Here is a 103,773-nt window from a genome sequence, read left to right as displayed (position 1 = left end):
CTGGCGGTGATCCGGCTGGCGGTGACGCCTCTGGTGGCGATGCGCCTGGCGGTGATCCGCCAGCGGTGACGTGCCTGGCGGTGATCCGGCTGGCGGTGATCCGGCTGGCGGTGATGCGGTCGACGGACGGACGGCCGGCTGGCTGGCTGGCTGGCTGGCGGCGATCCGGCCGGTGGTTATGCGGTTGGCAGCGATTCGGCCGGTTGGTCTGTCCGGCTGAGTGGGCGTTGCGCAGTAACCGGATCTGGGCCGCGCGAGGGCATCGGGTGGTCGCATCGTGTGTTCCGTCGCGCGAGGCCCACGGGGGTCGGTGGCTTCGGTCCGGCGCGTCGGCTCAACGCGGCCCGCATCGCTCCCTCTGCTGGCGGTGTGCGCCCGGCGCGCGGGGCTGCCCTGCGTCGCCGCTTCGACCAGCCGCGCGGACTCGATCTTGGCGGTGGCCTCGGCCCTGGTTGTGGGCTTGGGGCGGGTTGGGGTGTGGCTGGTGGTGTCGGTCTTGGTTGTGGGGTTGGGGTGTGGCTGGTGGTCGGTCTTGGTTGTGGGCTTGGGGCGGGTTGGGGTGTGGCTGGTGGTGTCAGTCCTGGCTGCTGGCTCGGCGCGGGTTGCGATCTCTGGCTGGCATGTGACGGGCGCTTGGCCGGCGGGAGTGGACCGGCCGGCCCGCCGCGCGTCGCCTGACGACCGGTCAGACTCGGCCGAGACTTCCTGGCTCGGGAGTTCCTGGCTTGGCATCGTCGGCGACGGCCGCTGCGTGCAGCGTGCCTGGTCTGGCCAGAGCAACGGCGGAACCGCCTCGGCCTCGTCGTGCAGGCCCACCTCGGCGCACTCGCGGGAGCAACCATGCTGGCGGCACCGCTTCCACGCATGACGCCGAATGAGCCCCCAGCGCCGCCGACGCGCATGGTCGCGACGGAACTCATCCTTCTCCGGCGAATAGTTGCGCGCTTTCGTGCGGTCGCGCATAGCAGCAGTCTCGGGCCGGGTAAATATCTGAAGCTGCTGGTATCGCATGGATACATTCTTCCGCGCCGCGAACCGTGCTCGCTAATAGCTGATCATGCCAATCTCGGAGGCTGTGAGGGCCAATTAACCAATTGGGTGACGAATCACTGAAACCATTCATCATCGGGCGGATAAAGCAACCTTCATGCCGTTGCGAGTGCGGTGCCGGCGGCAATCCGGATATTTCCGATAGCCGTCTTCGGACGTGCCGACGCGTAGCGGTGGCAGGCCCACCTTCGGCCCGGGCCCGCGTTCCGGCCCGGGAGATTGGCAGCGAATTGGGCGGCGCCACCGCGGCGAACGGTGCCAGCCGGCGCGGTGGTCTTGGCGCGACCGAGGCGGTCGATCTCGAGGCTGCAGGAATAGGCTGGAATGACCAGCCTGGAGAAGCGCCGAGCGGCAAGCGTGTCGCGACTCAGCTCGTGAGATCACGACCTGCTGCTACGCCGATGCCCGGCCGCTCGGGGACCGGGCATCTCTCTCAGGTGGCTCGCGGTCGGTCAGCTGGACAGGGTCGCGGTGTAGAGAAGGCGGTTCGGGGAGCCGCTGCCGGGGCTGGTCACCACGCCGGTGGTGGCGGCGTTGACGATGGCCGCGTTCACCGTGGTCACCGGCGCGCCGGGGTGGGCGGCCAGGTACAGGGCGGCCGCGCCGGCCACGTGTGGGGACGAGAACGATGTGCCGCTGCCGGTGTAGATCGCGGTGTTGCTGGTCCGCCAATCCGAGGTGATCGAGACGCCGGGGGCGAACAGGTCTAGCACCGAGCCGTAGTTCGACCAGGAGGCCTTGGCGTCGGTGTTGCTGGTCGCGCCTACCGTCAGCGCCTCGGTCACCCGGGCGGGGGAGCTGTTGCTCGCGTTGACGCCGGAGTTGCCGGCCGCGACCGCGTACGGAATGCCGGCCGTGATCGACCGGCGGACCGCGGCGTCCAGGGTGCTGCTGGTGCCGCCGCCCAGGCTGAGGTTGGCGACCGAGTAGCCGGCCCGCGCGTTGGCGGTGACCCAGTCGATGCCGGCGATCACCCCGGCGGTGGTGCCCGAGCCGTTGTTGTCGAGGACCCGCACGCCGACGACGTTGGCGCTCTTCGCGATGCCGTACCTCGTGCCGACCGCGACCCCGGCCACGAACGTGCCGTGCCCGTTGCCGTCCTGGGCCACGTTGTCGCCGTCCACCGCGTCGTACCCGTAGCTTGCCCGCCCGCCGAAGTCGGTGTGGGTCACGGTGATGCCGGTGTCCACCACGTAGACGGTGACGCCGCTGCTCGGCCCGTACGTGTAGGTGGTGCTCAGTGGCAGGTTGCGCTGGTCGGAGCGGTCCAGGCCCCACGGCGCCGAGCTCTGGGTGTCAGTGATCCGGACGACCTGGTCGGCCTCCACCGTCGCCACCGACGGGTCGGCGGCCAGTCGGGCGGCCTGCCGGGACGTGAGCCGGGCGGCGTACCCGTCGACGGCGTGGCCGAAGACGCGGGTGACGTTGCCGCCATACCGGTGGCTGAGCCGGCCGGCGTCGGCGGTCGCGCCGGCCTTGAGGGTGACCAGGTAGCTGCCGGCGATCGCGTCGGGGCTGCCGGCGTTCAGGACGGCGGATGTCGGGGCGGCCGCGAACCCTGGCGCCGAGACGGTGAGGGCGAGGGCCGCACCGGCGGCAACCGCGGCGGCGAGGTGAGAGCGCATTACTTTCCTCCGAAGGGTCATTCATTGATGCCTGCGAATGACCCTAGGGCGGGATGTTTGAGAGACTGTCAACTGTCTTTTAGGGACATGTCAGCATTTTGCTACGGCTTGCGGCCGGTCGCCGTCCACACGTTGATGTCGGAGCGCTGGGGGATGGTGGCCCCCGGCTCCGGCCGCCACTCGCTGGCCGGGACCACGCCCGGCTCGACCAGCTCCAGGCCGTCGAAGAGCTCGGCGAACTCGTCCTTCGGGCGGGTCCACACGTCGGACTTGCCCTCCTCGATCAGCTGCCGGTAGAGCGCCTGCTGCTCGGGCGTGCCGAAGTCGGAGGTGGCGTGGGTGGCGACCAGGAAGCTGCCGGACGGCAGCGCTTCCAGCAGCTCGCGCACGATCGGCTTGGCCGCGCCGTCCCCGTGGATGAAGTGCAGCACGGCGATCAGCATCAGGCCGACCGGCTGCGACAGGTCGAGGGTCGCGCCGACTACCGGGTCGGCCAGGATCTTGGCCGGGTCGTTGAGGTCGGCCTCGATGTACGCCGTGCGACCCTCCGGGCTGCTGGTCAGCAGGGCCCGCGCGTGCACCATGACCATCGGGTCGTTGTCGACGTAGACGATGCGGCTGTCAGGTGCGACCGATTGGGCGACCTCGTGCGTGTTGTCGGCCGTGGGCAGGCCGGTGCCGATGTCGAGGAACTGGCGGATGCCGGCCTCGGCGGCGAGGAATCGGGTGGCCCGCTGCAACAGCGCCCGGTTGGCCAGGGCACCGGCTCGTACCTTCGGGAAGTGCTTCTCGAGCTGATCGCCGGACTCCCGGTCAGCGGCGAAGTTGTCCTTGCCGCCCAGCCAGTAGTTGTATCGCCGGGCCGGGTGCGCCACCGTCGTGTCGAGTTCGTCCACGACGCGATCATAGTCTTCCACGTCTCGATTCCCCGCCGCCGGTAAGGCGGTCTAGCCGTTGACCTCGTCGCGCCAGGCGACCCAGTCGCGCAGCTCGGTGAAGTCGTAGTCGGGGCCGCCGGTGCCGACCGTGAACATGGTGACGCCCAGATCGAGCAGGGCCGGTCCGGAGTCGGCCGGTTTGCCCCGTACGCCGGACGAGATCTCGATCTCGCCCGGGTCGCGGCCCACCGTCGCGCAGTGCTCGCGCAGGATGCCGGTCTTGCGCTCGACCGTCTCGACGTCGCCGAAGCTGTGCCAGATGTCGGCATGCTTGGCCACCAGGCGCAGCGTCTTCTTCTCGCCGCCCCCGCCGATCAGCACCGGGATCTTCCGGGTCGGCGCCGGGTTCAGCTTGGACAGGCGCGACTCGATCCGCGGCAGGGCATCGGCCAGGTCGTCGAGACGGCCGCCCGCGGTGCCGAACTCGTACCCGTACTCGTCGTAGTCCTTTTCGAACCAGCCCGAGCCGATGCCGAGGATGAGCCGCCCGTCGCCGATGTGGTCGACGGTGCGGGCCATGTCGGCGAGCAGCTCCGGATTGCGGTAGCTGTTGCAGGTCACCAGCGCACCGATCTCGGCGCGGGAGGTCTGCTCGGCCCACGCGGCGAGCATCGTCCAGCACTCGAAGTGCAGGCCGTCGGGTTCGCCGTAGAGCGGGTAGAAGTGGTCCCAGTTGAACAGGATGTCCGCGCCGATCTCCTCCGCCTCGGCGGCGGCACGACGGATGGACGCGTAGTCGGCGTGCTGGGGCTGAATCTGCACACCGATCCGGACAGGCCTCGAAGTCATGATCACAACCCTAACGCCACGGGCCGGTGATCACGCAGGTCACGCCCGGGTACTGCACGTTGATGAAAAGGTGTTCCCCGTCCGGGGTGAAGGCGGCCCCGGACAGTTCGCTGGCGCCGGTCGGACCGGGCTCGGGGAAGTCCTCCGGGTTCCAGAAGTGCAGGTCGAGCGGGACGATCACCCTGGCCAGGTTGGCGATCGTGCCCTGCGCGGTGAGGATGCGCAGCCAGTTGTCGCCACCGTCGGCGTCCTCGCCGTCGCCGTCCTCGGCCAGCAGGATCGCGCCGCTGGGGGAGACGGCCACGGTGTCGGGCTGGTTGAGCGTCTTCGGCCCCGGCGACTCGAACAGCAGCTGCAGCTTGCCGGTGTCGTGACCGGTCGGCATGTACCGCCAGACCTGGCCGTTCTCCCCGTCGCCGGCCTCGCTGGCCACGAACGTGACGCCGCCGTCCGCCCAGGCCGAACCCTCCAGGCCGAGGAACCGGCAGCCGCCCTTAGCGCGGCCCTGCGAGTAGACCGAACCGGGGTTGTCCTCGGCGTCGGACGGGTCGGGCTCGTCGATGTCGACCCAGTGCGCGTCGAGCACCTCGCCGACCCGCTGACCGGTCGCCGTGTCGTACTCCTTTTCGCCGGTGATCGCGAGCATCTGCAGCCTGCCGCCCGCCGCGAGCTGCCCGGGGCGGCGTGGCACGAACCGGTAGAACCCGTCGCCCGGGTCGCCGTTGTCCTCGGTCATGTAGACGACGCCGGTCCGCGGGTCGACCGGGGCGGTCTCGTGTTCGAAGCGGCCCATCGCCTTCAGCGGGACCGGCCGGACCGGGCCGCGCGCCGCGGACGGGATCTCGAAGACGTACCCGTGCGGTTTCTCGAAGCCGGCGCCGACGCCCTCGGTGGTCTCCTCGCAGGACAGCCACGAACCCCACGGGGTGGCCGCGCCGCTGCAGTTGCTGAGCGTGCCGTTGAGGACCAGGAAGCTCTCCAGCAGCCGCCCCGAGCCGAGGTCGTAGAGCGACGACGTGCAGCCGGCCGGCCCGGCCCGGTCGTACGCGTCGGTCCGGCCGATGGCCTTGGGCCGGGTGCCGGGGGTGTCGGAATCGACCTCGTGGTTGCGGATGATCCGCACCCGCCCGTGCCCGACCGGGAAGATCCCCTGCCCGTCGTGGCAGCCCGGGGTGGGCAGGCCGTCGCTCATCCGGGTGCCGGCCGCCCCGAAGGTCCGGTAGTGGAAGCCGGCCGGCAGGGCCAGCTCCTTGCCGGCCGGTTTCAACGGGCCGTAACCGTCGCTGATCGGACGGCCCACCGCGCCGGCCGGTACCGGCAGCACACCACTGCCGAGGGCGCCGCCGACCAGCCCGAGGCCGCCGGCGGCGAGGACGTCACGCCTTTTCAAAGTCATGAACGCCAGGCTCGACCCGTGAGGTGAACAGTCAACCCTTCACCGGTGACCGGCAAGCATCGCGGTCAGGGCCATGGTGGCCGGTCCGACCACGCCGATGCCGAAGATGACGTGGATCACGCCTGCACCCCACCGGAGTGGGTCAAGGAAGCGGCCCCGTCAGACCTGGGTGGTGGCTCGGACGGTGAACGGGTTGAAGCCCCAGATCTGCGAGCCGGAACGCGGGACGCTGAAGGCGTACCAGTCGTCGCCGAGCGGGTCGAACACGGCGTCGCCGGCGGTGTCGCCCAGGCGGGGGGACGGCCGCACGCCGGGCGTGCATCGCAGCAGGCCGGAGAAGTACGACATGCCGCTGTCCTCGGTCACATACGCCACGCAGCCGTCATGGCTCCACACGGCCGAGAAACGGTAGAGGCCGTAGCTTCCGCCGAGAGGGGCCGTCGCCAGCCGCTCCAGACCCGAACGATGCAGGGGAAACAGCACCCGGCCGACCATGCCCGAGCAGGCCACCACCATCGTCACGACGGACACCACCGGCAGGACCGACCGGAGCATCCAGGAGCGGCCGGCCAGCGACACCACCCAGCCCACTGCGGCCACCGCCCACAGCACCATGGCCACCCGCAACCAGGTCAGGTAGCCACCCGGGAGAACAACCGCGTAGAGCAGCGCGACCGCCGCCACCAGGGAGAGGCCGATCGGCCACCAGGTGCGGGTTCTGCTCACGCGGACACGCTACCGAGGCCGGGCAACCCCGGTCGGCTCGGTGCTCAGCCGGGCCATCCACATTGACGGCGCGGCTTGTTCTTCCACGTTGATGGTCAACATGGACCGAAAAATTTGTTCATTCAGCGGTTGGCGGGGCGGTGACGCCGCCGGTATCTCTAAGCGTCTGACGTTGCGGGTGACCATGAACGGTCCGCCGCACGAAACCACGGGGAGGCGCTCAAGGTGCAGGATCTGGCGGATGCATCAACCGGTCAGCAGTCCACGCCGCGTTGCCTGCACTGTTCCGAGCAGCTCGTCCTCGACGACCTGTGGGGCTGGGTGCACGCCGGCGGGGAGTACCTGTGTCGTGATCGGGAGAGCGGCGAGGTCCTCTGCCAGCCGGCCACTCTGATCTGACCGACCGTCACCCGAAAGATTCTCGGCCCGGCGGGCGGCGCAGCACCGATCGGTCTGCGTCCGGAGCGTGCCGCCCGATCCCAGGCTCAGCTGTCGTAATAGGGGTCATAGGGCGGCTCGTCCTCGGGCGGTTCCTCGTCGCCGAAGAACAGCGGCTCGTCGGCGGGCCGCTGCCGCGGCGGCGCGGATTCGGCGCCGGCCGACCGGCCAGCAGCAGGCCCAGCCGCCGCGGCCCGGTCCGGCCCGGGCGCAGCGGCCGGGGAGATCCCCGCGCCGGCTGTGGCCCTTGAAGCGCCAGTTCCGGCCGCGCCAGTTCCGGCCCTTAAAGCGGTGGCCCCGGCGACAAGCGGCCCAGACCCACCGGCAGCAAGCCCGGGGGCGGCCTCCGCTGCACCCGGGGAGGCGCCCTGGAACAGGTCCAGAACGGGCTGGCCGAACTTGGTCAGTTTGCTCTGGCCCACGCCGCTGATCGTGCCCAGCTGGGCCAGCGTCGTCGGGCGCAGAGCGGCGATCGCTCGCAGCGTGGCGTCGTGGAAGATGACGTAGGCGGGGACGCCCTGCTCCTTGGCGGTGGCCGCTCGCCAGGCTCGCAGGCGCTCGAAGTCGGGGGCCGCCTCGGCCGGGAAGTCGGGAGCCGCAGCGGCCGCGGTAGCCGTGCGGGTGCGGGGAGTCCGGATTTTCTGCTGGGGCGCCTCGCGCCTCATCATCACCTTGACGTCGCCGCGCAGCACCTCGGCGCTGGTGGCGGTCAGGACCAGCGTGCCGTACTCGCCCTCGACCGCCAGGTAGCCCGCCGCCAGCAGCTGCCGGACGACGCCGCGCCACTCCTGGTCGCGCAGGTCGGCGCCGATGCCGAAGACCTTCAGCTCGTCGTGCCGGAACTGCTGGACCTTGTCGGTCTGCTTGCCGAGCAGGATGTCGATGGACTGGCCGGCGCCGAATTTCTGGCCGCGCTCACGCTGCAACCGGAGCACGGTCGACAGCAGTTTCTGCGCCGGGACCGTGCCGTCCCAGGACTCCGGTGGGGCCAGGCAGGTGTCGCAGTTGCCGCAGGTGCCCTCGGCCTCGCGCTGGCCGAAGTAGGCCAGGAGCTGGCCGCGCCGGCAGGAGACCGTCTCGCAGAGGGCGAGCATCGCGTCGAGGTGCTGGGAGGCGTTGCGCCGGTGGGCGGCGTCGCCGTCGGAGCTCTCGATCATCTTGCGTTGCTGGACGACGTCCTGCAGGCCGTAGGCGAGCCAGGCGGTGGACGGCAGGCCGTCGCGGCCGGCCCGGCCGGTCTCCTGGTAGTAGCCCTCGACCGATTTGGGCAGGTCGAGGTGGGCGACGAAGCGGACGTCGGGCTTGTCGATGCCCATGCCGAAGGCGATCGTCGCGACCATGACCAGGCCGTCCTCGCGGAGGAAGCGGGACTGGTTGGCCGCGCGCATCCGCGAGTCGAGACCGGCGTGGTAGGGCAGTGCCGGAATGCCGTTCTGCGCGAGGAACTCCGCGGTCTTGTCGACCGACGCCCGGGACAGGCAGTAGACGATGCCGGAGTCGCCGGGGTGCTCGGACCGCAGCAGGTCGAGGAGTTGCTTGCGGGGCTCGTTCTTTCCGACGATGCGGTATTGGATGTTGGGGCGGTCGAAGCTCTGGGTGAAGTGCCGCGCGTCGGTCAGCTGCAGTCGGGTGGCGATCTCGGTGCGGGTGGCGCTGGTCGCGGTCGCGGTCAGGGCGATGCGCGGCACGTCGGGCCAGCGCTCGTGCAGCATCGACAGGCCCAGGTAGTCGGGGCGGAAGTCGTGGCCCCACTGCGACACGCAGTGCGCCTCGTCGATCGCGAACAGCGAGATCTTGCCGCGGTCGAGCAGTCGCTGGGTGTTGGCGACGCCGAGGCCCTCGGGTGCCACGTAGAGCAGGTCGAGCTCGCCGTTGACGAACTCGGCCTCGACCACCCGCCGCTCGGAGAGGTCCTGTGAGGAGTTCAGGAAGCCGGCTCGCACGCCCAGCGTGCGCAGGGCGTCGACCTGGTCCTGCATCAGCGCGATCAGCGGGGAGATGACCACGCCGGTGCCGGGGCGGACCAGGGCGGGAATCTGATAGCACAGGCTCTTGCCGCCGCCGGTGGGCATCAGCACGAGGGCGTCGCCGCCGCCGATCACGTGCTCGATGATGTCGCGCTGGCTGCCCCGGAAGTCGGGGTAGCCGAACACGCGGTTGAGGACGTCCATGGCGGGGGAGAGAGCCGAAGTCACCCCGCGATGGTAGAGGGACCGGCCGACATTTTGCCGAGGCCTGTGGATAACCCGACGAGGTCGATAATCACCCGTACGGGGGTGCCGTCGGCGGCGTGCAGGTCGAGCGCGGCCTTCTGCTCGGCGTGCTGGGCGGCCACGTGGTGCAGCGCCGACACGCCCGCGCTGGACAGATGGGTGACGCCGGACAGATCCACCCGCATCGGCACGTTTCCTCCCCGGCTGCGCCGCAGCAGCTCGGTGCGCACCTGTTCGGCGGTCACCGTGTCGATGTCGCCGGAGATCCGGACCCGCGTCTCGTCCCCGCCCGGTTCCTCCACGATGCGAAAAGCAGTCGGCCTGGTTTCGGAGACGACCGCCGCGACCGGGTCGAGCAGCCGGGCCGGCCGCACCAGGGTGTGCCGCAGCCGGGCGATCGTCCCCTGCGCCGACGGCTCCACCTGCACGCTCTCCACCAGCTGCGCTGCCATCGCGAGCCCGCGGCCCCGGTTCGGCTGGGCCGTCGGCTCGCGCCAGGCGCCATGGTCGCGCACCGAGATCTCCACCTGCCCGGCTGCGCCGAGCCGACCCCGAACCTCAACCATTGATGTGTACGCCGGGGAAGCGTGCTCGATCGCATTGGTCAGGAGTTCGCCGAGCGCGTGCTGGATGACGAACGTGTCGGCAGCCGCCGCCCCCAGTCCGGTCAGCCAGGCGTCGACCTCCTCCCGGCAGGATCGCAGCACCGCCGGTGCGGCCGGCAGCCCGAGGACGAGGGCCGGTGGCTGCGGCACCCGCTGCGCGGCCAGCAGGGTGATGTCGTCCTGGTGGCCGGTGGCCCGAACGAGGAGTTCGACGGTCTGGGTGCAGACCCGCTCGGCCGGCGTCGCCGACGGATCCCGCAGCGCCCGCCCGGCGGCACTGTCGGCGGCGACCCGGGCCAGCTCGGCGGCGCCGGACGGGTGGTCGCGGCCGGGCCGCTCGAGGATCCCGTCGGTGTAGAGCAGGAGCAGCTCACCGGGCTCCAGCCGGTCCACGCCGATCGGGAAGGATCCGGCGGTGGCGAGGGGCTTCCCGCCCGTACCCCGCAAATAGCGGGTCTGACCGCCTGGCGAAACCACCAGGGGGGCCGGATGGCCCGCCGTGCAGTAGGCCAGCTCCCCGGTGACCGGGTCGAGCACCGCCATGCAGATCGTCGTCGCGTGCGCGCCCGCCGACCGGGTCGCGAAGCGGTCGGCCGCGGTGAGCGCCTCGATGATGCCGGCCCCGTCGTCGAGGCGGTCGCGCAGCACCGCCCGCAGCTGCCCCATCACGCCGGAGGCGGCGACGCCGTGCCCGACCACGTCCCCGGCGATCAGCGCGACCCGGCCGTCCCGCTGCACCACCACGTCGAACCAGTCGCCGCCGGCCGCCGTGTCGGCGTCGGCGAGCAGGTAGCTGGCCGCGACCTGGAGTCCGGGCAGGACGGGCAGCCCGGCCGGCAGCAGTTCCCGCTGCAGGGCCGTGATCACCTGCCGGCTCTCCTCGTAGCGCTGCCGTTCGATCAGCTCGGCGGCCTGCCGCTGCCGGACCATCTCGGTGACGTCGAAGCCGACCCCGATCACGCCGCGCGGTTTGCCCGAATCGTCGGCAAACCATGGCGAAATGGTGAAATTGGCGAACATCTCATGGACGCTGCCGTCCGGCATGTCCAGGTGCGCGCGCCACTCCTGCCCGGCCACCGGCACGCCGGTGCGGTAGACCTCGTAGTACCGGTCCACGAACTGCTGGCCGATCAGGTCGCTGATCACGTCCCGGATCGGCACGCCCAGAAACGGCCGTCCGGGCAGGACCGCCCGGGTCGCCGCACTGAGCGAGAGCACCCGCAGCTCGGGGCCCTCGCACACGGCCAGGATGAACGGCACCTGGTCGAGGGCCGCCAGCAACCGCCCTGGGTCGTCGGTCATCGACCCATCCTGCCGGACATGCCTGACAGTCTCCTACTCGGCCAGGGGTAGCTCGATCGTGTGAGACGTGTGCGTCGCCTTGGTGGCCAGGTAACGCACGTTGGCCGGTGACATGTGCACCCCGGTCGGGATCTGCTGCGTCACCTCGATGCCGCATTTCTCCAGCTGGAGCGCCTTGTCCGGGTTGTTGGACAGCAGCCGCACCCGGTCGGCACCCACGGCGAACAGCATCTGCGCCGCCGCCGAGTAGTCGCGCTCGTCCTCGCCGTGCCCGAGCGCCACGTTCGCCTCGTAGGTGTCCAGGCCCGAGTCCTGCAGCGCGTACGCGTCCAGTTTGGCGTACAGCCCGATCCCGCGGCCCTCCTGACGCAGGTACAGCAGGAAGCCGCCCTGCTCGGCGATCCGCTCCACCGCCTCGCGCAGCTGCGGCCCGCAGTCGCAGCGCAGCGACCCGAACACGTCGCCGGTCATGCACTCGCTGTGCGGCCGCACCAGCGGCGCCCGGCCGCCGGCCGCCGACTTGGTCAGCGCCCGCTGCCAGTCACCGAGGCCGAGGGCGATGTGCTCCTTGCCGTCCACCAGCCCGTCGAAGGTCATCACCCGGGCCGGGGTGGTGTATCCATCCGTGAAGCGCAGCGGAACGGTAACCTGCTGACGCACCGTGGCCTTCATCATCGCTATCGGTCCTCCTCGTTGTTTCCCCGCTGATCCGCTATGCCCGCTGTCGAGGTGACCACAACGCAACAGACCGCGAATGTGTCTGTAATCGTGTCCCGGATTATCTTGGACGCAACTGTTCGACCGGGGTGACGATCGTCGCTCGACTGGAGGCGTCATCGGTGGTTGATCGTCCTTACACGCTCTTGAGCTGCGGCATGTCCATCGACGGCTACCTCGACGACGCCGCGCAGGACCGCCTCCTGCTGTCCAATGACGCCGATTTCGACCGGGTCGACGAGGTGCGGGCCGGCTGTGATGCGATCCTGGTCGGCTCCAACACGATCCGCCAGGACGATCCGCGGCTGATGATCCGCTCGGCGGAGCGCCAGCAGGCGCGGGTGACGCGTGGCGAGCCGCCACATCCACTGAAGGTCACGGTGACCGGCAGCTGCGCCATCGATCCGGCCGCCCGCTTCTTCGCCCTCGGCGACGTCGACAAGCTCGTCTACTGCGCGAGCGCCGCGGTCGGGTCCGCCCAGGAGCGGCTCGGCGAGGTCGCCACCATCATCGACGCGGGCGACCCGGTCGACCTGGCTCTCGTCATGTCCGACCTGGCCGCCCGGGGCGTGCGCCGGCTCATGGTCGAGGGTGGCGGCAGCATGCACACCCAGTTCCTGACGGCCGGGCTCGCCGACGAGTTGCAGCTGGTCGTCGCCCCGTTCTTCGTGGGTGACTCGCGGGCGCCGCGGTTCGTCAGCGACGGTGACTTCCCGTGGGGCCCCGGTCACCGGGCGCGACTGGCCGGGGTGCGCCAGATCGGTGACGTGGTGCTGCTGCGGTACGCCCTCTCCGACCGGTTCCAGGACGAGTAACGGTGGTGTGAACAACACCAGCGATCACGCGCCGGTGCGGACGAGCTCGCGCCGCTCCTGCGGCACGGCGTAGCCGACGGCGGGGGACACCGGCGCCACCGCCCGTACGGCCTGGGTCGTGGCCACGACCCGGACCCGCGTGACGGCCCGGACCAGCACCACGATCGCGCCCGGCAGGGCCGCGACGAAGGCGAAGACGCCGTAGACGACGGCGATGGTGAGGCCCTGCGAGGCGCTGAGGCCGGCCGCGCCGAACGCCCACGCGGTGACCGCCTCACGCGGGCCCCAGCCGCCGATGTTCAGCGGCAGCGACATCGCCAGCAGTGCGAGGAGCATCAGCGGGGCGAGCTTGAGCAGCTCGGCCTGCGAACCGGCCGCCCGGGCCGCCACCACGAACGTCGCCAGGTGACCGGCCAGGACGACGGTCGAGGCGAGCGTGATGCCCGGCCAGTTACGGCGGGCGAGCAGGCCGGTGCGGATCTCACCGATCGTGGTCCGGATCGCGCCGGCCACCCGGGAACCGCCCTGCCGCAGGCGGCGGCAGGCGAGAAGAACGAGAACGCCGGCGGCGGCGACGGCCAGGCCGACCGTCGCGGCGACCGCGCCGTGCTTGTCCAAAAGCGTCAGAACGGGCGACGGTACGGTGACCAGAACGGTCACGCCCACACCGATCAGGACGATCTGCCCCGCCGTGCGTTCGAGGACCACCGCGCGGACGCTCTTCGCGACGTCACCCTCGTCCCGGCCGTGCTTGACCGCCCGGTCCACGTCACCGATCACGCCACCCGGCAGGGCCGCGTTCAGGAACAGCGCCTTGTAGTAGTCGGCGATCGCACCGCGCAACGACAGCCGCAGGCCGAGCCCGCGGGCGACGAGGCACCAGCGCCACGCGCTGAACACGGTCGTGACGACACCGATCGTGAACGCGGCGGCCAGGGCCGGCCCGTCGATCACCCGGAGTCCGTCGAGGAACGCGCCGGTGCCGAGCCGCCACAGCAGCACCGCGAGGATCGCCGCCCCGCCGAGCAGCCGCAACCATGGCCAGATCGATCGCGTCACTTCGCCGTCCCCCTCAGTTCGCCCGTCTTCCCCTAGTACGCCGGGACGGACCGAAAGGGTTCAGCCGAAGATCGCTAAAAGATCGACATGTCCGACCGTCGCGGTCGGAAGGTGCTCGAGTCGCCCCGCCAGATAACGATCGAACCGCAGGTCGGGCCGCTGGTCCTGGGCCGCGGCCACCCATCCGCGCAGCCATTCCGCGGTGAGTTCGGGCAGTTCCGGTCCCAGCCGCCAGGGACTCGGCCGGGTGACGACGGTCGCACCCGCCTTCTCGAACGCGGCCTTCGCCACGTCCGGCGCGTCCGGCCCGAGCAGCCGGCGGCCGCCGACGGTCCGGCGCTGATGCGCGTTGAACGCCGCCTCGACGGCCTCGTCCTCGGCCTGCCCGGGTTCGAGGGCAACCGTGCCGGCCACCGACAGCGTGAACAGCGCCGGGGTGCCCGAGGCCGCGCAGACCGCGGCCAGATCGCCCACCTCGTCCTCGGTGAGCAGGTCGAGCAGGGCCGAGCAGGTGACCAGGTCGGTGTCCGCGAGGTCGGCGGCGGTGAGCTCGGTGACGTCACCGAGCGAGGTCTCGACGGTCACCCCCGCGAACGGCATGTTCGCCGCCGCGTACTCGAGCAGCACCGGGTCCCGGTCCGCCATGATCCAGTGCTGCGGCCCCGGCAGCTGCGGCGCCAGCCAGCGCCCGAGCGACCCGGTCCCGCAGCCGAGGTCCCGGACGGTCCGGACCGGCTCGGGCAGCAGGGCGACGAGGTCGCCGGCGCGGGCCGCGGCGTCGGCGGGCTCTCGCAGCCCCAGCCAGGTTTCACTGAACTCTCCGGTCATGCGGCCTCTCCTCGGGTTGATTCGTACGCCTGCGGCTCGTGGTCGGGGCGTCATGCGCCTAGGGCAGCGTTGATCTGCCGGGCGGTGTCGGTCCAGGTCGGGAGGGTTTCCCGGCGGGCGGCGGCGGAGGTGCGCAGTGCCTCGCGAAGGGCCGGCTCGGTCAGCCAGCGGCGCAGTGCGGTGGCCAGCGCGGCCAGGTCGTCCGGGGGGATCAGCAGGCCCGGGCGGGTGCCGTCGGGGGCGTGGCCGAGGGCCTCGGAGACGCCGCCCACGTCGGTGGCGATCACCGGGAGGCCGTGGGCCAGGGCCTCGGTCACCACCATGCCGTAGGTCTCGGCGCGGGACGGAAGGACGAAGAGGTCCGCGTTCGCGTAGGCGGCGTCCAGATCGGAGCCCGCCTTCGGGCCGGTGAAGTGGATGTTCGCGCTGCTGTGCGGGACGGGGCGGGTCAGGGCACCGACGAACGTGCACGTCCAACTCAGGTCGGCGAGATCGCGTTCCAGGACGGTGACCAGCAGATCCTGGCCCTTGCGCGGGGTGACCGAGGCGACGCAGAGCAGGCGGTGGCCGTCGGCGGCGGGGGTGGCCGGAGGAGCGGGATCGACTCCCGGCACCGCGACCGCGACATCCGTCAGGCCGTGCATGTCGGAAATGCGCCGGGCGGCGGCGTTGCTGGTGGCGATCACCCGGGTGGCGAGGTGCAGCGTCGCGCGCTCCTTGGCGCGCAGCCGTGCGGCCTCGGCGGCATCGAGGCCGGTCTCGTCGCTGAGCGGCAGGTGAACCAGCACGATCAGCCGAAGCCGCCGCCGATGCGGTTCCAGAAGTTCCGGCACTCCGCAGGCGACCAGCCCGTCGATGAGCACATCGGACATATCCGGAATGTCGGCGAGCGCGCGCCCGAGGGCCGCCCGCGCCGGCGCGGCCGGCACCGGCCACGAGCCGCCAACAGCAATCTCATGCACCTCACGCACCGCGCTGCCGCCGTCAGGCTGCGATTTTGTTGAGCTGGTGCTTGGAGAGGGCGCGAACTCCACAAGATCGGGGGCGGTGGAGAGCAGGGTCAGGATCTTGCGGTCGTAGCGGTTGCCGCCGCTGGGGGCGGCCGGGTCGTCGATCCCGCCCGGCAGCACCGCCCACAGCGGGGTCGTCACAGAGTGCGCTCGTAGCTCGCCCAGGCCACGTGGGACTCGTGCAGGGTCACCGAGATGCCGGTCAGGCCGGCGGCGCCCGCGCCGAGGTCACCGGACGCCACCTTGTCGGCCAGGCGGTCGGCGATCACCTTGGCCAGGAACTCGGTGGACGTGTTGATGCCCTTGAAAGCATCCTCGTCGTCCAGGTTGCGGTAGCTCAGGGCGCCGCAGATGGTGCGCAGCTCCTCGAGGGCGCGGCCGATGTCCACCACGATGTTGTCGTCGTCCAGCTCGGGCCGGCGGAAGGTCGCGTCGACCACGAAGGTGGCGCCGTGCAGCTTCTGGGCCGGGCCGAAGACCTCGCCGGTGAAGCTGTGGGCAACCATGATGTGGTCGCGGACGGTGACGCTGAACAAGTGCTACTCCTCGGGGTAGTCGATCACGTGGCAGAGGGCGGGAAGGCTACCGTCCGCCAGGCGGGGCATCACGTCGGGCAATTCGGCGAACGGTGTCCTTCCGGTGATCAAGGCCTCGAACGCCGGGTTCGCCAGCAGCTCCAGGGACAGGGCGAGCCGGTCGGCGTAGCTGCGGCGGCGTCCGGGAACGATGTTCCCCACCTGGCTGCTGCGAATCGTCAATCGTCGGGCGTGGAAGAACTCACCCAGCGGGACGCTGACCTGTTTGTCGCCGTACCAGCTCAGCTCGACCACCGTGCCCTCGTGGGCCAGCAGCTCCAGGGACCTGGTCAGGCCGGCCGACGTGGCACTGGCGTGGATGACCACGTCGCAGTCGCCGTCGGCGTCGGCCGGGTGCGCGAACGAAACCCCCAGGGCGGCGGCGGTGCGGGCGCGCGCGGAATCCACGTCGACCAGCTGAACGCGTACGCCCGGAAGCGTCGCCGCGATGGCGGCGACCGAACAACCCACCATGCCGCCCCCGACCACCGCGATTCTGTCGCCGATCAGCGGGGCCGCGTCCCACAGCGCGTTCACCGCGGTCTCCACCGTGCCGGCCAGAACAGCACGATGCGGGGGTACGCCGTCCGGAACGACGGTGACCGCCGACGCCGGTACGACATATCGCGTCTGATGCGGGTAAAGGGAGAAGACAGTTCGGCCCAGCAGGGCGGAGGGACCGTGCTCGACGACGCCGACATTCAGGTAGCCGTACTTCACCGGCGCCGGGAAATCGCCCTCCTGGAAGGGGGCGCGCATCGACTCCCACTGGCTCTCCGGGACGGCGCCGGTGAAGACCAGGGTCTCGGTGCCGCGGCTCACCCCGGTGTGCAGGGTGCGGACCACCACGTCGTCCCGGCCCGGAACCGGCACCGGCGACGAACGGATCTCTCCCCGCCCGGGGGAGGCCAGCCAGAACGCCTGTGCGTCACCCGACATGGGCTGTCTCCTCAACTACTGAACCGAATGCCGCCGCTGCTCGTGTTAAGCGCTGACAGCGGCAACACTACGCAGCCGATCTTGCACTGGAGGCACGGTGACACTCGCAGCGACCCCGTCGGCGCCCTCGCGCGGCCCGATGACCGGCCTGGCCGCCCAGCTCATCCTGCTGGTCGCGCTGGCCGCGACGCTCGGGCTCACCCCGGCCGGCCTGGCCGCCGGTGCCGGCTACGGTCTCGTGCTCTGCGTGCTGCTCGCGGTCGGATTGCAGCGGGCCAGGATGACCCGGATGGGCCCGGCCAACGTGGTGACCTTCAGCCGGGCGATCCTGGTGGGCGGGGTGACCGCCCTGGTGGTGACGTCGTTCGCGCACCCGGTCAGCACGCCCGCGCTGGTCGCGGTGGCCGGGGTCGCCCTGGCCCTGGACGGGGTGGACGGCCAGGTGGCCCGCCGCACCGGCAACACCACGGCGCTGGGTGCCCGGTTCGACATGGAGATCGACGCGTTCCTGATCCTGGTGCTCAGCGTGTACGCCGGTGATCGCTTCGGCTGGTGGACGGTGGCGCTCGGCGCCTACCGGTACGTGTTCGTCGCCGCCTCGTGGGCCCGCCCGTGGCTCAACGCGGCGCTGCCGTACCGGTTCTCCCGCAAGGTCGTCGCGGCCCTGCAGGGCATCGTCCTCGCCCTGGTCACCGCCGACCTGCTCCCGCACCTGCTGGCGGTGGCCGCCCTGGCCGTCGCGCTCGGCTCGCTGACCTGGTCGTTCGGTCGCGACACGCTTTGGCTGTACCGGGCCTCCCGGGTCCGCGCGGCGGCCCGCGAGCGCTGGTCGGCCCCGGCCCGCCAGCCCGTCCTCGCAGCCTGACCCAACCGGACAGGCCACCGGCTCTAGGCGATCCGGGCGATCGTCGACGGCGGCGGGGCCGGCACCGCGTCCGGGTGGAAGATCGCGGCCAGCGCCTCCACGCCGGTGACGAGGCGGGGTCCGGGACGCACGATCAGGGCATCGCCGTCGATGGCCCAGACCTGGGCGTTCGGGAAGTGCGGCGGCACGGCGGCGGCCTGGGCGGCGGCGCCGTCGAGGTGGAACCCGCACGGGGTCACGACCACGATGTCGGGCTCGGCGGCGGCCAGATCGGCGTACGAAATCTGCACCGAGCGTGCCCCGCCGCGGGCCGCCACCGGATCGCCGCCCGCCGCCGTCACCAGATCGGGCACCCAGTGCCCCGCGGTGAACGGCGGGTCCACCCACTCCACCACCGCGACCCGGGGCCGCGGCCGGCCGGCCACGGCCGACGCCACCGCGGCCAGGCGCCGGCGCAGGGCCGCGACCAGCGACGAAGCCCTTTCCGGTACGCCCGCGGCGGCACCCACCCGCAGGAACGTGTCGAGGACCTCGTCGAGCGAGTAGGGGTCGAGGGACAGCACGTCGGCGCGGCAGCCCAGATGTTCGAGGGCCTCGTCGACGTGGTCGGAGGGCAGCGCGCAGACGCGGCAGAGGTCCTGCGTGAGGATCAGGTCGGGGCGCAGCGCCGCGAGGGCGCCCGCGTGCAGGGTGTAGAGATCGTCACCCGCCGCCATCTGCTCCTTCACGTAGGCGTCGATCGCGGCCGGGGTCATGCCCCGGGTGTCGCGGCCGCCGACCACCACCGTCTTCTCGGTGCGGGCGGCCGGCGGCTCGTCGCACTCGAACGTCACGCCGACCAGGTCGTCGCCCAGCCCCAGCGCGTAGACGATCTCGGTCGCGGACGGCAGCAGGGAGACCAGGCGCATGGCCCCATCCTGCCCTGACGGCGACCGCGGCCCCCACCGCGATCGCCGCCGGACTTCCCTTACGCCGGAACCACATCGCCCGGGCCGGCCCGAACGTGAGCGGAATCGGCCGAAAGTTGCAGACGGGTTCGCGGATTCGGTCCCCGGACCGATGCGGCGCGGATCGCCCGGAGCCGATGCTGTGCCTACCCGCCGGACCAGCATGGGGGAAGAACATGACCACGGCACCGCTCGCCCACACCGACGTGATCGTCCTGGACTACCTGGCCGCGCTGTGGGCGCAGAGTGACGATCTCTCGCCCGAGCAGCGCGACGAGCTGATGAACACGGTGGCGGACTACATCGCAGCCCGCCGCGTCGCGGCGGTCGACCCGCTCGAGGACGCCGCATCGATCGTGCGGCGGTTAGGGCCGCCCGAGGACCTGGTCGCGGCGGTGCGAAGAGGTGCGCTTCCGGCTCACGTACGCCTCCCGGCGCTCATTCCGCCGCCTCCGCCGCCCGTCCCCTCGGTGCGGACCGGCGGCGGTGCGGCCGAGTACACGGCGATCGGGATGCTGACCGCGGGCGCGTTCGTGCTGCCGGTGATCTCGCCGTTCGCCGGGATGCTGCTGGCCACCGCGTCGCCGCACTGGACGCCGGCGCAGAAGACGGCGGCCTGGACGGTGACCGTCGGGTCGGTGGCGGCCGGGTTCATGCTCACCGTGCTGCTCAGCGCGATGGCCTTCGGCGGCGCCTTCGACCTGCTGCTGATCTACCTGGCGATGTGCATGGGCTCGCTGTTCGCGGGCGGCGTGCTGCTGGCCGGCCTGCGCCTGCGATCCAGCTGAACACCGCTCCGCGGCCAGGCCGTGGTCCTGCGGGTCTCCGGGTCAGCGCCTGAGTCGGCGGTCCAGCCAGGCGAAGGCGTCGTCCTGCATCTCCCGCACGAAGACGTGGCCCAGCTCCGGCCAGATCGTGGTGCGGAGGCGGTGCCCGGCGTGCTGCGACTCCCAGACCGCGCGCATCTTCGCGTACGCGACGGCGACGCCGGCCGGGGTGAACAACGGGTCGGTCGCGCCGTCGAGCAGCATCATCGGCCGCGGCGCGGCGAGACTCGCGACGTCCGGGATGTCGAGGTAGCGGTACAGGCCCGGGTGCAGCATGTAGAACGCCGACTGGCCGCGCAGGGTGTTGTTGCCCGGGACCATCATCTCCTTCAGGCCGGTCATCCAGCAGGCCGCGACCGTCGCCGCGATGTCGTCCGACAGGGCGGCCACCTGCCAGGCCCGGTACGCGCCCATGGAGAAGCCGACCGCCGCGATCCGCCGTTCGTCGATCTCGGGCAGGGTGGCCAGCATGGCCGCCGCGCGGACGTCCTCGCGTGCCAGCAGCCCCGCCAGTGACGAGCCGAGGTTGAAGAAGTTGGCGGCCAGCGCCTGCTGCCCGTCGTAGGCGAGGCCGCCGCGGTCACCCCAGCCGAGTGCGTCGACGGCGAGGACCGCGTACCCGCGGGAGGCCAGTTCGTTGCCGACGAACCGGCCGCTGAAGTATTTCTCCGACCAGGCCCGGGCCGACACCAGCCGGGTGTCGTCGTACCACGGCTCGATCAGTTTCTCCTTCCCGATGTCGAACTTGGCGCCGTGGTCGTGCAGCAGCAGCGCGGCCGGGAACGGGCCGGGCCCGTCCGGCACGAGCATCGTCGCCCGTACGCGGCTGTGCCGGGTGACGTTGAACAGGACCTGGCGCTGCCGGTAGCCGTCGCGGGCCTTTTCGTCGACGATCTCGACGTCGAACGGGCTCCGGTCCACCGGCTGCCACAGCAGCTCCTCGACCTTGGCCCGGGCCTGCCGCTTCCAGGCGCCGAAGTTGCGGCCCCGGCGGCTGGCCCAGGCCAGTGGGAAGTCGAGCTCGGCCTTGAGCTGCTCGGCGAAGACCGGCATATTGCCCTCGACGACGGACGGGCTCTCAAATCCGGCGGCCGCAAATCCGGCGGCATCCGCTGCGGCGGACGCCCGTGCCGCGGGGGCCGGAAGCTGACTCGAGGCCAGGGCGAGGGCTGGCAGTGTGACGAATCCACGCCGCTTCATGTATTCCCCTTTGTCGATGGAATGTCCAGCGTACAAAGGGAGGACCGGCGCTAGGCCGGCTGGCGTCCGCGGGCGGCGTGGCCGACGATCTCGTCGATCACCTGTTGCCAGACGGCGGCCGGGGGGAACTCGTGGCCGACGCCCTCCAGCCAGACCAGGCGGCTGCCGGGGATCTCGGCGGCCAGGGCGTGGGCGTGCTCGGCCGGGAACATCGGGTCCAGGGTGCCGTGCAGGATCAGGGTCGGTGCGGTGATGCCGCACAGCGGCCGGCGCAGCGGCGGGCCGGTCTGGCAGCACCAGTGGTTGAGCTGGGTGGCGGCCATGTCGTTGGTGCGGTCGAAGATTCGCTCGGCGAGCCGGCGCAGGTGGGCGTCGCCGGCGGTGAAGAGCCCGCCCAGCGTCTTGGTAGCGGTGATCATCCGCTCGACCGACGACTTCCGGTCGGACCAGTCCGGCATTTCCGAGATGTCGCCGTCGGTGGTGGCGACCGGGGAGCCGGGGCCGGAGACCGAGGCCTCCGGGGGCGCGTCGTCCGATTCCGGTGCGGCCCCGAGCGTGGTGGACATCAGGGTCAGCGACAGCACGCGGTGCGGGCGCTCGGCGGCGATCCGCTGGGCCAGGGCGCCGCCCATCGACAGGCCGACCACGTGCGCCCGGTGGATGCCGAGCGCGTCGAGCACGCCGAGCGCGTCGTGGGCCAGGTCCACACCGGAGTACGGCGGCTCGCCGGGCGGGAACGACGTCGACCGGCCGGTGTCCCGATGGTCGTAGCGGATCACGAACCGGCCGGCCGCGGCGAGGCGGCGGCAGAATTCGTCCTCCCACCAGTCCATCGAACTCGCGCCGCCCGCTATCAGCAGCAGGGCGGGATCGGCCGGATCGCCGAAGGTTTCGAGACAGAGTTCGATTCCATTCACCGGCAAGGTCTCCGCCACCATCGCCCCATTGTCCGGCATCACACTTGACAGCCAGGTTAAAACTCGATCACCGCCACGTACGGGATGCTTGAGATTTCCTTAACCGGTTCGGGTTAGATACGTGCGTGCTTCCCGACATTTCCGAATTTATGCTTATGCGTACTCAGGACGACGCCCCGTTCGAGGGCGTTCCGGTGCCGGGGCTGCGAGCCTCCTACTTTCACCGCGACGAGGACGGTCGCACCGCGACGGTCGGCTGCTACTTCCTCGGCGACCGGGAGATCCTGCGCGCCTGGGGTTACGCCGACGAGGAACACTGCCGGCACAACGCCGTCCGGGGCCGCGACGGCTGGCACCCGGCGGCCGACGGCTGCCCCGAGGTGGAGCTGATCCGGGACGGCCAGGCCGCCGTCATCGGCCTGGCCGTCCGGGCGCCTAACGGTGAGTGGGTGCGGGCACCGCGGCCCGGGCCTGCTGCCGGACAATCCGCAGCGACACCGCGGTGAGGCCGAGGGCGATCACGAAGAGTGTCAGGTGCAGGTAGGGGTTCGCGATCGGCACGAAGCCGATCACCGCGACCGGTATCTGCACGACCGCGATCAGCGCGGCCAGCCACCACCGGCGGCCGCCGGCCCACAGCAGCGCCGTCCAGACCGGCGCGGACACCACCACCAGGGTGAGTGCGTCGAGGACGGCGTGCAGATAGGTGCTGTGGACGTTGTTGTGGGCGAAGGCCTGGGCGGGCGAGGCGATCCAGAGGGCCGCGACAAGGGCGGCGACGAAGACAGCGGCACGACGCATGGGATCCTCCAGCGTGAGTCAACCGTTGCTCTGAGTAACCACCGTACGGAACGGGCGTCAGGGTCGTAAAGCCCCGGCGACGAAGTCGAACGCATTCGGCACACATCGCGACCAGTAGCCGAAGTTGTGCCGGCCGTCCGCGTACCCGCCCGCCGCGGGCCTCTCCGGCAGCCGTTTCTCCAGCGCGCGCACGTTGTAGTAGAGGCTGTCCTGCTTGCCGCACCACAGGCCGACCGGGGTGCCGCGCAGCAGCGAGGCGGCCACCGAGACGTCGTCGCCGGGCCGCACGGCGGGGGAGAAGGCCGCCACCGCCCGCGCGAACCCGGGGTACGCCTCGGCCAGCAGCAGGGCGCCGTACCCGCCCATCGACCAGCCCCACACCGCCATCCGGGTGGTGTCGTAGCCGAGCTTGCGGCACCACGCCGGGAGTTCGTCGTGGACCATCCGCTGCGGGTCGTCCCCGCCCGACGGGCGCCAGGCTAGGCGGTCGCCGTCCGCACCGACCAGCACGAACGGGGGTGCTCCACGGCGTACGGCATCGGTCAGGAATTTCCCCAGCCCCAGGCCGGCGAAGTCGGCCGGCCGTTTGCTCCCGCCGTGCAGGATCAGGCAGACCGGCAGGCCGTGGCCGTCGCCGTGGCCGGCCGGAACGGCCGTGTAGACGTCGACCGTCCGGCCCCGGGCGGCCGAGGGTAGGTGCAGAAGCCGCTGCTCGCCGGCCGGTGCCGCCGGTATCACCAGGTCTTCCTCGGCCAAACGGCGGCGGTAACCGGCCACCGTGGCGACCGTCACCACCGCTGCGCCGCCGCCGAGCAATATTCGTCGTCTCATCGCCCCCACAACGGTGATATGTCCGCTGGCGTGACGTTCCTAAGCTCACGGCATGCGCAGGTTGGGAGCATTCGTCGTGCTGATGGCGTTGCTTGCCGGTTGCGGGGGCAGCGTCGCACATGCCGAGTCCCGCGCCCGGGTGACGACCCGCCTCCTGCTGCTCGCGCGGGGTAAGGACCGCCCGTTGCCCACCACGATCTGGTCCCTCGACGGGCTGACCGGAAAGCACCCGGTCGTGTTGTTCAGCCACGGCCTCGGCGGCCTGCCCGCGCAGTTCGCCCCGCTCGCCGCGACCTGGGCGCAGGCCGGTTTCATCGTGGTCGCGCCGGCCTACCCGCACACCAACGCGAAGGTCCGGGTGGACCGGGCCGACGTGCGCAACCAGCCGGCCGACGCGGCCTACGTGCTGCACGCGGCCGAGCGGGCGGATCCGCGGATGGACGCCGCCCGGGTGGTCGCGGTCGGGTTCTCGGCCGGCGGCACCACGACGCTCGGGCTGCTGCGGGCCGGGCACGACCCGGGGATCGTGGCGGCCGTGTCGGTGGCCGGGCGCCGCCCGCCTTCGGCGTTCGGCGGCCCCTCGGCCGACGTGCTGTTCATTCATGGCGACCGGGACGGGACGGTTCCGCTGAGCGCCGGGCGTGCGGCGTACGCGGCCCTGCCGTGGCCGAAAACCTTCGTGACCGTCCCGGCCGGTCGGCACGGCGACTACCTCAAACCGGGCCGCCCGGGTTACCCGGCGGTGTCCGCCCGCATCCTCGCCTTCCTCCAGCAGCAGGTTTAGCACTTTCACCCAGAGTGGCACTCCCGGCCGGAAGACTCATCCGTTCGGGCAGGTCACCACTGAGAGTGATCTTGCCTAGGCTGCACCGGTGCACTTGACCCACGTAGCCATGGCCGCAGCAGTAACAGTGAGTGTTGCCGGCGTGTCTTACCAAGCGTTAGATCCGGCGGAGCTGGTGGCCCACGCGCGAGTCGTCGCGAACCAGGCGTCGTGCCGCACCGTCGACACGGCGATCGTCGCGTACGTGGCGCTGAACGACGCCCAGCCGGAGTCGATCGACGACCTGGCCGGGTACGTCAAAGGCGACATCACCGCGTATTCGGTGGCCGGGGGAGTGGCGACCGGCCCCGGTTGCTGATTGTTTGTCGCCCGGATGCGCGGTCCTTGCGCCCAAGACACGCCGCGAGCCGGGTCGCACGTGCAGGATGACCTGGTGGAGACCGATCTTCAGCTGGCCCACCGCGCCGTGCTCACCGGCGCCGCGGTGGCGTTGCCGCACTTCAGTGCCCTGGCCGACCTGCCCCGCGAGCTCAAGGCGGACGGCAGCGTGGTCACCGCCGCCGACCGGGCCACCGAGACCGCGATCCGCGACGTGCTCGCCGCGGCCCGCCCGCACGACGCCATCCTCGGCGAGGAGCATGGTGCCAGCGCAGGCCCCGACGCGTCCCGCCGCTGGATCATCGACCCGATCGACGGGACCGCGCTGTTCGTGGCCGGCGACGACCGCTGGCTGATCCTGACCGCCCTCGAGGAGGACGGCGAGATCATCGTCGGCGTGGCCGCCCACCCGGCCCAGGGCAGCGTCTTCTGGGCGGTCCGCGGCGGCGGCGCCTTCGAGGGCCGGATCGTCGGCGGCCGGGTGGTGGCCGCGACCCCGCTGCGAGTGTCCGACGGCCCGGAGGAGCTCGAGGGCGCGCGCTTCGCGGCGGTCCCGGAGACGTGGGCGCCCAACCTGGTCGGCCCGATCGGCGAGGTCACCCCGCCGCTGCCGTGGCCGGTGCACCCCGGCCTGCTGGTCGCCCGCGGCGACCTGGACCTGGCCATCCAGACCGGCGGGCAGATCTGGGACTTCGCCGCGACCTCCCTGATCCTCACCGAGGCGGGCGGCTCGTTCAGCGGCCTCGGCGGGCGAACCAGGCCGGGGCCGGGGGCGTCGCTCTACGCCCGCAGCGACGCGCTGCGCCTGGCCACCCTGGAGCTGCTGGCCGACGCCCGGCACGCGGCCTCCCGCACCTGACCTTAGAACACGTCATGCAGGGTGGGCCGGCGGACTAGCATTCCCACCATGCCTTCGTCCGTGGGGTCGGTGTCCGACCTGATCGACGCCGTCAACCGACGCCAACAGGGCGACCAGGATATTTTGTGGTTTCGGGGCCAACGCGACGACCGCTGGGATGTGGAGCCTTCCATCCGCCGTGGTTACACGCCGCTCGACGAACGGAATTTCACCAATCGTTTCCGCTCCCGTGCCGCCATTCGATACAGCCCGGCCCCGGCCTACGACGCTCATGCCGCGTGGCTGGGTCTCATGCAGCATTACGGCCTGCCCACCCGGATTCTTGACTGGACCCGATCGCCGCTGGTGGCGGCGTATTTCGCGGTGGAGCACCGCCTCGCCGACATGGTCGATTCCTCGCCGGGTGCCGATGCGGTCATCTGGGTGCTTCGTCCGCACGCCATGAACAGAATTCACCCGGATACCGACGTCACGCCGTCCATCGACGCCGTGATGTGCAAGGAACTGCTGGCGCCGGCGTTCACCGACAACGCGGCCGAGCCGAATACCGTCATGGCGGTGATGGCGGCGGAGACAGATCTGCGGATGTTCGTTCAGCAGGGCTGCTTCACCATCCACTCCGATCCGACTGCGCTCAACCGGCTGAACCGCAACGCGGAATTCATCGAGAAGCTGACCGTGCCGGCCGCCGACATCGCGGGCCTGGCGCATGAGGTCTCCGTCTGCGGATTCCGCGAAGGCGACATCTTCCCCGACCTGGGTCACCTCGCCCAGGAGCTGCGGCACGCCTATCCGCCGCACGGGGCCGCCGCGACACCCTGACCAGTCAGGGCGCCGGGCCGACGCACGACTAATACTTACGGTCGTTGATGTATTGGTCGACGTTCTCTCGGAAGAAGACCGTTTCCCGGGTGTCCACCCGCTTGGGCACGGGGATGCCGAGGAACACGTCCTGGATGAGTTCCATCAACTGCGGGCCGACCAGCGGGTTGCATTCGGCGATGAAATTTATCTTTCCGTTGGACAGTGCCACGAGACCGTCGTGGATCGCGTCGATGGTGGCGATCTTGATGTCTTTCCCGGGTCGTTTGCCGGCCTCCTCGATGGCCGTGACGGCGCCGAGACCCATGTCGTCGTTCTGGGCGAAGACCACGTCGATGTCGTCGTGCGACCGGAGCAGCTCGGCCATGACGCGCTTCCCGTCGGCCCGGGAGAAGTTCGCCGTACGGGACGAGATTATTTTGAATTTGGTGTCGCCGTCGATGCCCTCCAGGAAACCGGCCCGCCGCTGGATCGCCGGGGCCGAGCCGGGAGTGCCGCTCAACTCGACGACGTTCACCGGGCCGGGCGCCTTGCGGAATTCGTTCTTCGTCCAGACCGCCGCGCTGATTCCCTCGCTGATGAAGTCCGAGCCCAGGGACGACGTGAACAGCGACGGGTCTTCCGTCCGGATTGCCCGGTCGGTCAGGATCACCGGGATTTTCGCGGCCTTGGCCGCGCGGAGCACATCGTCCCAGCCCGCCTCCACCACCGGGGAGAAGGCGATGACGTCCACCTTCTGCAGGATGAAGCTCTGGATGTCAGAAATCTGTTTCTGCTGGCTGAGCCCGGCCACCGAGAAGATCAGCCGGACGTTCTGGATTCTGGCCGCGTCCTGGATCGATCGCGTGTTGGCGGCCCGCCAGCGGCTCGATTCCCCGATCTGCGAGAAGCCGATGGTGATCTGGCCCTTCCGGGCCGGCTGAATTTCCGCGTCCGAATTGTTCGTGCAGGCCGTCAAGGCCGTCGCTATCAACATGATGTGCAGTGCGGCGGCAATCGGTTTGAGCATGGTTCGTCCCCCGTTCGTCCCATCGCCATGCCGTGACAAGACCGGGCCAGGGGGAGTGGCCCTTGTGCCGAATGCCGGTATGTTTCACCGGCATTTCAGCCATGGCAAGAATGGATGTTAACGCTCTCAACCGTCGAGTCAAGGCTCCGGCCACTGTGGAGGCTCAGGGGCGAGCGATCAGGACGGCCACCACCGCGACGATCGACAGCGCGATGCCGATGAAGCCGAAGATCCGGCCGATCAACGCCGGGGTCACCCGCGGACCGCCCGGTTCCGGGCCGCCACCGCGGCTGGCGATCACCGCGAGCAGGCCGAGCAGGAAGCCGATGCCGCAGACCGACATCGGCACCGAGGCGATGCCGAGGACCAGCGCGATCCGGCCGGAGGCCGGGGTCGCTTCCGGCGGGAGCGGCGGCAGCTCACCCCAGGCGTACGCCGGTGGCAGGTCGGAGATCTGCAGTCGCAGCTGGGACGCGTGGGTGGCGGTGCCGACCGCGGTCACCCGGGCGTCGTAGTCGCCGACCGGTAGCACCCCGGCCTCGAAGGCGTTGCCGAGCAGGCCGAGCACCTGGGTGCGCTCGGCCGGACCGACCCGGTGATCTCTCACCACGTCCGGGAAGGTATCCCGCCTCGGCCCGGCCCGGCCGGGGTTCGGCGATAAATCCGGCTTACGGGGCGTGCAGGGTGATCGTGGTCCAGGCGCCGACGTGCACCTGGTCGCCGCCCTTGAGCTGCCGGGTCTGGCCGGCGCCGAGCGGCTGCTGCTCGGCGTTGAGGTAGGTGCCGTTGGTCGAGCCCAGGTCGGAGACCAGCCACACCCCGTCCACGCTCAGGGTCAGCAGCGCGTGGCTGTGCGAGACGCCGGGGTCGGAGTCGGCCAGGTCGATCTCCGGGTCGGTGCCCTTCGACGTGCTGCGCCGGCCGATGCGGACCTGCGGCGCGGGCAGGGTGACGGTGCGTTCCGGTGCCTCGGCCGGGAAGGTGACGCCCTCGATCGCGTTCTCCTCGAAGTACGCCCGGTCGGCCGCGATCGTCGCCGTCCACTGCCCGGTCACCGGGGTCGCCACGGCCGGGGGCGCGGTCAGCGTAGGCACTTTGCCGGTGCTGTGGTCGTACCCGCAATCCTCACAGAAGCGTGACGCGCCCGCCCGGGGTGCCCCGCAGTGGGGGCATGGCGGCGAAGCCGCGGCCGGGGCCGCGGCCGGGGGCGCGGCCGCGGGGATCGACGCCGTGCCGCCGATCTTCGCGCCGCACTCGTCGCAGAAGTCGTCGGTGCCGGACGCATGCCCCTTCGGGCAGGTGTAGGTGGTCACTGGGCCCGCCCGACCCGGACGGTCTTGGTGGAGCGGGTGTCCAGGGCCATCTCGTCGGCGGCCTCGACCTTGCGCCGCAGCCGCACCGTGCCGGTCGCCGCGTCCTCGATGTCGACGACGGTGGCCAGGAGTTCCTCGGTGGCCTTGTTGCCGCTGGCGTGGGCGAGCTGGGCGGCCCGGCCGAACTTGATGGTCGCGGTGCGGTCGTCGCCGGCCTTGCGGGCCTCGATGCCGGCCTGGATCGTCTCGGCCAGCTCGGCCTGCCCGGTGTAGTGGGCGACCTGCCGGTTGATCCGGGTGGAGAGCGCGGTGTCCTCGGTCCACACCGCCCGGACCAGGGACTGCGCGTGCACGGTGTCGCCCTCGACGACCGAGATGCGGGCGGCGAGCATCTCGTCGCCGGCCGCGCCGGGCTGCACGTCGACGCAGACGTGGTAGTCGCGGCTCTCGGCACCCCAGGAGCCGAGCGGGTAGCGGCCGGCCCGGGGGCCGTCCTCGACGCGCTTGCCGGTCAGGTCGGCCACCTCGGGCTCGACCTGCTTGACGAAGCGGACCGTCGAGTTGACCGGGGTCCACACCTTGAGCTGCACGTCGGCGCTGGTCTTGCCCATCGCCTTGGTCATCATCTGCTCGAACGCGGCGGCCAGCCCGGCCGGGTTGGCGACGATGTCGACGGTGCCGAGCAGCGCGTCGGCGATCTTGCGGAGTTCGGAGACCTTCCAGTTGACCCCGACGCCGCGGCTGTCGCAGGTGAACTTGCCGGCGATCGAGGCGAGGACCTGCTCCAGGTAGCCGGCGCGCTCGCCGTTGTCGCCGTCGGTGAGCAGGATCGCGTGCGCGATGTCGCCGGGGCGCTGCGCGAACAGCTGGGCGGCGAGCAGCAGCCAGGCGCCCATCGCGGTGCCGCCGCTGGCCTGCAGCCGGTCGATCGAGCGGATCGCCTCGGCCCGCGTCTGCGGTGCGGAGACGGCGAGCTGGCCGGGGGCGGGGAACAGCTGCTGGGCGGTGCTGACGCCGGCGATGATGGCGAAGTGGACGCCGTCGTCGATGCACTCGACGGCGGTCTTGGCGGCCTGCCGGGCGGCGTGGATGCGCCCCTCGGCCTGCATCGACCCGGACGCGTCGACGATGATGATCTCGGTGGCACCCGAGGTGCGCCGGCCGCCCTCGGCGCCGGACGACGTGACCGTGACGATCGCGTTGACCTCGGTCGCGCCCAGCGCGAGGAATTCGTTCTGGAAGGCCTCGGCGGTGTACGGCATTCCTACTCCTTGAGATTGCTGACGGGCACGAGCGCGACCGTGATGTTGTCTGCGCCGCCGGCCTCGTTCGCGAACGAAGCCAGACCGCGGGCGGCATCGATCAGAGTGCCGCCCTCGCGCAACCTCTCCCGCACCACGGCACCGAAATCGGCCGGGTCGGTGAGGTAGTTCCACAGACCGTCGCTGCACAGGATCAGGTGACCGGGGCCGATCACGGTGAACGCGCCGGTGCGCGGCTGCACCGGCCCGGCGTCGGCGCCGAGCCACGCGGTGATCGCGTGCGCCTTCGGGTCGCGCATCGCGGCCTCCGGGTCGGCGCCCATCGAGATGGCGTGGGTGGCCCACGAGTCGTCCTCGGTGAGTTGCTCGGCCGGTCCTTCGGCGGGCAGCCAGTAGGCCCGGCTGTCACCGACCCAGCCGATGTTGATCTCGGTGCCCCGGACGGTCGCCACCACGATCGTGCAGGCCGGGTTGGACGCGGCCCGGCGCGGGTCGCCGTCCTTGACGAGGTCGGCGACCGCGTCCTTGGCGGCGAGGATGGCCTTGGCCACGTCGGGTGCCGCGCCGAGCAGCGCGCCGGCGGTGTTGACGGCGGCCTCGGACGCGACGTCGGGGTCGAACGACGCGGAGACGCCGTCGCTGACCACCACGTCGACGTCGGTGCCGCGGACGGCCAGCCACATGGCGTCCTCGTTGCGGTGGTGCCGCCGGCCGCGGTCGGTGACGGCGGCGGCGATGTCGCCGCAGTCGCTCTCCAGGTGGTCGCGGGGGCGGCCGGCCAGCATCCCGCAGCGTTCGCAGTAGCCGTCGGCGCCTACTCCGCCGGGGTAGCCACAGTTCGGGCAAGGGTCAGCGACGGCGAGAGAGTTCCCGCAGGCTTCGCAGAACGCCGCGCCGGCGGCTCGCTCGTCGGCGCACGAGGCGCAGTCCGTCATCGTCATGGTGCCTCGTTCCAGTTACGTGCGCGTCCGGGGGCGGGACGCGTTCGCGAGATCCACCAGGCGGATCCGTTCGGGGCCGTGCGCGGCCTGGGCCATCTCGCGGTAGGCGGTCTCCAGGGCGAACCGGACGTCGCGCTCGCGCACCTCACCGCTGCGGGTCGGGCCGAGCACGGCGGCCGGCAGCGCCCGGCCGCTGGTCACCGACTGGAGGGCCTGTTCGAGCAGCTCGGCGCGGAGTGCGGCGAGCTGCGCCGCCTCGATCTCGAGGCGTTCGATGAGGGCCGCGGCGGCGGCCAGCGAGGTGACGTCGGCGGCGGCCGACGGGTGCGCCCGCACCAGGGCGCGGACCGCGCCGACCTGCGAACTGCGGTAGGCCGACGAGGTGCCGGGCACCCGGTTGTACGCCTCGACGGCGCCACTGCGGTCGCCGGCGCCGAGCCGGCAGCGGGCCAGCCCGGCCGCCGCCGTCGTGTACGCCGGGTCGGTGCGGCTGACCACGTCGTAGTAACCGGCCGCGGCCGGGTCCCCGGCCAGTTCGAGGGTGAGCCCGATCGCGAGCTGCGGGGCGAGTTCGCCGGGCAGCGCCGAGTACACCGCGTCGAACCGCTGCCGCGCCTGGTCGTAGCGCTCGTTCGCGAGCGCGAGCAGGCCGTCGTACCAGGCGACCCGCCAGTCGGCACCGTCCGACGCGAGCAGTTCGTCCCGCTTGGCCGCGGCCGGGCCGAGGTCGTTGTCGCGCACCCCCAGGTCGATGTGGGCGCGCAGTTCCCGCAGCCGGACCTCGACGGTGTCCTCGGGCGCGTTCGCCAGCAGCGCGAGCACCTCGGCCGGGTCGGTGACGGTGACCGAGGCCAGGAACGCGGCGGCCGGGTCGGTCAGGTCGATCATCGGGGTGGGCAGGTCCTGCCAGCGCGGGAGGTCCGCCTTCAGATCGGTGCGCAGCTCGCCGGTGAACAGTCGCGAGGTGCTCGGCCGCGGCTTGCCGTCGGCGGCCGCGAGCACCTGGCGCAGGACGCCGAGCATCTGGTCGGTCATCTCGCCGGAGTCGACGAACCGCTCGGCCGGGCTGAGCATGGTGGCCCGCTGCAGCAGCCGGTAGAACGACTCGTAGCGCTGGTAGACCTCGAATTCGCCGCGCTCCGGCAGGCTGTCCTTGAACGTGCTCTGGTAACCCCGGAAGTCGGTGGTGAGCACGGCCAGGGTGCGGCCGATGGTGAAGATGTCGGAGGCGATCGACGGGCCGTCGGTGGCCATCTCCGGCGCCTGGTAACCGACGGTGCCGTAAAGCGCCGCGTCCATGTCGTCGATGTGCACGACACCGCCGAGGTCGATCAGCTTCATCTGGTCACCGGACTGGATCACGTTGTCCGGCTTGAAGTCGCAGAAGATCAGCCCGCGGTCGTGCAGGTAGCCGAACGCCGGCATGATCTCCAGGACGAACGCGAGCGCCTGGTCGACCGGCAGCGGCTCGGGCCGGCGCTTCTTGAGCATGTCCTTGAGTGACTGCCCGCCGACATACTCCATCACGATGTAGCCGGCGCCGTCGTGCTCGACGAAGTTGTAGATCTTGACGATCGCCGGGTGCTCGACTTCGGCCAGGAACCGCCGCTCGGCCACCGCGGCCGCCAGGGCGTCCTCGTCGCCGGAGTTCAGCAGGCCCTTGAGCACCACCCAGCGGTCCGAGACGTTCTTGTCGACGGCCAGGTAGATCCAGCCAAGACCGCCGTGTGCGAGGGCGCCGACCACCTCATATTGCCCGCCGACCAGGTCGCCCTTGACCAGCTTCGGGGTGAAGTTGAACCCCTCGCCGCAGGACGGGCAGAAGCCGGAGGTACGCCCCTCGCGGTCGCCGCGGGCCCGGCCGACCGGGTTGCCGCACTTCGCGCAGTAGCGCTTCTCCTCGGGGACCTCGGCCTTCGCCATCACGGCGGTGGCCGGGTCGGCCTGCACGATCGGGACGACGTCGACCAGGCCGCCGCCGAACCGGCGGCGCCGCGATCCGGTGCGGGAGCTGCCGGTCCGGCCGCTTCCTCCGGTACGGGTGGACAGCGCCGCCGTCCGCTGTGAAGGAGCGGTAGCCCGGGTGGCGGTTTTCACCCCGGCCGCCGGAGCCATCCCGCACGTGTCGCAGTAGCCGTCCTCGATGGTTCCGGGACAGTCACGTTCGCACTTCATCGGCCTTCCCTCGCGATCGTGGCGGTGAGCGCATCCTGGTAGGCGTTGACGGCCGCGCGGGCCGCCTCAAGATCACATGGTGCCGTGTATAACGCAGTGCGGGCCTTCTCGGCCAGGGGAGTCAGCTCGGTACTTTCGCCGAGGCCGCGGCGCAGCGCCTTCGCCTGGTAGGCGTCGAGGCGTCCGCGCAGCTCGTTGCGGGTGCTCAGCAGGCCGGTGTTGTGCGCGGCGGCCTGGTGCAAACCGGCCAGGCGTTCCCGGGCGCGGCGGGTCCAGTCGGCCAGCTTGGCCCCGATCAACGGCCAGTGCCCGGCCGCGGCCAGCGCGTCGATGGCGGCCAGATCCGGGCGCAGGTCCGGTCCGCGTACCGTCCGGATGTCCTGATCCCGGAAGCGGTCCGCCGCGGCCTCCGCCGCCTTGCCGGCGGCGTTCGCCGCCTCGGTGAGCTCGGCGGCCAGGCGGCGGGCGTCGGCCAGCCGCTGGGTGAGGGAATCCCGCAGCTCGGCGACCGAGGTGCGCTCGGCGTCGGCCCGGGCGACCAGGGAGCGTACGGCGTCCAGCTCGGCCGGGTCCACGCCGAGCGGATCGCTCGCGAGGGTCTTGGTGAAGGCGCCGAGCCGCCGGTCGGCCTCGTCGATCGTGGCCGTGCCGCTGCCGGCCAGCCGGACCAGCACCCGCACGTTGTCCACCGCCGCGGTCGCGTCGGCGGCGGCCGGGAGCAGCCGTTGCCACACGTCGCCGGCCTGGGTCACCACCGACACCGCGGTGCGGAACGCGGCCTCCATCGCCGACAGCAGCTCGGCCGGGGAGCAGGTGGTGTGCACCTGGCTGTTGCCGAGCAGGCCGCGCTGGGCCAGCGGAACGGTCGTCGTGGACAGCGTGATCGACCGGCCGAGCACCTGGTGCTTCAGCTCGGCGCGTTCGGTCTCGCTGAGTTTGCGCTGGTCCCGCTTCTGCCGCGCCTGGCCGGTGAGCTCGGTGAGCATGCGGTAGCCGTCCCACAGCTGGGTCAGCGCGTCGGTGGCGTCGGCCCATTCGGCGGCCGTTTTTCCGGTGAGCCGGGTCTTGTCCAGATCTTTGCGGGCCGGGTTGTCGTCCAGATCGACCAGGTTCGCGGCTATCGCGGTCAGGGCCGTCTCGAGGCGGAGCAGCTCGGCGTCGGCCGGCGCGAGGTCGGTCATCGGTACTGCGCCGCCGGCGGCTTCGGGGCCGCGCCGAAACTGCCCAGCCATTTGTTGTACGTGGCGGTCCAGGTGCCGTTGGCCCGGTTCTTCTCCAGCACCGCGTTCACGAACCGGGTGAACTCGGGATAGTTCTGCGACAGAGCCATGCCGTACGGCTCCTCGGTGAATTTCTCCCCCACCACCTTGGCGTACGGGTCCTGGGCGGCCATGCCGGCCAGGATGGTGTCGTCGGTGGAGATCGCGTCGACCTCGTTCTGCTGGAACGCCACCAGGCAGTCGCCGAAGGCCGGTTTCGCCACCGCGATCGGCTTCGTCGTCACGGCCTGGATGTTGAGGAACGACGTGGAACCGGCCGCCGAGCAGACCTTCTTGCCGCCGAGGTCCTCGATCTTCGTCGCCTTCGAGTCCTTCGAGACGAGTACGCGCTGGCCGGCCTCGTAGTAGATGGTGGAGAAGTTGACGTCCTTCCACCGGGAGCAGTTCGCGGTCATCGTGTCGGCGACGACGTCGACGTCGCCGTCCCGCACCGAGCTCACCCGCTTGTCGTACCCGATGACCTTGATCTGCAGTTTGTTCGGGTCGCCGAAGATCGCCTGGGCGAGCTGCCGGCCCATATCCACGTCGAAGCCCTCGACCTGGCCGTTGAACGGGTTGCGGGAGGAGAACAGCAGGGTGTCCTGGCTGGTGCCGAGGATGAGCCGGCCGCGCTTCTGGATCGTGGCCATGTAACTGCCGGCCGGCATGTTGCCCGGCTCGGGGAGTGCACCGGACGGCCGGAGGCTGGCCCGCGCGTTGCACGAGGTGTCCGGGGCGGCGGCCGAGGTGCTGGTCTCCGGTGCCGGCTGGGCAGTGCTGCCGGGCAGCGGGGACGCGTCGCCGGAACACGCGGCAAGCGCGAGGGTCAGCGCGGCCGTGGCGAGGGTGGTGATCGTGCGGCGCATCAGCGGTACTCCTCCAGCCGGGCCCGGATGCCGGCGAACGCCAGCGCGCAGATCGCCAGGGCCACCAGGGGCCCGAGGATCGCCAGCACGACCAGGCCGCCACCGGCCTTGTCGATCTCCGTGGTGAACGCGTCCTTGCGCTGGTCGAGCGCGGTGCTGAGGTCGGCGGTGACCTGCTCGAACTTGGCCGTGGTGTCCTTGCCGACGGCCAGTTTCACCGCGCCGTCGTAGTTGCCGTCCTGCCCGTCGAGCTTGCGGATCTGCTCGTGGGCGGCGGCGTAGGCGTCGTAGCTGCCCGACGTCGCGCCGGGCAGGTAGGTGTTGCTCAGGGCCGCGCGCAACCGCGGGTCCGCGGCCTGCCAGCGTTTCTCGGGTTCGTCGCTGCTGCCGTGCATGGCCAGGGTCAGCGCCTCGTCGCCGCGCTCCTGCAGGGCCAGGATGCGAGCCTCGGCGAGCTGCGCGACCGGGGTGGAGCCGGTGTCCTCGGCCTGGTTGAGATGCCGGTTCTGGGTCAGCAGGACGGTGGCGGTGCCGAAGCCGAGGAGAAGGGTGAGGACGGTGGCGGCCACCAGCGGAACGTTGAACGTGCGGTGGGTGTGCCGGCTCAGGTACCGCTGGGCCAGCAGCAGGGCGCCGAGCAGGACCAGGATCAGCAGCGCGAAGAAGCCCGACCACCAGCCGCCCGCCGCATCGCCGTACCCGTCGCGGACCTCCTGCTGCGCCGAGTCGAACAGCTTCTTCGCCTCGGGCAGCAGGGTGGTGCGGTTGAGCTCCGAGGCGGACGACAGATAGGACGATCCGACCGGGAGTCCCTGGCGGTTGTCGGCCCGGGCCGTGGCCACCAGCGCGGTGTAGCGGGCCAGGCCGGTCGAGATCGACCGCACCGACTCGGCGGCCGCGCTGCCCTCCGGGGTCAGCCGGGCCGCCTCGGTGAGCGCGGTGGTCGCCCTGGTCAGGTCGTCGTTGTAGCGGTCGGTGAGCGTGGCCGGTTCGAGGCCACCGGCCAGGAACGCCTGGGCCGCCGTGGTGTCGGCGTCGGCCAGGTTGGCGTAGATCGTCTCGGCCTCGGCCAGCAGCGGCTGGGCGCGGTTGCCGAGATCGGTGGTGCCGGCCTGCGCCTGCTGGCCGGTGATGCCCGCCAGGAGACCGGTGAGCAGGCCCAGCCCGATCAGGGCGGCCAGCATCAGCTGAAGCCGGCCGGGCGACGTGCGCCGCAACGCTTTCAGCCGCGTGACCGGGCCGCGTCCTGCCGTCCGCGTTCTGACCTGCGTTGCCGGCGTGGGCCGGGCCTCCAAGGCTGTGCTCAAGCTTCCTCCGTCGGGCCGTGCCACCGCCCGTCCTACTGTGCGGTATCCGCGCAAGGCGCCGAGTCTACGGACGGGCGGCGCCCGGCGGGGTCCCCCCACCGGGCGCCTCCGGCTGACCGTGTGTGCTTAGCTCAGCGCGCGCTTGAGCAGCTTTCCGGTGGCCGTCATCGGCAGCGACTCGACGATGGCGACGACGCGGGGGTATTTGTACGCCGCCATCTGCTCCTTGCCCCAGGCCACGAGCTCGTCCTCGGTGACCGTGGCGCCCTGGTTGAGGATCACGAACGCCTTGACCTCCTCGCCGTGACTCGGGTGCGGCACCCCGATGACCGCGGCCAGGGAGACCGCCTCGTGCGTCATCAGGACCTCCTCGATCTCCCGCGGATAGACGTTGAAGCCACCCCGGATGATCATGTCTTTGGCCCGGTCGACGATGTAGTAGAAGCCGTCCTTGTCGCGCCGGCCCAGGTCACCGCTGCGGAACCAGCCATCCTTGATGACCTCGGCGGTCGCCTCCGGCCGCCCGTAGTAGCCGCGCATGATGTTGTGGCCGCGGATCGCGATCTCGCCGATCTCGTCGACGCCGTCGATGGTGTTCCACTGCTCGTCGATCAGCTTCACCTCGACACCCCAGATCGGAATGCCGATCGAACCCGGGCGGGGCTCGCTGTTCGGGTCGCTGAACGTGGCCACCGGCGAGGTCTCGGACAGGCCGTACCCCTCGAGGATGGTCACCCCGAAGCGTTCCTTGACCGCTTTGATGATCTCGACCGGCAGGCTGGACCCGCCGGCCACGGCGACCCGCATGTTGCTCGCGATCCGCTCGACGTCGACGCCCTCGGTGAGCGCGTTGAGCAGCCCCCAGTACATCGTCGGCACGCCCGCGAAGAACGTCACGTTCTCCTTTTCCAGCAGTTGCACGGCGGCGGCCGCGTCGAACCGGGGCAACAGCACCAGCGTCGAGGCGGTGGCGAAACCGGCGTTCATGTTCACCGTCGAGCCGAACGAGTGGAACAGCGGCAGCACCAGCAGGTGCGTGTCGGTGCCCGGGCTGCTCCGGAACAGCCGGTTGCAGGTGAGCGCGTTGAGGATCAGGTTGGAGTGGCTCAGCTCGGCGCCCTTGGCCTGCCCGGTCGTGCCGCTGGTGTAGAGGATGACGGCCGGGTCGGTCTCCGGCAGCAGCACCGACTCGAACACCGGCGGCCTGCCGTTCATCCCCCGGCCGAGCGTCTCGGCGCCCTCGACCGTGCTCGGCGCGGCCGGGTCGGCGGTGATCAGGAAGAAGTGCTCGCAGCCGTCGGTCTGCTCGAACCCGGCGTGACCCTCGGCGCCCATCGGCAACTCCGGGGTGCCCTGGAAGCAGAAGTAGGCCTTGGCGTCCGAGTCGGCCAGGTGGTACGCGATCTCGCGGCCCTTGAGCAGCACGTTCAGCGGGACGACCACCGCACCCGCCTTCAGGATGCCGTAGTAGACCACCGGGAAGTACGGCAGGTTGGGGCAGGAGAGGGCGACCTTGTCACCCGGCCGGATGCCCCGCTCGACCAGCAGGCCGGCCACCTGGTTGGCCGCCGCGTCGACCTGGGCGTAGGTGAGCCGCGTTTCCCCGAGGACGACCGCCACCCGCTCCGGATAGTTGCGAGCGCTGTCCTCCAGCAGGACGGAGAGGTTGAGCATGCCGTCGTTCCTTCCATGATCCCGGTGTGGCCCCGGTCTCATTCGAGCATGCCGGGCCTACCTGTAAGAACCCTCCGTTTCGCCGGTGTTTCACGTCTGCGCCGGGCCTCGGGGCTTGCATGATCGCTGTAACCTCTGCTCCGCCGCGCCGGATCGTCGATGATCCATGGCTTCTCCGGGTTTCTGCCGGGCGGCTGGGGACTTCACCGGAGGGAACGATCCGTGGACAGAGGCAGGCTTGCCCGGGTGGGTGTGCTGGTGGCGGCGGGCGCCGTACTCTGCGGGTGCAGCTCGTCCGGTGAGGCGGCGCAGACACCCGGCCTGGAAGCGCGCGGCACGGTCGTGACCACGGTGAAGCCGACCCGGCAGGACCTCACCAACCAGATCAGCCTGGCCGGGAAGGTCACCATCAACCCGGTCTTCGGCATCGTCGCGCCGGTCGACGGCGAACTGCGGTACGTGGACCGGCAGCCGTCCAAGACCGCGTCGACCCGGCCGATCTGGGTGGCGTCGATCTGGAACGACGGGGTGCCCCGCCGGGTCGAGATCCCGAAGGACTCGATCCTGGCCGGCCGGCTGTTGGACGACCGCTCCGACGTGACCGCCGGGATGCCGGTCGTCTCCGCCCGCTACGCCGGGTACGGCATCGTCGCCGACATCGACAGCGCCCAGGCCTACCGGATCGCCGGCGCGGTCAAGACCGTCCGCGGGCAGATCACCAACGGGCCCGGCCCGTTCGAGTGCACCGCCCTCGGCACGATCGCCGCCCTGCCGGCCGGGACCATCCCGGAACCGCCGCCGCCCAGCCCGGCTCCGTCCGGCGCCCCCAGTGCCCCCGTTCCGGAAGGCGACTCGGCACCGGCCGGCTCGGAACCGACCGGCCTGCAGCTGGTCTGCACCGCCCCCGAGGAGATCAAGCTCATCAACGGCGCGTCGGTCACCCTCGACGTGGTCACCGCGAAGGCCTCGCACGTCCTCGTCCTGCCGGTGGAAGCGGTCGCCGGCATCCAGGGCAAGGGCAAGGTCGACGTGGTCGGCGAGGACCGCACCCGCAAGACCGTCGACGTCACCCTCGGCCTCACCGACGGCAAGGTGATCGAGATCCGCAAGGGCCTGCGCGGCGACGAGACCATCGCCGTGCCCGGCCCCGACCTGCCGACGGCGGCCCCCGGCCAGCAGGGCCCGTCCGGAGCCGTGGGATGACCGACCCGCTGATCCGGCTGACCGGCATCACCAAGGTGCTCAAGGGCCAGCAGGAACCCCGCACCATCCTCGACGGCGTCGACCTGACCGTGGCGGCCGGCGAGAGCGTCGCCATCGTGGGCCGCTCCGGCTCCGGCAAGAGCACCCTGCTCAGCGTGATCGGCCTGTTCGACCGGGCCGACTCGGGACAGTACGAACTGGCCGGCCAGGACATCAGCCGCCTCCCCGAGCGCCGGGCCGCCAAGCTGCGCAGCTCCCACTTCGGCTTCGTGTTCCAGCGCTTCTTCCTGCTCAAGCACCTGACCGCCGCGCAGAACGTGGCGATGGCCCTGGTCAACGGCCAGGGCTGGCTGCCCCGCCGGGAACGCCGGGCCCGCGTGCTCGAAGCCCTCGACCTCGTCGGCATCGCCCACCTCGCGAAGAACCGCCCCGCCCGGATGTCCGGCGGCGAGCAGCAACGGGTCGCCATCGCCCGTGCCCTCGTCCGCAGCCCCCGGGTGCTGCTGGCCGACGAACCCACCGGCGCCCTCGACACCGAGACCGGCGCCCTGGTCATCGACGCGCTCCTCGCCGCGACCACCCGCGGCTGCGGCCTGATCCTGGTCACCCACGACCGCGACCACGCCGCCCGGATGGGCCGCATCCTCGACCTGGACGCCGGCGTACTCACCGAGCGGGTGGCGGCATGACCGAGCGAAGCGAGCGTCATGATCGCGTTTTTGGTTTTTCGCTCTTTTCTGTAGGTAGGGCGGCATGACCGAGCGAAGCGAGCGTCATGATCGCGTTTTTGGTCTTTCGCTCCCTGAAGGAAAGGCAGCATGAGAAGGTTCTCCGGCCGTTTCCGCTCGTCGCTGATCATCGGCCTGCAGGGCATCCGCGCCCGGAAACTGCGCACCCTGCTGTCCATGGTCAGCCTCTTCCTCGGCGTCTCCGCGGTGGTGGTCGTCCAGGCCGGCGCCAGCATCGCCGAGAAAGCCCTGCTCGCCGACCTGCAGCTCACCGACGGCATCGACGGCACCCGGATCGTCGACATGCCCCCCGAGCCGAAGGCCGCCGACATCGTGATCAGCACGCTGCGTGGCCGCGCCGACGGGGTCGCCACGCTGGCTGTCTCGGCGATCGTCGGCGAGCCCGGTGTCCGCCCGGTCAACGAGGGCGGCTCACCGATCGACGAGGACTGGGGCGGCGGCATGGTCTGCTACGGCGACGGCCGCTGCGAGCCGGACACCAGCAATGGTCCGGAGGGCGCGGCCATCGAGGTGCGCCTGACCGCCCTGACCGGCGACGTGCGGGTCTTCCGGCCGTTCACCCAGCAGTCCGGCCGATGGCTCGACTTCTCCACCATGCCGGCGATGGCCCCGCACCTGGTGCTGAACCAGGAGGCCGCGAAGGGCTTCGACCGCTACCGGGTCCCCGCCGAGATGCGGGTCACCGGCGCTTCCGCCAACCTGACCCCGCAGTTCATCGGCGTCGTCGACGACGGCGACCCGCAGCCCCGCGCCTACGTCCGCCTCGACGAGCTCACCAACTGGCTGTCCCCGGCCAGCCTGGGCAACGGCGGCGCCGAGATGCGGGTGCTGCTGGCCCCGTCCACGCCGGTGGAGCAGGTGCTGACGACCCGCCTGCGCGGCGTGGGCGTCGAGACCTACGTCTCCACCGTGGAATCCCGCAAGCACCGCCAGAAGGAACTGACGCTGATGCGGCTGATCTTCTTCTCGATGGCCGGCCTGGTGCTGCTCATCGGCGTGGCCGGCATCCTCAACGTGGGCCTGGCCACCGTCGGCGAACGCATCGAGGAGTTCGCCCTGCGCCGAGCCGTGGGCACCCCACGAACACTCCTGGCCGGCATAGTCCTGGCCGAAACCCTGCTGACCGGCCTGCTCACGGCGGCGGCCGCGATCGGCGTGTGCGTGGCCGGCCTCAAGGCCGTCTCGATGCTGATCGGCGACTCCGAACCGTTGCTGCACAACGTCCAGTTCCCCTGGGAGGCCGGCGTGGCCGGCATCCTGGCCGGCATCATCGCGGGCGTTCTCGGCGGCTTCGTGCCGGCCTTGCGCGCGGCCGGCATCCCGATCGCCACCGTCATGCGCGCCTGACGAGGGGCCTCGGCCCGTCGCCAGGCGCCCCCGGTTCAGCCTCCGTTGTACTGCATCCAGGCGCCGTCGCCCGCGCACTTACTCACCGTGGGATCGGAGGTGTAGTAGAGGTAGACGCAGACATATGGCCTGATCCAGGCCGCGTTCGTGTCGCTGATGAGGCTGTGTCGCAACAGCGAATCGCCGGCACCCTTGTTGCCGATGGTGTCCAGGGCTTCGTTACAGGTGAACGCCACATCCGGGACGTTCCACACGTTGCCGTTGAGATCCATGAGCTGACCGGCCAGTTTCATCGCGCACCGGTCGGCGTAGGTCTCGAAGGACTTGTCGATGTATACGTGGATGGCGACATCGAGGTGGCGAGGTGAACCCGGATCCCACCAGACGGAGATGTCGCCCTGCATGGTTCTCAGAGTGTTCGGACTCGATCCGAAAAAGTAATAGTTGCGATAGTAGAAGCCTCCGGCGGCGGCGGGTGTGGCCGAAACCGCGATCAGCGACACGACGACGGCCAGGAAAACCGACGCTTTTCTGAGGATTCTGCGCAAGGCGGTTCCCGCGAATGCGGGCGTGGCCGAAGCCGTGATGAATGACAGGACGACTGTCAGAAGTACGCGGAATTTGCGGAGGGCCGTCTTGCTCTGCCCAAGGTGCATGGATATCCCCTTGATATCGGGTTCCGCCGATAATCTTGGACGCTAGCATCCATTGAGGACCGAGTCGAGACCGGTCGTAACGGGCCATGTTCACTGAGTAATCGGCGTACATTCACGTCGCTGCCCTCGTCCCGCGCACGACCGGCAGCGCGGTCGCGGCCAGGGCGACCACGGCGCAGGTGACGATCACCGCGGTGGCGGTGCCCCACGGGATGACCAGGGGAACCGGGCGGTCCAGCTCCGCCTCGACTGCCGCGCGGACGCCGCCGAGCGAGGCCGCGGCCACGGCGCCGCCCAGCAGGGTGCCGACGGCGACGGCCAGCAGCGCCTCGGCCGAGGTGACCCGCAGGATCTGGCCGCCCGACGCTCCGGACAGCCGCAGGGTGCGGAACTCGGGTCGGCGGGCGGCCGTCGCCATCAACAGGGTGTTGGCCACGGCGAGACCCGTGTAGCCCACGGTCAGGCCGATCAGCACCACCAGGAACAGATCGACGAGCTCGCCTTCGTCGTCGATGTCGACCTGCACGTAGTCCCGCGCCGTCATGGCCCGTGCCCCCACCGAGGCGACCGGCGTGCCGCTGAGCAGGACCGCTTCGGTCAAAGCGGCCGGATCGTGCCGGCGGGCCAGCTCACGGGGGACCAGAATGCCGGGCCCCGCCTCCGCCCTGATCGACCGCACCTCCATCCGCGAGGTGGTCCCGTCCGCCCACCGCAGGTCAACGGTCTCACCGACGGATGCCCGCAACTTGGCGGCGGTGGCCTTGTCGAGCACCATCCCGCTGCCGCTGCCGCTGCCGCTGCCGCTGCCGCTGCCGCTGCCGCTGCCGCTGCCGCTGCCGGTTGGGTCGTCGTCGCGGCCTGCGCTGTTGCCCGTGTCGGCGGGCGTGTTGCCGGCCGGGCCGGGCTCGGCGGTGAGGTCGGCTGGTGACGCGCCGGCGGCGGGGTAGCCGGCCGTGGTGCCGCGGTGGGTGATCAGGACGCGGGTGGGCAGCTGCGACGCGCCCGGCTGAGCCGCGACGGCGGCCTCGGTCAGGCCGGGGGTGCCGTCGGGCGCGAGGACCGTGGCGGCCGGGATCTTGTCGGCCTCGGCCGAGCCCTGCACGTCGTCGATCGTGGCGACCGTGCCGGTCAGCAGGACCGTGAAGCCGACCGTCAGCAGCACCGGCGCCGCCGTGGATGCCACTCGGCGAACGGCGACCAGGGTGCCCTCGCGGACCAGCATGCCGGTGGCGGCCCGGCGCCACGGCCAGGTCACCACCCGCACCAGCGGCACGATCACCACCGGTGCCAGCAGCGCCGCCGCGGTCAGCAGCAGCATCGCGGCGCCGAGGCCCGCCGTGGACTGGTCGGTGGCCGGCATCGACGGCATCTCGGCCAGCAGGAAGCCGCCGAGTGCCGCCGCGCCGGCACCGGCGATCCAGCGCACCGGGGTCATCGCCCGTCGTTCGACGGCCGCCTCCCGCAGGGCGTCCAGCGCGGGCACCCGGCTCGCCCGCCGGGCTGCGGCACCGACGCCGGCCAGGGCGACCACGACGCCGAGGACGAACGAACCGGCCAGGGCGAGCGGCTGCGGGGTGACGGCGAAGCCGGCCGGTTCCAGCCCCGCGTCGACGAACGGGCCGGCCAGCAGGGGAGCGGTCAGTGCCCCGAGCGGAAGGCCGACGGCGGAGGCCAGGACGGAGACGACGAGCGTCTCCGCATACATCAACCGGCGCACCTGGCCGGGGGTCGCGCCGACCGCCCGCAGCAGGCCGATCTCGCGGCGCCGCTGGGCGGCGCTCAGCGCGCACGTCGAGGCCACCACGAAGATCGCGACGAAGGCGCCGAGGCCGACCATCGCGATCAGCAGCTGCGCGCCGAGCCAGCGCACCCGCGTGACGGCGGTCGCCTCCAGCGAGTTGCGCTCGTGGCCGGTCACCACCTCGCCCGCCGGGCCGACCACACCGCGCGCCGCCGCGGCGACCCCGGCGGCATCGCCGCCGACGGTCAGGCCGATGACGCGCACGCCCGGTGACATGCGGAGGGCGGCCTGGTCGGCGACGTAGAAGCCGGGACCGCCGACCGTGCCGGTCACGGTCCAGGTGGCCGGGCCGGCGGCGGTCAGCACCTCGATGCGGCTGCCGGGCGCGGCACCGGCGACCGCGACCTCGCCCGGCCGCCGCGGCGGTGTGCCCGCGGAGAGCCGGTAACCGCCGAGTTGCGCCGAGGACCAGGCGTGCCCATCGAGCAGGGCCGCCTCGGGATCGCCGGTCGGCCGCCCGGCGACGACCCGCTGCACGTAGAAGACCGGGTCGGCGGCGGCCGCGGTCACGCCCGGCAGCGTGGCCAGCCGGGCCGACAACCGGGTCGCCTCGGCTGCCGTCCACGACTGGTATTCCGGCTCGCCGTAGCTGTTCTTGCCCACCGACGGGGCTCGGACCAGCACCGATGACGCCGAATATCGTTCCGGTGCCTCGGGCCGGGACGACAGGTAGATCGTGGTGGAGCCGGCCACCACCGCCACGCCCAGGGCGATCGCCACGAACGTGCCGGCGAAACCGGCGAACCGATGCCGCACCATGTCCCAGGCGAGCCTCATGACATGACCTCTTCCAGGTGGGCGGTGCGGACCGCGATCTCCTGGGCACCGGCCGGGCCGTCCAGCGAATCGACCAGGCGGCCGTCGGCCAGGAACACCACCCGGTCGGCGTGCGCGGCCGCGAACGGGTCGTGCGTGACCATCACGACGGTCTGGTCGTGCCGGTCGACCGCCGCCCGCAGAAGCCGCAGCACCTCACGGCCCGACGCGGCGTCGAGCGCACCGGTCGGCTCGTCGGCGAACAGCACCGCCGGGCGGGTGACCAGGGCCCGCGCGATCGCCACCCGCTGCTGCTGGCCGCCGGACAGCTCGCCCGGCCGGTGACCGGCCCGGTCGGCCAGCCCGACCTCGCCCAGCATCGCGGTGACCTCGCCCGGCTCCGGTTTCCGGCCGGCCAGGCGCAGCGGCAGCGCCACGTTCTGCGCGGCGGTCAGGGCCGCGATCAGGTTGAACGCCTGGAAGACGAACCCGACCCGGGCCCGCCGCAATCTGGTCAGCGCCCGCTCGGAGAGCCCGCCCACCGGCGTGCCGTCGATGATCACCTCGCCGCCGGTGGCCCGGTCGAGGCCGGCCGCGCAGTGCAGCAGCGTCGACTTGCCCGACCCGGACGGGCCCATCACCGCGGTGAACGTGCCCGCCGGAAAGACCACGTCCAGCGATCTCAGCGCGGCCACCCCACGCTCGCCGGAACCATAGGTCTTGGAGACACCCCGCAGCTCGACGGCCGGAGGTGTGTTCGCCCTCGTCATGGCGACCAGCTAACCGGGTCGGTGGCGGCGGCACAGTAGTGCTGGATGGAGTCTTGACGGTATATCCAGCACTACCTACGGAGATGGCTCCGGCAGCCGCCTCATCCGGTTCCAGCCGCTCCAGCCACGCTCGCGCATCTTTCCGCGCAGCCGCTCGGCCCGCGGGTCGGACTCGTCGGCCAGCCCGTCCAGCAGATCGAACGGAACCTCGTCCTGCTCCAGCTCACCCATCCCGACCTCGCCGGCGGCGTCGGCCTGCTCGGCCAGGCCGACCATGATGTCGGCGACTTCCCCCAGGCGCGAGTCGTCGACCGTGTCGGTGTCGAGAACTTCCGACAGGAGGCGGTAGAGCCGGACCACTTGCGGGTCCTCGAGCTGCGCGTACTTGGCCTTGATGAACTCGTGGACGCTATCGGGCCAGCGGGCGGCGAGGATGATCCACCCGTCTCGCTCGGCCCGCACCATCCGTTCCGACGTCCCGATCCCGCGGAGACTTTCGAGGTAGTCGGCCACCTCCGCCGGGAGCACCAGGCTGTCCCCGGCGGTGAGCTGCGAGATCTGCGTACGGCTGGTCTCCAGCCGGTCGATCTCGCCGCGCAGGTGGTGGTCGATCCGGTCGATCGCCTCGGCGAAGGCGGCCGGGCCGGCCTCGAGCATCGGGCCGATCTCGGACAGCGGGACACCGGCGCCGGCCAGGGTGCGGACCTTGATGAGCGACACCACGGCGCTCGCGGTGTACCGCCGGTAGCCCGAGGCGTCCCGTTCCGGCTCGGGCAGCAGGCCGATCTGGTGATAGTGCCGCACCGTCCGCACGGTGACGCCGGCATAGGCCGCCACCTGGCCGATCGTCAGCATGCGCTCAGGAGATCCGGCGACGGTAGGACATGGTGGCGAGGATATAGGCGACGACGAGGATGCCGACGCACCAGCCGAGGGCGATCCAGACGTCGTGGCCGACCGGCTGCCGGGCGAACAGGTCCCGGATGGTGTTGACGATGGAGGTCACCGGCTGGTTCTCGGCGAAGGCGCGCACCGGGCCGGGCATGGTGGCGGTGGGCACGAAGGCCGAGCTGATGAACGGCAGGAAGATCAGCGGGTAGGCGAACGCGCTCGCACCCTCCACCGACTTCGCGGTCAGGCCCGGGATCACCGCGAGCCAGGTCAGCGCGAGGGTGAACAGGACGAGGATGCCGACGACCGCGAGCCAGGCGAGCGCGCCCGCCCCGGTGCGGAAGCCGATGAGCAGGGCGACCAGGAAGACCAGTACGAGCGAGATCAGGTTGGCGGCCAGCGAGGTGAGGACGTGCGCCCACAGCACGCCCGACCGGGCGATCGGCATGGACTGGAAGCGTTCGAAGATGCCGCCCTGGATGTCGTTGAACAGCCGGAACGCGGTGTAGGAGATACCCGACGCGATGGTGATGAGCAGGATACCGGGCAGCATGTAGTTCACGTACGAGGCCGACCCGGTGTCGATCGCGCCGCCGAACACGTAGACGAACAGCAGCATCATGGCGATCGGTGTGATCGCGGTGGTGATGATGGTGTCCATGCTGCGGGTGACGTGGCGCATGGTCCGGCCGGTGAGGACGGCGGTGTCGGCGAAGAAATACGTCCTCATTTGTCGTCCCGGGCGGCGTCGCCGACGACCGCGAAGAAGACGTCCTCGAGGGACGGCTGCTTCTCGACGTACTCCACCTTGGCCGGCGGCAGCAGCTGTTTGAGCTCGGCCAGCGTTCCGTCGACGATGATCCGGCCCTGGTGCAGGATCGCGATCCGGTCGGCCAGCTGTTCCGCCTCCTCCAGGTACTGCGTGGTGAGCAGCACGGTGGTGCCACCCCGGGCGAGTTCTTCGACCGCCTGCCACACCTCGATGCGCGCCTCCGGGTCCAGCCCGGTCGTCGGCTCGTCGAGGAAGATGACCGGCGGGTTCCCGATGAGGCTCATCGCGATGTCCAGCCGGCGGCGCATGCCACCGGAGTACGTCGCCGCCCGCCGGGCGCCGGCCTCGGTCAGCGAGAAACGCTTGAGCAGGCCGTCCGCGATCGCGCCCGGATCCTCGAGGTGCCTGAGCCGGGCGACCAGGACGAGGTTCTCCCGGCCGGTGAGGATCTCGTCGACCGCCGCGAACTGCCCGGTGAGACTGATCGACTCCCGTACCTCGGCGGCCTGCGCGGCGACATCGAAGCCGTTCACCCGGGCCGTCCCGGCGTCCGCCTTGAGCAGCGTGGACAGGATCCGCACCACCGTGGTCTTGCCCGCCCCGTTCGACCCGAGCAGGGCGAAGATGCTGCCCCGCGCCACGTCGAGATCCACGCCGCGCAGTACCCGCAGCTCCTGGTAGGACTTCTCCAGCCCTTGCACCGAGATCGCAGGCTGCTGAACCTGATTGCTGGTCGGAGGAACGCTCATGCCTGCCAGCATGGAGGGTTGACGCAGCGTCAGGGTCAAGCCTGACGGCCGACCACGGTCGCGGCCGTCTCCGGGTCCAGCTCCCAGCCTTTCGCGTACGCCGCGGCGAACTCCGCCGGGCCCAGCGCGGCCCGGCCCTCGCGGGTGAGCTCGCGGATCCGCGGATCGGTGTGGTCGTCCAGGCCGCGCAGCCGGGCGGCGGCGCCGAGAAGCATGGCCGACTCGTGCCGCTGCCCGCGTATCGCGGCGAGTTCGGCCACGTGCACCGCCACCAGCGACAGGACCGGCAGTTCCCGGGTGGCCAGCGCGGCCGCGTACGCCTGCCGCAGTGCCTCGTCCGCACCGGCCAGATCGCCCCGGGCCAGGCAGAGCGCGGCCCGGGCGCCGCCGACCAGCGACCGGGCCTGGTCGGTGGCGCCGCCGACCAGCAATTGGTCGAGCAACTCGCCGGCCCGGTCGAGGTCGCCGAGTCGCACCCGGAGGCCGGCCTCCCGCGTGTCGATCAGGACCAGCATGTCCGTCGCGGAGCCGTGCAGCGCGCGCTCCCGGGCGGCGTCGATCATCGCGATCGCCCGGTCGGTGTCGTCGCGCCGCAGGTGCAGGTCGATCCAGCGCAGGTCGCTGTAGAGCTGGTCGCCGAGGCTGAGCCCGCCGAACTCGGCGGCCAGCGTTCCGGCCTCGCGCAGGTCGGCCAGGGCGCCGTCGAGGTCGTCGTAGCGCCGGAGCTGGGCGCGCATCGGCAGGGTGGCGGCCTGACCCCAGCGATCGCCGGCCCGCCGGAATCCGGCCAGCGACGCCTCCACGTGGGCCCGCATCCGGGTCGGCTCGCCCGCGTTCTCGGCGATCTCGGCCAGGAACATGTGGGCCAGGCCGGACAGCCACACGTCGTCGCCGCCGGCCAGGTCCTGGAAGATCCCGAGAGCGGCGGCCGGATCCAGCAGGAAGAGCAGGACCGGGCCGAACACCCGGTAGTGGCCGGGCAGCTCCGGACGATCGAGCAGCCGGCCGGCCAGCTCGCGCATCTCGGCCCGGTCGTCCGCAGCCTGCCCGGCGGTGCCCCCCGGCTGGGTGTCCGCCCGGTTGAGCAGGTAGACGGCTCGGGCGCAGTCCCGTTCGGGCGAAGGGCCGCCGCCGGGCACCGCCAGAGCCTCGCCGAGCCAGTAGGCGCCGTCGGTCTGCCGGCCGGACATCTGCCAATACCAGGTCAGGGTCAGGGCGAGGCTGATCGCGCCGGCCGGGTCATGGGTGGCGCACCGGTGGCGCAGAGCGGCGATCGCGTTGTCGTACTCGGCGCCGATGATCCGCATGGCGGCCGGCTGGCCCGGCCCGCGCAGTTGCGGGTCGTGCCGGGCCACCAGTTCGGTGACGTGGGCGGCGGCCAGGTCACCGGCGGTGCCGAGGTCGCCGCTGCCGGTCAGCCGGTCGGCGCCGTACTCGCGGATGGTTTCCAGCATGCGATAGCGACCGGCGACCGGCGCGAGCTGCAGCAACGATCGGTCGACGAGCGTGGCGAGCAGGTCCGGGATCGCGGCCGCGGGCACGGTGGTGCCGGTGCAGACGGCGGCGGCCGAGGCGGGCGTGACGCCGCCGGGCAGCACCGAGATCCGTTCCGCGACGGTGCGTTCGTGGTCGTCGAGCAGGTCCCAGCTCCAGGCGATGACCGCCCGCAGGGTGCGGTGCCGGGGCGGTGCGGTGCGGCTGCCGGTGGTGAGCAGCCGGAACCGGTCGGACAGCCCGCCGGCCAGGTCGGCCAGCGACAGCGTCCGTAACCGGGCGGCGGCCAGTTCGAGGGCCAGCGGCATGCCGTCCAGGCTGCGGACCACTTCAATGACCTGCGACAACGTCAACGGAGAAAGATCAAATCCGGGGCGTACGGCGGCGGCGCGCTCGACGAAGAGGCGCACTGATGCCGTACGCCGGGATTCCTCGAGGCCGTCGCCCGGCTCGGGCAGCGTCAGCGGCCCGAGGGGCACGAGCGCCTCGCCGTCGACCGCGAGAGGTTCGCGGCTGGTGGCGAGAACCCGCAGGCCGGGGCAGCGGGACAGCAGAGCCGCGACGAGGTGGGCCACCGCGTCGATCAGATGCTCGCAGTTGTCGACCAGCAGCAGGCTCTCCCGGCCGCCGAGCTCGCCGGCGAGAACGTCGAGCTCGTCCCCGTCGGCCGGCTTGCGGCTGTCGAGCATCGTGCCGCCGCGCAGCCCGATGCCGGCGAGCACGGCCGCGGCGACCTTGGCCGGTTCGGTGACGGACGCGAGGTCGACGAGCCACGCCCCGTCGCGGTGCCGGCGGGCGGCCTCCAGCGCGAGCCGGGTCTTCCCGGCACCGCCCGGGCCGAGGACGGTGACCAGGCGGCCGGCGGCGAGCAGGGCGCCGATCCGGGCGAGATCGTCGTCGCGCCCGATGAAGCTGGTCAGCGGCGCGGGCAGGCCGGGCGGCCGGGCCCGGCCGGATTCGGCCGCCGGTGCCGCCGGCGCCGGGCCGGGGCGCAGCAGGCGCAGATGTCGTTCCCGCAGGGCGGTGCCCGGGTCGGCGCCGAGGATGTCGGCCAGCGACTCGCGGATCCGCTCGTGGACGGCGAGCGCCTCGGCCTGGCGGCCGGCGGCGGCGAGCGCGTCCATCAGCAGCGCTGCCGCCCGCTCGTGGACCGGCTGCTCGGCCAGCAACCCGGTCAGCCGGGTGGCGGCCGTCTCGACCCGGCCCAGCGACAGCTCGGCCTCGGCGAGGTCGGCGACCACCTCGATCGACACCTGCGCCAGGCGGGTCGCCACCGTGGGCGCCACCGACGCGACGACCGCGGGTTCGGCGCCGGGACGGTCCCCCCACAACGCCGCGGCCTCGGTGAACGCGGTGTGCGCGGCCTGCGGGGCGCCGGCCCGCAGCCGTTCCCGGCCGGTGGCGGCGAGTTGCTCGAAGTGCAGCGCGTCCACGTCGGCCGGGTCGACGGCGAGCCGGTAGCCGCCGGCGACCGGCTCGACCAGGCCCGGGGTCGCGCCGGCCGGGGTGAGGGCGCGGCGCAGCCGGGAGACGAGGGTCTGCAGGGCGGCGGCCGGACCGGACGGCGGCTGGTCCGCCCAGATCGCGTCGACCAGCACGCCGGGCTCGACCGCGCGTCCGCCGGCCAGCGCCAGCCGGACGAGCAGGCCCTGCAGCCGAGCGCCCGGTACCGGCCGGACGGTGTCGCCGACCGACACCTGGAACGCGCCGAGCAGCGTGACGCGTAGCCGTACACCCCGGTCCATGGCCTGATCTTCGCGCGCTCGCCGGCACCGGCCCAAATCAGGCGGCCGTGTTTGCCCCGTGTTTGCCGCGTGTCAGCGACCGGCCGGAGTCTTCGCACCACCAGCACGAACGACGGAGGAAACGGTGAGCGACATCAAGTCCGAGGCACCCCTGAGCCGGGCGGCGGGCCGGGCACTCATGGCCGGCGGGGCCATCTATTTCGTGGCCGAGTTCATCGCCGCGGCGGCGTGGACCGATCCGCCCTACAGCTACACCTACCACTGGATCAGCGATCTCGGGGTGCACGGCCCCTCGACCGCGTTCGGGCAGTTCATGTACTCGCCGCTCGCCTGGGTGATGAACACCGGCTTCGTGCTGTTCGGGCCGGCCGTGCTGGCCGGTGTCCTGATGCTGCGGGGACTGCCGGTCCGGCGGCGGTGGGCGCTGGTCGTGACGGCCGCGCTGCTGGCGGTCGGCAGCGTGCTGGTGGGACTGTTCCCCGGATCCGCCGAAGCGCTCGACGACGGCACCGGCGCTTATCACGGGCTGGGCGCTTTCACGGCGTTCGTGGGCGGCAACGTGCTGGCGATCCTCCTCGGGCGGGCGCACCGGCTGCTCGGCGTCCCCCGCCGGGTGGGCCGGGTGCTGGTGGGGCTCGGAACACTCGGTTTCGTGTCGCTGGTGGCCTTCGTGGCCGACCTCGGCTCCGGCGCCGACGTCCTCATCGGCCTCGTCGAACGCGGCGTCATCTACCCGTACCTGATCGGCTTCATCGTCCTGGGAGCCGCCCTGAGGACGACCCGAGAAGGTATATCCAGCACTACCGACAGGGGTGCGCGGCGCCGGTAGCGTCGCCCCCATGCCGGTTCGCAACGCGCTCGAGGCGCTGACGATGCGGCCGACGCACTTCCTGTGCTCGGCCTGGCCATGGCGGTCACTGGCCTATCTGGCCGGTGGCGCGCTGCTGGGGTTCGCGACCATCCTCGCGGTCCTGGGCCTCGTGCTGGCCGGGATCGTGCTGTCGGTCGTGGTCGTCGGCATCGCGGGCTACCTCGCGACGGTTCTCTCCGGGGTGGCGGTCGGGCGGCTCGAGCGGTGGCGGATGCGGCTGGTCGACAACAACGCGCTGCCCGATCCGCACCGGCCGGCGCCGCGGGCCGGCATCCGGGCCTGGGTGACGCTGCGGCTGCGCGAGCAGGCGACGTGGCGCGAGCTGGGCTACACGATGTTGTCCGCGCTGATGCTCTGCTGGATGGACGCTCTCGTCGTCGGCCTGGCGATCTATCTGCCGTCGATCCTGCTCCTAGGCCCGTTCTACATCGACGACGAGCCGCTTTACTATTCGGTGCCGCTCGCCTTCGCCGGCATTCCGCTCGCCGTCATCGCCGCCTATCCGGTGACCGCGTGGGCCGGTGCCCGCGCGGCCATGGCCCGGGCGATCCTGGCGCCGCGCATCCACGACGCCGACACCAGGCTGGTCGAGGTGACGCAGTCGCGGGCCCGGCTGGTCGACGCGTTCGAGCTGGAGCGGCGGCGCATCGAGCGCGACCTGCACGACGGCGCCCAGCAGCGTCTCGTCGCCCTGACCATCCAGCTGGGCATGGCCCGCCTCGAGCTGCCCGCCGGTTCGGTTGCCGACGATCAGCTCGCGCGGGCCCACGAGCTGGCCAGACAGGCCCTGACCGACGTGCGTGAGCTGATCCGGGGCGTGCATCCGAAGGTCCTGACCGATCGTGGTCTGGAGGCCGCGGTGGGGGAGGCGGCGAGCGCCGCGCCGGTGCCGGTCGACGTGCGGATCCGGCTGCCCGGCCGGCTGCCGTCAGCGGTCGAGGTGACCGCCTACTTCGTGGTGGTCGAGGCGCTGACCAACGTGGCGAAACACAGCGCTGCCGGCCGCGCGGCCGTGACGGCTGAGGTGACCGGCGACCGCCTGGTCCTCGAGGTGCACGACGACGGCCGCGGCGGTGCCGACCCGTCGAGCGGTTCCGGGCTGGTCGGGTTGGCCGACCGCGTCGCCGCCGTGGACGGCGCGGTCGCCCTGTCCAGCCCACCGGGCGGTCCCACCCGGCTACGGGTGGAGATCCCGATGCCACCCTGATGCCTGCCGGGCGCGGGCCCGAGGGCCGGGGCCCGGAGGCGTGCTGGGTGGGGGTCAGACGCTGACGGCGTCGATCAGGTCGCCGACCGGGCGGTCGGGGAGGGCGCGGGCCACGTCCGCCACGGCGACGATGCCGACCAGCTTGTGGCCGTCGATCACCGGGAGGCGGCGGACCTTGTGCTCGGCCATGGTGCGCAGGATCTCGGCCGCGTCGTCGTCGGCGCCGATGGTGACCGGCTTGCCCTGCCCGAGCTCGCCGGCGGTGACGCTGTTCGGGTCGCGGCCCTTCGCGATCGCCTGAACGACGATGTCGCGGTCGGTGACCATGCCCTTCAGGCGGTCGTCGCTGCCGCAGATCGGCAGGGAGCCGACGTTCAGCTCGGCCATCTTGCGGGCGGCGTCGGCCAGGCTCTCGTTCTCGCCGACACAGGTCGCGTCGGGTGTCATGATCTCGCGGGCGGTCGTCATGACCGGGGCTCCTTCCGTGGATGCGGATCGTCGGTGGATACCTGCCGTGACTACCCGCTCACCCGCAGAACTATCGTGCGGGCTCGAAGTCGCCGAAGGTGGCACAAAGACCCCGCGAAAGGGGCGAAATCCCTCGTTGGCGACGCGTTATGTCCGCCCGTTCTGGGGTATCCGAGCCGTCAATACTTGTCAGTAAGCAACAACGAGGACGGTTCAGATGGATAGCTCCAAGCCGGGACGCGTGATCAAGGACGTCGTCGAGGCGGCCGCGGCGAAGGTGGCCGATGTGCGGGGCGACACGATTCCGGGTTCTCCGGGCAGCGGGGTGCCGAGCCTGGAGGAGCCGACCACCCCGCAGGACCCGCTGCCGCCGAAGAGCGAGCAGGGCAGCCCCGACACCGTCACGCCCACCGGGCTCGAAACCGGTCTGCCGCCCACGGCCAACAGCCAGCAGGGCGCCTTTCTCACCACGGCGCAGGGTGCGCGCCTGCGCGACACCGATCACTCGCTGAAGGCGGGCCCGCGCGGGCCGATCCTGCTCCAGGACCACCACTTCCGCGAGAAGATCACGCACTTCGACCACGAGCGCATCCCGGAGCGGGTCGTGCACGCCCGCGGCACCGGTGCGCACGGCACGTTCACCGGTTACGGCACCGCCGACGAGGTGACCCGGGCCGGCTTCCTCGCCAAGGACAAGGAGACGCAGGTCTTCGTGCGGTTCTCCACCGTTCTCGGCTCCCGGGGATCGGCCGACAGCGTGCGGGACACCCGTGGCTTCGCGACCAAGTTCTACACCGACGAGGGCACGTTCGACCTGGTCGGCAACAACATCCCGGTGTTCTTCATCCAGGACGCGATCAAGTTCCCGGACATCATCCACGCCGCCAAGCCGCACCCGGACCGGGAGATCCCGCAGGCGCAGAGCGCGCACGACACCTTCTGGGACTTCGTCTCGTTGCACACCGAGGCGCAGCACCACACCATCTGGAACATGTCCGACCGCGGCATCCCGCGGTCGTACCGCACCATGGAGGGCTTCGGCGTCCACACGTTCCGGCTGGTCAACGCGGCCGGCGAGACCACCCTGGCGAAGTTCCACTGGAAGCCGAAGCTGGGCGTGCACTCCCTGGAGTGGGAGGAGGCGCAGATGCTGGCCGGGCTGGACCCGGACTTCCACCGCCGCGATCTGTACGACGCCATCGAGGCGGGCGCGTTCCCCGAGTGGGAACTGGGCCTGCAGCTGTTCCCGGACACCCCGGACGAGACGTTCGGCGGGATCGACCTGCTCGACCCCACCAAGATCGTTCCGGAGGAGCTGGCGCCCGTACAACCGGTGGGTCGCCTTGTCCTGAACCGGACGCCGACGAACTTCTTCGCCGAGACCGAGCAGGTCGCGTTCCACCTCGGCAACCTGGTGCCGGGCATCGACGTCACCAACGACCCGCTGCTGCAGGGCCGGCTGTTCTCCTACCTGGACACGCAGCTCACCCGGCTCGCCGGGCCGAACTTCCCGCAGATCCCGATCAACCGGCCGCACGCCCCGGTCAACGACATGCTCCGGGACGGCTTCCACCAGCAGGCCGTGCACGGCGGGGTCGCGCCCTACCGCCCGAACTCGCTGGACGGCGGCAACCCGTTCGAGGCGGGCGACGCCCAGCAGGCGTTCCTCGACGTTCCGGTGACGGTCACCGAGGCTCCGAAGATCCGGGCGAACCCGGTGTCCTTCGACGATCACTACAGCCAGGTCCGCCTGTTCTGGCAGAGCATGAGCCCGATCGAGAAGGAGCACATCGTCCGCGCCTACACGTTCGAGCTGGGCAAGTGCTACGAGCAGACGATCAAGGAGCGTCAGCTGCAGTGCCTGGCCAACGTCGACCCGGTGTTGTGCGAGCAGGTCGCCACCGGTCTCGGCCTGCCCGCCCCGGAGCCGACCCAGGCGCTGGCCGAGGTCACGCCGAGCCCGGTGCTCTCCCAGATCGGCGAGCAGTGGCCGTCGGACGGGCGCACCATCGGCATCGTCGTGGACGCCGACGCCCTCGAAGCCGACCTCGATGACGTGCGCGACGCGGTGTTCGCGGCCGGCATGGTGCCGCTGCTGATCGCCGCGCACGGTGGCAAGGTCGGCGACCTGCCGGTGCAGCGCACGTTCGCCACGGCCCGCTCGGTCGAGTTCGACGCGATCATCCTGGCCGGTGCGCCGGCCCCGGCGCCGGACGCTATTCCGGCCCGCGACGCCAAGGCCGGGGCGAAGCCGGCGGGCGCCGCGATCGACCCGCGGGTGCTGCTGCTGGTGGAGGAGACCTGGCGGCACGCCAAGGCCATCGTCGCCTGGGGCGCCGGCGCGACCGTCCTGGAGACGACCGCAACGGCCGGCACCCCCGGCGTCCTGGTGGCGGAAACGGGCGAGGCCGCCGTTGCCGCCCTGCAGCAACTGCTGCCGGCCCACCGGGTCTGGGAACGCTTCCCGGCCACGATCAGCTAGACGGGATCCGCCGCCCCGCGGATCAGGTGCGACGAACGGGCCGGCCTCGGCGAGATCCGAGGCCGGCCCGGCACGGTTCGGGCCGGGCGGTCCGCCGCCGGCTCTTCCGGAAGTACGGGCGGTGAAGAGTTCCGTGGCGGCCGGCGGCGGCCCGGGACCGGGCCGAGGCCGCAGCGCCACTTTCGCGTGGGGCGGTTGGGCAGAAGGCGCCGGGTGGCGGTCCGCCGTACCGTGGACGGGTGTCACTCACCTTCGGACTTCGCAGCGAGGACACCGTCGTCGGATCTCGGCTCACGGCCTGACCGGAGGCACCGCATGGACCGTCGCGACTGGTTTCTGCTCGGTGCGCCCTGGGATTGTTCGGGCACGGGCCGGGGCGAGGCCGGAGGTCCCGCGGCACTGCGGGCGGCCGGCCTGACCCGGCACGCCGGCGTCGATCTGGGCGACGCGGCGACCGTCATCTCCGACTGCCGCCGCGATGAGCGGACCGGGGTTCGGGCCCTGCCGGAAACCATCGCGGCGGCGCACGCCCTGGCGGCCTCGCTGGGCGCCGGCATGCGCGCGCATTCCGGGCGGCGGCCGCTGGTCGTCGGCGGTGACTGCAGCCTTCTCCTCGGCGTCTTCGCCCATACCCGGCAATGCATCGGCGATGTCGGACTGTGGATGGTGGACGGCCACCCCGACTACCTCGATGCTCGTGCTTCGGAGACCGGCGAGACCGCGGACCTGGAGCTCGCCGTGCTCACCGGAGCCGGGCCGCCCGGCCTCACCGGCCTGGGGCGGGCGGTGCCGATGGTCGAGGCCCATCACGTCGCCCTGATCGGACATCGCACCCTCGGCCTCGACCCGGCGTCGGCGGCCGAGCTGGCCGGGCTGCCCACCGGCCTGCTCACGATCGGCTCACCGGAGTTGATCGGGGACCCGCACGGCGCGGGCAGCCGGGCCGCGGCGTGGGCCGCCCCACTGGGGATGCCGATGTGGCTTCACCTCGACGTGGACGTCCTGGACCCGACGATCCTGCCGGCGGTGACCTACCCGCAGCCCGGCGGACCGGACCTGGACCAGCTCGCGGCGGTGCTCGCTCCGTTGGCGAGCACACCCGACCTGCTCGGTTTCAGCATCGCCGACTTCCGGTCGGACCTCGACCCCGGCGGGCGGCACGCGGCCGATCTGGTCAAGCTGGTCGACCGGGTGCTGTGACTATCCGCGGCCGAGGGCCTTGACCAGCTCGGACTTCGTCATGGTGGAGCGGCCCTGCACACCGCGGCGCTTGGCCTCGTCGTACAGCTCGCGCTTGCTGGGTGCCGAGGACAGTTCGGCCTTGGTCGGCGTACGCCGCTTGTCCGATGATTTTCTCGTGGCCGACGGCTTGCCCAGCTCTCGCCAGCTCTTCTCGGTCATCTCCACACCGAACTTCGACGCCGCCCGCTGGATTCGGCGGAAGGCCTCGTCCCGTTCGCGGTCGGAGACGTCCTGGACCTGGTCGAAACGGGCGATCGCGTTGCGCACGTGCCGGGCGTCGTTGAGCGGTTCCTTGCGCACCCGGGGAAACGCGAAGGTGCTGTCCCGCATGGCGTTGCGGTCCGCGGCGTCGAGTTCGTTCGAGCTTCGCTTCTTTCCAGCCATGGTTCGCGGATACCCTGCCCGGGCCGATTCAAAAGCGGAACGGGGGAAACGGCGTGCGGGTGGTGATCGCCGAGGACGGGCTGATCGTGCGGGAAGGGGTCGCGGGCATGCTGCGCCGGTTCGGGCATGACGTGCTGGCGGCGGTGGGGGACGCGGAGGCGCTGGTCGCCGCGGTCGCCGAGCACCGGCCCGACATCGTGGTCACCGACGTGCGGATGCCGCCCGGCTTCAGCGACGAGGGGCTGCAGGCGGCGATCGCGCTGCGGACCGCCGACCCGGATCTGCCGGTTCTGGTGCTGTCCCAGTTCGTGGCGCCGACCTACGCGGCCGAGCTGCTTGACTCGGGCAGGTCGGCCGGGGTGGGTTACCTGCTGAAGGACCGGGTGGGTGAGGTCGCCGAGTTCGTGGAGGCGCTGGTCGCGGTCGCGCAGGGGCAGACGGTGGTCGACCCGGAGGTGGTCCGGCAGATGCTGGGGCGCCGCAAGGACCCGCTGAGCACGCTGACCGCGCGGGAGCGGGAGGTGCTCGCGCTGATGGCCGAGGGGCGGTCGAACACGGCGATCGCCCGCCGCCTGGTGGTGACCGAGGCGGCGGTGGCGAAGCACATCGGCAGCGTGCTCACCAAGCTGGCCCTGCCGCCGGACGCCGACGATCATCGCCGGGTCAGGGCGGTGCTGGCGTTCCTGCGCGGCTGATGGCCGGTGGACGGGCGGCGACCGCGGGCGAACCGGCCGCGGCGAGCAGGAAGAAGATCCACATCAGGCGGTGGTCGTAGTAGTCGCCGGAGAAGAAGCTCGCGCCGAGGATGAAGATGCCGGAGTACGCGCACGCCCGGCTGGGCAGGGACCGCTGCTTCTTCGGGATCCGGGCGTACTCCTTGAGCAGCGCCCACAGGGCCACCAGCAGCAACAACAGACCCACCGCCCCGCCCTCGGCGGCCACCGCTAGGGGCAGGTTGTGCACGTACTTCTCGCCCGGCCCGAGGTTGGTGATGGCGTAGAAGCCGTGCACCCCGACGCCGAACACCGGGCTCTCCAGGAACAGCCCGGCACCCTTCTCGTAGAGCACGTCCCGGTCGGAGGTGTTGCGCTGCTGGATCGTGCCGGCCAGGAAACGGTTGTTGATCAGGAACATGATCTGGTCGCCGAACAGCAGCCACACCACCGCGCCGACCATCGGGATGGCGGCCAGCGGCTTGATCGCGCCGTGCCGCCGCATGAACCGCACCAGGCTCGGCCCGGCCAGGATGACGATCCCGCCGAACGCGACCAGGCCGCCGCGGGAGCCGGACGCGATCGCGCCGACCAGGAAGAGCGGCGCGGCGGCGAGCCAGAGGAACTTGCCGCCGCTGCGGAAGTAGAAGTACGCCGCCGCGACCATGCCGAGCACCATGACCCGGACGTACACGTTGGGACCGCCGCCGAACGCGGTCCAGCGGCCGGCGGCGGTGGCTCCGCGGCCGGACGCGGAGTAGAGGAAGTACAGCCAAGCGGCCACGTACTGGCAGTACATGGTCACCACGATCACCCGGTGCTGGTCCCATTCGGCGAGGGCGGTGTAGACGATCACCAGGACCACCATGGCAACCAGGTCGCTGACCACGTCGTTGATGACCGCGTTGCGGGGCGCCCAGGTCGCGGACAGGATCTGGTAGCCGAACAGGATCAGCACCGGCTGGAGGGTCCGCCGGGCCGGTCCGGTGTGCAGCGGATACACGCCGGCGTGATGGATCTCCAGGGCGAAGGCCATCAGGACCGCGGAGAAGAACAGCACGCGTACGTCGTTGAGCACGGGCACCGAGATGCCCATCCGGGTGAGCGTGAAGTGGCCGGCCAGGGTCGCCACGTAGCAGGCCACGATGATCACCGGGCTAGGCCGGCCGGCGGCTGTCACGGGGCCGGCCGTCACGGGGCCGACTTCCGGGCCGGCGACGGGATGGCGTGCAGCAGCGCCACGTACGAGCAGACGGCGAGCACGACGGCCGCGGCACCGAACCCGGCCAGCGCGGCCGGCCAGGCCGGCAGCAGCAGGCCCGCGCCGACGGTGATGCCGACCTCGGCGGCCAGGCAGCCGACCAGCAGCCAGGTGGTCACCGGCGCCGAGCGCAGGGCGTCGATGGTGGGGCGGGCCGCGTAGAACATGGCCAGCGGGATGGCCACCGGCACGCCGAAGCGGATGACGTCGTCGCCGCCGCGGAACTCTTCGCCCAGGAACCAGCGCAGCACCGGTGCCGCGGCGACCACCAGCATCAGGCTGATCAGGGCGGCCACGCCGGCCGCCGCGAACGGCAGCAGGCGCAGGCCGCGGGCCAACTCGGCGCCGAATCCCCGGCCGGTGGCCTCGGCGGCGTGGGCGTGGCCGCTGAGCCGGGGCAGCAGGACCGGGCTGAGCATCCCGAAGACCGAGCAGATCAGGGTGATCGCCGAGGTGGTGAAGCCGATGTAGCCGGCCTCGGCCGCGCTGTGCGACGTGCCGGCGACGTAGAACGTGGGGAACGCGAACAGGCCGGGCAGGGCGATGTCGCCGGGGGTGCGGCGCAGGCCGTACCGGACCAGGGTGCGCAGCGGAGGCGCCGGGCGTGGCCCGGCCGGCAGGTGCTCGGCGTCGCGCGGGCCGGCCTCGGCGATGCCCCACCAGGCCAGCGCGGCCATCGACGCGCCCTGCAGGATGAGGAAGACGTCGATCCGGGTGGTCACCACGAACGCGATCAGCGGCAGGATGCCGTACCCGCACAGCGAGGTGAAGTTGGAGCGGCGCACCCGGCCGCTGCCGCGCAGGGCGGCCACCGCGACGGTGAGCAGGCAGTTCCCGGCGGTCAGCACCATCACCGCGCGGACCTCCTCGCCGCCGCCGATGTGGAACAGCCGGCCCAGGTCGTCGGCCAGCACCAGGGTGAGCAGGCCGACCACGTTGAGCGCCGCGAGCTCCAGGATGAACGCCTGCCGGGCCAGCACCCGGACCTTCCGCCCGGCCCGCGGCAGGTACCGGTGCAGGGCCTGGACCAGGCCGAACAGGGCGAGCGGCTGCACGGTGGAGACGGCGCCCCGGGCGATCTGGTAGTACGCGAAGCCGGCCACCCCGGCGCGCCCGGCGACCAGGTGGAACAGCAGCAGGCCGGAGGCGAGGGTCAGCCAGTGGGCGATGGACGTGGCCAGGTAGTCGCGCCGCACCTTGGCCGGCACGCGGGCCAGCAAGCGGATCGCGGGCACGATGTCAGACGCGGGCCCGGACGGACGTCACCATGCGTTGCAGGAGTTCGTCGGTGCGGGGGTAGCGCAGCAGGGCCAGTGCGGTCAGCCCGAGAATGCCCAGGTCCACGACGTAACTGCGGTGCCGCAGGTAGGCCATGGCCAGGTCCATCTTGCCGGGCCGGATCAGCTCGAAGTACGCCGAGTGCGGGTCGGGCCGTCCCTCGATGAGCGTGTCCTGGCTGCGATAACGGATCGAGGCCCAGTCGGTGATGCCGGGCCGGATGTCGAGCAGGTGCCGCTCCTCGTCGGTGTAGTGGTCGGCGTCCCACACCGTCGGCGGCCGCGGGCCGACCAGGCTCATCTCCCCGCGCAGCACGTTGACCAGCTGCGGCAGCTCGTCCAGCTTCCACCGGCGCAGGAACCGCCCGGTGCCGGTCAGGCTGGGGTCGTCGTTGGGCGTGACGTACAGGCCGAGCTGGTCGGCGCCGACCACCATGGTGCGGAACTTGAGCATGTGGAAGGTGCGGCCGCCGCGGCCGACCCGGACGCCCCGGAAGATGACCGGGCCGCCGTCGTCGCGGTGGATCCGCCAGGCGACGGCCACGCCCAGCGGCGCGGCGGCGACCAGCGCGGCGGCGCTCACCACGACGTCGGTGGCCCGCTTCGCGGCCTCGTAGAGCGGATCCTCGGTCGTCATGGCCGCTCCAGGATGCCGACGGCCGAGCCGACGCCGTACGCGACGTGGGTGGCGAAGAAGACCACCGGCATCGCGACCAGCAGGCGAGGGTCGCGCTCTCGGGACGCGACGCGCGCCGAGGCGGCCAGCACGATGCCGCCGTACGTGCCCAGGACGGTCCCGGCCACCTGGCGCACCAGCTTCGAGTGCGGGCCGAGCGCGGCGGCGCCGGCCAGGCCGACAACGAAGCCGAGCGGTACGCAGTTGCGCCAGGAACCGATCCAGCGGCCGACGATGCGGCTGCCGCGGAACGCCCAGTACGCCGACCGGTAGGTCCACTCGACGAACTCCCGCCAGTCGCCGCGCGGGTAGTAGGTGCAGACGATGTCCGGGATCAGCAGGATCTTCCCGCCCGAGGCCCGCAGCCGCTGGTTGAACTCGAGGTCCTGGGTGCGGTCGAGGCGTTCGTCGAACAGCCCGATCCGGTCGAACACCTCCTTGCGGTAGCAGCCGCCGAAGACGGTGTCGACCCAGCGCGGGCCGGCCGCGCCGATCCGGTACTTCGCGTTGCCGGCCGCGAGCGGGTGCGTGTTGGCCAGCGAGATGGCCCGGCTGATCAGGTTGTCGTCGCGGGGCTGGGCCCGGCGGATGCCGCCGACGTTGTCCGCGTCGGGGTGTGCCATCAGGCCCTGCACGCACCGGCGCAGGTAGTCGTTCTGGTAGCTGGCGTGCACGTCGAGCCGGATGACGACGTCGCCGCGCGATTCCAGGATGCCCTGGTTGAGGGCGACCGGCTTGCTGTGGCCCGGGTTGTCGATCAGGCGCAGGCGCGGTTCGGTCTCCGCGTACTTCCGCACGATCTCCCGGGTGCCGTCGTCGCTCATCCCGTCCACCAGCAGGATCTCGAAGCGGTCCGCCGGGTAGTCGTTGGCCAGCACCGAATCGAGGAACGCGGCTACGAAGCCGGCCTCGTTCCAGCACGGGATCACCACACTGAGGAAGGGCAGCCTGGTCATGCGGCCCCGCTAAGGGCGATCGCGTGCCAGCCGCCCGGCCGGGGGACCGGCGGGAGCGGCGGCCCGGTGGTGTCGGCGCTGGTCGGCAGGCCGAGGCGGCGGCGCGGGGCGGCGACCATGTTGAAGACCGGGCCGAGCAGCCGCGCGTCGACCGCCGCGAGGGCGCGCACCGCCGCGGTGACCTGGGCGCCGGTGGTCTTGCGGGCGCGCACCAATAGCAGCGCCCCGTCGGCGCGGGCGGCCACCACGGCGCCGTCGGTGACCGGCAGCAGTGGCGGCGAGTCAAAAATGATCTTGTCGAAGCGGTCGCGGAGCTCGGCGATCAGCTCCTCCATCTTCGCCGAGCCGAGCAGCTCGCTCGGGTTGGGCGGCCGGTGCCCGCTGGCCAGCAGCCACAGCCCGGTGCCCCACGGCTGCAACACCTGATCGAGCGAGGCCGCGCCGACCAGCACCGTGGTCAGCCCGGCCGAACCCTCCCGGCCCAGGAACGCGGCGAGGCGGGGGCGGCGCAGTTCGGCGTCGACGATCAGCACCCGCTGGCCGGCCTCGGCGAACAGGATGGCCAGGCCGCAGGCGGTCGACGAGCGGCCCTCGCCGGGCATGGCGCTGGTCACCGCGAGGATCTTCACCGGGTTCTCGCGGTCGGCGAACTGGACGTTGGTGCGCAGCTGGCGCAGCGCCTCGGCCCGGGCCGACCGGCTGTCCGAGACGAACGGGCCGATCTCCCGGCCGAAGAACCGGCGGCGGACCTTGCGGTCGACCGGGATCAGGGCCAGCACCGGCAGGCCGGTCAGAGCGGGCAGCACCCCGGCCACCCGGATCGAGCTGTCGCTGATCTCCCGGATCACCCCGATCGCCGCGCCGATCAGCAGACCGACCGCGACGGCCAGGGCGTCGTTGTGCAGCGGGCGCGGCGACACCGGCTCGGGATCCAGCATCACCGGCTGGACGATCTCCACGACGACCGCCGGCCCGGCCTCCGGGGTGCGCTTCTCCAGGGTCTGCACCAGCGGCGGGAACCGGCTGACAATCACATCGGCGATGGCGCGTGCCCGGCTCGGTACGGTGTCGGTAATCGTCACCGTCAGCAATACGCTGCCACCGTCGGTGGTCACCGTAATGCGTTCCTCGATTTCGTCGTTTGTCAGACCGTTCTTCGTCGCCCCGGCGATTTCCTTGACCATTTGTTCGCCGGTGAGCAGTTCCGTGTACGTTTTCAGCCGCGCCGCCACGAACATCGAGCCCTCGAGCACCGACGACGCCCCGTCCCGCGCGGACGAGAGGAAGAAGACGGCCGACGCGGCGTACTCCGGGGTCGTACGTTTGTTGATGACCTGGGTGACGCTGAGCGCGACCAGAATCGCGGCGGCGACCACCCACCACTGCCGCCGCACCACCCGGAGGTAGTCGCGTATCTCCACGCTTCCCTCCCATTGGCCGCGTTCTCACGATCAAACTAAGCTTCCGGGCAGGAGCGTGCGGCGATATCCCGAAGTTCCGCTGGCGGACAACAGGTCGATTACGCTGAAAAACCGGCGGCGGTCGGCCTAATGCGACGAATGCGACCGGAGGTGCGGCCGTGACTGAAGTGAATAGGCGCCTGATGCCGCCTGTCCTGGACGGCCTCTCCTGGGTCGCCGGCCTTTATGTCGCCGTTCTCGCCCGTTACGAGTTCGGCCTCGAGGACCGCCATCTCGCCGCGCTCGCCCCCATCGTCATCCTCGCCATCGCCGTGCAGATCCTCGCCGGCCAGGCGCTGCGCCTCTACCGCGGCCGGCACGCGTTCGCCTCCCTCGAGGAGGTCCGGGTCCTCATCCGGGTCACCCTGATCAACGTCGCGGTGCTCCTGGTGGCCGACATGTGGGCCAGCGACGACGCGATCCCGGCCGGTGCACCGGTGGTCGGCGGGATCGCCGCGCTCGTGTTGATGCTGGCGTCCCGGCTCGCCTGGCGGCTGCGCGATCAGGCCCGGTCGCGGCCGGACGAGCGGTTCGCGACCCGGGTGCTGCTGTTCGGCGGGGGCTCGGCCGGCCGCCACCTGCTCCAGTCGATGCTCGCCGACCCGAAGGGCCACTACCTGCCGATCGGCGTGGTCGACGACGATCCCCGCAAACGGCGGTCGCATCTGCACGGCGTACCCGTCCTGGGCAAGCGAGGGGACATCCCCGCGCTGCTGGAACGCACCGGCGCGACCACCGTGGTCTTCGCCGTGGCCAACGCCGAGGCGGAACTGGTCCGGGCGATCCGCGACATCACCACCGGCGCCGGGGCACGGTTCCTGGTCGTGCCGTCGGTCGCCGAACTCCTCGACCACGACCTCGGCGTGCGCGACCTGCGCGAGGCCGACATCACCGACCTGCTCGGCCGGCACCAGATCGACACCGACCTGGACGCGATCGCCGGCTACCTGACCGGCAAGCGGGTCCTGGTCACCGGTGCGGGCGGGTCGATCGGCTCCGAGCTGTGCCGGCAGATCCACCGCTTCCGGCCGGCCGAGCTGATCATGCTGGACCGGGACGAGTCGGCGCTGCTCGCGGTGCTGCTCTCGATCGACCCGCGGGCCCAGCTCACCGATCCGTCGCTGGTGCTGGCCTCGGTGCGCGACCCGAGCCGGATGCGGCACATCTTCCAGACCCGGCAGCCGCAGGTGGTGTTCCACGCGGCCGCGCTCAAGCACCTGTCGCTGCTGCAGCGATATCCGAGCGAGGCGGTGGAGACCAACATCTGGGGCACCCTGGCCGTGCTGGAGGCGGCCGGCGACGTCGAGCGGTTCGTGAACATCTCCACCGACAAGGCGGCCGACCCGGTCAGCGTGCTCGGCTACGCCAAGCGGATCACCGAGCGGCTCACCGCGTACCAGGCCCGGCGCAGCGCGGGCACGTTCCTGAGCGTGCGGTTCGGCAACGTCCTCGGCAGCCGCGGCTCGGTGCTCACCACGTTCGCCACCCAGATCGCCGACGGCGGCCCGATCACCGTGACCCACCCCGACGTGACCCGCTACCTGATGACCATCCAGGAGGCGGTGCAGCTGGTCATCCAGGCCGCCGCCATCGGCCGCGACGGCGAGGCCCTGGTCCTGGAGATGGGCGAGCCGGTGCGGATCGCCGAGCTGGCCCGCCAGATGATCCAGCTCGCGCCCCGGCCGGTGGAGATCAGCTACACCGGGCTGCGGCCGGGGGAGAAGCTCGCCGAGGTGCTGTTCGGGGCGGGGGAGACCGACCAGCGGCCGTTCCACCCGCTGATCTCGCACGTCGAGGTGCCGCCGCTCGACCCGGCGCTGGTGCGCGAGCTGAACGTCGACGCCGATCCGGTCGAGATCGCCGCCACGCTGTCCGATCTGTGTGCCCGGCGGGCCCTGCGGCCGGCCGCCTGACTCGCGGGTCGTGCTGCGAGCGGGGACGGTCGCGGCAACCACCGGTCCCCGCCCGCAGCACTTCCGGACCGGGCGCCGTAGCGTTCAGTCCTAGCCGGCCGGCCGAGGGCGGCGGCCGGCGACTATGCGGGTTGGCTCTCTTCTTTCAATCTGGTCAGCACTCGTCGCATGTGGACGCCGAGCAGGTCGGCGCGCACGTGCAACTCGTCGCGCATGCGCAGCGGCAGCCCCGGCAACCGTAGCGTCCTTTGTAGTTCCAGGTCCTCCTCCAGCACCGCCTCCTCGAAGGCGACCTCGGAGCGGATCACGTCGGGCGGCGGGTCGGCGACCCCGCCGATCCCGTGGAACAGCATCTTCGTGTAGATCCGGGTGCTGGTCAGCGACTCGGGCTGGGCGAAGAACAGGATCGTCTTGACCGCGCCGGCGTCCAGCTCCTCGAGGCGCAGCATAAGCTGGAACGGCGCGCGGTAGACATAGGTCGCCCGGCGCCTCTGCCGCACCGGGCGCAGACCGGCGGCCACCCCGGGGTCCGCCGGGTTGTCGAACCACTGGTCCTGCACGCTGCGGCAGCCCCACGGCTCGTCGGTCACCGCGTACCGTTCGACGATTTTTTCTTCGGCCGCGCCGAAGGTCTTGGCGTGCACGAACGGGAAGTGGGCCACGTCGAGGAAGTTGTCGGCGACGATCCCGGCCGAGGCCGGACTGCGGGCGGGCGGCAGCCAGGCGCCGACGTAGTTCGCGTCGTCGTGGTCGGGGTCGTCGAAGAGCTCGACCGCCGGTTCCCGCGGGGCGAGCCAGAGCAGTCCCCAGCGTTCCTGGGTGCGTTCCTCGCCGGGACGATATTTCGTGCCGAGGAGCTCTACTTCGGACATGTCGTCTTTGCCGACTATGCCCACCGGGTGCCAGGCGCGCAGGAGGGATTCGTCCTCGTTGGTGAACAGCTCAGCGGGGTCCGCCGGGGGCAAACCGGATATTTCCACTATGCCGTCCCGGACCCGGACCTGCGGCCCGCGCGGCAGGCTCGCCCGCGGCGGCGGCGCACCCTCCTGCGACGGCAGATCCACACACTGCCCGGACGCGTCGAACTCCCACCCGTGATAGGCGCACCGGAGCCGGCCGTTCTCCACCTTCGCCGCCGAGAGCGGAACAAGACGGTGCGGGCACCGGTCCGCGAACACGACCGGCTCGGCGTCCGGTTCCGGGCGCAACACCACGAGGGGTACGCCCGCGGCCGTCACGGCCAGCGGCCGGGTGCTCACGTCGGCGGCCCGCGCGATCGGTAACCACTCCATGCGGCCAGTCTGCGCCCCCGGTGTTACAGAATGCGCCATGACCTTTTCGATCGTGGCCCGCTCCGCCGACGGGCTCGCCCACGGAGTGGCCGTCGCCAGCAAATTCCTCGGGGCGGGCGCGGCCGTCCCCGCCGCCCTGGCCTCGGTGGGCGCGGTGGCCACCCAGTCCTACGCCAACCTCGCCTACCGGCCGCAGGCCCTGGCCCTCCTGTCCACCGGCGTCCCGGCGGCCTCGGTCGTCGCGGGGCTCACCGCCGCGGATCAGGGCCCGCTCGCGCAGCGGCAGGTCGGGGTGGTCGGCCCGGACGGCGACGGCGGCACGTTCACCGGCACCGACTGCCACCCGTGGGCCGGCGGCACGGCCGGCGACGGCTACGCGATCCAGGGGAACATGCTGGCCGGTCCGCAGGTGGTCGACGGCATGGAGGTGGCCTGGCAGGCGTCGGCGGCCGAGCCCCGCCTGGCGTACCGGCTGCTCGCCGCGCTGCGCGCCGGCGACCTCGCCGGCGGAGACCGTCGTGGCCGGCAGAGCGCGGCGGTTCTGGTGGTGGCCAAGGGCATGGGGTACGGCGGGACCAGTGACGTCTGGGTCGACCTGCGCGTCGACGACCACCCGGACCCGGTCGCCGAGCTGCTGCGGCTGCTGGAACTGCACTCGATGTACTTCGAGCGCCCCGACCCGGCCACGCTGCTGCCGCTCACCGGCGTGGTGGCCGAGGAGGTGCGCGGCCTGCTGTCCCGGGCCGGGCACACCGGCGAGGACCTGGACGCCGTACTCGCCGATTGGGCCGGCATCGCCAACCTGGAGGAACGCATCGTGACCGGCGCGATCGACCCGCTGGTCCTCGATCAGCTGCGGTCCGCCTGATCGGTGCGGATCCGGGCATGCAGGTGCATGTCGTGCCGTCCGTCGGCGTGCACGGCCTCGCTGCGCATGGTGCCCTCCAGGACGAACCCGGCCTTGGTCGCGACGCGGCAGGAGGCCGGGTTCCGGGTCGAGTGCGCCAGGTGCAGCCGGTGGAACCCGGCCACGCCGAACCCCCACTCGCTCAGCATCCGCAGGGCGGCCGGCGCGACCCCGGCGCCGCGAGCCTCGGGCAGCACCCAGTAGGCGCAGCCGGCCAGCCCGTCGTCGAGGTTGAACCCGCGCATCGCGATCCGCCCGAGCACCTGTGGCCCGCGGGTGATCGCCCAGTGACCACCCTGCTCATCCGCCCAGTCCTGCCGGTACCGCGCGAACCAGGCCAGAACGTTCTCGGCGCTGCCGGGTTGCCGGGGGTGCCAGCGCCGCACCGCCGGGTCCCGGTAGGCAGCGAGGAAGACCTCCGCGTCCCCGTCCTCCCACGGCCGCAGGACCAGCCCGTCCCCGGTCAGCACCGGTTGCGGGCTCCCGGCGAGCGTGCCGGTCGCGATGGTCGGGGACGTCATGATGTCTCGGGTCATGGCACGATTCTCGCCGACTCTCGCCGACTCTCGCCGACTCTCGCCGACTCTCGCCGACGCGAAGGAGCTCCATGGAGATCATCACGGCCCCCGCGGTCGTCGAGAAACCCGACCGGCATTACGCGGGCATCCGGGTGACCACCCCGTTCCGGGGCATGTTCGCGGTTCGCGACGAACTGATGAAAGAGCTCTACGCGTACGACGTGGGCACCGGCCGTACCTTTTTCCGCCTGCACGTGGTGGACATGGACGGCCCGATGGACATCGAGGTCGGCGTGGTCACCGAGCGGCCCTTCCCGGCGGCCGGCCGGATCCGCCCCGGTGTGCTGCCGGCCGGCCGGTACGCGACGATGACCTACGTCGGGCACGGCCGCCGCGCCAACGGCACCCTCATCGACTGGATCCGGGCCCACGAGCTGGCCATGGACGTCGCCGAGGACCCGGCCGGGGACCGGTTCGGCTGCCGCTACGAGGAATATCTGACCGATCCACGCACCGAGCGGATGAAGACACGATGGCAGATCGAGCTGGGTATCCGGCTGGCCGGCGCATCGGCGGATCGGTCGCATCGTGACTCCACCATCCGGATCCTGTGAACATCACAGGTTTCCGGGGTAACCTGCGATCCGCGGGGAAGCAGTGCCCGGAGGCGAAAGGGCGAGCAGATGGCCACCGAGGACAGGCAGCGCCAGTTCGAGCAGATCGTCGAGCGACTGACCACCGACTACCCGTCCCTGAGGCGGGTGCCGAGACAATGGCCCCGTCCCGTACTGATCACGGTGCTGGCAGTCGGCGCCGTGGTGTGGGGCCTGCTGTCGGTGGCGATGGTCGCCTGGGGCGCCCGCGGCGTCGCGATGACCTGCGCGATCGTGGCGGTAGCGGCAGTAGCCATGACCATCGACGACTACCGGCGCAGGCGCTGAGCAGCGCTCATCCCATCAAGACGGCGACGACAACGTTACCGAGAACGCCGAGCACGGCACCGCCGAGAAACGTCCACAGCGCGGTGCGGTTCCCGGCCCGCTGCAGCCGATCGATCTGCAGCCGATGCTCATCGCGCAGAAACAGCACATAGACGCGCATCTTGCGATCGAACTCGGTGTCGTCCGGCGGTTCAGGCTCCTGGTCCGCCGGCTGGGCCACCCCGCCGGCCCGTGCTCGCCCGACGGTGAAAACCTGGCCAGGTCGGGCCAGGACAGCGACGCCAGTTCGGGTCGCCCGCTGACCTGGTACGCCGTCCACACGCCCTGACCGGCCGAGGTCGCCGCGAGACAGGCGGCGGCGAACGCGCGCCACTGCCGTTCCCAGCCCCGCCGGGCTGCCCCGAACCAGCCGCAGGCGACCGCCGCGCCGGCAGAGACCACCGTGACCGTCTTGCGGACGCAAGCTGGCAGCCGGGCGCCATCCCGTCGCTATCGGTCATCCGACCGGCCCGGCACCGAACCGGCGGCATCCGATGAACGGTTGATGCCCGTCCGAGCCCTGGTGCGACGATCGACGCATGGCCACGCTCAGTTTCGCCGAGAGAGGCACCGGCACGCCGGTGCTGGCCGTGCATGGCTGGACCGCCGACCACCGGCTGATGTTGGGCTGCCTCGAGCCGGTCTTCGCCGATCGCCCCGGCTACCGCCGGCTCTATCCCGATCTGCCCGGCATGGGGGCGTCCCGGGCGGACGAGTCGATCGCGAGCTCCGACGACGTACTCTCCGCGGTCTCCGCCTTTGTGGACGAACGCATCGGGGACTCGCCGTTCCTGCTGGTCGGCGAGTCCTACGGCGGTTATCTCAGCCGGGCCCTGGCCCGCGACCGGCCCGGGCAGGTGCTCGGGCTGGCACTGATCTGCCCGATCGGCACCCGGGTCCACCGCTCGGAGCGCACCCTGCCCGAGCCGAGCGTGCTCCGGCCCGACCCGGCCGTGGTCGCCGGCCTGGACGCGCGCACCGCCGCCGAGTTCGCGGACGTGGCGGTCGTCCAGACGCCCGAGACCGCGCGGCGCTTCCGCGACGAGATCATGACCGGCCTCGACGTGGCCGATCACGCGGTGCTGGACCGGGTCGAGCAGCGGTGGGCGCTGAGCCGATCACCGGAGGCCGGCGAGCCGTTCACCCGGCCGACGCTGATCCTCACCGGCCGGCAGGACCAGGTGGTCGGCTACGCCGACCAGTTCGCCCTGCTGCCGCACTACCCGCGGGCGACGTTCGCGATCCTCGACGTGGCCGGCCACAACCTCCAGATCGAACAGCCGGCGCTCTTCACCGCCCTGATGGGGGAGTGGCTCGACCGGAGCCGGTCGATGCGGGATGTCGGCGGTGATGAGGGTAGTAGGGGGCTGTGACCAAGACGGTTCTGGTAAGCGGCGCGTCCGGATTCATCGGCTCCCATGTGGCGGCACGTCTCGCCGAGGGCGGTTACCGGGTGCGCGCGATGACCCGGCACCCGCGGGAATACCGCGGTGCGGGCGAGCCGGTCGAGGCGGACGTGTCCGATCCGGCCGGCCTGGCGAGGGCGTTCGCCGGGGCCGATGCCGCCTACTACCTGGTTCACTCGCTGGGGTCGGACGACTTCGAGCACCGCGACGCCGACGCCGCCCGCAACTTCGCCGAGGCGGCGGCCGCGGCGCATCTGGAACGGATCGTCTACCTGGGGGGTCTCGGCTCCGGTGACGGCAAGCTGTCGGCGCATCTTCGTTCCCGTCGTGAGGTCGAGAAGATTCTTCGGGCCGGCCCGGTGCCGGTCACCGTGCTGCGGGCCGCGGTGGTCATCGGGCACGGTGGCATCTCCTGGGAGATCACCCGGCAGCTCGCCGACCGGCTGCCGGCGATGGTGACCCCGCGCTGGGTACGCACCCGCACCCAGCCGATCGCCCTGCCGGACGCGGTCCGCTACCTCACCGGGGTGCTGGAGCCGGAGGAAGCCCGCGGCCGCACCTACGAGATCGGTGGCCCGGAGGTGTTGCGGTACATCGACATGCTGCAACGCGTGGCCCGGATCCGGGGCAGCCGGCTGCCCAACCTCACCGTGCCGCTGCTGACACCGCGGTTGTCGTCGGCCTGGCTGAAGTTCGTCACCGACGTCGACCTCGCGACGGCCCGCAACCTGGTCGACTCGATGGCCACCGAGGTCGTCGTGCGCGATGACGCCATCACCCGGCTCCTGCCGGGCGAGCCGATCGGCTACGACGAGGCGGTGCGGCTCGCTCTGGCCGAGCGGGCCAAGGCCACCGGGCACGTGCGGGCGCGGGCGGCACGGTGACCTCGGCCTGGCTGGGTCGCGCCCGGCGGGCCGTCGGGCCGTCCCTGATCGACCAGGTGGAGCGCGACCACCACCAGACGGACCGGGATTTCCGCAGGCGCCGCGCCGTCGTCGCGCTCACCCTGGTGGCCGGCGCCGTGCTGCTCGGGTTCTCGCTGTCGGTGCGCCCGGGCGACGACGTCTTCTACCTGCTGACCGTGCTGGTCGCGCTCACCTGGGTCGGGGGCGCGCTGCTGTCCGGGCCGCTGCACCTGGGCCGGATCGCGTTCCGTGGCCGGCTGCGGCGTCCCGTTCTCACGCCGATCGTGACCGGGCTGGTGCTGGGTGGCATCTTCGTGGCCGGCTCGCTGGTCGTCCGGGAGTTGCCGCCGCTGCGCGAGCTCGTCAACAGCGTTCTGGCCCACGCCCGGTACGGCGCGATCGTGCCGATCGTGGCGGTCACCCTGCTCAACGGGGTGGCCGAGGAGGTCTTCTTCCGCGGCGCGCTGTTCGCGGCGATCGGGCGGCGGCACGCCGTACTCATCTCCACCGTGATCTATGCGGCGGCGACCGTCGCCACCGGCAACCTGATGCTGGTCTTCGCCGCGTTCCTGCTCGGCCTGGTCCTGGCCCTGCAACGCCGCGCGTCCGGCGGCATCCTGGCCCCGATCCTGACCCACGTCACCTGGTCGGCGACGATGGTGTTCGCGCTGCCCGCCCTGATCCACCGGTAGGCCTGAGCGTCAGACGGCGAAGAGCAGGGCGGCGCTGATCAGGACGGTCACCGCGGTGGCGAAGTGGATGCCGAAGGCGACCGCCTTGGTGCCGCCGTTGCGCAGGACGATCAGCGTGTCGCCCAGCGGTGCGAGGGCGACGAGGAGCATGAACCACGCCTCCGCCGGCGCCCCCACGAAGGCCAGGAGGGCCAGGCCGACCAGGCCGTAGGTGAGGTCGCGGACGCCCTTGACCGACAGATAGGCGCTCGGCTGGGACGGCACGCCGTAACCTGCCGCGGCCTCCTGCGGCACCAGGAGGAACCGGGCGCCGATGAAGATGATGAAGAGGTTGAGCACGATGGCGAGCCCGTAGGCGATCGAAGTAAGCACGACAACTCCTTTTGCTAGCGCTGCTAGATATGGGAGCAAAGCTAGCACCACCGTGCTAGGCGCGCTAGTGGCGCTAGGATTGCTGTCATGGCAATTCGAGAGCGTCGTGAGCGGGAACGCCAGGAGCGGGAACGGCTGATCGTCGGTGCCGCCCGCGAGCTGGCCGAGGCCGAGGGCTGGGACGCGGTCACCACCCGCCGGCTCGCCGAGCAGATCGAGTACAGCCAGCCGGTGCTGTACAGCCACTTCAAGGGCAAGGACGCGATCATGGCGGCCGTGGCCGTCGAAGGCTTCGCCGAGCTCGCCGCCGAACTGCGGACCGCCCGGACCTCCGCGGCCGGACCGCAGGCCGCGCTGGCCGCGGCCGCCGGGGCGTACGCGCATTTCGCCGAAACCCGGCCGGTGCTGTACGAGGCCATGTTCACCAACGCCGTCGATCTGACCTTCGCGAGTCCGGAGACACCGGCCGCGCTGCAGGAGGGGTTCGGCGAGCTCCGCGAAGCCCTGCGCCCCCTGGCCGGCGACGACGACCTCGACGTGCGCACCGAGGTCCTATGGGCCGGCCTGCACGGGCTGATGACGCTGACCCGGGGCGGTCGCCTCCGCCCGGAAGGCCACCAGCGGCGGCTGGCCCGGCTGCTGCAGGGCTTCAACGCCTAGTGGCCGACCGCCGCGAGGCTCGACTGCCACAGGCGGCGCGCCCGGTCCGGGTCGGTCGAGCGGCCGGTCGCCGGGAACGGCGTACGCCCGGCGAAGTAACCGCCAGGGACCAGCGCCGCCGGGTCGGTGGCCAGCCAGACGAGGGTGTCGGCGCCCTGCTCGCTGGAGCGGAACAGGCCGGGCGCGAGCCTCGCCACGGTGAAGGACGGGCTCTGCCGCCCGAAGCCGCTGCGGACCAGCCCGGGAAAGAAACACGTCGCCACGATGCCGAGACCGGTCCAGCGGCGGGCCGCCTCCACCGTCATCAGAATGTTGGCCTGCTTGCTTGCCCCGTACGCCAGCCAGCGGCTGAACTGGCGGCGGCCCGGGCGGTCGGGGTCGAGCGTGCCCCACGCCTCGGCCAGCGAGGACGTCGTCACGATCCGGGCCGGCGCGGCCGGCCTGGCGGCGGCCCGCAACCGGTCCAGCAACAGGTGGGTGAGCAGAAACCCACCCAGGTGATTGACCTGTACGGTCGGGTCGTGGCCGTCGGCGGTGGGGCGGCGCACCGAGGTCAGCAGACCCGCGTTGTTCGCCAGCACGTCGACGCGTTCGTGCCCGGCCGTGATCGCCGCGCCCGCCGCACGGACCTCGTCCAGCACCGCGAAGTCGGCCCGGTACGACGCCGGCGTCCGGCCCCCGGCCTCGCGGACCCGGGACACGGCGTCGGCCAGCCGTCGCGGATCCCGGCCGAGCAGCACGACGTCATCACCGGCCCGGGCGAGCGCGACCGCCCCGGCCAGTCCGATCCCCGAGCTCGCGCCCGTCACCACCACAGTTCGCCGCATACGATCATGATGAGGGCATGACCAGGAACCGGCTCGCCGCCGCGTCCGGACTCGCGGTCACCGGCGGCGCGGGCCTCATGCTGTACGCGCTGATCGCCGCGCCGGAACCCTGGTGGCAGGGTTATGTCAGCGAGGCGGGCGCGGCGGGTCACCCGTACGCCATGGTCTATCGCCTTGGTCTGGTCCTTCTTGCCGCCGGCGTCGCGCTCCTCGGCCGGGCGTTGCGGCGGGCCCGGCTTCTTCTGCTGGTCGCGGCCGTGCTGGCCGGCACCTCCAGCGCCGTGCCGTGCACCGATCGATGCCCGTTGCCGCCCTACGAGCCGACGACACCCGCCGATCTCGTGCACACCGGCGCCAGCATCCTGGGCATGGCCGTCCTGGCCGGTGCGATGGCCCTGACCTGGAAGGCGGCCGCGCGCCCGGCGATCCGGCGGCTGACCGCCGCCGCCCTGACGCTGACGTTGCCGCTGAGTGCCGTCTTCGGCCTGACCATGCTGCTCGCCGGGCGCGGCACGACGGGCGCGCTGCTGGAGCGGATTCTGCTCGTCGTCGCCGTGAGCTGGCTGGTCGGCACCGCCCTGCTCACCGCGTCCGACCGTACCGCCCTGGACGGGGCATAAACGATCAACGAACTTGGATACTGTCCCGGGCATGGGATGGCCGACAGCGGTGGTGAGCGCCCTTGCGGTGTTCCTGTCCGTGCCCGCGCCCGGTGCCGCCGGCATCGGCGACGCCTACTACCCCGACTACGGCAACGGCGGGTATGACGTCGAGCATTACGACGTTCGTCTGCGTTATCAGCCGGCCACCGACGAACTCTCCGGCAGCACCACCATCAGCGCGCGGGCCACGCAGGACCTGAGCAGCTTCGACCTCGACTTCCTGCTCGACGTCCGATCCGTGGTGGTCGACGGCCGGCCCGCCGGTTTCGTCCGGCGCGGCGACCACGAGCTGGTGGTCACGCCGGCGCGGGCGCTGCGCCGGGGCCACCCCATGACGGTGCGGGTCACCTACTCGGGCGTGCCGTCGACCGAGGTGGGCGCCGGGTTCACCGCCTGGTTCCGGACGCCCGACGGCGCGCTCGCGGTCGGCGAGCCGGAAGCGGCGTGGTGGTGGTTTCCCTCCAACGACCATCCCGCCGACAAGGCCCGCTTCGACATCTCGGTCGCCGTTCCGGACGGCGTCGAGGTCCTCAGCAACGGCACCATGCCGCGCCCGCCGGCACTGGAAAGCCCCGGCTGGACCAGGTGGAGCTGGCACTCGGCCAAGCCCATGACCACCTACCTGGCCTTCCTCGCCATCGGGCAGTACGACGTGGAGCAGACCCGCACACCGGACGGGCGACCGGTGATCTACGCCTACTCGCGGCTGCTGACCCCGGAGATCGCCGCGGCCGCCCGGGCCAGTGTCGGCCGCACCACGGAGATCGTCGACTGGGAGAGCAGCCTCTTCGGGCCGTACCCGTTCGAGGCCGAGGGCGGCGTGGTGACCCCACCCGGCGTGCTGCCGTTCTCGCTGGAAACCCAGACCCGGCCGGCGTACGGGACGCGACAGTTCCAGCGGGGCCCCGACCTGGGCGTCGTCGTGCACGAGAACGCGCACCAATGGTTCGGCGACAGCGTCTCCCTGGCCCGGTGGCAGGACATCTGGCTGAACGAGGGCTTCGCGACGTACACCGAATGGCTCTGGTCCGAACACGTCGGCGAGGGCACCGCGCAGGAGACGTTCGACGCGCTGTACGACGCCTTCCCCGACGACGACGAACTCTGGAAACTGCCGCCGGGTGACCCGGGCGTTCCGGTCATCACGCCGGAGGTCTACCTGCGCGGGGCGATGACGCTGCACCAACTCCGCGCGACCGTCGGCGACCCCACCTTCTTCCGCATCCTGCGCGCCTGGCCCACCATCCACCGGTACGGCAACGGCGACACCGCGCAGTTCATCGCACTGGCCAACCGGATCTCCGGCCGCCACCTGGACGCGTTCTTCCAGGCCTGGCTGTACACACCGGTGAAGCCCAGCCGGGACACGGTCTCAGCGCGGGCACAGGGCCATGGTTCGAAGATGCGGGCATGACGACGCTGTCGCAACGTCCGGTGGTGCTGCTGGTGGCGGTGGCCCGGCCCTGGTTCTGGCCCGTCTCGTGGGTGCCGGCCTATCTCGGCACCGTCCTGGCCGGTCACGCCTGGCTGCCGGCTCGCGCCGACACCGGGCGCGCGCTGGTCGCGCTGCTGGTCCTGGGCCCGCTGATCTGGGGCGCGGTCCTGGCCCAGAACGACCTGAACGATCTGCCCAGCGACCGGGAGAACCCGCGCAAGGCGACCGCGCCGCTGGTCACCGGCGCGGTGTCGGCCGGGCGGCTGCGCCGGTGGTATTACGGCACGGCGCTCGCCGCGGTCGGTGCCGCACTGGTCGTCGGGACACTGTTCGTGCTCGGGGTGGCCGGCGTGCTCCTGCTGGGCTGGGCGTACAGCGTGCCGCCGCTGCGCCTGAAGGCCCGGCCCGGCTGGGACGTCGCGGTCAACGCGCTCGTGGTCGGGCTCGTCTCGCCCGCCGCCGGCTGGTCGATCACCCGCGACCCGTGGCAGTTCCCGTGGCAGTTCGGGCTGATCGGCGTGCTGTTCGCGGCCGCGCTCTACGTGCCCACCACGGTGACCGACCTGACCGCGGACACCATCGCGGCGGACACCACGTTCGCCGTCCGGTTCGGCGCCCGCCTCGCGTACCGTCTCGGGCTGGTCCTTTGGGGTGCGGCTCTTGTCTTCTCGCTGCTCTGCGCGGCGGTCGACGTTCTGGTGCCCCGCTCGACGCTGATCCCGCAACTGGTGATGGCGCCGGTGCTGTTCGGGGCGTACGCGGTGCTCACCCGACGGCCGACGATCGCCCGGCTGGCGGTCGTCTCCGTGCTGTTCGGCATCCCGACGGCGGGCTTCGCCCTGGCCTATGTGTCCCTATGATGATCACCGATGCGTGCGTGGTGGGAACTGGCCCGGGTCGTCGCCGTCATCGCGTTGCTCGTCGCGCTGCTCGCTCTCACCAAGGGCGTCATCATCCTGCTCGGCGACCGGTTCCCGGTGCCGACGCTGATCGGCATGATCGTCGCGTTCCTCACCCCGCCCGCGGTCATCCTGATCAACCGGGAGCGGGCGCGCCGCCGCATGCGGAACTGGGCCGCCACCGGCGAATGGACCCCCGTCGCGCCGGACGCCCGGACCTGGCCGTGGCAGGACCTGCTTCGGCAGGGCCGGGTACGGGTGCGGCGGGCCTGGACCCGTGAGGTCGACGGCTTCCCGGTCGTGGCCGGCGAGCTGCACTGGACGGGCAACGCGCTGGCCGGGGCGGTCACCGGGGACAAGGGGCGCGGCGTCTTCGTGGTGGTGCGGCTGCCGCTGACGGTGCCGTCGATGGCGTTGCGACCGCCGTCGGGATTCGTGGGCGACTCGTTCCGGCTGGACCGTCCGGAGCTGCGCGCCGCCTATGTGGCCGGGGAGTTGCCGGCGTGGACGGCCCGCGGCGACGAGCTCTTCACGGTGGAGCAGCGCCACGGCTGGGTGTGGCCGGAGACGACCGAGGCGGCGATCCGCCGGGCCCTGCGCACCGTGACCCTGCTCGATCTCGGGCCGGACCTCACGTCCTGAGCTGCTCGAAGGCCGCGCGTATCGGGTTGCCCCGCTGACGGTCCAGGACGGCGAAGACGATCTCGTCGAACCACGGGCTGTCGCCCAGCGCGGCGGCGAAGGCGGCTGCCACCGTAGCCGGGTCGTTGCCGAAGACGCCGCAGCCCCACGCGCCCAGCACGAGCCGGCGATGCCCGTGCGCGGCCGCCACCGCGAGAACCCGGGCGGCTCGGCGAGCGAGGATGGCGGGCACGTCGGGCAGGTGCTCGGGCTGGGCGCGTGCGATGGCCGCCCGGTTGGGGGCGGCCGCGGTCAGGAACGACACCGGGTACGGCGCGGCCAGCAGCGTTCCCTTGTCGTCGCGGAACACCGGCACGGCGGGGGAGTAGATGACCCGGTCGCTGTAGGTGAGCTCGGCGTGGGCGCGGTGGTGGGCATAGAAGTCGCCGGCCGCCCGCAGGCACGGGTACAACGCCGAGCCGCGGGCCAGGCTCTCCTCCTGCGCCTGAGCGCCGTTGAGGAAACCGCCACCGGGGTTACGAGCCGACGCGAAGACCAGGCAGGCGACGTCACCGCCGAGCCGCTCGGTGGCCTCCAATGTCGACTCCCCGGTCACCTCGACCACGGCCGCGGCGCGCGCCCGCGACGGTTCCGGCAGGCTGTCACCGGGAAGGTACAGCCGGGTGCCGGCCACGGCGCGATCGACCTGATCCCGGTAGGCGCCCTGCTCGATGATGGCCAGTGTGTCCCGGGCGATGCCCCGCAGTCGACTGCTCACGAGCGCATCATCTCAGTCGCTCCGCCGCAGAGACCCGGCACCGGATGTCGCTGAATTTCGACACCAGCAGGATCTCGTCCATCTCCATGTTGGTGAGTTCGGGACGGGATATGGAGCATCGGCCAGCGCCGCACACACACGGTGGCGGGGGTCACAGGCGGCGGTTGGTGGGCAGTGACGTCAAGCGCTGAGCCCGCACCAGTACCTGGCGGCGGGCGACGTCCCGGCCGGTCGAGCTGATCTCGACACCCTCCACCTCGTACCAAAGGTCGCCGTTGTACTCCACGGGGCGGTCCCGCTGGACGCGCTCGACCCGCAGCCAGAGAGGCCCACTGCCGAAGAGGTAGTCCTCCTGCGCGAATTCACTCACTGGCCGCTCGGGACCGCGGTTCTTTTCCATGCCGTATCCCATCGCGCCGCTGACTTCGGTGGACCCAGGATGTGCGTGTGCACTCGCAGAATCAAGTGCGTGTGCACGTGCATATGCACGAAGAGGGCACGATATGGAAGATCGGAGTTCGGGGGTAGCCGATCAACCGAGCCGATACGGCTACGCGGCGGACGCTTAGGAGTTCAGGAAGCGGCGGATGAGTGCCTCCGCGCGGCTGGGTGGCACCGCGGTGGCACACGCGCGCTCCATGGCGAGGGCGTACTGCTCGATGTCCAGCGGCCTGTCCAGGTAGACGGCGCCGGTCGGCTGCTCGGCGTAGACCATGTCCGGCAGTTCCGGCTCGGCGAAGCGCAGGATGGCGAACGGCAGCCCCGCGGTGGCCAGTGCGTCAGCCTGGAAAGAGGCGATATGCAACCGGATGTTGGGAGACCGGCTGGCCTCGGCGAGCGCCTCCAACTGGCCGCGCATGACGCCCGGGCCGCCGAGCTGACGACGCAGCGCCGCCTCGTCCACGGCCGCCCACAACACCGCCGGGTTCTTGCCGTGCAATACGCGCTGGCGGCCCTGGCACAACGAGACCCGCCTGCTCAACTGTGCCGGGGAAGAGCCGTCGGAGAGCTCCAGCAGCGCCCGGGTGTAGTCGGGAGTCTGTAGCAGAGACGGAACGAAATGCAGGTCGTACGTGCGGATCATCGTGGCGGCCTGCTCGAGCCCGAGGTACGAAAGGGACCACGGCGGGATGACGTCGGACAACGACTGCCACCACGCGGGCGCGTTCGCCTGCCGCACCAGCTCCAGCAGGGCATGGCGCTCGTCGCCCTCCACGCCGTACAGCATGAGCAGGTCAGCGACGTCGCGCTCCTTGAACGGGACGCGGCCCAGCTCCATCCGGCTGATCTTCGACTCGGACGCCCGGATGTGCCAGCCGGCGTCCTCACGGGACAGCCGCCGAGCCAGACGGTGCCGGCGCAACTGCACGCCCACCCGCATTCGAATGGCCGTCGGGGCGCCCCGGTCGTCGGAGAAAGCCGGCGTCATGAATCCTCCCCACGCCATGGCATCGACTCCCCCGGCGATACCCGCATGCACGTGCATCCAATCGTGCATCCTCACAGCACGTCATCTGACCTACCCGTCCGAGGGACGTCGTCCGCCCCTCCCGCAGCTTCTTGCGGACCGACGACAGCTGCCACGATCTCTCGCGCGCCCGGAGGCGTACACATTCCTCTTGCAACGCAGAGGGGGTCCGGCCATGACCTGCCACCGGTCTGCGGAGCAGCGTTGCCAGGCTCGCGTTGAGGCGCGACGCGGCTGCGATACGGTGCTGGGATGCCAGCTGAGGTTGAGGCCGCCGTACCTATCCTCTATGTGCGTAACATCGAGTCCGCTCAGGCTTTCTACGCCCTGTTCGGCTATAGCAAGATGCAGACGGGCGGTGATGGCGACGCTCGCTGGTCATACCTGAAATGCGGTGAGCACACCCTCCTCCTGGCGTGCGTGCAGCCTGCCCTGATCACGCACGAGTTGCCGTTGGTGATCTATCTGTACGTCACCGACCTGGGCAGGGCACGCGAGCAGTTGGACTCCGCGGGCCACGGCTACCAACTCGCCGGCTATCCCGATCACGCGCCGGGCGGCGAACTGCGCACCCAGGACCCGGACGGCAATGTCGTGCTGCTGGGTCAGCGCAGGGCGGTCGCGGCAGACGCGCGAACCGCACCTAGCGAACCGGAGGCTCGTTTCTCCTTGATCAAACAGGCGGCAGAGGCCATCAGCCAGCGCGGGGGCGCACCCGCAACCTGCCAGGTCCCGGCCCTCGATGGCAGCCCGTGTCCCCGGCCCGCGGAAATCAAACTCGCCGACACCTGGGGAGCGACTGTGTGGGCGTGCCTGACGCACGCCGACGAAGCGCTGATCAACGCACCGGGAGCGTTCATCGCTTCTGAAGACGCGCAAGGTCTCGGGCTGTGGCTCAGCCACCGCGGTGCAACGCCATAACGTAGCGGGAGCAGACTATGGGCACTTCCGCGAATGCACCCTAACTCTCGGTCGGTGACCGAATCGGACCAGGCGGCAGGCTCGGTGCGGTGGTTCAGATCTGGTCGGTGGGGCGGATGACGACCTCGGCGACCGCCCGGCGGCGGGGGCCGGTGACGATGTACGCGACGGCCTCGGCGATGTCGTCGGCCTGCAGGTATTCGACGTCGGCGAACCGGGCCGCCATGTTCTCCTTGACCGCCGCCTGCTGGTGGCCCATCAGCTCGGTGTCCACCAGTCCCGGCTCGACCACGGCGAAGCGGACGTTGCGCCGCGCGAATTCCTGCCGCCACGACTCGGTGGCGGCCGTGACGCCGAACTTGGTCGCGTTGTAGACCGCGGCGTCAGGGATGATGAAGCGCCCGGCGATGGAGCTGATGTTGACCACGTCGGCGACCTGCCGGGGACTGTCCGTGGCGGCCTCGATCAGGTGGGGCAGGGCGGCCTTGGTGACGTACAGCAAGCCGTTGATGTTGATGTTGACCATTCGCTGCCATTCCTCCAGCGGGGCCGCGGTCGACGGCCCGTTGAGCATGACACCGGCCGCGTTGACCAGGATGTCCATCCGGCCGAGCCGCTCGATGGCGGTGGCGACGACGCCGGCCGCCGCGTCGGGGTCGGTCAGGTCGGCGCCCAGGGTGACCGCCTGGCCACCCTGGCCGGTGATCTCCTTGGCCAGCACTTCGATGCGGTCCTGGCGGCGGGCGACCAGCACGACGGTGGCGCCTTCGGCCGCGAGTCGGCGGGCGGTGGCCTGGCCGATGCCGCTGCTGGCCCCGGTGACCAGGGCAACCGTGGACGACAATGTGGTGGTGGACATGGTAGTGACCTCCGAGACTGGATGTATTACCGCTCTTACATTAATGTAAGAGTGCTATTACTGGACGGCAAGGCGGTGTGATCCACCGCATGTAGCCTTGCCACGCGTTCACGGAGAGGGGAGACGTGCCGAAGCGTGCGGGGTACCACCACGGCGATCTGAAAGCCGCTCTGATCGAGAGCGCCCGGACGCTGATCGCCGAGCGAGGCGTGGCCGCACTGTCCGTGGCCGAGGTCGCCCGGCGCACGCAGGTCAGCGGCGCGGCACCCTACCGGCACTTCCCGAGCCGGCTGGCCCTGCTGGCCGCGGCAGCCACCGAAACCGCCGGCGACCTCACCCGCCGATTCCAGGCGGCCTGTCCCTTCACCGGGCTGCCCGGCAGCGACCCGGTCGCCGACCTGGGCGCGGTGGCCGCGGTCTACGCGAAATTCACCGCTGAAAACGGCGCCGGCCTCGACCTGGTTTTCGCCGCCGAGCTACGCGGGATCGGCGACGAAGACCTGATGGACGCCGGCCGCGCCGTCATGGAGCCACCGCTGCGGGCCGCGCTCTCGGTCACCGGCGGCGACGCCAAGGCGGCGCTGAACCTCATCGGGCGCATGTTCGCCACCGCGCACGGCTACGCCATGCTCTGGCGCAACGGCCTCTACGCCGACCGGCAGGACACCGCCGAGGACGTCGCCGTCGAAGCGGCCGCGATCGCCCGGATTCTGGCTGCTGCTCAACGCGCCGCCGAGTAACACCCCAAGGCGGTTTTCTGCCTCTGGTGACCGTGACTCATTGTTGTCTTGGATGCAACGATGCGAGCGGGGGGTGCCGACCGGATCTTCATACCCGCGAACCCGGCGCCGAGGTGACGGGGCGCTCGTGGCGGTGATTCGGCGCCGCCTGACAGGGTAAGCAGATCTGGTGAAAAACGACGTTAATGACCGGTTCGTGCGCGTCCGGGGCGCCGCCGAGCACAACCTTCGGAACGTCGACGTCGACATTCCCCGCGATGCCATGGTCGCCTTCACCGGCGTCTCCGGGTCGGGTAAGTCCTCGCTGGCCTTCGGCACGCTCTATGCCGAGGCGCAGCGCCGGTACTTCGAGTCCGTCGCGCCGTACGCCCGCCGGCTGTTGCAGCAGGTCGGTGCGCCGCACGTACAGGAAATCACCGGCCTGCCCCCGGCCGTGGCCCTGCAACAGCGTCGCGGGGCACCCAGCTCGCGGTCGACGGTGGGCACCATCACCACGCTGTCCAACCTGCTGCGGATGCTCTACTCGCGCGCCGGGACCTACCCGCCGGACGCCCCGCGGCTGGAGGCCGAGGCGTTCTCGCCCAACACCGCGGCCGGCGCCTGCCCACGGTGTCACGGACTGGGCGTCGTGCACGACGTCGCCGAGGACCTGCTCGTCCCGGACCCGTCGCTGAGCATCCGCGACGGCGCCATCGCGGCCTGGCCGGGCGCCTGGCAGGGCGCCAACCTGCGCAGCGTCGTGAACGGCCTGGGGATCGACATCGACCGACCCTGGCGCAAGCTCAGGAAGAAGGACCGGGACTGGCTGCTCTACACCGACGAGCAGCCGTCCGTCCTCGTCGAGCCCGAGCGTGACCGCATCGACAGCGGCTACTACGGGAAGTTCTGGAGCGCCCGCCGGCACGTCATGCACGTGCTCGCCGACTCCAAGAGTGACCGGATGCGCGAGCGGGCGATGCGGTTCGTCCGGAGCGTGCCCTGCCCGGTGTGCCACGGCAGCGGCCTGCGCCCGGAGGCGCTCGCGGTGACCTTCGCCGGCCGCACCATCGCCGACGTCAACGCGATGCCCCTCGCCGCCGTCGTGGCGCTCCTGCGGCCCGCCGCGGGATTGTCCGGGGCCGGGGCTGCCACGCCGACCGCTCGGTCCGGGGAGACGACCGAGGTCGCGGTCCGGCTCTGCGCCGACCTGGTCGCGCGTGTCGAGGTGCTGCTCGACCTCGGCCTGGGTTACCTCAGCCTCGGGCGCCGCTCGACGACGCTGTCGCCCGGCGAGGCGCAGCGCCTGCGTATCGCCACCCAGTTGCGTTCGGGGCTGTTCGGGGTCGTCTACGTGCTCGACGAACCCTCCGCGGGCCTGCACCCGGCCGACGCGGAGCCGCTGCTGGACGTGCTGGACCGGCTGAAGGCGGCGGGCAACTCGCTGTTCGTCGTGGAGCACGACATGGACGTGGTCCGGCGGGCGGACTGGGTGATCGACATCGGCCCCGGCGCGGGCGAGAGCGGCGGACGTGTGCTGTACAGCGGTCCGGTCCCCGGCCTCGAACAGGTCGAGGAGTCGGCCACCAGCCGGTACCTGTTCGGCCGGGCCGAGCCGCTCGACCATCGCCCGCGTACGCCCCAGGGGTGGCTGCACCTGCGCGGCGTCTCCCGCCACAACCTGCACGGCGTGTCCGTCGACGTGCCGCTCCGGGTGCTGACCGCGGTGACCGGGGTGTCCGGTTCCGGGAAGTCGACGCTGGTCACGCAGGTGCTCGCCGAGGTCGTGCGCGGCCACCTCGGGCTGGCGAGCGACGAGCCCGAGGAGGCGGAGCTCGACGTCGACGTGCGGGACGCGGTGGGGCTCGACTCGTTCGACCGGCTGGTCCGGGTCGACCAGCGGCCTATCGGCCGCACGCCCCGGTCCAATCTGGCCACCTACACCGGCATGTTCGACGCGGTGCGCAAGCTGTACGCGGCGACGGACGAGGCGCAGGCGCGCGGGTACACGGCCGGGCGGTTCTCCTTCAACGTCGCGGAGGGGCGGTGCGAGACGTGCCAGGGCGAGGGGTTCGTCGCGGTCGAACTGCTGTTCCTGCCCGGGACGTACGCGCCGTGCCCGGCCTGCCACGGCGCGCGGTACGACGCGGAGACGCTGGAGGTGACCTACCGCGGCAAGAACATCGCGGACGTGCTGGCGATGTCCGTCGACGACGCCGCCAAATTCCTCACCGACATCCCGGTCGTGTCTCGTTGCCTCGAGACGCTCCGGGAGGTGGGGCTGGGCTATCTGCGGCTGGGCCAGCCGGCGACCGAGCTCAGCGGTGGCGAGGCCCAGCGCATCAAGCTCGCCACCGAGTTACAGCGGGCCCGCCGCGGCCACGCGCTCTACCTGCTCGACGAGCCGACCGCGGGGCTGCACCCCGCGGACATCGCGCTGCTGCTGCGGCAATTGCACCGGCTCGTCGACGCCGGCAACACCGTCGTCCTGGTCGAGCACGACCTGGACACGATCGCCGGCGCCGACTGGGTCATCGACCTCGGCCCGGGCGGTGGGGACGCGGGCGGCCGGGTGATCGCGACCGGCCCGCCCGCCACGATCGCCGAGGCCGGGGACAGCGCGACCGGCCGCTATCTGGCGCGCCGCCTCGAACGCTCCTGAGCGGGTGGCCTCCCCGGGGCCGTCAGCGCTTCATGCCCGGCTCGCGGGGGAATCAGTGCCTGCCTGGACGCGTGGAGGCCGCGGTATCCGCGGCGACGGTGAGCGGATCGGTGAGCGGTCGGCCCAGCAGGCGCGCGAGGTCGGGGCTGGTGTTGTCGAGGAATCCGTGGCGGACACCGGTGGCGATCGACGCCAGCATCGGCGGCTGGAACGGCAGCATGCCGGCGTCACCGAGCAGCCGGGCGCGGTACTCATCCAGCCCGATCGTGCGGTGGGTGGTGCCCAGACGCTCAGCGATGCCGGGGGCGGTGATCGGGTTGCCCACCAGCTCGTAGACCCGGCCGGCATGCGCGGTCGGCTCGCTCGCGACGACGGCTGCGGCAGCTGCCAGGTCCGCTCGCGCCACCGCGGACAGGGCGCCGGCGCCGAAGGCTGATTCCAGGCCGTCGGGAGTCCAGGCGAGCAAGGCACCGAAGAGCTCGGCGTACAGGCCGTTGCGCAGGATCGTCCAGGCGAGCCCGCCGGCCCTGATCATCTGCTCGGTGACCCGATGGGCGAGGGCGAACCCGAGATGATCACCGGCACCGGTCAGGCTGGTGTAGATCACCTGGGCCACGCCCGCCCGGCCGGCCGCGTCGAGAAGAGCCCGGTGACGCGCGATGACCTGGTCGTCCTCGGCGTAGCCGGCCGAGACGAGGACCAGCGTCGCAACACCGGTGAGGTCGATTGTCGCGGGGTCGTCGAAGTCGAGGCGGCGCTGTGTGCCGGTGGGAGTCCGGCTGCCTCCCAGGGCAGTCACCCCTCGCTCGTTCAGCTCGGCGAGTGTGCGTGAGGCGAGCTGTCCGTTGACGCCGGTCACCATGATCATTTGGGTTCGGTCTCCTACCGTGGTTCTCTTCAGTAACTACGGTGAGATCTTGAATCCGCGCCCGGCGGCTCACAAGGAGGCAGTTTCGTGTCACTGACGCACACCGAGGTAACCGCCGGCGCCGCCGAGCTCGAACCGTGCGGCCAGCCGGATCACCCCGACTGCGGCATCCGGGACGTCCTCGACCGGGTGGGCGACAAGTGGTCGGTCCTGGTGATCGTCGAACTCGCCAGTGGGCCGCGGCGCTTCCGTCAGCTTCAGCGCGCCATCGACGGGATCTCCCAGCGCATGCTGACTCTCACGGTGCGGCGCCTGGAGCGCGACGGCCTGGTCGCCCGGACCGTGTATGCGACCGTGCCGGCCCAGGTCGACTACCGGCTCACCGAGACCGGCGAAAGTCTCACCTACCTCGTCAAAGCCCTCGCCGACTGGTCGCTGGAACACCGGGCCGCCATCGCCCGCGCCCGTCAGGCGTACGACGGCGACCACCCCGACAACGAGATCCGGTGAGCTCCGAAATACCACCTTTTCGCTCACACACTGGTAAGCCTCGAGCTAATAGCCGCCGGCCGAGATCACGTTCAGCGGGCGGTCGGGTTCTGGACGCCGGAGGTGCGCCTGACCAGCGGCGACGGCAGCCGCCACGCCGTCGATCGGGGTATGTCCCCGGCCGAAATCGGGCTCGGCGACGGGACGGCTGAAGTAGTAGCCCTGCAGCAGTCGGTAGCCGAGCCGATAGAGCGCGTCGGCCTGCTCGGCGTTCGTGCAGCGTGGTCACAGCCTGGCCGCCTTCGAAAACGGCGGTCTCGGTGACCTCTACGAAAAGGCAGTGCGGTGGAAGTCCCGTTTCGGCCAACGTGTCGGCGACGGTCCGGGCAAAGCCGGGCCGGGCGAGTTGACGGGCCGAGACATTGACGCTGACTCGGCCGGGTGCGCTATCGCCCAGTTCAGCCCGCCACCGAGCCATTTGCCGGCAGGCTGTCCGCAGGATCCATGCGCCGAGCTCGACGATGAGGCCGTTCTGCTCGGCCACCGGCACGAATTGCGCCGGACTGACCATCCCTCGCTGCGGGTGCTCCCAGCGCACCAGCGCCTCCACCGCGGCGATCCGGCGCTCCGGGAGAGTCACGATCGGCTGATAGACCACCCGGAACTGCCCGGCGTCCAGGCCGATCTGCATCTCGGCGCCGAGCTTGGCGTGCCCCGTCGACTGCTCATCCATGGCCGGCTCCCAACATCGGTACGTCTGCCCGGCCCTCTTGGCCGCGTACATTGCTGCCTCGGCCCGGCGCAGCACCTCCGTCGGCTCGTCGCGCTCGCCGGTGGCAAGGCCTATCCCGACGCCCACGAGCAGGTCGTGGCCGCCCGCGTGGACCGGTTCGCGCAGCCGGGCGGCGAGTTCCTCGGCCAGCGCGCCGGTTTCCGCGGCACTCCGTCCCGCCAGCAGGACAGCAAATTCGTCACCGCCGATCCGGGCGAGCAGAGCGTCGGCGGGCACCGCGCGCTCCAGCCGTTGAGCAAGGGAGCAGAGCGCCCGGTCACCGGCCCGGCGGCCGAGTTCGTCGTTGACGCTTTTGAAACCGTTCAAGCCGAGCAACGCCACGTGAGCCCGGCCGTCGGCCATCACCGTGCGCAATGCCTGCTCGAATCGACGCCGGTTGGCCAGGCCGGTCAATTCGTCCTGCATGGCGAGCTCTTCCAGAGCGTGGGACTGCCTTTTCAGCTGCGTCAGGATCAGGGTCATCCGAGCGATAGTGAGCAGGATGAGGACGATGGCGCCGCAGGTGATGACCGTGCGGTCGACGGTGTTGCCGCCCGCATGCGGCGTCAGGAGCAGCACCGGGCCGAGCAGCGAGCACGCGGCGGGCGCGCACAGCCGGGCGACACTTTGCTGATTGCTCCGGCCCCGCATGACATCGGTGTCCGCCGTCATCGATGGGTGCAAGGCGGCTGCTGTCCAGAGCAGAGTTGAGGCGACGAATACCGCGTCCAACGCGAACGGGTCGGCGTTGAAGTAGACGTGTGTTCAACACACGACAACTGGAGACGACGTGCTCCTGTCCGGCCGGCTCGAATGGCAGCGAGGCAGGGACAAACTCCGGGTGGCCACCGCCACCAGCGCAGCGGTGTTCCAGCCGGCCCGCGACCCCGTATTGGACGACAGCTCAGTTTCGAGGGCACCCTGCCGATGCTCTGTTTGATCGGGCGGGCGCGCCGGCGCAAGGGAGTTGTGGTGGACGAGCGTCAAGAACGGTGGTTCGGCGTAGGGAACAGCGTTCTACCTGATCCGGCGCAGGCCGGGGCGCAAGCGTGCTACGCGGCGCTCGACGGGCGGCCGGCCACCCTACTGATCGTCTTCGCCTCCCCGTCGCACTCGACGCCGGAGATGGCCGCGGCCGTGCACGCAGCGGCCGGCGGTGAGGTGCTCATGATCGGCTGCTCGACGTCGGGCGAATACGCCACCGACGGTCGAGGCGCCGGCGTCGTGGTCAACGCGCTCGGCGGGCCCGGATTCGCCGCGTCGGTGCGGGCCGTGCCGTACGAGAGCATGGATCTTTACGCGGCCGGCGCGACCGCCGCCTCATGCCTCGACGACATCGACGCCGAGCACCGCGCGGTGCTGCTGCTCGGCGACGGGCGCAGCGCTGACCAGCAGGAGATGGTGCGCGGTGCCTACTCGGTGGCCGGCGCGCAGGTCCCGCTGATCGGCGGCTGCGCCGGCGACGACATGACGCAGACCGGCACGTGGCACTTCTTCAGCTCCGGTACGGATGTACAGGTGCTGCCGAACGCGGTTCTCGGCGCTGCGCTGGGCTCGGCGTCGCCGGTCGGCATCGGGGTGGCGCACGGCTGGCACCGCAGCGGCGAGCCGATGGCCGTCACGCGCAGCGAGGGCGGGAAGATCTACGAGCTCGACGGCGAACCGGCGCTGGACGTCTACACCCGGCTCACCGGTTGCCCGCCCGAGATCGTCGCCGACCCCGGCGCGTTCCTGCAGTTCGCGGCGGTCCGGCCGCTCGGCCTGGCCCGCCGCACCGGCGAGGACATCCGGATCATCTTCGCGGCCGACCCGGACGAGCGGTCCATCTCCGGGCTGGCCGACACCCCCGAGGGCGGCCTGGTCTGGTTCATGGAGGCCGACCCGGAGGCGCTCCGCGACGCCGCGGCCACCGCCGGCTCCGCGGCCGTCGCCGCCGTCGGCGACGCGGACCCGCTCGGTGTGCTGGTCTTCGACTGCTGCGTGCGGCTGCTCGCGCTCGGGCCGGACGGCACCGACCTCGCCGGCCGGCGGCTCGGCGACGCGCTCAGGCCGATCCCGTACGGCGGCTTCTTCTCCAACGGTGAGATCGCCCGCAACCCTGGCGCGAAGGGCATGCACCACCTGACCGTGGTCGCCCTCGCGGTGAGCTGAAAAGCGCCGATGGCAGGCTGGTCTCTCCTTCAGCTCACCGAGTTCTTCAGCGCCATCACCCGGGCCGGCGACGTCGCCAGCGCCGCGCGTATCGCCGTGCAGCGGGCGAGCGAGTCGACCGAGGCCGAAGTGGCCGCCGTCGTCGGCGACGGCGAGGTCGCCTCGTCGGTCGGTCTGGGCCGCGACCCCGACCCGGTCCTGTTCACCGGTCTGCGGGCGACGGCCGACACCACGGCCTTCCCCGGCATCGGGCCGATGTATCTCACCATGCACCCGCTGGACCGGAGCGGCGACGGCCAGCTGATCCTCGCCCGGGCCGACGAGCCGTTCACCGCGGAAGAACGCCAGATGCTTCAGGGCATGGCCCGGGTGCTCGGCCTCGCCCTGCGAAGCCTGCGCACGCTCGAGAACGAGCGGCGACTGCGCCGCGAGCGGGAACAGGAGGCCGAGGCCCGGCTCGGGCTGCTCCGGGCGCTCGAGTGGCGCGAACGGTTGCTCGAGACGCTGCTGCGTATCCAGCGGGCGGCCAACCAGCAGACCCCGCTCGGCGAGATTCTCAGCTCGATCACCGACGGCGCCCAGATGCTGCTGGACGATGTCACGACGGCGCTTGTTCTTCGCGAGCCGGGCGACGCCGACCGGCTGACGGTCGCGTCGCTCAGCGGTCACCAGTCCGGCCATGACGTTCTGGTCGGCGCGGCCCGGCTGGCCATGGAGGCGAACAGTCCGGTGACCGATGGTCCGCTGGCAGCCGTTCCCGTCCACATCGGAGACAAGGTGGCCGGCGGTTTCGTCATCGCCGGCCGGGACGCCACGAGCCGACGACCCGAATGGCGGGACGTGCTGGCCGCGTTCGGCGAGCAGGCCAGCCTCGCGCTGGCGGGCGCCTCGACCCTCGCCGCGGTGCACGCCGCGCAGCACGACCCGCTCACCGGGCTGCCGAACCGGTCCCTGTTCCGGCAGCATGTCCAGCGCATGCTGGCGGCCTGCCCCGATCCGGCGACCGCCGCGTTGCTTTACCTCGACCTCGACCTGTTCAAGCAGGTCAACGACACCCTCGGGCACACGGCGGGGGACGAGCTGCTGCGCGGCGTCGCCGACCGCCTGTCGGCCGCGCTGCGCAGCTCGGACATGGCCGCCCGTCTCGGCGGAGACGAGTTCGCCGTACTGGTGGAACCGCTGAGCGGAGTCGCACAGGCCCAGGACATCGCCCAGCAGGTGATCGACGAGGTCGCCCGGCCCTTCGAAATCGCCGGCCGCCTCGTCACCACACGCGCCAGCGTCGGCATCTCCTACAACCGCGCCGGCCACAGCGTCGAGGAACTGATCGAGGAGGCCGATCTCGCCATGTACCGCGCCAAGAAGACGGTGTCGGGCTCCTACCGCGAATTCGATGAGTCGATGCACACCGGGCCGGCCTTTCATTCGGCGCGGTGACCCGGCCATCGACGACGAGGGCGACCTGACTGTTCCACCGTACGTATCAGCATCGACGGTGGTCTTGCCCTGACCCGGCACGCTGTAGCACGTGGCTGTCAGCGATCAGGTCTCAGTGATTCTGCGAGGCGCTCGTGGGCGCAGCCGTGTGTACCGGCGCAGCCATCGTCTATCCGATTGCGTTGTCGGTGGTCAATTCTGATCCGGCGGCCGGAGGTCCCGGGACACTGGTTGCCGCCGCGGTCGTCGCGGTGATGATCGGCCTTCCGGCGTTGTTTCTCGCCGGCGCGACAGTGGCGTCATTGCTGAATATTCCTCGCCCGTGGCTTGTCGCCGCCGGCGGGCTGCTGGCTGGTGGCCTGACCGCAACCGGCCTGAGCTGCATCATCGCCTTGTTCCTGCAACCGGCGACGGCCTCTACGCCGCTCTTGATCGCCGCAGTGTGCGTAACCATGGTCGGCGCCTACGCCGTGATCGCCGCTGTGGCTCACCGGGAAACGGCAACCGATGTCCTCGACGATGCATGAGACGTTTCGTAGACCCACATCGGCAAAAGCGTGGCGGTGCGCCGCTGGCCCCGTGCCCACGCCCGGCGGTCGACACATGTTTGCCCTTACCGCCATGAACCAGTTTGAGCCGGCAGCCGGGCGCGCCCGCTCGCCGGCAGATCCGGGCGAGATCTGGCATTGGATCGCGCTCTGGAGACCCGATGATCACGGAGACCCGTTTATCTCGGATCGCAAGGAACTGGAGCGCCCGCACCGAACCGACCAGCTCGTCGTCATCACACCGCCCGATTTGCTCAATCTTCCTCGTCGCATCGAGCCATCACGAGGACAGCTATCAGGGTGCCGAGCGTCCGCGAAGACCATCCTGAGTTCTTACTGGAGCGTTACGATCCGGCTGTGCGGAGGAGCGCCCACGGGCGATCCGACGGGGTTCAGGAGGGCCGGTGCCGAAGCTGTTGTCCGAGGCGGAAGTCGATGCTTTCGTTGATCATCGCTTGATTCGATTGTTTGATCACGAGGCTCAGGAAAATCTGCTGAGGCCGGATGAGGTGGGGCATACCTGGCTCAGTGCCGGTTCGTCTTCGGTGCTTCTGCAGTCACCCGACGACATTTACCTGGCACGATTCGCCTTTGAATTCTGGGACGGTCCGCCGGCGCCGCTCGACGTGGTCGATTGGCCCCTCAGCGAGGTTATCCCGTTGTTCCTTCCTTCGGGCTTGCTCGGCGTGGAGGCACCGACGGTGGGTGGCCAGGCCGAGGTATTCGACGTCGGGGAATTCCAGCATTATCGGGTGCAAGCTGGCTGGCGTGCCATTCCATGGGATCCGAACGCCGTCGACGAACCGCAGGCGTACGCGGTGTTTCAGTTCTGGGTTGACGTCGCCAGTTGATCGGAGGTTGGTTGTGCCGGGGCCGCCCGGCCCTCACCCCGGTGGCTTGATCTCACAGCTGGATGACGTGGCCCACCCGGGGTGGGGTTCGGCCCTCGAGGACCTCCAGCCAGGCTTGCTGCAGGTCGGCCGGGCCGGTGCCGACCTGGACGTCGAGCCACTTGTCGGCGACCGCGGTGAAACGCTGCCAGGCCTCGGCGAAACGGGCGTCGAGGCCGTCCAGGCCCCAGTCGTTCCGGCGTTTGCGGATCTGCACCGGGGCGAAGAAGAACTCGTCCGCGGCGTCTGTGTTCGGGACCTGGTTGGTCAGGCCGACCGCGACGTCGCGCACCAGGTGGCTGCCGAGGTGCCGGCGCAGGGCGGCGCGGGTCGCGGGAGCGCCGGACAGGTCCAGGTAGGCGGTCGGCTCGGCGGGCAGGGCACCGATCTCGTCGTACGCCAGCACCTCGTCGTAGCAGCCCAGCTCGCGGGTGAAGGCGACGTTGCCGGGTGAGGTCAGGCCGACCAGGCGCGGGCCGCGGCCGTGCAGCTCGAACGCGGCGGCATACGCGGTCTTGCTGGACGCCGAGGAGAGCACCAGCGTCCGGGCGCCGTAGAAGTCGTTGTCGGTCACCTGGTCGGCGAGCATGAACGAGGTGAAGAACAGCGGCCGGAACAGGATCAGCAGGTCTTCCTGGTCGGCCCGGTAGGCCGGGTCGCCGGTGGTGGACCGGTACGAGTTGTACGGCGACGGCAGGTCGGCCCGGTGCGGGCTGGCGTCGCGGAAGCCGGTCTCGTCGACCCGCGACGGCCGCACGATCAGCTGGCCGGCCGGCGGCAGGTAGCCGTACACCCGCTGGCCGGTCTCGACCACCTCGGCGAAGCCCCACAGCGGCGGCAGCCCCCACTCCGGCCCGAGCCCGCGGGGTTCGCCCGGGAAGAACTGCCAGTACCGCATCGATTCGCCGAGCACGGCGTACGTCACGTTGTTGGCGGTGAGCCCGACCCGGTCGACGCGCAGCAGCACCTCACCCTCGCCGGGTGTCGGCACCGGCCCGTCGACGAGGGTGGTGCGGCCGAGTTCGTCCCGCGCGACGGCGAACGTCCAAGAGGTACTCATGACCTGACGCTATCAAATTGCACTTCAAGTGCAAGATCTCAACCATTGACCGTACGCAGTACGGCCGCCACCAGCTCGGCGTAACCGGATTCACGGTGCGCGGCGGGGGAGAGGGTGTTGATGTTCTTCAGGATGTCGCCGAGCCGGGGCAGCGCGGCCCGGATCGCCTCGAACAGGTCGATCTCCTCGCGGAAGCCGTGCAGGTTGGCCGACGAGACGGTCTTCATCGCGGCGTCCAGCTCCGCGGTCTGCTCCTCCCAGAACCGCACGTACTTCAGACGGTCGACCGGCTTGTAGATCCGGGCGCTGTCCAGCACCACCGGAAAGATCCGCTCCCGCAGGTCGCCGTGCCGGGCCACCTCCAGCAGCTCGAACATGCAGTTCTCCGACCGCAGGTACTTGTCGCTGATGACCAGCACGACGGCGCGGCCCCGGCCGATCTCGCGCATGAACTCCCGGATGTCACCCCGGTAGCCGAGATCCTCGGTGTCCCGGATCATCCGGACGCCCTGCTCCCGGAGGGCCTGGTCGAGCCCGGTCACCACCGGCTTGCTCTCGTCGTTCCACGCGTACGACACGTAGACCTCGCGCGCCGGGGTGATCGGCGGTGGTGGCTCCGGCAGCGTGCGCAGGGCTTCCCGCCACCGCTCGGCCATCTCGCGGCGCAGCGGCACGAAGGCCGGGTGGTCCAGGTGAATGCCGTGCAGCGTGAGAACCAGGTCGAACAGTTGCAGGAAATGCCGGGAACCGTCGCGGAAGTCGCGAACCTCCCGGCCCCCGAGGCGGGCCCGCTGGTCGCCGGTCGGCCTGCCCTCGACCAGTAGCGCAATCACCGGAGCCGGGCTGCCGCGGCGCAGCCGGGCCGCCAGGCCGGTCGGCCAGGCCGACCAGTACGCCGGCGTGCAGATCATCAGCACGGTGTCGTCGTCACGCAGATCTTCGAGGTCGTCGAGCAGATCGACACCGGCGTCGCGCAGGCTGTGCCGCACCCGCTCGACCCATCGGACCTGGTCTCCGGCGTGGCTCAGGTAGCAGCGTGGCGCGGCGGCGCTCCGGGCGTACGCCTTGATCCGCGCGAGGTTGGCCTCGTACTCGCTGCGCAGCCGGGCGTAGCCCTCCTGGCGTGCCACGTCCCCCAGAACGCCGGCCGCCGCCGGTCGGCCGACCACGTCGGCGTCGGGCAGCGGCACCTTCTCCCCGCACTCGCTGCAGAAGAGGAAGCCGCGCCGTTCCCGGCGGCGCTGCACGACGACCGTCCGGTCCTGCCGGTGACCGGCACCGCAGCACACCGGCGTGAACCGGGCGACGTCGACATCCCGCTGCACCAGGAACTTCTCGAACAGCGCCTGGAACAGCTGGCGGCCGTGGTCCGGCGTGCCCGTGCTGTACGACAGCACGAACTCCAGCTCACCCTCGCGTTCCTGGATGACGCGGAGACCGCAGATCTGCCCCCGGTCGAGTTCGAACAGGGTCTGGTTCTGCCACTGCGTGACGCGGGTGAAGAACTGCGAGTAGCCGAGGAGCACGGCCAGGGCCGCGTACGAGTTCTCGACCCGGCCGTGGGCGACGTAGGAGACGTCGTCGACGGTCTCGGCGTCGTCCTGCAGCGGCCGTCGCTGCCGGATCAGGCTCGGAAAGATCAGTACGGTCTCGGCGCCGAGCGTCTCCCGGAAGCAGACGTTGTGCCGGAGGAACCGCACAACGGTCGCGTCGATCAGGACCTCGCGTTCGTCCGGATCCAGTGCGGTCAGCTCGGCGAAGGGATATTCGCCGGTCAGCAGCGCGCTCTCGTCGACCGCGCCCAGCTCGCGGGGGTGCCGGTCGGCGAGCAGGACGATCGACGACGCGAGGTCGGGCAGCAGGCTCGGCACCAGCAGCACCAGTTCGAGACCGGCGGAGCTGCGCAGGACGGCGACGAACCCGTGGTTCTCCAGGTGCCCGACGGCGGCGCGCATCTCGTCGGCGGTGAACTGCCACAGCGGATCCGAGGCGGCGAGGTCGCCAAAAAGCCGCTCGAAGTCGACGAGAACCGGGCCGGTGGTCGCCCGCTCCTTGAGGGCGAGCACGTAGTCCTTGATCCGCTTGAAGGTCACCGTGGTGACCGTCGCGGCGGCCCGGTCCCACGGGATCAGATCCCTGAGGACGCCGAGCAGCTCGTCCACGCCCTCGCCGGTCTTGGCGCTGGTGGCGATATAGCCGCCGGCGATGCCCCGCTGCCGGCAGAGTTCCGCGAGGTCGGCCTGGGCGAGCACGGACGTGCCCCGGTCCTGGCGGCCGCCGACCAGCACGGTCGGCGGCAGCTCACCGCGACCGGCGAGCTGCTCCAGCCAGAAGTCGACGCCCTTGAGCGTCTCGTGCCGGTTGGTCGGGTCGAACAACAGGATGGCCAGATCGACGTGCTCGAGGAAGATCACGTGGATCGGCCGGTAGACGTGCTGGCCGGCCAGGTCCCAGATGACGGCCTCGCACTCGGTGCCATCGGGCCGGGTCACGCCGAGGCTGTTGACGACCCAGAACTGCTGCCCGTGGGTCGATTCGTGCTCCTGGAACTCGTCGTGGGACAGCCGCCAGCCCAGCCCGGTCTTGCCGACTCCGGAGTCGCCGACCAGCACCAGCTTCGCGGTGGTGTAGCGGACCGTGTCGAGCGCGGTGCTGCTCCGTGCGATCGTGGCGAGATCGGTGCGGAAGACGAGCAGTTCGTCCAGCCGGGCCAGCGCGAAATGGCTGCCGTCAGTCGTGAAGGACATCCGGCGAAACAGCCGATCCGAGGTCTCGGACAGCTGGAGGGCCGCGAGCTCGCGGCGATCATCGGCCGACCAGAACCGCACCGATCCGTCCAATGAGGCGGAAACGAAGATGCCACCGTCCGGCGAGAACGAAACGCCGCGTGTCTCGTCCGTGTGTACCTCGATGACACTGATCAGTTGGCCGGCCAGGGGATCCCATAGGCGGACGGATTTGTCCTGGGAAGCCGAGACCAGCAGGTCGTCTCGAGGCGACCAGGCCAGACCACCGCTGTATCCGTAGTGCCCGGTGAGTCGGGTGCGCAGCTCGCCGGACTCCATGTCCCAGATCCGGATCTCAGGATCGCTCGGGTCTCCACTACTGCTGGCGAGGAATCGCCCGTCCGGTGACCAGGCGAATTCGTGGAGACCGCCGGCGTGATCGTCCAGCCGGTGCAATGTCCGGCCGTTGTCGGCCCGCAGGATCAGGACCGTGCTTCGCCTGGAGACGGCGATCTTCTCGCCGCCCGGGCTGACGGCCGCCCCTTCGAGCCTCCTCTGGTCCTGGCCCCAGATCTCTTCGCGACGGTCGAGATCCAGAACTCCGATCCGGAATTCATCGGCCACCATGATTCGGTGGCCGTCCGGCAACCACCCGAACGAGTAGAAGTCGCGTTCTCCCGTGCGGTGGGGCCACATCGGGCGGTCTGCCGACGGGATGACGGTTCTCGCCGGCTGGTCGCCGCCGACCGCCCAGATGGCCACAGTGTTCAGAGCGGAGACACCGATGTAGCGTCCGTCCGGCGAGAACTCGACATCGTTGGCGCCGTTGGCGGGAAGGGCGATCCGGGCCAGCAGTTCCACTCCGTCGGGCAGGGGCTGCCGGAGAACCTCTGCGTCGTCACCCATAGTGATCCAGGTTACGCACCCGGTGAAGGTCCAACCTCCGCCGATCGGGTGACCGGGATCGTGTGTGCGTGCGACGCGCTGGCGGCGGCCACGTTGGCGGGGCTGCGGTGCCGGCCCAGCAGCAGGGCCAGGGCGATGCCGGCCACCGCCATGATCGCCATCAGGATGGCCGAGCGGGACAGCCCCGCGGCGAGGGCGTCGCTGGGACTCGCGCCCGCGGCCCGCTGCGTCTCGGTCGCGGCCGCGTAAACGGTCGCGGTGGCCGCGGTGGCCAGGGAGCCACCGACGTAACGGGCCATGTTGGAGATGCCCGACGCGGACCCGACCTGATCCGGCGACACCGACGACGTCGACGCCGAGGATGCGGGTCCGTTCGACAACCCGAGGCCGACGGCCATGACGACCAGCGGCAGCACGAACATCGCGTAGTGCCAGTCGGACTGGGCGAAGCCGAGGGCACCGAACCCGACGGCGGACAGCACGAACCCGAGGGCGACCGCCTGGCGCGGACCGATCCGGACGGCGACCGGGGTGATCAGCGGGGTGATGGCGATCATCACGGCCACCGCGGGCAGGGTGGCGAGGCCGGCTTGGAGGGCGGTCATACCGGACGCGTCCGGGTCCTGGAAGTACAGGCTCAGCACGTACATCAGGCCGTTGATCGTGCCCGCCACCAGCAGGATCGCCAGGGTGGCGCCGACCAGCACCTTGTTGCGGAACAGGGCGAGGTCCACCAGCGGGGCGGTGACCCGCCGTTCGGCCGTCACGAAGCCGACCACCCCGAGGGCGGAGATCACGAAACAGGAGATGGTGGCGAGCGAGGCCCAGCCCCAGTCGCCGCCCTCGCTGAGTGCGAGGACCAGCGGGACCAGGATGACCGCGATGAGTACGGTCCCGGCCCAGTCGATCGAGCGCGGCCGGTGCGGGTCCCGGGATTCGCGCACCATGAACAGGGTGATCGGGATGCACGCGGCCGCGATCGCCGCGTCGATCCAGAACAGGCCCTGCCAGCCGGTGGCGCCCACCAGCAGCCCGCCGATCAGGGGGCCGGCCGCGCCACCGGCCGCCGAGGCCGCGCCCCACAGGGTGACCGCCTTCATCTGGCCGGTGCCGGACGAGTCCACCGACAGCAGGCTCATGCCGCAGGCGAGGATCGTGGAGCCGGCGGCGCCCTGGATCATCCGGCCGGCGATCACCCCGAAGGCCGACGAAGACAGAGCGATGAGTACGCACGACGCCACGAACAGCAGAAGGCCGCCGAGGAACACCCGGCGCCGCCCGAACACGTCGCCGAGTGCGCCCGAGGTCACGATGACCGCCGCGCCGACCAGCATGTAGCCGGTCACCGCCCACTGCAGAGTGGAGACCGGCGCGCCCACGTCCTGGCTGATCGCCGGCAGCAGGATGGTGACCGCCGACGTGTTGGCGTTCACCACCAGGGTCGACACGCAGGCGGCGAGCAGCACACCCGTTCCGGCCTTCACGTCCAGATCCGTCATGGCGCCAGTTTCGGCGGGCGGCCGGGCCGGCCACATCGCTCGGCACGGATGAGGTGACACCGTCCGCGCAGGCCAGAGACTGGCCGCGTGACCGAAGCCGCCACGACGACCGGGCATCGCCGGCTCTCGCTCGCCGCCATCTGCACGGCGACCGGGCTGGTCTGGCTGGCCTTCGCCGACCTGGGCGTGGCGATCCCGGCGATGGCCGGCGTGCTCACCGACGGGCTGGGCTGGCGGTGGCTGTTCTGGATCAATCTGCCGCTGGCCGTGGTCACCCTGGTCGCCTTGCGGGCCTCCACCCCGGAGTCCCGCGACGAGCACGCGTCCCGCCGGATCGACTGGCTCGGCCTCGCGACGATCGGCCTGGCCATCTTCGCGTTGCTGTTCGCGCTGACCGACGGCCCGGCCGCCGGGTGGGGGGATCCGCTGATCGCCGGCCTGCTGGCCGCGGCCGTCATTCTTTCGACCGCCTGGTACGCCGTGGAGCGGCGCGCCGCCGAGCCACTGGTCAAGCTGGAGCTGTTCAAACTTCGCCCGTACGACGCTGCGCTGACCGCCAACCTGGTGATGAACCTGGCCTTCGCCGGCCTCAGCTACCTGCTGGTGCTCTGGCTGCAGAACGTGCGCGGCTACTCCGCCGTCGAGGCGGGCCTGCTGATGCTGCCGTCGACCCTGGGCATCTTCGTGTTCATCCCGCGCGGGGCCCGGCTCGAGTCCCGGCGGGGCGGGCGGATGCCCGTACTCCTGGGGCTTGTCGTTCTCGCCGCCGGCCTGGCCGTTCTCGGCTTCCTGCACCCCGACGCGAGCCTGTGGTTGATGGCCGCCGGCCTGCTGGTCGTCGGCGTCGGCCTGGGCCTGCTTCCACCCCGATCTCCAACACCGCGGTCGGTGACGTGCCGGCCGGCCTGGCCGGCGCGGCGTCTTCAAGATGTCCAGCATGGTCGGCGGCGCGCTCGGCATCGCGGTGCTGTCCGCCGTGACCGGTGGGATCGCGTCGGCCGGCAGCACCGACGCGATGCGGGAGGCCGGGCTGAGCCGGTCGCAGATCGACACGGCCACGAACGCACTGGTCGGGTCGCCGTCGTTCCGGGACGCCATCGCGACGCTGCCGCCGGACCTCGGTCGCGCGGTAACCACCGCGGCGGCGGACGCCTTCACCCGGGGGATCGCCGGCGCCCTGCTGGTCGCCGCCGCCCTCGCGCTCGTGGCCCTGCTCATCGTCCGATTCGTCTGGCCGGGAAAGGCCGGAAACCATAGAAGGAGGACACCGTGGTCGACGACGTCGAAGTACTCCGTGGCCGGATCAAGGCGCTGATGCCGCAGGCCCGGGACGACCTGGCCGCCATGGTCGCGTACCGATCGGTGCACGACGCGGCCCAGTTCCCGCCGGCCGAGTGCGAGGGCATGGTCGACTGGCTGGTCGGCACGTTCGGCGAGCTGGGCTTCGCCGACGTCGCTGCCTACCCGACCCCGGACGGCAGCCAGGCCGTCTGCGGCACGCTCCCCGGCCCGCCCGGCGCACCCACCGTGCTGCTGTACTTCCACCACGACGTACAGCCGCCGCTCGGCGCGGCGGCCTGGAACACCCCGGTGTGGGAGCTGACCGAGCGTAACGGCCGGTGGTACGGCCGCGGCGCGGCCGACTGCAAGGGCAACATCGCCACCCACCTGACGGCGCTGCGCGCCCTTCGCGGCGAGCTGCCGGTCACCGTCAAGATCGTGGGGGAGGGGTCGGAGGAGCAGGGTACGGGCGGTCTGGAGGCGTTCGTGCCCGGCCACGCCGACCTGCTGCGGGCCGACGCGATCCTGGTCTGCGACGCCGGCAACGCCGCGGTCGGGCAGCCCGCCGTCACCAGCAGTCTCCGCGGCCTGGCCAACGTGGTGGTCAGCGTGGACTCGATGAGCGGGCCGATGCACTCCGGCATGTTCGGCGGTCCCGCCCCGGACGCGCTCGCCGCCCTGATCCACATGCTCGCCACCCTGCGCGACGCCAACGGCAACACCACGATCCACGGCCTCGCCAACAACCAGACCTGGGCCGGCGCCGTCTACCCGCCCGCGCAGTTCCGCACCGACGCCGGCCTGCTCGACGGCGTCCAGCTGCTCGGCGACGGCCGGGTCGCCGACATGGTCTGGGCCCGGCCCGCGGTGACCGTGCTCGGCATCGACTGCCCGCCGGTGGTCGGCTCCTCGGCCGCCATCCAGCCGTACGCCCGGGCCCGCGTCAACCTGCGCGTCCCGCCCGGCATGCACGCCAAACGCGCCCAGGACGCGCTCATCGAACACCTGCGGTCGGTCGCGCCGTGGGGTGTCCGGGTGGATGTCGTCCGGGAGGCCGACGGGGAGCCGTTCACCGGTTCCACCAGCGGCCCGGCGTTCGACACGCTGACCACGGCGATGCGCCACGCGTACGGCCGGCCGGCCGTGACCGAGGGGCAGGGCGGGTCGATCCCGCTGTGCAACGTCTTCCGCGGCACCTTCCCGGACGCCGAGATCATGCTGATCGGGGTGGAGGAGCCGCGCTGCCTGATCCACGCCCCGAACGAGAGTGTCGACCCGTCCGAGATCGAGAACATGGCCCTGGTGGAGGCGCTGTTCCTGAAGAACTATGCGGGCAGACGTCGTTGACGAGCGCCGGCTCCTCGAGTTCCTGCTGTTTCTGGGGAGCGCGCTGACCGCGGCCGGCGAGGCCGTCAACCAGATCGAGGACCATCTGCGCGCGGTGGCCACCGCCTACGGCGCGCCGCACGCCCGGGTCAGCGTGCTGCCCACCTATCTGGTGGTGGCGCTGGAACCCGGGCGGGCCGCGACCATCGAACCGACCCGCCAGCTGCGCGGCGGCTTGCGGCTCGATCAGACCGCCGCGCTGTACGCGGTGCTGCGTGAGGCCGGCGAGGGGCTGACGCCGGAACAGGGCAGCCGCCGCGTCCTGGAGATTGTCGGCCAGCACCCGCGATTCGGCCGCCGGCTCACCATCGCCGGGCATGCCCTGCTGACCGTCGGCATCTGCCTGGTGCTCCAGCCGACCTGGGGTGACCTGGTCCTCGCCGGGCTGTTCGGGCTGCTGGTCGGGGTGCTCAAACAACTCGGCGGCCGCTGGCCCGGCATCCAGCTGATCATGCCGGTGGCGGTGGCCTTCGTGGTCGCCGCGATCACGTTCCTGCTGGCCGGCCCGGGCTGGGCGGACGCCGACCTGCGCGCGATGATCGCCCCGCTGGTCACCTTCCTGCCCGGCGCGGCGCTGACCATGGCCGTCGTGGAGCTCTCGGCCGGCGAGATGATCACCGGGGCGAGCCGGCTGGTCTCCGGCGGCCTGCAACTGATGCTGCTGGCCTTCGGCATCACCGCCGCCACCCAGGTGGTGCCGGTGCCGGCCGACACGCTGATCGACGACCCGCAGAACCTGATCGGCTGGTGGGCACCGTGGCTCGGAGTGCTGGTCATCGGGGTGGGCACCTACCTGTTCCACTCGGCGCCGAAGCGCTCGCTGCCGTGGCTGCTGCTGGTGCTGATCGTCGCCTGGCTCGGCCAGTGCCTCGGCAGTCAGGTCTTCGGCGGCTATCTGAGCGGTTTCTTCGGCGCCCTCGCGATGACCCCGGTCGCCTACTTCGTCGAGCGCCGCCCCACCGGCCCACCCGCCCTGGTGTCCTTCCTGCCGGCGTTCTGGCTGCTGGTGCCGGGTGCGCTCGGCCTCATCGGGGTCACCGAATATCTGGATCAGGACACCATCGCCGCCGCCGAGGATCTCCTCGGCACGATCTGGTCGATGATCGCCATTGCGCTGGGCGTCCTGTGCGGTTACCCCATTTATCGTTCGCTCGCGCGGATACGTGCCGGCAGATAAAGGGCAAAATCAACCGATGGATGACGTACGGCTACGGCCGCTGGTTTTCGAGGACTGGCCGCTCGTGCACGGATGGGCCAAGCTGCCCGAGATGTCCCGCTACCAGACCTGGGGGCCGAACACCGAGGCGCAGACCCAGTCGTTCGTGCGCGAGTCGTCGGCGCTGTGGCACAGCCGGCCGCAGACCAGCTACCCGCACGCGATCCTGCTGGACGACGAGGTCGTCGGCATCGCCGACCTGCACCTGCGCGGTCCGTGGGCGGGTGAGATCGGCTACGGCATCCACCCGGACCGGTGGGGCCGGGGCATCGCCACCGCGGCCGCCCGGGAACTGCTGCGGATGGCGTTCACCGAGCGTGGCCGCCACCGGGTCTACGCCACCTGCGACCCGCGCAACATGGCCTCGGCCCGGGTCCTCGTCAAGATCGGCATGACGTACGAGGGCCGGATGCGCGAGACCATGCGGGTCGGCGACGGCTGGCGCGACTCCGACCAGTACGCGATCCTCGAGCAGGAGTGGCGGCCGGTCTAGTCGTCGTTCAGCGCGCGGCTGAGCTCGGTGGCGTACCGCTCCGCGACGGTGATGCTGTCCAGCGCGACCGTCCGGCGAGCGCCGGGGCTGATCCGGCCGCCGGGGCGCAGCCGCTCACGGACCAGCAGCATGGCCGCCAGATGCTCGTCGAGCAGGTTGATCACGAAGGCCGATAGATCCGGTTCCGTGTCGATCGTCATTTCCACTCCCGCGGGACAGGGCAGCGACCAAATCATCTTCATACAAGACTTCGTTTCGGCGGCGGGAACTACGATTTTCCTTCCTCGATCAACAGCACACCTCCTTCCCGGCGGATGATTCGCGTCGTGCGGTCATCGCGCGCCTGAAGGCACGGCGGGAGCGTCGTCCGCACTGCGCACGGCATCGTCGGGCTGGCCAAAGCTGTCGATATTCGCAGCGATCGCGCTATTAATTGAACGCCGGATGGCCGTCCGGTTAACGGCCGGAATTGTCGATCACCCGACGATTCCACAATTGCGGACGTCCATTACCGTGACGGCGTGCCCGCAGTTATCGAGGCGACCCGCACCATCGCCCGCCGCGCC

99 protein-coding genes (1 of these 99 cut by a window edge) are annotated in these 103,773 nt (G+C 71.2%); 42 read left to right on the top strand and 57 right to left on the bottom strand.

The window, feature by feature from the left end; genetic code table 11:
* Positions 1 to 1,502 precede the first annotated feature (1,502 nt).
* From Ato02nite_RS20485 to Ato02nite_RS20465, 5 genes are all read right to left on the bottom strand, one after another.
* On the bottom strand, positions 1,503 to 2,675 hold the full coding sequence (locus Ato02nite_RS20485) for a S8 family peptidase (RefSeq protein ID WP_246607247.1): 1,173 nt from the start codon (positions 2,673 to 2,675) through the stop codon (positions 1,503 to 1,505).
* A 101-nt stretch (positions 2,676 to 2,776) separates the two neighbouring features.
* On the bottom strand, positions 2,777 to 3,571 hold the full coding sequence (locus Ato02nite_RS20480) for an SAM-dependent methyltransferase (protein WP_246607246.1): 795 nt from the start codon (positions 3,569 to 3,571) through the stop codon (positions 2,777 to 2,779).
* A gap of 51 nt (positions 3,572 to 3,622) precedes the next feature.
* Entirely contained in the window at positions 3,623 to 4,402 is a 780-nt protein-coding gene (locus Ato02nite_RS20475; protein WP_213008180.1) for an LLM class F420-dependent oxidoreductase, read from the bottom strand.
* Between the two features lie 10 nt (positions 4,403 to 4,412).
* A complete protein-coding gene (locus Ato02nite_RS20470) occupies positions 4,413 to 5,798 on the bottom strand; it encodes an alkaline phosphatase PhoX (RefSeq protein ID WP_213008179.1) in 1,386 nt (461 codons plus the stop codon).
* A gap of 159 nt (positions 5,799 to 5,957) precedes the next feature.
* On the bottom strand, positions 5,958 to 6,524 hold the full coding sequence (locus Ato02nite_RS20465; protein ID WP_213008178.1) for a hypothetical protein: 567 nt from the start codon (positions 6,522 to 6,524) through the stop codon (positions 5,958 to 5,960).
* Positions 6,525 to 6,749: 225 nt separating this feature from the next.
* Between Ato02nite_RS20465 and Ato02nite_RS20460 the strand changes: the two genes are divergently transcribed.
* A complete protein-coding gene (locus Ato02nite_RS20460) occupies positions 6,750 to 6,923 on the top strand; it encodes a hypothetical protein (protein ID WP_213008177.1) in 174 nt (57 codons plus the stop codon).
* 86 nt (positions 6,924 to 7,009) lie between these two features.
* On the opposite strand, the gene recQ is transcribed toward Ato02nite_RS20460, so the two are convergent.
* The 3 genes from recQ to Ato02nite_RS20445 are packed head-to-tail and all read right to left on the bottom strand — an operon-like array spanning position 7,010 to position 11,757.
* A complete protein-coding gene (gene recQ / locus Ato02nite_RS20455; RefSeq protein WP_213008200.1) occupies positions 7,010 to 9,133 on the bottom strand; it encodes a DNA helicase RecQ in 2,124 nt (707 codons plus the stop codon).
* Positions 9,134 to 9,153: 20 nt separating this feature from the next.
* Entirely contained in the window at positions 9,154 to 11,082 is a 1,929-nt protein-coding gene (locus Ato02nite_RS20450; RefSeq protein WP_213008176.1) for a SpoIIE family protein phosphatase, read from the bottom strand.
* 33 nt (positions 11,083 to 11,115) lie between these two features.
* The gene (locus Ato02nite_RS20445) at positions 11,116 to 11,757 is read right to left on the bottom strand and encodes a GTP cyclohydrolase II (RefSeq protein WP_213008175.1); all 642 of its coding nucleotides are present in this window, start codon (positions 11,755 to 11,757) and stop codon (positions 11,116 to 11,118) included.
* Positions 11,758 to 11,921: 164 nt separating this feature from the next.
* Between Ato02nite_RS20445 and Ato02nite_RS20440 the strand changes: the two genes are divergently transcribed.
* Positions 11,922 to 12,614 (top strand): RibD family protein, encoded by a 693-nt coding sequence (locus tag Ato02nite_RS20440; protein ID WP_213008174.1) that lies wholly within the window; start codon positions 11,922 to 11,924, stop codon positions 12,612 to 12,614.
* Positions 12,615 to 12,638: 24 nt separating this feature from the next.
* Here the strand turns inward: Ato02nite_RS20440 and Ato02nite_RS20435 are convergent, their stop codons facing one another.
* From Ato02nite_RS20435 to Ato02nite_RS20415, 5 genes are read right to left on the bottom strand one after another with little or no spacing between them, the layout of a single operon-like run.
* Entirely contained in the window at positions 12,639 to 13,673 is a 1,035-nt protein-coding gene (locus Ato02nite_RS20435) for a lysylphosphatidylglycerol synthase transmembrane domain-containing protein (RefSeq protein WP_213008173.1), read from the bottom strand.
* A 60-nt stretch (positions 13,674 to 13,733) separates the two neighbouring features.
* On the bottom strand, positions 13,734 to 14,501 hold the full coding sequence (locus Ato02nite_RS20430) for a class I SAM-dependent methyltransferase (RefSeq protein ID WP_213008172.1): 768 nt from the start codon (positions 14,499 to 14,501) through the stop codon (positions 13,734 to 13,736).
* A 50-nt stretch (positions 14,502 to 14,551) separates the two neighbouring features.
* A complete protein-coding gene (locus Ato02nite_RS20425; protein WP_213008171.1) occupies positions 14,552 to 15,652 on the bottom strand; it encodes a glycosyltransferase family 4 protein in 1,101 nt (366 codons plus the stop codon).
* Entirely contained in the window at positions 15,649 to 16,047 is a 399-nt protein-coding gene (locus Ato02nite_RS20420) for a 6-pyruvoyl trahydropterin synthase family protein (protein ID WP_213008170.1), read from the bottom strand. Before Ato02nite_RS20420 ends, Ato02nite_RS20425 begins: the two co-directional genes overlap by 4 nt.
* Before the next feature lie 3 nt (positions 16,048 to 16,050).
* A complete protein-coding gene (locus Ato02nite_RS20415) occupies positions 16,051 to 17,025 on the bottom strand; it encodes a zinc-dependent alcohol dehydrogenase (RefSeq protein ID WP_213008169.1) in 975 nt (324 codons plus the stop codon).
* A 97-nt stretch (positions 17,026 to 17,122) separates the two neighbouring features.
* On the opposite strand from Ato02nite_RS20415, the gene Ato02nite_RS20410 reads away from it, so the two are divergent.
* Positions 17,123 to 17,890, top strand: a complete 768-nt coding sequence (locus Ato02nite_RS20410) for a CDP-alcohol phosphatidyltransferase family protein (protein ID WP_246607245.1) — start codon at positions 17,123 to 17,125, stop codon at positions 17,888 to 17,890.
* A gap of 23 nt (positions 17,891 to 17,913) precedes the next feature.
* On the opposite strand, the gene Ato02nite_RS20405 is transcribed toward Ato02nite_RS20410, so the two are convergent.
* Positions 17,914 to 18,798 (bottom strand): cobalamin-binding protein, encoded by an 885-nt coding sequence (locus tag Ato02nite_RS20405; RefSeq protein WP_213008168.1) that lies wholly within the window; start codon positions 18,796 to 18,798, stop codon positions 17,914 to 17,916.
* A 215-nt stretch (positions 18,799 to 19,013) separates the two neighbouring features.
* Between Ato02nite_RS20405 and Ato02nite_RS20400 the strand changes: the two genes are divergently transcribed.
* On the top strand, positions 19,014 to 19,625 hold the full coding sequence (locus tag Ato02nite_RS20400) for an HAAS signaling domain-containing protein (RefSeq protein WP_213008167.1): 612 nt from the start codon (positions 19,014 to 19,016) through the stop codon (positions 19,623 to 19,625).
* A gap of 42 nt (positions 19,626 to 19,667) precedes the next feature.
* On the opposite strand, the gene Ato02nite_RS20395 is transcribed toward Ato02nite_RS20400, so the two are convergent.
* Entirely contained in the window at positions 19,668 to 20,864 is a 1,197-nt protein-coding gene (locus Ato02nite_RS20395) for a dienelactone hydrolase family protein (RefSeq protein WP_213008166.1), read from the bottom strand.
* A gap of 50 nt (positions 20,865 to 20,914) precedes the next feature.
* Positions 20,915 to 21,781, bottom strand: a complete 867-nt coding sequence (locus Ato02nite_RS20390) for an alpha/beta fold hydrolase (RefSeq protein ID WP_246607244.1) — start codon at positions 21,779 to 21,781, stop codon at positions 20,915 to 20,917.
* Between the two features lie 155 nt (positions 21,782 to 21,936).
* Here Ato02nite_RS20390 and Ato02nite_RS20385 point away from each other — a divergent pair, with 155 nt between their 5' ends.
* Positions 21,937 to 22,287, top strand: a complete 351-nt coding sequence (locus Ato02nite_RS20385; protein WP_213008164.1) for a hypothetical protein — start codon at positions 21,937 to 21,939, stop codon at positions 22,285 to 22,287.
* Here the strand turns inward: Ato02nite_RS20385 and Ato02nite_RS20380 are convergent.
* A complete protein-coding gene (locus Ato02nite_RS20380) occupies positions 22,217 to 22,582 on the bottom strand; it encodes a hypothetical protein (RefSeq protein ID WP_213008163.1) in 366 nt (121 codons plus the stop codon). The genes Ato02nite_RS20385 and Ato02nite_RS20380 overlap by 71 nt on opposite strands.
* Positions 22,583 to 22,639: 57 nt before the next feature.
* Positions 22,640 to 23,413 (bottom strand): alpha/beta hydrolase, encoded by a 774-nt coding sequence (locus tag Ato02nite_RS20375; RefSeq protein ID WP_213008162.1) that lies wholly within the window; start codon positions 23,411 to 23,413, stop codon positions 22,640 to 22,642.
* 52 nt (positions 23,414 to 23,465) lie between these two features.
* Here Ato02nite_RS20375 and Ato02nite_RS20370 point away from each other — a divergent pair, with 52 nt between their 5' ends.
* The 4 genes from Ato02nite_RS20370 (at position 23,466) to Ato02nite_RS20355 (ending at position 26,256) form a co-directional block, all read left to right on the top strand.
* Positions 23,466 to 24,197: an alpha/beta hydrolase family protein gene (locus Ato02nite_RS20370; protein WP_213008161.1), complete on the top strand. Its 732-nt coding sequence runs from the start codon at positions 23,466 to 23,468 to the stop codon at positions 24,195 to 24,197.
* Between the two features lie 142 nt (positions 24,198 to 24,339).
* Positions 24,340 to 24,555, top strand: a complete 216-nt coding sequence (locus Ato02nite_RS20365; RefSeq protein ID WP_246607243.1) for a hypothetical protein — start codon at positions 24,340 to 24,342, stop codon at positions 24,553 to 24,555.
* Positions 24,556 to 24,630: 75 nt separating this feature from the next.
* A complete protein-coding gene (locus Ato02nite_RS20360; protein WP_246607242.1) occupies positions 24,631 to 25,434 on the top strand; it encodes an inositol monophosphatase family protein in 804 nt (267 codons plus the stop codon).
* Positions 25,435 to 25,482: 48 nt separating this feature from the next.
* Positions 25,483 to 26,256: an FRG domain-containing protein gene (locus Ato02nite_RS20355; RefSeq protein ID WP_213008159.1), complete on the top strand. Its 774-nt coding sequence runs from the start codon at positions 25,483 to 25,485 to the stop codon at positions 26,254 to 26,256.
* A gap of 28 nt (positions 26,257 to 26,284) precedes the next feature.
* Here Ato02nite_RS20355 and Ato02nite_RS20350 read toward each other — a convergent pair whose 3' ends face one another.
* The 10 genes from Ato02nite_RS20350 to Ato02nite_RS20305 all read right to left on the bottom strand — a co-directional run bounded on the left by Ato02nite_RS20350 (position 26,285) and on the right by Ato02nite_RS20305 (position 38,062).
* Positions 26,285 to 27,265 carry an ABC transporter substrate-binding protein gene (locus Ato02nite_RS20350; protein WP_213008158.1) on the bottom strand — a complete coding sequence of 327 codons (981 nt, stop codon included), beginning with the start codon at positions 27,263 to 27,265 and terminating at the stop codon, positions 26,285 to 26,287.
* Between the two features lie 163 nt (positions 27,266 to 27,428).
* Positions 27,429 to 27,875 (bottom strand): DUF1707 SHOCT-like domain-containing protein, encoded by a 447-nt coding sequence (locus Ato02nite_RS20345; protein WP_213008157.1) that lies wholly within the window; start codon positions 27,873 to 27,875, stop codon positions 27,429 to 27,431.
* 58 nt (positions 27,876 to 27,933) lie between these two features.
* The gene (locus tag Ato02nite_RS20340; protein WP_213008156.1) at positions 27,934 to 28,578 is read right to left on the bottom strand and encodes an FHA domain-containing protein; all 645 of its coding nucleotides are present in this window, start codon (positions 28,576 to 28,578) and stop codon (positions 27,934 to 27,936) included.
* Entirely contained in the window at positions 28,575 to 29,840 is a 1,266-nt protein-coding gene (locus Ato02nite_RS20335; protein ID WP_213008155.1) for a vWA domain-containing protein, read from the bottom strand. The genes Ato02nite_RS20340 and Ato02nite_RS20335 overlap by 4 nt, the downstream gene beginning before the upstream one ends.
* A 2-nt stretch (positions 29,841 to 29,842) precedes the next feature.
* Complete coding sequence (locus tag Ato02nite_RS20330; RefSeq protein ID WP_213008154.1) at positions 29,843 to 30,781, bottom strand: PP2C family protein-serine/threonine phosphatase; 939 nt, start codon at positions 30,779 to 30,781, stop codon at positions 29,843 to 29,845.
* A 15-nt stretch (positions 30,782 to 30,796) separates the two neighbouring features.
* Positions 30,797 to 32,956 carry a serine/threonine-protein kinase gene (locus tag Ato02nite_RS20325; protein ID WP_246607241.1) on the bottom strand — a complete coding sequence of 720 codons (2,160 nt, stop codon included), beginning with the start codon at positions 32,954 to 32,956 and terminating at the stop codon, positions 30,797 to 30,799.
* Entirely contained in the window at positions 32,953 to 34,137 is a 1,185-nt protein-coding gene (locus tag Ato02nite_RS20320; RefSeq protein WP_213008153.1) for a hypothetical protein, read from the bottom strand. The genes Ato02nite_RS20325 and Ato02nite_RS20320 overlap by 4 nt, the downstream gene beginning before the upstream one ends.
* Positions 34,134 to 35,081 (bottom strand): glutamate ABC transporter substrate-binding protein, encoded by a 948-nt coding sequence (locus Ato02nite_RS20315; RefSeq protein WP_213008152.1) that lies wholly within the window; start codon positions 35,079 to 35,081, stop codon positions 34,134 to 34,136. Before Ato02nite_RS20315 ends, Ato02nite_RS20320 begins: the two co-directional genes overlap by 4 nt.
* Positions 35,081 to 36,388: a GlnX family signal transduction membrane protein gene (locus tag Ato02nite_RS20310; protein ID WP_213008151.1), complete on the bottom strand. Its 1,308-nt coding sequence runs from the start codon at positions 36,386 to 36,388 to the stop codon at positions 35,081 to 35,083. The genes Ato02nite_RS20315 and Ato02nite_RS20310 overlap by 1 nt, the downstream gene beginning before the upstream one ends.
* Before the next feature lie 126 nt (positions 36,389 to 36,514).
* Positions 36,515 to 38,062, bottom strand: a complete 1,548-nt coding sequence (locus tag Ato02nite_RS20305) for a long-chain-fatty-acid--CoA ligase (protein WP_213008150.1) — start codon at positions 38,060 to 38,062, stop codon at positions 36,515 to 36,517.
* A 222-nt stretch (positions 38,063 to 38,284) separates the two neighbouring features.
* On the opposite strand from Ato02nite_RS20305, the gene Ato02nite_RS20300 reads away from it, so the two are divergent.
* From Ato02nite_RS20300 to Ato02nite_RS20290, 3 genes are all read left to right on the top strand, one after another.
* Positions 38,285 to 39,265 (top strand): efflux RND transporter periplasmic adaptor subunit, encoded by a 981-nt coding sequence (locus tag Ato02nite_RS20300; protein WP_246607240.1) that lies wholly within the window; start codon positions 38,285 to 38,287, stop codon positions 39,263 to 39,265.
* The gene (locus tag Ato02nite_RS20295; RefSeq protein ID WP_213008149.1) at positions 39,262 to 39,954 is read left to right on the top strand and encodes an ABC transporter ATP-binding protein; all 693 of its coding nucleotides are present in this window, start codon (positions 39,262 to 39,264) and stop codon (positions 39,952 to 39,954) included. The genes Ato02nite_RS20300 and Ato02nite_RS20295 overlap by 4 nt, the downstream gene beginning before the upstream one ends.
* Positions 39,955 to 40,083: 129 nt before the next feature.
* On the top strand, positions 40,084 to 41,361 hold the full coding sequence (locus Ato02nite_RS20290; protein WP_213008148.1) for an ABC transporter permease: 1,278 nt from the start codon (positions 40,084 to 40,086) through the stop codon (positions 41,359 to 41,361).
* A gap of 35 nt (positions 41,362 to 41,396) precedes the next feature.
* On the opposite strand, the gene Ato02nite_RS20285 is transcribed toward Ato02nite_RS20290, so the two are convergent.
* The 7 genes from Ato02nite_RS20285 to Ato02nite_RS20255 form a co-directional block, all read right to left on the bottom strand.
* Positions 41,397 to 42,017 carry a hypothetical protein gene (locus tag Ato02nite_RS20285; protein ID WP_213008147.1) on the bottom strand — a complete coding sequence of 207 codons (621 nt, stop codon included), beginning with the start codon at positions 42,015 to 42,017 and terminating at the stop codon, positions 41,397 to 41,399.
* Between the two features lie 112 nt (positions 42,018 to 42,129).
* Positions 42,130 to 44,595, bottom strand: coding sequence for an ABC transporter permease (locus Ato02nite_RS20280; RefSeq protein WP_213008146.1), 2,466 nt, complete (start codon positions 44,593 to 44,595; stop codon positions 42,130 to 42,132).
* On the bottom strand, positions 44,592 to 45,344 hold the full coding sequence (locus Ato02nite_RS20275) for an ABC transporter ATP-binding protein (RefSeq protein ID WP_213008145.1): 753 nt from the start codon (positions 45,342 to 45,344) through the stop codon (positions 44,592 to 44,594). Before Ato02nite_RS20275 ends, Ato02nite_RS20280 begins: the two co-directional genes overlap by 4 nt.
* A gap of 75 nt (positions 45,345 to 45,419) precedes the next feature.
* Complete coding sequence (locus tag Ato02nite_RS20270) at positions 45,420 to 46,199, bottom strand: MerR family transcriptional regulator (protein ID WP_213008144.1); 780 nt, start codon at positions 46,197 to 46,199, stop codon at positions 45,420 to 45,422.
* Positions 46,200 to 46,203: 4 nt separating this feature from the next.
* Positions 46,204 to 46,965, bottom strand: a complete 762-nt coding sequence (locus tag Ato02nite_RS20265) for an ABC transporter permease (RefSeq protein ID WP_213008143.1) — start codon at positions 46,963 to 46,965, stop codon at positions 46,204 to 46,206.
* Positions 46,962 to 47,756 carry an ABC transporter ATP-binding protein gene (locus tag Ato02nite_RS20260; RefSeq protein WP_246607239.1) on the bottom strand — a complete coding sequence of 265 codons (795 nt, stop codon included), beginning with the start codon at positions 47,754 to 47,756 and terminating at the stop codon, positions 46,962 to 46,964. The genes Ato02nite_RS20265 and Ato02nite_RS20260 overlap by 4 nt, the downstream gene beginning before the upstream one ends.
* Before the next feature lie 35 nt (positions 47,757 to 47,791).
* Entirely contained in the window at positions 47,792 to 50,995 is a 3,204-nt protein-coding gene (locus Ato02nite_RS20255; protein WP_213008141.1) for an ATP-binding protein, read from the bottom strand.
* A gap of 124 nt (positions 50,996 to 51,119) precedes the next feature.
* On the opposite strand from Ato02nite_RS20255, the gene Ato02nite_RS20250 reads away from it, so the two are divergent.
* Positions 51,120 to 51,824, top strand: coding sequence for a DUF998 domain-containing protein (locus Ato02nite_RS20250; protein WP_213008140.1), 705 nt, complete (start codon positions 51,120 to 51,122; stop codon positions 51,822 to 51,824).
* Positions 51,825 to 51,834: 10 nt separating this feature from the next.
* On the top strand, positions 51,835 to 53,073 hold the full coding sequence (locus Ato02nite_RS20245) for a sensor histidine kinase (RefSeq protein WP_213008139.1): 1,239 nt from the start codon (positions 51,835 to 51,837) through the stop codon (positions 53,071 to 53,073).
* Positions 53,074 to 53,127: 54 nt separating this feature from the next.
* Here Ato02nite_RS20245 and Ato02nite_RS20240 read toward each other — a convergent pair whose 3' ends face one another.
* A complete protein-coding gene (locus Ato02nite_RS20240) occupies positions 53,128 to 53,541 on the bottom strand; it encodes a CBS domain-containing protein (RefSeq protein WP_213008138.1) in 414 nt (137 codons plus the stop codon).
* A 217-nt stretch (positions 53,542 to 53,758) separates the two neighbouring features.
* Here Ato02nite_RS20240 and Ato02nite_RS20235 point away from each other — a divergent pair, with 217 nt between their 5' ends.
* Both Ato02nite_RS20235 and Ato02nite_RS20230 read left to right on the top strand, forming a co-directional pair.
* Positions 53,759 to 56,023 carry a catalase gene (locus Ato02nite_RS20235; RefSeq protein WP_213008137.1) on the top strand — a complete coding sequence of 755 codons (2,265 nt, stop codon included), beginning with the start codon at positions 53,759 to 53,761 and terminating at the stop codon, positions 56,021 to 56,023.
* Positions 56,024 to 56,338: 315 nt separating this feature from the next.
* On the top strand, positions 56,339 to 57,223 hold the full coding sequence (locus tag Ato02nite_RS20230) for an arginase family protein (RefSeq protein WP_213008136.1): 885 nt from the start codon (positions 56,339 to 56,341) through the stop codon (positions 57,221 to 57,223).
* Here Ato02nite_RS20230 and Ato02nite_RS20225 read toward each other — a convergent pair whose 3' ends face one another.
* Positions 57,224 to 57,649 carry a DUF6582 domain-containing protein gene (locus tag Ato02nite_RS20225; protein WP_213008135.1) on the bottom strand — a complete coding sequence of 142 codons (426 nt, stop codon included), beginning with the start codon at positions 57,647 to 57,649 and terminating at the stop codon, positions 57,224 to 57,226.
* Positions 57,650 to 57,702: 53 nt separating this feature from the next.
* Here Ato02nite_RS20225 and Ato02nite_RS20220 point away from each other — a divergent pair, with 53 nt between their 5' ends.
* The gene (locus Ato02nite_RS20220; protein WP_213008134.1) at positions 57,703 to 58,344 is read left to right on the top strand and encodes a response regulator; all 642 of its coding nucleotides are present in this window, start codon (positions 57,703 to 57,705) and stop codon (positions 58,342 to 58,344) included.
* On the opposite strand, the gene Ato02nite_RS20215 is transcribed toward Ato02nite_RS20220, so the two are convergent.
* From Ato02nite_RS20215 to Ato02nite_RS20195, 5 genes are read right to left on the bottom strand one after another with little or no spacing between them, the layout of a single operon-like run.
* Positions 58,313 to 59,515 carry an O-antigen ligase family protein gene (locus Ato02nite_RS20215; RefSeq protein ID WP_213008133.1) on the bottom strand — a complete coding sequence of 401 codons (1,203 nt, stop codon included), beginning with the start codon at positions 59,513 to 59,515 and terminating at the stop codon, positions 58,313 to 58,315. The genes Ato02nite_RS20220 and Ato02nite_RS20215 overlap by 32 nt on opposite strands.
* Before the next feature lie 38 nt (positions 59,516 to 59,553).
* A complete protein-coding gene (locus Ato02nite_RS20210) occupies positions 59,554 to 60,858 on the bottom strand; it encodes a lipopolysaccharide biosynthesis protein (protein ID WP_213008132.1) in 1,305 nt (434 codons plus the stop codon).
* A 4-nt stretch (positions 60,859 to 60,862) separates the two neighbouring features.
* Positions 60,863 to 61,537 carry a sugar transferase gene (locus Ato02nite_RS20205; RefSeq protein ID WP_213008131.1) on the bottom strand — a complete coding sequence of 225 codons (675 nt, stop codon included), beginning with the start codon at positions 61,535 to 61,537 and terminating at the stop codon, positions 60,863 to 60,865.
* Positions 61,534 to 62,532, bottom strand: a complete 999-nt coding sequence (locus tag Ato02nite_RS20200) for a glycosyltransferase family 2 protein (protein WP_213008130.1) — start codon at positions 62,530 to 62,532, stop codon at positions 61,534 to 61,536. The genes Ato02nite_RS20205 and Ato02nite_RS20200 overlap by 4 nt, the downstream gene beginning before the upstream one ends.
* Positions 62,529 to 63,953 carry a tyrosine-protein kinase domain-containing protein gene (locus Ato02nite_RS20195; RefSeq protein ID WP_246607238.1) on the bottom strand — a complete coding sequence of 475 codons (1,425 nt, stop codon included), beginning with the start codon at positions 63,951 to 63,953 and terminating at the stop codon, positions 62,529 to 62,531. Before Ato02nite_RS20195 ends, Ato02nite_RS20200 begins: the two co-directional genes overlap by 4 nt.
* A gap of 158 nt (positions 63,954 to 64,111) precedes the next feature.
* Here Ato02nite_RS20195 and Ato02nite_RS20190 point away from each other — a divergent pair, with 158 nt between their 5' ends.
* Complete coding sequence (locus Ato02nite_RS20190; RefSeq protein ID WP_246607237.1) at positions 64,112 to 65,905, top strand: nucleoside-diphosphate sugar epimerase/dehydratase; 1,794 nt, start codon at positions 64,112 to 64,114, stop codon at positions 65,903 to 65,905.
* 122 nt (positions 65,906 to 66,027) lie between these two features.
* Here the strand turns inward: Ato02nite_RS20190 and Ato02nite_RS20185 are convergent, their stop codons facing one another.
* Positions 66,028 to 67,197, bottom strand: a complete 1,170-nt coding sequence (locus Ato02nite_RS20185; protein WP_213008129.1) for a Rieske 2Fe-2S domain-containing protein — start codon at positions 67,195 to 67,197, stop codon at positions 66,028 to 66,030.
* A 37-nt stretch (positions 67,198 to 67,234) separates the two neighbouring features.
* On the opposite strand from Ato02nite_RS20185, the gene Ato02nite_RS20180 reads away from it, so the two are divergent.
* Positions 67,235 to 68,065, top strand: a complete 831-nt coding sequence (locus Ato02nite_RS20180; protein WP_213008128.1) for a DUF1028 domain-containing protein — start codon at positions 67,235 to 67,237, stop codon at positions 68,063 to 68,065.
* On the opposite strand, the gene Ato02nite_RS20175 is transcribed toward Ato02nite_RS20180, so the two are convergent.
* Positions 68,047 to 68,640: a GNAT family N-acetyltransferase gene (locus Ato02nite_RS20175; RefSeq protein ID WP_213008127.1), complete on the bottom strand. Its 594-nt coding sequence runs from the start codon at positions 68,638 to 68,640 to the stop codon at positions 68,047 to 68,049. The two genes, Ato02nite_RS20180 and Ato02nite_RS20175, sit on opposite strands and share 19 nt — an antisense overlap.
* 71 nt (positions 68,641 to 68,711) lie before the next feature.
* On the opposite strand from Ato02nite_RS20175, the gene Ato02nite_RS20170 reads away from it, so the two are divergent.
* Together Ato02nite_RS20170 and Ato02nite_RS20165 are read left to right on the top strand one after the other, a co-directional pair.
* Positions 68,712 to 69,236, top strand: a complete 525-nt coding sequence (locus Ato02nite_RS20170; RefSeq protein WP_213008126.1) for a GyrI-like domain-containing protein — start codon at positions 68,712 to 68,714, stop codon at positions 69,234 to 69,236.
* A 69-nt stretch (positions 69,237 to 69,305) separates the two neighbouring features.
* A complete protein-coding gene (locus Ato02nite_RS20165; protein WP_213008125.1) occupies positions 69,306 to 69,563 on the top strand; it encodes a hypothetical protein in 258 nt (85 codons plus the stop codon).
* 7 nt (positions 69,564 to 69,570) lie between these two features.
* Here the strand turns inward: Ato02nite_RS20165 and Ato02nite_RS20160 are convergent, their stop codons facing one another.
* The gene (locus tag Ato02nite_RS20160) at positions 69,571 to 69,783 is read right to left on the bottom strand and encodes a hypothetical protein (protein ID WP_213008124.1); all 213 of its coding nucleotides are present in this window, start codon (positions 69,781 to 69,783) and stop codon (positions 69,571 to 69,573) included.
* A gap of 358 nt (positions 69,784 to 70,141) precedes the next feature.
* Between Ato02nite_RS20160 and Ato02nite_RS20155 the strand changes: the two genes are divergently transcribed.
* From Ato02nite_RS20155 to Ato02nite_RS20145, 3 genes are read left to right on the top strand one after another with little or no spacing between them, the layout of a single operon-like run.
* Positions 70,142 to 70,975 (top strand): alpha/beta fold hydrolase, encoded by an 834-nt coding sequence (locus Ato02nite_RS20155; RefSeq protein WP_213008123.1) that lies wholly within the window; start codon positions 70,142 to 70,144, stop codon positions 70,973 to 70,975.
* Positions 70,972 to 71,892 (top strand): NAD(P)H-binding protein, encoded by a 921-nt coding sequence (locus Ato02nite_RS20150; protein ID WP_213008122.1) that lies wholly within the window; start codon positions 70,972 to 70,974, stop codon positions 71,890 to 71,892. Before Ato02nite_RS20155 ends, Ato02nite_RS20150 begins: the two co-directional genes overlap by 4 nt.
* Complete coding sequence (locus Ato02nite_RS20145) at positions 71,889 to 72,605, top strand: CPBP family intramembrane glutamic endopeptidase (protein ID WP_213008121.1); 717 nt, start codon at positions 71,889 to 71,891, stop codon at positions 72,603 to 72,605. The genes Ato02nite_RS20150 and Ato02nite_RS20145 overlap by 4 nt, the downstream gene beginning before the upstream one ends.
* A gap of 9 nt (positions 72,606 to 72,614) precedes the next feature.
* Here Ato02nite_RS20145 and Ato02nite_RS20140 read toward each other — a convergent pair whose 3' ends face one another.
* Positions 72,615 to 72,977 carry a DUF4267 domain-containing protein gene (locus Ato02nite_RS20140; RefSeq protein WP_213008120.1) on the bottom strand — a complete coding sequence of 121 codons (363 nt, stop codon included), beginning with the start codon at positions 72,975 to 72,977 and terminating at the stop codon, positions 72,615 to 72,617.
* A gap of 87 nt (positions 72,978 to 73,064) precedes the next feature.
* On the opposite strand from Ato02nite_RS20140, the gene Ato02nite_RS20135 reads away from it, so the two are divergent.
* A complete protein-coding gene (locus Ato02nite_RS20135; RefSeq protein WP_213008119.1) occupies positions 73,065 to 73,637 on the top strand; it encodes a TetR/AcrR family transcriptional regulator in 573 nt (190 codons plus the stop codon).
* Here the strand turns inward: Ato02nite_RS20135 and Ato02nite_RS20130 are convergent.
* Positions 73,634 to 74,464 (bottom strand): SDR family NAD(P)-dependent oxidoreductase, encoded by an 831-nt coding sequence (locus Ato02nite_RS20130; protein WP_246607236.1) that lies wholly within the window; start codon positions 74,462 to 74,464, stop codon positions 73,634 to 73,636. The genes Ato02nite_RS20135 and Ato02nite_RS20130 overlap by 4 nt on opposite strands.
* A 17-nt stretch (positions 74,465 to 74,481) precedes the next feature.
* Here Ato02nite_RS20130 and Ato02nite_RS20125 point away from each other — a divergent pair, with 17 nt between their 5' ends.
* From Ato02nite_RS20125 to Ato02nite_RS20110, 4 genes are read left to right on the top strand one after another with little or no spacing between them, the layout of a single operon-like run.
* Positions 74,482 to 75,084 (top strand): DUF998 domain-containing protein, encoded by a 603-nt coding sequence (locus Ato02nite_RS20125; protein ID WP_213008118.1) that lies wholly within the window; start codon positions 74,482 to 74,484, stop codon positions 75,082 to 75,084.
* A gap of 31 nt (positions 75,085 to 75,115) precedes the next feature.
* Entirely contained in the window at positions 75,116 to 76,540 is a 1,425-nt protein-coding gene (locus Ato02nite_RS20120) for a M1 family metallopeptidase (RefSeq protein WP_213008117.1), read from the top strand.
* On the top strand, positions 76,537 to 77,421 hold the full coding sequence (locus tag Ato02nite_RS20115; RefSeq protein WP_213008116.1) for a UbiA prenyltransferase family protein: 885 nt from the start codon (positions 76,537 to 76,539) through the stop codon (positions 77,419 to 77,421). Before Ato02nite_RS20120 ends, Ato02nite_RS20115 begins: the two co-directional genes overlap by 4 nt.
* Positions 77,422 to 77,430: 9 nt before the next feature.
* Positions 77,431 to 78,102, top strand: a complete 672-nt coding sequence (locus tag Ato02nite_RS20110; RefSeq protein WP_213008115.1) for a hypothetical protein — start codon at positions 77,431 to 77,433, stop codon at positions 78,100 to 78,102.
* Here Ato02nite_RS20110 and Ato02nite_RS20105 read toward each other — a convergent pair.
* From Ato02nite_RS20105 to Ato02nite_RS20095, 3 genes are all read right to left on the bottom strand, one after another.
* Positions 78,092 to 78,859, bottom strand: a complete 768-nt coding sequence (locus tag Ato02nite_RS20105; RefSeq protein WP_213008114.1) for a TIGR02452 family protein — start codon at positions 78,857 to 78,859, stop codon at positions 78,092 to 78,094. The genes Ato02nite_RS20110 and Ato02nite_RS20105 overlap by 11 nt on opposite strands.
* Before the next feature lie 151 nt (positions 78,860 to 79,010).
* On the bottom strand, positions 79,011 to 79,259 hold the full coding sequence (locus Ato02nite_RS20100; RefSeq protein ID WP_213008113.1) for a hypothetical protein: 249 nt from the start codon (positions 79,257 to 79,259) through the stop codon (positions 79,011 to 79,013).
* A gap of 165 nt (positions 79,260 to 79,424) precedes the next feature.
* Positions 79,425 to 80,288: a DUF5753 domain-containing protein gene (locus Ato02nite_RS20095; RefSeq protein WP_246607235.1), complete on the bottom strand. Its 864-nt coding sequence runs from the start codon at positions 80,286 to 80,288 to the stop codon at positions 79,425 to 79,427.
* A 291-nt stretch (positions 80,289 to 80,579) separates the two neighbouring features.
* Between Ato02nite_RS20095 and Ato02nite_RS20090 the strand changes: the two genes are divergently transcribed.
* A complete protein-coding gene (locus tag Ato02nite_RS20090) occupies positions 80,580 to 81,248 on the top strand; it encodes a VOC family protein (protein WP_213008112.1) in 669 nt (222 codons plus the stop codon).
* A 94-nt stretch (positions 81,249 to 81,342) separates the two neighbouring features.
* Here Ato02nite_RS20090 and Ato02nite_RS20085 read toward each other — a convergent pair whose 3' ends face one another.
* Complete coding sequence (locus Ato02nite_RS20085) at positions 81,343 to 82,107, bottom strand: SDR family NAD(P)-dependent oxidoreductase (RefSeq protein ID WP_213008111.1); 765 nt, start codon at positions 82,105 to 82,107, stop codon at positions 81,343 to 81,345.
* A 125-nt stretch (positions 82,108 to 82,232) separates the two neighbouring features.
* Here Ato02nite_RS20085 and Ato02nite_RS20080 point away from each other — a divergent pair, with 125 nt between their 5' ends.
* Together Ato02nite_RS20080 and uvrA are read left to right on the top strand one after the other, a co-directional pair.
* Positions 82,233 to 82,847: a TetR/AcrR family transcriptional regulator gene (locus tag Ato02nite_RS20080; protein ID WP_213008110.1), complete on the top strand. Its 615-nt coding sequence runs from the start codon at positions 82,233 to 82,235 to the stop codon at positions 82,845 to 82,847.
* A gap of 169 nt (positions 82,848 to 83,016) precedes the next feature.
* Positions 83,017 to 85,485, top strand: a complete 2,469-nt coding sequence (gene uvrA / locus Ato02nite_RS20075) for an excinuclease ABC subunit UvrA (protein WP_213008109.1) — start codon at positions 83,017 to 83,019, stop codon at positions 85,483 to 85,485.
* A 52-nt stretch (positions 85,486 to 85,537) separates the two neighbouring features.
* Here the strand turns inward: uvrA and Ato02nite_RS20070 are convergent, their stop codons facing one another.
* A complete protein-coding gene (locus Ato02nite_RS20070; RefSeq protein ID WP_213008108.1) occupies positions 85,538 to 86,284 on the bottom strand; it encodes a Rossmann-fold NAD(P)-binding domain-containing protein in 747 nt (248 codons plus the stop codon).
* Between the two features lie 156 nt (positions 86,285 to 86,440).
* Here Ato02nite_RS20070 and Ato02nite_RS20065 point away from each other — a divergent pair, with 156 nt between their 5' ends.
* A complete protein-coding gene (locus Ato02nite_RS20065; protein ID WP_246607233.1) occupies positions 86,441 to 86,863 on the top strand; it encodes a winged helix-turn-helix transcriptional regulator in 423 nt (140 codons plus the stop codon).
* Here Ato02nite_RS20065 and Ato02nite_RS20060 read toward each other — a convergent pair.
* On the bottom strand, positions 86,766 to 88,040 hold the full coding sequence (locus Ato02nite_RS20060; protein WP_246607251.1) for a putative bifunctional diguanylate cyclase/phosphodiesterase: 1,275 nt from the start codon (positions 88,038 to 88,040) through the stop codon (positions 86,766 to 86,768). The genes Ato02nite_RS20065 and Ato02nite_RS20060 overlap by 98 nt on opposite strands.
* A 546-nt stretch (positions 88,041 to 88,586) precedes the next feature.
* Here Ato02nite_RS20060 and Ato02nite_RS20055 point away from each other — a divergent pair.
* The 4 genes from Ato02nite_RS20055 (at position 88,587) to Ato02nite_RS20040 (ending at position 92,601) form a co-directional block, all read left to right on the top strand.
* Positions 88,587 to 89,765 (top strand): FIST signal transduction protein, encoded by a 1,179-nt coding sequence (locus tag Ato02nite_RS20055; protein ID WP_213008106.1) that lies wholly within the window; start codon positions 88,587 to 88,589, stop codon positions 89,763 to 89,765.
* 9 nt (positions 89,766 to 89,774) lie between these two features.
* A complete protein-coding gene (locus tag Ato02nite_RS20050) occupies positions 89,775 to 91,202 on the top strand; it encodes a GGDEF domain-containing protein (RefSeq protein WP_213008105.1) in 1,428 nt (475 codons plus the stop codon).
* A gap of 134 nt (positions 91,203 to 91,336) precedes the next feature.
* On the top strand, positions 91,337 to 91,729 hold the full coding sequence (locus tag Ato02nite_RS20045; protein ID WP_213008104.1) for a hypothetical protein: 393 nt from the start codon (positions 91,337 to 91,339) through the stop codon (positions 91,727 to 91,729).
* A 425-nt stretch (positions 91,730 to 92,154) separates the two neighbouring features.
* Positions 92,155 to 92,601 carry a hypothetical protein gene (locus Ato02nite_RS20040; RefSeq protein ID WP_213008103.1) on the top strand — a complete coding sequence of 149 codons (447 nt, stop codon included), beginning with the start codon at positions 92,155 to 92,157 and terminating at the stop codon, positions 92,599 to 92,601.
* Positions 92,602 to 92,653: 52 nt separating this feature from the next.
* On the opposite strand, the gene Ato02nite_RS20035 is transcribed toward Ato02nite_RS20040, so the two are convergent.
* The 3 genes from Ato02nite_RS20035 to Ato02nite_RS20025 are packed head-to-tail and all read right to left on the bottom strand — an operon-like array spanning position 92,654 to position 98,831.
* Positions 92,654 to 93,700 (bottom strand): DUF2855 family protein, encoded by a 1,047-nt coding sequence (locus Ato02nite_RS20035; protein ID WP_213008102.1) that lies wholly within the window; start codon positions 93,698 to 93,700, stop codon positions 92,654 to 92,656.
* A 38-nt stretch (positions 93,701 to 93,738) separates the two neighbouring features.
* On the bottom strand, positions 93,739 to 97,332 hold the full coding sequence (locus Ato02nite_RS20030) for a TIR domain-containing protein (RefSeq protein ID WP_213008101.1): 3,594 nt from the start codon (positions 97,330 to 97,332) through the stop codon (positions 93,739 to 93,741).
* 11 nt (positions 97,333 to 97,343) lie between these two features.
* Complete coding sequence (locus Ato02nite_RS20025; protein WP_213008100.1) at positions 97,344 to 98,831, bottom strand: MFS transporter; 1,488 nt, start codon at positions 98,829 to 98,831, stop codon at positions 97,344 to 97,346.
* Positions 98,832 to 98,918: 87 nt separating this feature from the next.
* Between Ato02nite_RS20025 and Ato02nite_RS20020 the strand changes: the two genes are divergently transcribed.
* Genes Ato02nite_RS20020 through Ato02nite_RS20005 form a run of 4 tightly spaced genes read left to right on the top strand, consistent with a single transcriptional unit; the run spans position 98,919 to position 103,207 of the window.
* Positions 98,919 to 100,088: an MFS transporter gene (locus Ato02nite_RS20020; RefSeq protein WP_213008099.1), complete on the top strand. Its 1,170-nt coding sequence runs from the start codon at positions 98,919 to 98,921 to the stop codon at positions 100,086 to 100,088.
* 12 nt (positions 100,089 to 100,100) lie between these two features.
* Positions 100,101 to 101,459, top strand: a complete 1,359-nt coding sequence (locus Ato02nite_RS20015; protein WP_213008098.1) for a dipeptidase — start codon at positions 100,101 to 100,103, stop codon at positions 101,457 to 101,459.
* The gene (locus Ato02nite_RS20010) at positions 101,440 to 102,675 is read left to right on the top strand and encodes a threonine/serine exporter family protein (protein WP_213008097.1); all 1,236 of its coding nucleotides are present in this window, start codon (positions 101,440 to 101,442) and stop codon (positions 102,673 to 102,675) included. The genes Ato02nite_RS20015 and Ato02nite_RS20010 overlap by 20 nt, the downstream gene beginning before the upstream one ends.
* Positions 102,676 to 102,691: 16 nt before the next feature.
* Positions 102,692 to 103,207 (top strand): GNAT family N-acetyltransferase, encoded by a 516-nt coding sequence (locus Ato02nite_RS20005; protein ID WP_213008096.1) that lies wholly within the window; start codon positions 102,692 to 102,694, stop codon positions 103,205 to 103,207.
* Here the strand turns inward: Ato02nite_RS20005 and Ato02nite_RS20000 are convergent.
* Positions 103,204 to 103,407 (bottom strand): hypothetical protein, encoded by a 204-nt coding sequence (locus Ato02nite_RS20000; RefSeq protein WP_213008095.1) that lies wholly within the window; start codon positions 103,405 to 103,407, stop codon positions 103,204 to 103,206. The two genes, Ato02nite_RS20005 and Ato02nite_RS20000, sit on opposite strands and share 4 nt — an antisense overlap.
* 321 nt (positions 103,408 to 103,728) lie before the next feature.
* Here Ato02nite_RS20000 and Ato02nite_RS19995 point away from each other — a divergent pair, with 321 nt between their 5' ends.
* Positions 103,729 to 103,773 carry the beginning of a GlnX family signal transduction membrane protein gene (locus Ato02nite_RS19995; protein WP_246607231.1) on the top strand. The gene runs 1,290 nt beyond the window's last position, so the window shows 45 of its 1,335 coding nt (coding positions 1–45); its start codon is at positions 103,729 to 103,731; the stop codon falls past the right edge of the window.

It is taken from the genome of Paractinoplanes toevensis (assembly GCF_018332695.1).
Classification (GTDB): domain Bacteria; phylum Actinomycetota; class Actinomycetes; order Mycobacteriales; family Micromonosporaceae; genus Actinoplanes; species Actinoplanes toevensis.
This window is presented reverse-complemented; position numbering and strand designations above follow the sequence as displayed.

Excerpts from the sequence above, each read along its gene's own strand:
- Ato02nite_RS20485 (WP_246607247.1), bottom strand. The coding sequence starts at position 2,675 with ATGCGCTCTCACCTCGCCGCCGCGGTTGCCGCCGGTGCGGCCCTCGCC.
- Ato02nite_RS20475 (WP_213008180.1), bottom strand. The coding sequence starts at position 4,402 with ATGACTTCGAGGCCTGTCCGGATCGGTGTGCAGATTCAGCCCCAGCAC.
- Ato02nite_RS20470 (WP_213008179.1), bottom strand. The coding sequence starts at position 5,798 with ATGACTTTGAAAAGGCGTGACGTCCTCGCCGCCGGCGGCCTCGGGCTG.
- recQ (WP_213008200.1), bottom strand. The coding sequence starts at position 9,133 with ATGGACGTCCTCAACCGCGTGTTCGGCTACCCCGACTTCCGGGGCAGC.
- Ato02nite_RS20450 (WP_213008176.1), bottom strand. The coding sequence starts at position 11,082 with ATGACCGACGACCCAGGGCGGTTGCTGGCGGCCCTCGACCAGGTGCCG.
- Ato02nite_RS20445 (WP_213008175.1), bottom strand. The coding sequence starts at position 11,757 with ATGATGAAGGCCACGGTGCGTCAGCAGGTTACCGTTCCGCTGCGCTTC.
- Ato02nite_RS20430 (WP_213008172.1), bottom strand. The coding sequence starts at position 14,501 with ATGACCGGAGAGTTCAGTGAAACCTGGCTGGGGCTGCGAGAGCCCGCC.
- Ato02nite_RS20415 (WP_213008169.1), bottom strand. The coding sequence starts at position 17,025 with ATGTCGGGTGACGCACAGGCGTTCTGGCTGGCCTCCCCCGGGCGGGGA.
- Ato02nite_RS20405 (WP_213008168.1), bottom strand. The coding sequence starts at position 18,798 with ATGCGCCTGGTCTCCCTGCTGCCGTCCGCGACCGAGATCGTCTACGCG.
- Ato02nite_RS20400 (WP_213008167.1), top strand. The coding sequence starts at position 19,014 with ATGACCACGGCACCGCTCGCCCACACCGACGTGATCGTCCTGGACTAC.
- Ato02nite_RS20395 (WP_213008166.1), bottom strand. The coding sequence starts at position 20,864 with ATGAAGCGGCGTGGATTCGTCACACTGCCAGCCCTCGCCCTGGCCTCG.
- Ato02nite_RS20385 (WP_213008164.1), top strand. The coding sequence starts at position 21,937 with ATGCGTACTCAGGACGACGCCCCGTTCGAGGGCGTTCCGGTGCCGGGG.
- Ato02nite_RS20380 (WP_213008163.1), bottom strand. The coding sequence starts at position 22,582 with ATGCGTCGTGCCGCTGTCTTCGTCGCCGCCCTTGTCGCGGCCCTCTGG.
- Ato02nite_RS20375 (WP_213008162.1), bottom strand. The coding sequence starts at position 23,413 with ATGAGACGACGAATATTGCTCGGCGGCGGCGCAGCGGTGGTGACGGTC.
- Ato02nite_RS20370 (WP_213008161.1), top strand. The coding sequence starts at position 23,466 with ATGCGCAGGTTGGGAGCATTCGTCGTGCTGATGGCGTTGCTTGCCGGT.
- Ato02nite_RS20355 (WP_213008159.1), top strand. The coding sequence starts at position 25,483 with ATGCCTTCGTCCGTGGGGTCGGTGTCCGACCTGATCGACGCCGTCAAC.
- Ato02nite_RS20350 (WP_213008158.1), bottom strand. The coding sequence starts at position 27,265 with ATGCTCAAACCGATTGCCGCCGCACTGCACATCATGTTGATAGCGACG.
- Ato02nite_RS20335 (WP_213008155.1), bottom strand. The coding sequence starts at position 29,840 with ATGCCGTACACCGCCGAGGCCTTCCAGAACGAATTCCTCGCGCTGGGC.
- Ato02nite_RS20330 (WP_213008154.1), bottom strand. The coding sequence starts at position 30,781 with ATGACGATGACGGACTGCGCCTCGTGCGCCGACGAGCGAGCCGCCGGC.
- Ato02nite_RS20325 (WP_246607241.1), bottom strand. The coding sequence starts at position 32,956 with ATGAAGTGCGAACGTGACTGTCCCGGAACCATCGAGGACGGCTACTGC.
- Ato02nite_RS20320 (WP_213008153.1), bottom strand. The coding sequence starts at position 34,137 with ATGACCGACCTCGCGCCGGCCGACGCCGAGCTGCTCCGCCTCGAGACG.
- Ato02nite_RS20315 (WP_213008152.1), bottom strand. The coding sequence starts at position 35,081 with ATGCGCCGCACGATCACCACCCTCGCCACGGCCGCGCTGACCCTCGCG.
- Ato02nite_RS20305 (WP_213008150.1), bottom strand. The coding sequence starts at position 38,062 with ATGCTCAACCTCTCCGTCCTGCTGGAGGACAGCGCTCGCAACTATCCG.
- Ato02nite_RS20295 (WP_213008149.1), top strand. The coding sequence starts at position 39,262 with ATGACCGACCCGCTGATCCGGCTGACCGGCATCACCAAGGTGCTCAAG.
- Ato02nite_RS20290 (WP_213008148.1), top strand. The coding sequence starts at position 40,084 with ATGAGAAGGTTCTCCGGCCGTTTCCGCTCGTCGCTGATCATCGGCCTG.
- Ato02nite_RS20285 (WP_213008147.1), bottom strand. The coding sequence starts at position 42,017 with ATGCACCTTGGGCAGAGCAAGACGGCCCTCCGCAAATTCCGCGTACTT.
- Ato02nite_RS20280 (WP_213008146.1), bottom strand. The coding sequence starts at position 44,595 with ATGAGGCTCGCCTGGGACATGGTGCGGCATCGGTTCGCCGGTTTCGCC.
- Ato02nite_RS20275 (WP_213008145.1), bottom strand. The coding sequence starts at position 45,344 with ATGACGAGGGCGAACACACCTCCGGCCGTCGAGCTGCGGGGTGTCTCC.
- Ato02nite_RS20270 (WP_213008144.1), bottom strand. The coding sequence starts at position 46,199 with ATGCTGACGATCGGCCAGGTGGCGGCCTATGCCGGCGTCACCGTGCGG.
- Ato02nite_RS20265 (WP_213008143.1), bottom strand. The coding sequence starts at position 46,965 with ATGAGGACGTATTTCTTCGCCGACACCGCCGTCCTCACCGGCCGGACC.
- Ato02nite_RS20260 (WP_246607239.1), bottom strand. The coding sequence starts at position 47,756 with ATGAGCGTTCCTCCGACCAGCAATCAGGTTCAGCAGCCTGCGATCTCG.
- Ato02nite_RS20255 (WP_213008141.1), bottom strand. The coding sequence starts at position 50,995 with ATGGACCGGGGTGTACGGCTACGCGTCACGCTGCTCGGCGCGTTCCAG.
- Ato02nite_RS20245 (WP_213008139.1), top strand. The coding sequence starts at position 51,835 with ATGCCGGTTCGCAACGCGCTCGAGGCGCTGACGATGCGGCCGACGCAC.
- Ato02nite_RS20240 (WP_213008138.1), bottom strand. The coding sequence starts at position 53,541 with ATGACGACCGCCCGCGAGATCATGACACCCGACGCGACCTGTGTCGGC.
- Ato02nite_RS20235 (WP_213008137.1), top strand. The coding sequence starts at position 53,759 with ATGGATAGCTCCAAGCCGGGACGCGTGATCAAGGACGTCGTCGAGGCG.
- Ato02nite_RS20230 (WP_213008136.1), top strand. The coding sequence starts at position 56,339 with ATGGACCGTCGCGACTGGTTTCTGCTCGGTGCGCCCTGGGATTGTTCG.
- Ato02nite_RS20225 (WP_213008135.1), bottom strand. The coding sequence starts at position 57,649 with ATGGCTGGAAAGAAGCGAAGCTCGAACGAACTCGACGCCGCGGACCGC.
- Ato02nite_RS20205 (WP_213008131.1), bottom strand. The coding sequence starts at position 61,537 with ATGACGACCGAGGATCCGCTCTACGAGGCCGCGAAGCGGGCCACCGAC.
- Ato02nite_RS20200 (WP_213008130.1), bottom strand. The coding sequence starts at position 62,532 with ATGACCAGGCTGCCCTTCCTCAGTGTGGTGATCCCGTGCTGGAACGAG.
- Ato02nite_RS20185 (WP_213008129.1), bottom strand. The coding sequence starts at position 67,197 with ATGGAGTGGTTACCGATCGCGCGGGCCGCCGACGTGAGCACCCGGCCG.
- Ato02nite_RS20180 (WP_213008128.1), top strand. The coding sequence starts at position 67,235 with ATGACCTTTTCGATCGTGGCCCGCTCCGCCGACGGGCTCGCCCACGGA.
- Ato02nite_RS20175 (WP_213008127.1), bottom strand. The coding sequence starts at position 68,640 with ATGACCCGAGACATCATGACGTCCCCGACCATCGCGACCGGCACGCTC.
- Ato02nite_RS20170 (WP_213008126.1), top strand. The coding sequence starts at position 68,712 with ATGGAGATCATCACGGCCCCCGCGGTCGTCGAGAAACCCGACCGGCAT.
- Ato02nite_RS20165 (WP_213008125.1), top strand. The coding sequence starts at position 69,306 with ATGGCCACCGAGGACAGGCAGCGCCAGTTCGAGCAGATCGTCGAGCGA.
- Ato02nite_RS20155 (WP_213008123.1), top strand. The coding sequence starts at position 70,142 with ATGGCCACGCTCAGTTTCGCCGAGAGAGGCACCGGCACGCCGGTGCTG.
- Ato02nite_RS20135 (WP_213008119.1), top strand. The coding sequence starts at position 73,065 with ATGGCAATTCGAGAGCGTCGTGAGCGGGAACGCCAGGAGCGGGAACGG.
- Ato02nite_RS20130 (WP_246607236.1), bottom strand. The coding sequence starts at position 74,464 with ATGCGGCGAACTGTGGTGGTGACGGGCGCGAGCTCGGGGATCGGACTG.
- Ato02nite_RS20125 (WP_213008118.1), top strand. The coding sequence starts at position 74,482 with ATGACCAGGAACCGGCTCGCCGCCGCGTCCGGACTCGCGGTCACCGGC.
- Ato02nite_RS20120 (WP_213008117.1), top strand. The coding sequence starts at position 75,116 with ATGGGATGGCCGACAGCGGTGGTGAGCGCCCTTGCGGTGTTCCTGTCC.
- Ato02nite_RS20115 (WP_213008116.1), top strand. The coding sequence starts at position 76,537 with ATGACGACGCTGTCGCAACGTCCGGTGGTGCTGCTGGTGGCGGTGGCC.
- Ato02nite_RS20110 (WP_213008115.1), top strand. The coding sequence starts at position 77,431 with ATGCGTGCGTGGTGGGAACTGGCCCGGGTCGTCGCCGTCATCGCGTTG.
- Ato02nite_RS20100 (WP_213008113.1), bottom strand. The coding sequence starts at position 79,259 with ATGGAAAAGAACCGCGGTCCCGAGCGGCCAGTGAGTGAATTCGCGCAG.
- Ato02nite_RS20095 (WP_246607235.1), bottom strand. The coding sequence starts at position 80,288 with ATGACGCCGGCTTTCTCCGACGACCGGGGCGCCCCGACGGCCATTCGA.
- Ato02nite_RS20090 (WP_213008112.1), top strand. The coding sequence starts at position 80,580 with ATGCCAGCTGAGGTTGAGGCCGCCGTACCTATCCTCTATGTGCGTAAC.
- Ato02nite_RS20085 (WP_213008111.1), bottom strand. The coding sequence starts at position 82,107 with ATGTCCACCACCACATTGTCGTCCACGGTTGCCCTGGTCACCGGGGCC.
- Ato02nite_RS20060 (WP_246607251.1), bottom strand. The coding sequence starts at position 88,040 with ATGCAGGACGAATTGACCGGCCTGGCCAACCGGCGTCGATTCGAGCAG.
- Ato02nite_RS20050 (WP_213008105.1), top strand. The coding sequence starts at position 89,775 with ATGGCAGGCTGGTCTCTCCTTCAGCTCACCGAGTTCTTCAGCGCCATC.
- Ato02nite_RS20035 (WP_213008102.1), bottom strand. The coding sequence starts at position 93,700 with ATGAGTACCTCTTGGACGTTCGCCGTCGCGCGGGACGAACTCGGCCGC.
- Ato02nite_RS20030 (WP_213008101.1), bottom strand. The coding sequence starts at position 97,332 with ATGGGTGACGACGCAGAGGTTCTCCGGCAGCCCCTGCCCGACGGAGTG.
- Ato02nite_RS20025 (WP_213008100.1), bottom strand. The coding sequence starts at position 98,831 with ATGACGGATCTGGACGTGAAGGCCGGAACGGGTGTGCTGCTCGCCGCC.
- Ato02nite_RS20010 (WP_213008097.1), top strand. The coding sequence starts at position 101,440 with ATGCGGGCAGACGTCGTTGACGAGCGCCGGCTCCTCGAGTTCCTGCTG.
- Ato02nite_RS20005 (WP_213008096.1), top strand. The coding sequence starts at position 102,692 with ATGGATGACGTACGGCTACGGCCGCTGGTTTTCGAGGACTGGCCGCTC.
- Ato02nite_RS20000 (WP_213008095.1), bottom strand. The coding sequence starts at position 103,407 with ATGACGATCGACACGGAACCGGATCTATCGGCCTTCGTGATCAACCTG.